Source organism: Kovacikia sp. CALU 1929 (genome assembly GCF_056784235.1).
This window is the reverse complement of sequence record NZ_JBXBCF010000115.1, coordinates 1-115343: the sequence shown is the minus strand read 5'-3', so window position 1 is coordinate 115343 and position 115343 is coordinate 1. Positions and strand designations below refer to the sequence as shown.

Genomic DNA, 115343 nt, shown 5'->3' with positions numbered 1-115343 from the left:
TGCTCTCTGGGGTTCTGCCTTTATTGAAATGCATAACAAAGCGTTTGCTGTTGCGAAAGAACACCTTCAAGCCCTGCTGAAGCTGGAGCCGGATTATAAATGTGGGGAAGCATCGCTCTACTACGGCAAAGCATTGTTTGAGCTACCAGATTGGGAAACCGCAAAAGCCCATTTGAAGCAAGATATTAAGTACTGGAGTCATCCAGAGGCTTCTATTCTGCTGGCAGCGATTCTGACGAAAGAGGGCGAAACTGAAGCTGCCCGTGAGTGTCTGGAGATAATGCTGGCAAAGGTGAGATCGTCCCCAGCCTACCATTACCGACGGCATCAACACCTGGTCAGAAAAGCGGAAAAGCTACTCAAAACTTTGTAAGAAGGGCATTGGCTCAATAGGGTTTTTGCCCTTTTCAGTCCTCTCTTCTGTAGGCTAGTGGTCTGTTAGGAATTATTTTGTAGGTCGAAAACTCCAAAACAATCACCCCTTTCCTATTCAATCGCCCCATCCCATGCTGCGCCGATGTCCCGACCTTTCCGATCGCTCCGATTTCATGCGTCCGCGATTGCCCCGCTCCTGCCTCATACGTTCAACAAACTGTTGCCGCTGTTCTAGGGTTAATACTTCCCGAATTTCTAACAAGCTGTTGAAGCGATTATCAGAATGCTGCTGCTTCAAAGCCTTCACCTGGCTATATTTTTGCCGCACCTGGTCAGCGGATGCGTCGCTTGCGATCAGTTCCCTCATTTCCTTCTGAGCCTGCTGCATTGCCTGTCGTTGCCCTGAAAGGGTATTCCGGTAACGACTGCGAATGGTCTGAATCTTTTGAACCTGTTCCTGGCTCAGGTTTAGATTCTCTAACCACCCTTCCTCCGAACGATTCTTTTGCTCCATCGGAGCCTGGGCGAGTCGGTTAGGGAACAGGGTAGTTGGATTGGCAAGGGCGATCGCCCCTCCCAACGCAATAACAGCAGCAGCAATGATAGAAATGCGACGTGGGAACATGGAATCTACCTCCTGACAGAAGGGAGCAGGGAATGGGACCGGGGAGTTGAAGTGGCGACCAATTGAGAACCGGGTACCTGGCTCCTAAAAACAGACCAATCTTCCTCGGAGTCATCATTGACCGATGCATCCCAACTGGTTTCAATAAAGGTTTCAAGTGCCCTTAAATCCGAAGACGTGGGGCTAGAAGGGTTCAAAGCACGGTAGCTAAACAAACCAGCAACCAGGCTGGCAGCGATCGCCGTTGGCACCCATGCAGAGCGGTACCATCCCCTGTGAGGGAACTGCCGCACCTTGGGTGACGCTTCTTCTAAGGAGCCGATCGCACTTAAAATCTTTGCTTCTAAGTCGGGGGCAGCCGCAGGCGGGTGGGGGCGATATTGCTGTAAAAAGTTGACCAGATCGGGGTCATCTTCATGATCATCATGGGGGGGGAGAGTGGGGGGGTGGGTCATAGTTGAACTCCTTCCTTCTGAAGAAACTGGCGCATAGCAGCACGGGCATGAAACAGCCGAGATTTCACCGTCCCTACGGGAATTCCAAGAATTTCAGCAACCTCCTTTTGGGGCACTTCTTCCAGATCATGCAAAGCCAGAATCGTGCGGTGATCAAAACTGAGCTGAGTTAATCCCCGTTGCACCAGATCTTGATAGTGGAGACGCATGACATCAGGAGCATCCTGCTGGGTTGGGGTGTTATGGGTCAATATCTGAAGCCGGGTACGCCTCTGAGCCGCCGCTTGGCGCTGGTCAGAAGCAACATTCCAGGCGATTCGATAGAGCCAGGTGGAAAACTGAGCAGACTGCCGGAACTTAGGCAATCCCTTCCAGGCTCTCAAAAACACCTCCTGCACCAGATCATCCAATGCCGAGGCATCACAAAGCTGAAAGAGAATCGATCTTACCCGCTTTTGGTGGCGGCGATAGAGCAATTGAAAACTCTGAGTGTTTCCCTGGAGACATTGCTGCACCAGGTCGCGATCGGATTCCCCCGCGAGATGCTGGTGCTGATTTTGCTCTGGTGGGTCACGCGATTCTACCGCCACAGATAACACCTGAAAAGCTCACTCCATCCATTTTCATACCTCTCTAATCAAGTAAGACTGGAACGGTGTAAAAAAGGTTCAATAAAGAGCTGAAAGGGAGGAGGGGGAGGAGGGGAAGGGGAGCAAGGAGGAGGAGAAGGGTTTGAATGAAATTGACTCTGGGGCGACAAAATTTTGTTTGTTTAATCAGAACGAAACACAGGAAGGTGGGGAAGACTAAAGGGAGACAGCAGCTTCAATCCATCTATCAGTGGAAATCACGGATGACAGACTATTGTTTTTTAGGTTTATGTAAAATCAGTCTTGCGTTTGCGATGCTTTCATAAAGTAGGTTTCTGTTCATGGACGCATCATGCAGAATGGACTCAGTGATTTAGCTAGGAAGTTCATGCTACTAAGCCCTTTGTAACAAGAGTTTCAAATCATGACAGACTACACTTTGTAGGATGGCAACCACCTGTATAGGCTTGCTAGTAGTGGTTTAAGGAGAATGGGCAATGTCCATCCCAAGGAAATCACTGGCAGCCAGAGGCTTGTTTCCAAGCCGCTAAAAGTCCGGCTTCCATGCTCAAGCGCCCGTGTGGAGATAGACATGGAAACCGCCAGGGTGATTCATGGTATTTAATGTCCATTTACCGAACTGGTTAATTGTTGTGACTAGAATTGAAGAATCAGGTAGTCAAGCAACGATCTTTACCCAAGAGTGCTTGATTCCTTTGCCTGCCTCCTTCACCGTGATTCAGGCGGTTGGCTTTAAACAAGAGTTTCAGAAGACCTGTGAGGACAATCCTAATCTAACTACGGTTCTATTTGATTTCAGCCTAACCACGTTTATGGACAGTAGTGGAATTGGATCCCTGGTTGGCTGCTGGAAGATTGCTCAACAACGGGGCATTCGGTTAATTCTACGAGATGTTTCCCCTCAGGTCATGTCGATTTTGGCGCTGACCGATCTGGACAAATTATTTGAACTCGAGCACCAGGGAGCCGTTCCCAAGTCGCGCCAGACGAAAGCGTCCCCCTCTCCTGCTCCCTTATTTGTGACCCATCCCTCAGTTAAATCACGCACTAAGCGTCTGATTGACATTATGGGTGCGCTGGTAGGTCTGATGATTACGGCTATTTTGTTTATTCCGATTACGGTTGCGATTAAGCTAGACAACCCTGGACCTATTTTCTTTGGGCAGGTGCGCTGTTCCTGGATGGGCAGACGGTTCCGGATGTGGAAGTTTCGCTCAATGGTATTCGATGCGGAGAAGCTGAAGCATCTCGTTGAGAACCAGGCATGTGGGGCAATCTTCAAAAATGCCAATGACCCCCGTGTAACCCGGGTTGGTCGCTTTCTCCGCAAAACTAGTCTGGATGAGTTGCCTCAGTTCTGGAATGTCCTCAAAGGAGAGATGAGCTTGGTGGGAACTCGCCCCCCTACTCCTGATGAAGTAGAACGCTATGAAATTCCACAGTGGCAACGATTGGATATTAAACCTGGAATGACGGGAGAGTGGCAGGTGAATGGGCGATCGTCGGTCAAAAACTTTGAGGATATCGTTCACCTGGATTTGAAATATCAGGAAAACTGGAGCCTGATGTATGACCTGAAGCTGATTGTGAAGACGATTTGGGTGATCTTCAACAAAAATGCGGGGGCGATGTAACCCCATAGGAGAAGCTCATTTTCCATCCTTAGTTGAGGAAGTGGGCGATCGCTATTGAGACGGCACATTAATCCCAGATTGAGTCAGAAAAAGATTCCCCGCGGAATCATTCCGGTAAACACAGTCAATTTTGGGAGAGCTTTCCAGGTTGCCTGTGAAGCCAAAGGTGTTCATGTTGTTCTTGCATTCCCGCTGCTGTTCGCCGGTCAGCAAATTTCTCTGTTCTAAAATTGCCCAGTCCGTTCTCCGCAAAACACATCCTGGTTGCATCTTGGGACGAGAAACATAAACACTAAACGGGTTGAACGTGACAAAAAACCGCGCATCCATCGTCACGGCACTTGCCCCGTACTGCACACAAATTTGAGAACTGGGTGCCATTTCATCAATATATTGCCTACTGGCGACATTTTCCGGACTGGAGGTTGCTGAAGTGGATAACCCCATTCCCAGGGCAATACCGACAACGACTGCGGTTGCCACGATCGCCATCACCACTGGGCTAAAAATTGAAGATGAGGAATTGGGTTTATGGTTCATGGAATGGTCTCCTAAGCAAGCATGAATCAGTGTCAGGAAGGTGATGGGCGATCGCCTGTTCTCTTTCGCCGACCTTCCATGAAAAGTTCCCTTCTAATCTATCGAAATCGTACCTGGAACAACTAGCAGATTGAGTAGTCAACTCTAAATGGAGAATGCGACTGACTGAATGCCAGAACAATCACTAGATCGGATGAGGGCTGGTTGATGGAGCAGCAGACAGACTAGAAGGGGCAAGGTTCGTAAAGAAAGATTACGGAGTTAGTTCAGATAGAGGCGAAAATGGCTCAAGACGAATTAGACAGGGAGTATTTAGAGTGTGCTTGCGTTGCGCTCACTAAAGTTTTGCATGAACTGCTGACAGAAGGAAAAATTGATGCTCAGGAGTTTCTCAGCATTACGGGTCATCTGCCGGTCAAACTCACTGAACTCAGTCCGGGTAAGTGGATGCTCTGATGAATTATACCTGACACCGTTCGACTGATACTGATGGCGAAGCTTAACGGTTCCAAGACATACTGCATCTGATCGAGCAATTTTATCGGTTGAGAACGAATCCAGGAAGTATATCTTCACCGGACATTTTGGTGGGTTGCTAATTTCTATGTCTTGCTGGAGGCAATAAATTTCAACGAGTCCCGCTAGAGGATTCACTAACCAACCCAGAGTGGTGGGAAAATGAGGCACGTTTATGCTTCCCTGCCACAGTGCGAGAAAGCCATCACCTACTACCAGCAGCAGCATAGGTTGGGTTGAACACCGTCAAGCTTTTCATCCATACCTTTTGAATCCAGTGAAACCCAATAGTTTAAAGACTCTAAAGTGGTTTGGCTGTTTAACTTTTTCAACCGAGCCTTTGACATGAGGCACGATCGCACTACCCATGCCGCGAACGATTGACGACCGAGCTGCAAGTGCAAAAAGTTGAGCGGAGTCTTACAAATTGCACCCCTAGCTACTCAACAAAGCCCGATCAATAAAGGATCCGACCAGGACATTTGAACCAGAACAACCTACAATATGGGCGATACTAGATTCGAACTAGTGACTCTCTGCTTGTAAGGCAGATACTCTACCGCTGAGTTAATCGCCCAGGCACAAGCATTTATTGTAACAGGACTATTGCACTCCTGCTACGATTTTGAAAGAAATTCTGATCGCCTGTACCATGCCCTCCGGTCGCACCCATGACAGCATTACCCTCTGGAGCCTGCCGCTGATTGCCGGGTTGACCTTTGAGCGCACCCAAAATAGTGGGCTAACTCTCATGGTGTCGGGGGGATTTCTGTTCAGCGGGCTGATGTTTGGCCCCGATCTGGATATTTACTCGCGGCAGTACCGGCGCTGGGGACCCCTCCGCTGGATCTGGCTCCCCTACCAGCGTGGGATGCGTCATCGATCGCTGTTATCCCACGGTCCCATCGTGGGTACAGCCCTGCGAATTTTGTACCTGCTGGCATGGCTGGGAGCATTGGGCTTTGCGGCAATTGTGCTGGGTGCGATCGCCTTCCAGTGGTTTGGTATCGTCGCGCAGTGGCAACTGCTTGCCTATTACCAAGTAGAAGCCAGCACGGACTGGATTGGACAATCGATTCAAACCTATCAGGCGGAATGGCTTGCTCTCGTGATTGGTCTAGAGTTGGGCGGAATCAGCCATTCCCTCAGCGATTGGGTCGAATCCACCTACAAGCGCCACTGGGCTAAACGTCAAGCCCCTTCTCGCCTGAAGGGGGAAAGTGCCCGCTATCGCCAACCAGAGCCAACCCAGGCATCTTTTAGAGTGCAATCGCCTGAACCAGAACGCTCACCAAATCCCAGGTTCATGGGCACGATACCCGCTCGGATTCAAAGTTATTTCCAGGAAAAACCTGTACGTTCTCCTAAGCCGCCCTCCTCCCCGGTTCCGCCCCCATCCTCCCCAATTTCACCCCCACCCTCGACCGTTCCTCCCCATGTCCAGCGGAGTCCCCAACTGCCCCCCTTTATGCGACAGCGGAAGCCGTAACGGCAGCCGTGGATGGGACTGTAGCAGGCACAATGACGTTCAGAGCTTGCTTCAGAACTTTTAATGTTGCTGGGAGTTCACCAATGGGTCGCCCATCGGCATGAATGGGTAGTTTAGCGTTAGAAAATAGCTGGATTTCAGCCGCATGGTAGGTTTCAAGCTTGGGACTGTAATGGTACTGCCCCCGATTGATTGCCCAGAAATGGCGGATCAATTCCCACTTACTGAAGTTGCGATAAATACTGATGGTCAACAGCCCATCATCGAGACTGGCACTGGGCGCTACGGTAAAACCACTGCCGTAGTAGGGTCCGTTGGCAATGACGACAAATAAAGCTGCTAACCGTAGTTCATGGGACGTGCGGGCTTTACTCAATCGGAGGGAGCGGCGCTGGCGGGTTTGATCCTCGCGTGCCTCTGCGATCGGTCGGTCTAACAGAATGTGCAAGCGCTGGGGTTGATAGCTCATGGTCAACTGGATGACCTGCAACAAACGACCCCACCGTCCCTCCTTAATGTCTTCTCCCAGGGGAAATAGGACTGCATCCAGTCCGACACCTGCGGCTTCAAAAAAGAAATGGTCATCATTCACCTGCCCGACATCGATTGGTTGAATATGACCTTGGGCAAGCACCTGACACGCTTCTGTAAGCTCCGTGGGTAAATTGAGACTACGGGCAATGTTGTTGTAAGTCCCGATTGGCAAGATTCCCAGAGGGATGGGTGCATGGATTAGTCCCTTGGCAACCTCACTCACTGTTCCGTCACCACCGCTCACTACCACCAGGTCATATCCTTCTTCTACGGCTCGTTGAGCAATCAAGGCAGGGGATTCATCTGATTTTGTGAAGGTCAGATCCGCCCTAATATCGACTGCCTCTAACGCCGCTATGATATCAGGCAGTTTCATCGGGTTGGGATCCTCGTCACCAGCGATCGGATTCATGATTAAACGGGCACGTTTCATAGGAGGAGCCAAATGACAGGGATTAGGTTAGGGGTCAGGCTTCGATGTGAGCGCTCAGCCGAACGGTATCAGGTGTTAGAGGAAAGGGAAAGGCTGTGATTGCTAAATTGTCCCTAGCCCTTGTGGCTACTGCTACAAATAGCAACCTGCAAAAAAGGAGGATTTTCTCCATGGGCATTTCTTGTGCAAATGGATAAGAAGAATTTAACGCTTTGCGAAGGAGACTGCCATCTATCTCAGCTGAGACTATTGCTAAAGTCGGTAGTGTTTTAGTTGGGTAGATCTTGAGCTGAGACAGGATTGTGACCAAAACTTCCTGGTTGAGATTGAGTTAAACAGACTAAACCGGACGGTAGAGTAAGTGCCATCACGAGTAGCTTTTGAATTCTTTCTTGAGGCGGATTAGCCCTACTACCTTATGGTAGATACTGGATATGGCAGATGCCATATGCCTAACGCTAGTATTTTTCAAAGAGGTAGATGTACGTGAGTGGTGCAATCGATCAGGCTCCCTCTGAGATTTTTACAGGCGATAGTGAGATGGCGATGCTGCTGCGATCGCTCGATTGGTCGCAAACGCCGCTAGGGTCGGTTGAAACTTGGCAGGACAACTTAAAAACGGCTGTGCAGATCCTGCTGACAGAACTCGATCAAGCCCAGCAGCTAGAAAAAATACGGCTAGAACCAGATCTGCCGCCACAGCGTACAGCAATCCATGCCTTATGCCAATCTGCCCAAGCCGATGCCTTTCGAGCCAAGCTCACCAATGCGCTACGCTCACTAACTGACGCCAATGAGATTCAGGCGATCGCTGCCCGTGTTCTGGGCGAGTCTCTGGGTGCAAGCCGTGTCATTTACATCGACGTGTTACCCAGTGGCAAGGAAGTCATTGTCCATAAAAACTACACGAACGGTGTTTCGGAACTGGGTGGGCTGTACCATCTGCAAAACTTTGGATGTAACCTGGCAGACGACCATCAAGAGGGGCAAACGGCAAGCGTTCCTGATGTGGCGAATCATCCTAGATATACCGCCAGCGAGAAGACAAGATATCGCTCGCTCGATATCGCTGCCCATGTTGAGGTACCGCTGCTCAAGAATGGTCAATTCGTCGCTTTACTAGCGGTGCATCAGGCAACCCCTCGCCAGTGGACAGAATCGGAGGTGAAACGAGTCGAGGAAACCGCAGAGCAGACGTGGGCAGCCGTTGAACGTGCCCGTGCAGAAGCCGTTTCCCGTCAGAGCCGTACCGAACTTGAACGGCAACTGCGGAAGTTCGATGCGATCGTGGCTGCCATTCCCGATTTTATTTACACCTTTGATTTGGCGGGACGGTTCACATATATCAGCCCGGCGTTGCTTAATCTGTGGCAGAAAACTTTGGATGAAGCTTTAGGAAAGAACTTTTTTGAGCTGGATTACCCACCGGATTTAGCAACCCGACTTCAGCAACAGATTCAACAGGTGATCCGCACCCGCCAGCCGCTCAAGGATGAAACGCTCTACACTAGCCAGATCGGCACCCGCGCCTACGAATATATTTTCGTGCCACTTGTGGACAGAAAGGGTGCAGTAGAAGCCGTGGCAGGCGTAACGCGAGACATCACCGATCGCGAACGGGCAGAAGAAGTATTACGCTCCAGTGAGCAACAATTCCGCAACCTGGCAGACAACGCTTCGATGATGGTTTGGGTGACGGACACCACAGGTTCCTGCACCTTCTTGAGTCAAAGCTGGTATGACTTCTCAGGGCAAACCGAGGCAGATGAACCGGGATTTAGCTGGCTCGATGTCGTGCATCCAGCCGATCGCGAATCCGCTAAAGCAATTTTTCTATCAGCCAATCAACGCCAAGAAGCGTTTCAACTCGAATACCGTCTGCGTCGCAAAGACGGCGAATACCGCACCTGCATCGATGCAGCGCGTCCCTGGTTTGATGCAAATGGCGAGTTCAAGGGCTTCATTGGTTCAGTGATTGACATTGACGATCGCAAACAATCTGAGGCTGCTTTACGTGAATCTGAGGAACGCTATCGCACCCTGTTTGAATCGATCGACGAAGGCTTCTGCATTGTTCAAGTGCTCTTTGACGAAAATGATACGCCGATTGACTACCGTTTTTTAGAAACTAATCCCACCTTTGAACAACAAACGGGGCTTCAACAAGCCGTTGGTCAAACAGCGCGTCAGCTAGTTCCAGATCTGGAAGACCACTGGATCGAAACCTACGGTCAAGTCGCGCTGACCGGTGAGGCTGTTCGGTTTGAAAATAGCTCTAAAACCCTGAACCGTTGGTTCGATGTCTATGCCTGCCGCACAGGTGAGCCAGCGGCGCGAAAAGTTGCCCTTGTCTTCAAAGACATTAGCGATCGCAAACGAGCAGAAGAACTTTTGCGCCGAGCCGCCGAGTTGGATGCTTTTCGCGTCTCTCTTGCTGATGTGCTGCGCCCACTTGACGACCCAGCAGAGATCCAGTCAATGGCTAGCCGTGTACTCGGTGAATATCTTGGTGCCAACCGGGTGGCATACTTCGAGGTTCGTGGTGCTGATTACGTCGTTGAGCGGGATTACATCAATGAAGCTAAAGCACTGGCTGGTCACTACCCGATTGATTCGTTTGGGCACGAACTGCTTGCAGCATACCGCACTGGTCGTACCGTGTGTGCATCTGATGTCGCAGCCGATCCCAACTTGCCCCCCGAGCAGCGAGCAACTTACGCTGCGATCCAGATCGGTGCTTACATCGGCATACCGCTGGTCAAGGGGGGCGAGTTCGTAGCTGGGCTGGCAGTCCACACATCCAATCCACGAACTTGGACCCCAGACGAGATCTCTTTGGCAGAAGAAGTCGCCGAGCGCACCTGGGCAGCAGTCGAGCGCGCCCGCACGGAAGCAGCCTTGCGCGTCAGTGAAAACCGCTTCCGCATGGCGATCGAAGCGGCTCAATTGGGCACCTGGGACTGGAATCTGGTCACCAATCAATTGGTTTGGGATGAGGGTTGCAAAGCCATGTTTGGCTTACCACCCGAAGCCGAGAGCAGCATTGAGGTCTTTTTTGCAGGACTGCACCCCGACGATCGCGAACGCCTAGAACAAGTGCTGCAATGGGCTTTGAATCCAGCCAACCTTGGCAAGGTTGACACAGAGTACCGGACAATTGGGATTCAAGATGGGGTTGAACGGTGGATTGCGGCGAAAGGACAGGCTTACTTTGATTCTGCCAGCAATCCACAACGCTTTGTCGGCACCGTACTCAATATTACGGAGCAAAAACAGATTGAGGCAGAACGGGAACAACTCCTTACCCGTGAACAAGCCGCACGAGAGGCAGCCGATCGCGCCAACCGGATCAAAGACGAATTTTTAGCCATGCTGTCCCATGAATTGCGATCGCCCCTCAATCCTATTCTCGGTTGGTCAGCCCTGTTGCAGCAGGGGAAATTGGATGCAGCAAAAACCACAATGGCATTGACGACCATTGAGCGTAATGCTCGACTCCAGGCGCAACTGATTGACGATCTACTTGACATCTCCCGGATTCTCAGCGGCAAACTCAGCTTAACCGTGATGTCGGTTGAGCTCAGTGCAGTCATTTCTGAAGCCCTGGAAACGGTTCGCTTAGCTGCAGAAGCGAAAGCGATTCAAATTCACACGCTGATCTCACCTGCTATTGGCAGTGTGACCGGAGATACCGGGCGGTTGCAACAGGTGGTGTGGAATCTGTTATCCAACGCGGTCAAATTCACACCTCACAGGGGACAAGTCATCGTTGCCCTGGCTGCGGATGAAACCCACGCGCAAATTCAAGTGGTCGATACTGGAAAAGGTATCCCCGCTGACTTCCTGCCCCATGTTTTTGAGAATTTCCGGCAGGAAGATGGAGCCACCACACGCAAATTCGGTGGTTTGGGATTAGGATTGGCGATCGTGCGGCAAATTGTGGAACTGCATGGGGGAACCGTCGTGGTTGAGAGCCAGGGTGAAGGACAAGGAGCTACCTTTACCGTTCGCATCCCACTGACGCGGCGCTCCCATGAATTGCCAGCGATCGCCCCACCTGCCAACTCAACCGGAGATTTAAGCAGCATCCACATCTTAGTTGTGGATGACGATGCAGACTCACGCGAATTTGTAGCGTTTGTTTTGGAACAGGCAGGGGCGATCGTTTCCATTGCTACCTCTGGAGCCGAAGCACTGCAAACCTTCGCTCAAGAGGTTCCAGACATCATTGTCAGTGATATTGGGATGCCTGAAATGGATGGCTATATGCTGATGCGTCAGATTCGTAGCCTGGCACTAAAAGAAGGGAGAGAAACTCCCGCTATTGCCCTGACTGCCTACGTTGGAGAGATGGATCGCCAGCAAGCATTGGCTTCTGGGTTTCAATGCCATCTGGCTAAACCTATTAACCCTAATGAGTTAGTTCAGATGATTGCTACCGTCACTAGCAGGGGGCAGCACGTCTAGCCTATTGCTGTCCTTTAGCCACAAACGAGACAAGCTCCATGCAAAGATAATACGCATCTTTCCAAACCCTTCATTCCTTATCGCTCACTCCCTTCCCTTCCTGCTCCGCTTCAAGGCTCTCTAGGAATGGATCGGCGATACATTTCACATAAATGTGCGATGGTATCAATCAGTGTGAGCCGGTAATCTAGCAAGATCTCTTCACTGCGTCCCTCCAGTTTGAGCTGTTTGGCAAATTCATCCATCAGTTCCATGTGAATTTCTACAACCTGGGCGACTGGAATATCAGCAAAAAAGATGGTGTTGACGAAATCGTCGATGCGCTGATTGAGAGAGTCATCACTTGCAAAATAGTGCAGAAGAATGTCCCGATACTCAAGCTTTAGCTGGTCTAGAAGTTCCTTTTTTTCAGCAGAGGAGAGGTGTCGGAAGAAATTCTTGGCATTCCGTTTGTAGTACACACCCAGGTACCCTAGCCGCTCCCTCAGTTTGTCGGTTAATCGTTGCTGTTGTAATTTAAGGAAGTTTTGTGCTACGGGGTTGATCGTCTGCTCTGTAGCGAGATGAGGTTTTCTTAGCTTGCAAGAGTGAGAAAGATGGATAAATTGGGCGATCGCCTGGTCAATATAGCCAGTCAGTTGATCAATCTGGGACTCAGCAATACAAACTTCTGCGGTGTGATAGAGAAAGAATGGTTCGCCTTTAGGAGAGTCCGATGGAGGCTTTACAGACTCCTGGGGGAGATCGGCATTAATGATAATAGCAGGTAGCAAAACAGCCTGACCATGCAGCCAGTTGGCTAACAGCAGCAGATCTGGATCATCCTGTAAGATTAGACAGTCTACCTGCTGTTTTTCTTGATCAATAAACGTAAAAAAATCCTCAGTCGATCGGGTCTGGATAACCGTATAGTCATTATCACTCAGGCTTTCTACAACCGCCTGAATGAGCCGTTCTGTCTTCAGAAAAATACCGATTAGTAAATGGGCAGACAATGGCTTCGTTAAGGAATGAAGGATTGGGGTGAGAGTTGGGCTTTACAGATTGGCAGAATCACAATCAAACTCAAGGCGTATATAGCAATTCCCATTTGTGTGTGCGGTCAAACGGCGTTATTCAGTAAGGGTTTCTGGCATTAGTTTGTACCGCACTAGTTTGAGAATCGCTATATAGCGTTTTTGAATCCAGTGAGGTACATGGATAGCCGTAAAGCCCTTGAGTCAAACAGATGAGATGTACCTCACCAAGAAAGGAAACGCTATAGTCTGATTTTTTAGTAAACATTTAAACTTTTGTTAATACTTCAACACTTAATTAATTATAGTTACAAAGCGATCGCCCTCTACGGGTGGATTCTCTTAAATCACGCGATAATTGGGCTACAACTATATTTGTGACTATTAATTGCAGTCATTTCCCGCTTCAGTGTTTGCCCAAGCCCTTTTGTCCTTTGCCTGCATTCGGTGGTTCCTGTCCCGGATTGCCCTGATGAACTTGTTGAACATCCCTTTTAGAGTCCGCTCTGTGCCGTGTCCCGCTGGGCATGTTTTCCATGCTTTTAACCAATGCTTGTCTTCGAGAATTTATTCAGCCAGTTCCTACTTGCTCTGAAACTGCGGATTTGACAGCAGCGTTTGAGGCAAGTGGGTGGGATGGCAAACAATCCCCAGACAGCCTATCCGACTGTCTGGTTTTGGTTGATGGGCAGATGCGCCCCACAGGGTTGGTTCGTCTGTGTCGATTGGTCCCTTATCTGCTTCAGGCAGGAATGGGGAGGCAACAGCCGCCCTTGAAGAAAGCACGGAAGGCAACAAAAGCCAATCATTTTCCTCAACCAATTGAGCCGTCCTTGATTGAGCCGGTCACTGTTCTATCGGGTGCATTGCCAATTGGGCAGTTTTTGCTTGACCCCAATGCCCAAGCTCAGTCTGATTTTGTGGTGGTTGGCGATCGCGGTGAATGTCTGGGGCTACTCAATTACGCCTGCTTACTTCGGTTTTTGACGACCCATCTGGCGGAGCGGTCAGAGTTGGAGAGGCAGGTGCCGCCAGTTATGGTTGAACCTGTTATTAGGGAAGCGGCTGAAACCAAGCGCCAAAAGGCTTTGAAGTATGAGCAGCGGCAAACAGCCCGACTGGCACAGCAGCTTTTAGCTCAGAAGGGAGAGTTGGAGCAGCAAGTGAAGTCTCAACAAGAGACGATTCACCAACTGATGGAACACCCAGGTAAGCTTCAGACTCTGGAGGCATCGTTGCGATCGCAGCTTGCGCAGGTGGATTTGTCTGCTTCTGTGGATCACAATCCCCTGCACCCACTGTTGGAGTTGTTAGAGCAGTTGCCCTTACCCCTGATGCTCCAGGCTGGAGATGGGCGAATTCTGGCACAAAATTCTGTTTGGCGGCGGCAGGTAGATGACTCGGTGGATTCTGACAGGATCCAACAGGAGATTTCGACGCTGCTAGATGTGCCCGCAGAAGAAACAGCTCCTCCGGCTCAGGAATGTGAGCTGAAACGCCTGCGATCGGTGCCGCGACAAGCCCTTGAAACACCGCTCAATTTCTATCAGCCAGAGGCATTACCATCCCCTAATCCGGTGCTGACCGATTCCTTCATGGATGGAGTGGAATCTGGACTGGGTTCACATTGGTGCCACCTGGGAGCCAAACCGGGCACCTGTATTTGCTCCTACCCACTAAAAAATGGTGAGGAGCAGGTGTTTCAGTTTGTAAAGATTCCGGTGGGGACACTGGCTTTACCAACCAGGCGTGAGGCGATCGCCCCTCTGGCAACCCGGCATCATCCATCGAAGGCTTCAGAGGCAACGGTTTCAGCCCAACCATTTTGTCTGGCGACCCAAATTCTAACTTCCTATAAGGCTCCGGTTGCCCTGATGGAGCTAGTGGATGCAATTCACTCCGGTGAGGCAGAAGCTAAACCTGTGCCGCCATCTGCTCCCCCAGACTCCCATACGCTCTGGCTCATCCTGGCACAGGACATCACGGAGCAACAGCAGCTTGCCCGAGAATTGACCGCTAAAAACGTAGACCTGATCCACCTGAATCGTTTGAAGGATGAGTTTCTGGCATGCATCAGTCATGAACTTCGCACACCCCTGACGGCTGTTTTGGGTTTATCGAGCCTGCTGAAGGATCAGACCCTGGGCGAGATGAATCAGCGCCAGGTGCATTATGCCCAGCTTATCTACCAAAGCGGTCGGCAACTGATGGCGGTTGTGAATGACATCCTGGATCTGACCCGGATGGAAACCGGGCAGTTAGATCTGGTTTCTGAACCAGTTGATATCAGAACAGTTTGTAACCGGGCATTTGAGCAAGCGCAACAGTTACGGCTGTTAGACGATAAGCAGAGCATCGCTGATAACTACCAGTTTCCAGCGTTTTCGTTGGAGGTAGAAGCTGGATTGGAAATGCTCGTTGCCGATGAACAACGTCTGCGTCAGATGTTGCTCCATTTACTGACTAATGCCCTCAAGTTCACAGAACCGGATAAGCAGATTGGGCTAAAGGTAAACCGTTGGGGTGGCTGGATTGCCTTTACGGTCTGGGATGAGGGGATCGGGATTCCAGCGGAGAAGCAACATCTGGTTTTCCAGAAATTTCAGCAGTTAGAGAATCCCCTGACTCGCCGCTTTGAGGGTACCGGCTTGGGTTTAGTCTTAACTCAACGGCTTGCCCGTCTGCATGGGGGGGATGTCACGTTTATTTCAAAGGACGGACAGGGAAGCCAATTTACGATTCTGCTGCCTCCCAGCCCACCGGGGAAATCGGCGATCGCCCCCAACAGTGATGCCTCCGATCCATTACAAACCATCCATCCCGGCGGTCAGGTATGGTTGAATACGCCCAGCCAACCGGCACCTCCGTGGAATGCCCTGTATCAGACGGCAACCAGTCGTGATTCTGTACAGGATAGGTTACGCCAGCGCCTGGTGCTGATTGTGGAAGCCGCTCCTCCTTTTATTGAAACCCTGGCTGATCAACTCACAGGGCTGGGATACCGGGTTGTGATTGCCCGATCAGGGACAGAAGCGGTAGAAAAAGCCCGTCGTCTGCAACCCTGTACGATTTTTGTGAACCCGGTGCTGCCGTTGCTTTCTGGCTGGGATGTGGTAACACTGCTTAAATCTAGCCCTGATACCCGACAGATTCCAGTCGTGATGATGGCAACTAAAGTGGATGAAATCCATACTCACCAGAGTCAGGCGGATGGCTGGCTTAGTTTGCCTGTTCAGGCAAAGGCTCTGCGCCAAACCTTAGGGCAACTGATACCTGAACCTGGCGAACCCGTCACGGCTAACCCCCCATCCCATGTTTTGACGATTCTGCGCCTTGGTCTTGGTGCCTGGATGGATCCTCATCTCGCAATCACTACCGCTGACCTGACCCGCCTCCTCCATTCCCATCGCTACCACGTTTTAGAAGCCGACGACCTGGAGCAGGCAGAACTACTGGCTCGAGTCTGGAAACCGAATGTTGTATTGCTGGATGGCACTCCCGTTGACTCCGCTATTTACTTCCAGCAGTTCAGCCAGCAAACCTTTCTGTCATCCCTCCCACTGGTCACTCTGAACCAGGAAACGACTCAGGCAGCCAACCAGGTGCCAGGGCTGCTGGTGTTTCCTTGCCTTGCTACGCCTGTTTCACCGGCTGTGGTCGAGAACGCAACGGAAACCTCTGCCCTATTACAGGTGATTCAAATTGCCGCTGGTTATGCATGGCGGCCGTCTATCCTGGCTCTCAATTTGGCAACGCTCCCGTCATCCCCGGATGCTAACCTCCAAACTGTACCCGACCAAACTCTGGGTGGGCTTCCCAAGGAAGCGGAATGGCTGCAAGCATTAACTCAATATCTACAAACGGCTGGCTTACGGGGACTGATAGGACGCTGCTGGCAGGAGGTTTTGCAGCAGGTGCAATCTCAAAGTATCGATCTACTGTTGATTTGCTGGACCGAGGGCGAACCTCAAACCAGTACCCTGGAAATGCTCTCTAGCCTGCAAAAATTAGAGGAAAAGCCCCCCATTCTGGTGCTGGATCATCGCGATCGCGAAGCAGGCAACTCCCAATCTCCAGTTAAACCCTTACCCGCTATCCTGCAACAACTGGCAACCCAGATTCTGCCCCCTTCCCTGCCTATGGAAAAACTTCTGAGTCAGATTTATGAGGTCTTGAGAGGGTAAGGGGGAATTGGGTGCCAGGAGTTGAGCGAGTCCAAAGCGACTTTCAGCGTGGGCAAAATACCGAATGGGACTTTAATTAGCCCATTCCCTTAAATTTTCTTGCCGAACTTTGCTTGTAAGTCCTCCAGGGAGGGGGCTTTGGGTTGAGGTTGCTTGTCCGATTGAGATTTCTTATCCGATTGAGACTTCTTATTCGGTTGAGATTTTTTGTCCAGTTGAGGTTGTCTGTCTTGTGGTTTGCGATCTGGGCTGTCTGGGATGAGATCGCCCAACCGCATGGAAAGGCTAATCCGCTTTAAGGATTCATTCACTTCCAGCACTCGGACTTTGACAACCTGACCCACTTTCACAATCTGCTGTGGGTCGCTGACAAACCGATCTGCCAGTTGGGAGATGTGAACCAGCCCATCCTGATGCACCCCAATATCCACAAAGGCACCGAAATTGGCAACGTTCGTCACCACCCCTTCTAGCTCCATGCCCAGACTCAAATCGGAAATTTCTTTTACGCCTTCCTTAAAGGTGGCGTATTTAAACTCGGCGCGGGGGTCCCTGCCCGGTTTTTCCAGTTCAGCCAAAATATCCCGCAGGGTTGGTTCGCCCACGGTGTCAGTCACATACTTTTTTAAGCCGGTGGACGTGAGGCGACTGGCAACGTCGGTGATTTGTGTCAGAGGCAGGTTCAGATCGGCGGCGATCGCTTCTACCACGGAGTAACTTTCCGGGTGAACTGCTGTATTGTCCAGGGGGTTTTTGCTATCTCGGATGCGTAAAAATCCAGCCGCTTGTTCAAAGGCTTTGGGTCCCAGCTTGGCAACTTTGAGCAGTTGACGGCGATCGCGAAACGCCCCGTTTTCATTGCGGTACGCCACGATGTTGTTGGCAATGATGGGGGTAATACCAGAAACGAACGTCAGCAGTTCCTTCGACGCGGTATTCAAGTCTACGCCAACGTAGTTAACGCAGCTTTCCACGGTTTCATCCAGTTTCTTTTTAAGTAATTTCTGATCCACATCATGCTGGTATTGCCCTACACCAATGGATTTGGGGTCAATTTTCACCAGTTCAGCCAGGGGGTCTTGTAAACGCCGACCAATGCTGACCGCACCTCGCACCGTCACATCCTGATCGGGAAATTCGGCTATCGCCACCGGACTGGCAGAGTAAACCGATGCTCCCGCTTCATTCACCATCACTTTGATCGGTTTGCGCTCCAGGGTTGTCAGCACTTCGGTCACAAACTCATCCGTCTCTCGTCCGGCAGTCCCATTTCCAATCGCAATCAATTCAATCCCGTATTTCTGGATTAAATGAGCCAGGGTGCGGGCGGCTTCATGGCGCTGATTGGCGGACTGATGGGGAAAGATAGTTTGATATTCCAGAAACTTAGCCGTCTGATCCAGCGCTGCCACCTTACAGCCAGTGCGAAAACCAGGGTCGATCGCCAGCGTCGGTTTCATCCCCGCCGGAGAAGCCAGCAGCAGTTCCCGCAGGTTTGCCTCAAAGGTCTTGATCGATTCAATATCGGCGATCTGTTTTTTAGCTGAACGCACCTCGTTGATTAAGGACGTTTTCATCAGTCGAATGAAGGCATCCTTCAGCATATCCCGGTAAAACTGGCGCAGGATAGGCACTTTAGTGCGAATTTCCTTGGACTCCAGGTAAGACAACGCTGCATCTTCATCAAACTCCAGTTCCACATTCAGAATTTCTTCTGCTTCACCCCGGTAGAGCGCCAGCAGGTTGTGGGGCGGAATTGTTTTTACCTTCGCCCGGTAACTGCGATACATCTCAAACTTGGTGGAACCTTCGGGATGGTCGCCTTTGACCCGTGATGCCAGCAATCCAGATTCCATCAGGTAATCCCGCAAATAAGCCCGGTGTTCTGCCTTGTCTGCCACTTCCTCCGCCAGGATGTCACTGGCTCCTTTGAGGGCATCTTCAGCCGTGGCAACTCCCTTGTCCTGAGAAACATACTGAGTCGCTTCTTCCTGGAGGGATTTGACCGCAGCATTAGACAGATTCAGCGACTTAATCCAGTCTGCCAGGGGTTCCAATCCCTTTTCACGGGCAATGGTGGCACGGGTGCGGCGCTTGGGTCGGTAGGGCAGATAGAGGTCTTCCAGTTCGGTTTTTTGCAGACAGGTTTCAATCTGTGCCTGAAGCGCTGGGGTGAGTTTATCCTGCTGGGCGATCGCCTGTAAGATGGCTTTCTTCCGCTCCTCCAGTTCGGTCAGGTAGGCATAACGATCAAACAGATCCCGTAGTTGGGTTTCGGTCATCTCCCCCGTGCGTTCTTTACGGTAGCGGGCGATGAAGGGCACGGTCGATCCCTCTGCCAACAGTTCCAGGGCATTGCTGACCTGAAAAGGTTTGAGCGAAAGTTCCGTTGCCAGATGTTGGGGAATGTTGAGCATAGCAGTCCAGTTCAGAAAACCTTTTCTTAGGATAGTGCGATCGCCGATCTTGTAGGTTGGTTTTCCCAGCGTCAACCCAGATTACAGCGAGACAGGTAATCGCACTCACTTGAACATTCCCTATCAAAAAAACTATTCTGGCAGGGACGGTTGGGGTATATCGTCCGATTCTTCGATGACTAGCGGTTCTGCTATTGGCTCAGAGGGAGGGGGACTGCCCCAGCGATCGAGCACGTCTTCTATCAGCACTCGCCTTACCCAGATCTGGACGACCACCATCAGGGGAATTGACAGCAGCAAACCTAAAAAACCAAAAATGGTTGCAAAAAAGACCTGTCCCATCAAGGTCAATGCCGGAAGCAGAGAAACCTGTTGTGACATGATATAAGGAGTCAAAAAACTGCTTTCGAGTTGCTGAATCAGGATATATAGACCCAGAACCAGTAAGGCTTTCAGCACAGGTGTATGGGGGTCGAGCAAGGCGATCAGTATCGGGGGAACCACACTGAAGGTTGGACCAATATTGGGAATAAAGTTGAGTAGCCCGGAGAGGATGCCCTGTGCCAATGCGGCTGGTACTCCAATCACAATCAACCCCAGGGTACTGAAAACAGCCACCACTGCCATGCTGATAAAGGCACCAACAATCCAGCGCCCCAGCGACACTTCACATTCCAGCAAAATACCATCCACCCGTTGCCGATAAAAGGACGGAAACAGGCGAATGAAACCGCGACGGTAAGCAAGCGGGTTGACCAGCAGCATTAACCCTAAAACAACTACCAGAAGAAAGTTCAAAATATTGCCAAACCAACTGGAGAAAAAAGCGAACGAACCGCTTAAAAGTTTGTTGACCAGCGGTTGTGCTTGTTGCACCAGACTTTCCCACCGCGGAACATAGGGCTTGAATACACCGGGGACTAACTGGAGTAGCCATCCTTCAATCTTGCTACTGAACTCATCACTGCCTAAAGGCACTAAAACGAAAAGCTCTTGAAACTGGCGGGCGAACGGTGGCACAATCAACCAGAAGAAGATTGCCATCAGCACCAGCATAAACAGGATGGCAATCAGAACCGCCCCTGAACGTTTAATTCCTTCCTTCTGTAACCGCTGTGCTAACAGGTTAAGGCTATTTGCCAGCACAACCGCTGCAAATACCAGCAATAGAATTTGTCGAATCTGCCACAGAATATATAAGGCAGCAATCAATACCAGCAGACCAATCCAACGCCCCAGATTCACGGTTTACTCCTCGCTTCTGTCCTTTTGTTGTTGCCAGCGCCAACCCAGGATAACGGTCATCAGCAATACAGGAAACCAGACACCTACAAGTGCTGCCGTCGTTGAAGCTGGGATCGGTAGAGTTGGACCAAGGTACTTAATGGCGATCGCCAATCCCGCTGAGAGTACCATTACTTTCAATACAAAATCAGTCATAAATTAAGGTTCAAAGTATCAATGGAGCTATAGGGGGAAGGAATCAGGAATTTTATACCATCCTGGATTTTAGATGTAGAGGGTGAAACGTCTATCAAAACTGGATTTCAGTCATGAATTTTCCCAAGCTGCGATTTAAATGGGTATCGGATAGGCTGTGGCACATTTGCAGATAAGGAATTATCCCCCTTTTTGTTGCGCGATCGCGCGCTTGCTTTTTTAGTTGTGAATCTGGGCACTGAACGGCTAAAGGACAACCATTAAAATAAAGCCAGCGTTGAGGATTCAGGTAAATCTAAAATTTAGTGTTTGATCCCAGACACTACCCCATTTCCCAGAAAAGGATTGAGATAAGTATGCCCCCCCAATATAACCGTCGCCATTTCCTGTACGGTTCAGCCGCCCTGAGCGGCAGTCTGCTGCTAAAAGCGTGCAGTAGCCCCCCACCCCCCACCAATTCTTCACCTGCCGCATCACCCAATGCCGCAACCGATGCCAGCAGCCTCAAAGTGGCGATCGTGTTGCCAGGAATTATCACCGACAAAGCCTGGAATCAGGCTGGCTATTCAGGGTTAGATGAAATTAAATCCCGTTTGGGGGCTGAAACTGCCTATGTGGAGAAGGTGGGTCAGGCTGATCAGGTTGAGGCACTGTCTGACTTTGCCCGCCGAGGCTTCAATCTAGTCTATGCCCACGGGGGGCAGTTTGATGCCTCGATCAAGCAGGTCGCGCCCCAATTCCCCAGCACCTTTTTTGTCGGTGTCAATGGGGCTGCGACTGGAGCCAACCATGCCTCGCTCCTGATTGATAACCTTCAGGCAAGTTACCTGTGCGGCATTATTGGTGCGACCATGAGCCAGTCTGGCAAGATGGCGTATATTGCGGGTCAGGAATTTCAGGCAACCCAGGAAGAACTACGTGGCTTTATTCTGGGTGCCCGGTCTGTGAAGCCAACTATTCAGATCAGTTCTACCTTTACCGGCGATTGGAACGACGCTGCCAAAGCCAAGGAAGCGGCTGAAGCGATTATTTCTGCGGGGTCGGATGTCATTTACCAATGGTTAGATAATGCCTCGCCAACGGTTCTGCAAAGCTGTGCGGATAAAGGGATTTATGCCTTCGGCAACACCGCCGATCAGTTAGAGGTCGCTCCTAAAGCCGTATTGACCAGTGCCGTTAAGCGGATTGACCTGGCGATCGCCAAACTTGCTGAACTGGCATCCAAGGGTGAACTCAAAGGTCAGGTGTACGCCTTGGGGTTGGAAGAGGCTGACATTCTGTATCTGGGCAAATTCAATGATGCGGTTCCCAAAGATCTGCAAGATCAGGTCAACAAAACCGAAGCTGCCATCCTCTCAAAGCAAATTACCTTTCAAGCCTGTACTGAGGAAGGAAAAGAGACTCGCTGTGTGAAGGGGACAGCTTAGTAGGCTGCGGCGTAAGTTCAGCAACGATTCTAAGACGCAGGGGCAGGTGGTAGGTGGTAGGGAGCACGAATGGTAGACCAATTTGCACCACGCTCTACTGGGGCGAGCTATCTTCGGTTGGAGAGTATTACTAAACGGTTCCGTGCTTTTGTCGCCAATGACGCGATCGATTTGGAGGTGAGGGCAGGTTCGATTCATGCATTACTGGGGGAAAATGGGGCGGGCAAAACCACGCTGATGAATATTCTGTCGGGACTTTATTTGCCTGATGCGGGACAAATTTATCTGGAGGGTAACCCCGTTCAAATTGCTTCTCCCAGTGCAGCAATTCGGCAGGGCATTGGCATGATCCATCAACATTTCATGCTGGTGCCCCAACTCACCGTTACCGAAAACATTATTCTGGGGGCAGAGCCATCCCTACATCTGAGTCTGTCTCAGAAAGCCCATGAGATTGCCCAAATGTCTGAGGCTTATAGTCTGACGGTTGATCCGTTTACCCGAGTGGGTGATTTGCCCGTGGGTAGCCAGCAGCGGGTTGAAATTTTGAAGGCACTGTATCGGCAAGCACGGTTACTGATTTTGGATGAGCCAACGGCGGTGCTGACCCCCCTGGAAGTTGAGAACTTTTTTAAGATCCTGCGTCAGTTAGCTAACCGTGGGCACACGATTATCTTCATCAGTCACAAATTGGAAGAGGTCTTGAACCTGTGCGATACCGTGACCGTGCTCCGGCGAGGTCAGGTTGTGGCAACCACAACCACCCAACAGGCAACCCGGCACGACCTGGCACGCCTGATGGTGGGGCGGGAAGTTCTGTTTCAGTTGAATAAACCTGAGCCAAGCCCAGGAGAGGTGGTTCTGGACGTGCAACAGATGCAGGTGAGAGACGATCGCAACCTGCCAGCCTTACGGGGTGTGACCTTCCAACTGCGGGCGGGGGAAATTTTGGCGATCGCGGGTGTGGATGGCAACGGACAACGAGAACTGGCAGATGCGATCGCTGGTCTGCGTCCAGTGACCGCCGGGACTATCCAGTTAAGTGGACGAAATATTACAGATTGGTCCCCCCAACAACGGGTCAAGCATCTGAAACTGGGTTACATCCCAGAAGACCGGCAAAAGATGGGTCTGGTCATGCGTTTCACCATTGCCCGTAACCTAATCTTAAAGGCTTTCAAGTTTCTCCCCTTCTGCCGTCACTGGTTGCTGCGCCAGGTTGAAATTGATGCCAACGCCGATCATGCCATTCATAACTTTGACATTCGGGCAACCAGTGGCAAACTGCGAGTGCATCAACTATCGGGTGGGAACCAACAGAAAGTGGTGCTGGCGCGAGAGCTATCGGGCGAACCGGGTTTGATCATCGCCATGCAACCCACACGAGGTTTGGATGTGGGCGCAACAGAGTATGTGCAACAAGCATTGTTGGCAGAACGACAGCGGGGAGCCGCTATTCTCTACATCTCGACGGAACTGGAAGAGGTGATGGCAATAGGCGATCGCATTGCAGTCATGTACGAAGGGCAGTTCCTTGCCACACTGGACGCTAAAACTGCCACGCTGGAACAGGTTGGGTTGCTGATGACGGGGGGAGAGGGGTTGAGAGTTGAGAGTTGATTCGTCAGGGTGAAACCTCCGAGGTTTCGAAAACCTCGGAGGTCTGGAGGCTTACTTCAGGACATACCCTTACTAACAACTAACAACCAACAACCCCTTCCCTCTCTCCCATGAATCAAAGCCCCGATGATAGCGTCGAATCGGGGGTATCAATCTGGCGAGGCTCATCGGCAGTGTCGCCATTGTGGGGATTGCCAGAGGAACCGTTGGCGATCGCGGTTTCAGGCGGAGGCTCCACCTCCCGGGATGGCAACCAGATCCGGAAGGTACTCCCCTGGTCTGGAACGGACTGAAATGACATGGTTCCCCCGTGCAGTTCCGCCAGACGCTTGGTCAACGCCAAGCCCAAGCCCGTACCCTCATGTCGGCGAGTTAGAGAAGAGTCCACCTGCTGAAACGGACGGAACAAAAGGTGCCACCGATCTTCAGGAATCCCGATCCCGGTATCCTTGACCTCCAGACAGAGATAGGGCGTGGTGGGATTCACCGGGCTGCGGTCAGGGCGGTTTTCCTGTTCCAACTGATAGCCAGATCCCGCCCATGCCCTGAGCCGAACCTGTCCCCCCTCTGGGGTAAATTTCACTGCGTTGTACAGGAGATTAATCACCATCTGGCGAACACGGCGCTCATCCAGCGATACCCGATCTAGATGAGACGCAATCTCTAAAGATAGGGACAATTGCTTGTTGTCGGCTCTAATCTGCACCATCCTGATGCTCTGCTGGCACAAGTCTTGAATAGAGACAGGCTGAAGATTGAGTTCCACTTCACCCGCTTCTATTTTGGAAAGACTGAGCAGATCTTCAATAATTTGTAATAGGTGGTCCGATGACTTAATTGCCTGCTGCAAAAAGTCCAGTTCTTCTTCCCGGCTCTCACATAAATCATTTGTAACCAGACGAACACAACCAATAATCGCATTCAAAGGAGTTCGTAGTTCATGGGATGTAGTAGCCAGAAATGCACTCTTATGCTCGTTTGCGATCTGTGCCTCCTGCCAGGCGGTTTCCAGTTCTTCAGCCCGCTCCTCTAATCGCTGCACCATGCTGTCAAGCGCTGCGGCAAGCTGATTGATCTCTCGCACCTTAAAGTCTTTCGGTGCCCGTTCCGAAGAGTTGCCCTGGGAGATGCGGAGGGCATAAGCCCCCAGTTCTTCTAAAGGAAGTGCTAAATCGCGAGCAACATAGATGGTTGCCAGCAGACTGGCAGCCACTAACCCTAAGGTCAGAACAATTAGAATTTGTCTCACCTCTTCCAGGCTAAACAGAGCACTACTAATGGGGGCAACTGCCATCACCACCCAGGTGCGGTCTTCTCCTGACCTGACTGGGATTTTGATCGGGTTGTAGGCTGCCAGCCACTCACTACCGTCTGGATCAAAGGCAAATAAGTGCAGAAATTCCTGCTTTTCAGGGTTTGACAGAATACCTGCCAAAATTCCCTGAAGTACAGGTCCATCACCTTCTTGCTCAATATTTCGACCAATCTGACTGGTTCTGGGATGGGCAAGAATGGTGCCATCCTGGTCAAAGACGACGGTGTCGCCTGAAAGAGTCCCTTGCTGACTGTCACCTTGGGTATGGAGGGCAACTTGCACACTCAGGGCGTAACGCAGTTGCCCAAAGGAGTCAAAGATTGGAGCATGTAGTACCAGGTAAAGCTGCCTTAAAGGGGTCGCCAGCCTTGCCAGCGTATCGGCATTGACGGATGAGATTCGGATGCTGGACTGGGGGTCGAGGGCAACCTGGGATGGCTTTAACCAGAAGCTATCAAGCTCGCGGCTGACGGGTTGTTTACCACAGGTGCTGGCTTCAAGCTGCCCTGTTTGCATATTTGTTAGCTGGATGCATTGCACTGACTTGGGCAGCGAACGAGACATGCGGCTGACAAACTCCTGTGCTCTCTGGGGTTGGTCAATTTGGGGAGCAAATGCTTCGCTGGCAGTCACCAGGTTAGACCGGAGTGCTTCGATCAAATCTTTAATCGTCTCGCCCTTGCGGATTGCGCTGGAGGTGAGATTGAGGCGAGCGGTTTCTAATAGACCAGAACGAGCTTTGCGGTAAACAATATATTCACCCACCAGCAATACTGGAATGCTCAGGAGCAAAATTCTGGCAAACAGAAGACGACGGAATGATGACTGACGAGGCTTAGCCATAGGAACTCTTAAACCGCTCTGAAAACTCCAACAGCCAACACTCTCAGTTGAACCAACAAGCCCTCATCCTCACCTATGGCTCGATCGCAGTCAAATTCGACTCCCATCCAGTTCAGAATATCTAAAAAAAGACTAATCTCAATTATTGCAACCTTGCATCCAATAGTCCAAATAACTTGACAATTTAAATTCTGACGAGGCTTAATTCCTTTGGTAAAGGCTATGGGCGATCGCCCCTCAACCACGGTGATTCTGGCGATGAGTGCAGACGGCAAGATCGCTGACCATACTCGTGCCGCTGCCCGATTTGGTTCCGCCAATGACAAAACCCATCTGGAGCAACAGGTTGCCCAGGCGGATGGCGTCTTGTTTGGGGCGGGAACCTTGAGGGCATACGGCACAACGATGAGAGTGATGCAGCCAATCCTGTTGCAGCAGCGGCAGCAGCAGGGTAAACCCCTCCAACCTGTACAAATTCTCTGCTCCCAATCTGGAGAAATTGACCCCGATTGTCCCTTTTTTCGGCAGCCTGTTTCGCGCTGGCTGCTAACCACCAGGGTCGGGGGCGATCGCTGGCAACCAGGAACCCAGTTTGAGCGAATCCTGGTAGTTGAAACCGCCGCCGGGACAATTGACTGGCTTGCCGCCTTTCACCAGTTTACCGAGCTTGGCTTGAACCATCTGGCAATTCTCGGTGGGGGAGGACTGGTGGCTTCTTTGCTGGCGGAAGCATTAGTGGATGAATTTTGGTTTACCCTCTGTCCCCTGGTTCTAGGAGGAGCAAACTCGCCCACTGCCGTAGAGGGTGTCGGGTTCCTGCAAGCCACTGCCCCCCACCTGGAATTGGTGGAGGTAAGAACGCTGGAGCAGGAGGTGTTTCTGCACTACCGCGTCAGCAGGTAAAATTCTGCCTACTCCGAACTCCGTTCTGTCTGAACCAGGGCTACCAAACCTACGCCACAGACTGCTAGGCGCTAACCCGTTTCACAACGGAACGGCTGTCTTCCTTGGGTTTAGCTTTGTTCACCTTTAACTGACGACCCATCCATTCTGCCCCGTCTAACTCGGCGATCGCGGCATCTTCCTGGGCATCTTCTTCCAACTCAACAAACGCAAAACCACGCATCCGCCCAGTTTCGCGATCGGTTGGCAGGGCAACTCGTGTCACGGTGCCATAGTCGGCAAAGACCTCTTTCAGGTCGTCTTCCGTTGCCCGATAGGATAGGTTTCCAATGTAGATAGTCATGGGGAACTGCTGATCTATGAGGAGCTAGGGAGCTAATCCCATAGATCTTGAAATAACATACTTGCCAGTTCCATTCTGAAAAATTGGATACCTGATAGAGGTGCAATCGGTTACCAAAATACCTGAAAGCACTATGCCAAAAGGCATTGGATCACAAGAAGTTAATAGTTAATCCTGCCAATTTAACCCAGCCAGGCTGACTAAACTACCCAGCTTTTCCTATTCAATTGAAATCGATTGCGGCCCACTACCCCTGCCATTATTAACTTCATCAACTGAGGTATAGGCAACTCCAGCTTGCTTATCCAACCAACTTTTGACCGGGTCATCCGACAGGTTGAGGCGAAACAGCCCAGAGAAGAACCCGCCTGCAAAAGCGATCGGCTGTTGGGCAAACTCTTTCAGAACAGGCATCAGTTCATCCATAAACACGATTAAAACTCCCTTGGTTGTAACGGGTTACTTGGAGATTGTAGCGTGGGGAGGGGAGGGAGCGGAGAGGGGGAGCAGGGTGGGGAGGGAAGGGAGTTGAGAGTTGAAAGTTAAGAGTTCGGAGTTAAAAAGACTTTTCTCCTTGCCAAGCAGGGTATGTGATTAGTGCATGCTCATAACCTCGTTACCAAGCTGGAGCTTGGCAACGAGTGTAAATGGCGCTAATCACATACCAAGCTGGAGCTTGGCAATGCCGATGGGAAGCTCCAGCTTCGTAGCCAGAAAGATTTCCCCAACTACAACACTGTCTTAGCTACAAATTCAAGGTAGAGTTACTCGCCATAGAACTGACGCAACCGAGGGTGAAGGTTGCCTTTCCAAACACCTCGTAGGAAGTCAAGGTCATCAATGATAAAGAAGCCTGGACGACCGAAAGGGTAAATCGCTACCAGAATAGCTGTTTGGGTACCTAAATCATGGCAGGCACAAGCAGCCAAAGTGCCTGCTAATTGGGCAAGTTTGTCTCTGCCCAAATCATGAATTGAGATAAGGCGGTGGGGACGATAGGTAAATTCTAGAAGGGTGGGTTTGCCATTCAAAACAAGGTGAGCATCCAGACGGGTGTTAAACCCAATTAGTTCTTTAGGGTTACTCCAGCACAATGGTACTTCCACCAAAGGTTTACCCTGTATGTCGTCAAATAAACCTTCCTCTACCACACTCTGGATCATGGAGCGTACTTTATGGTCATAGCACAAGAGGTTGCTCCCTTGTAGGTAATCAGCGATCCCTTTATGAACAGCAATTCCCAAGCGCTTCTGGTTAAGCTGGCTCCATTTTCTTTCTGCTTGATTCAGGGGACTGGGATCCATTAACCCTTTGCTTCTGCTAGTTGGTTTCCAGGTAGCCTTTAGAATTTCGGTCAATGAAGAATATTTACGGGGAGATTCACTAGGCGAGCTGGATAATTCCTCCTGAAGAGGAGAAGCATTTGCTCTTTTTTGATCAAATTTCCTTCCCGTTTTTGGTTCACCAACTATGATATTGTCTAGACATATCTGATTTGGATGACCTTTCACTTTTCCCTGTTGTTCAAAAGCTTGTTTAGCATTTCCAGATTTGTTACATGAGCTGTATTTGGACATTGGGTTAACCTTTTGTGATTGAGTTTCGTATTTGAGATGCACTGATAAGCGATTTCTGGCGACTAAAAATGGTTTGAATAACCAATCTTCGTCCTGAATGTTCGCGTCTTTGCTTAAGGTTGGTGGTGGTGCACCAATTTGAAAAGATGCAACATCCTAGAGTCGTCAGTGGATGCAAAAGCTTTACCCACAGCATTAGTGGGAGCTAATCTACGTCTGTTGCATGTAACCATTAATGCTTGAAATACGGTCAATAAGAGAGGGGACGGTTTAATAATTCGTCCCCTCTTTAGCTATTTTTTCTCTGGCAACATGCATTTGTCGCTGTCGCACCCAGCCGGACCTTCGGCGAGGCTGAAGCCAGAGTCATAGCGGCTCAATGCCGCGTAGAAGTCGCTGGTGCGCTGGCGAGATTTAACTTCCTGTTGCAGGCGATCGAAGGTATCTTTGTCGATCTTTTCAAAGGGCAACCGTGGGAAGGGAGCATCAAAGCGAGCCAGGAGAGCAGCGCTGATGTAACCTTCGTCGTTTGCGATCGCCTGGTAAATCCGTTCTGCCAGGGGTTCAACTTCAGCTTCAGTCAGTTCGATCGTGGCACTGGTGTTATGAGCGGTGTAGTACTTCTGCACCTGCATATAGAAGTCGAACTGCGCCAGGGCAGAGAACTTCTCAATCGCGATCTCGTCGGCACCGGGCAAATTTGCCCAGGAAACCTCAACCGGGATCTCGACCAGCCATTCCGTACAGCGGGGATCAAAGGGGTCATTGAGTAAATTTCCCTGGTCATCCTTATCTGACTGGGAGGGCACAATGCTGTAACCATACTCCAGGCAGGCAAGGGCGACGGGATCGTTCTTACGGAAGGTAATCCGCCGGATGAACCGCTGTGCCTTGGGCGGATGCCAACCCGGACTGGCTCCAGTCAGAAGGGATTTGGTGCCCGCAGGCTGAACCGTAGTGCAGCGATTGGGGCGTTTGATGCCGTGGAGATCGCAATAGTCCCACACAACCCGATGGACAATCTCCTGCCAGTAGGTCAGGTATTCCTGCTCCCGCTGTTTGAAAGCGAGTCCTGCCGGAGTCTCTGGTCGTCCAGTTTCCCACCAGCGCAGCCAATCGACCCCAAAGGCGTGGACAAAGAAATCAAATAGTCCGGTGAAGGAGACTCCCACAATCGGGTCCAGTTCCCGCGACTGTTGATAGCGCGGTTCTGTGAAGTGGTGGTTTAACAGCGCCGCCACTGAAAGGGCAGCGGCGGTAAATGCCTCTTCCTGCTCTTTGACGTTGCGGGGATCAATTTGATTCAAATGGACTTCTGATAAGTTGCAGTGAAAATCTGCCCCAAGAATTTCTCCGCAGGGATTTAAACCGTAGCGTCCCAAGCGATGGTCCAATTCATTGGCTGGCATCTGAGGATAGCGCTGCTGGAGCCATGCTTTAGCAGTGCCCTGGTTATAGGCTTGTAGAAACTCAGCCCGAAGTTCAGTCGTAACCAACAAGTCACGGTTAGAGCGGGCGATCGCCTCTGGCGCATACTGAATTGCGCCCTCCCCAGAGTAAAACTGTTTGCGAACCGCATCCACACACTCCTGTTCGGTCGGTTTGTGGTGGTAGACACGGGTATGGTTTGCCATCCGCAACACATCGCGATCGGGGTCAATCCGCCAGTTTCCGGCGGCATCCTGCTGCCACAGGTTTTCTTTTGCCGTGGCAAATGCCTCATCATTGCTAACTCCCTGACGCATCCCGGCAGACCGCCGAATGTTCCCGGCAACCACCGTGGCTGCCGCTTCATCAATTAACAGGCAGCACTCCACAGAGGTCAATTGCCGTCCGATCGCTTTGTTCAAAATCGTGGCGCAACGCTCATATAGCCCTGGCAACCGAATTGGGTTAGCAACGCCACCAAAGCCTTTCAGGATCTCTCCTTCGGGACGCACATCCCTCAGGCTGACCGTGACCTGGACTTCGCCAGTGAAGCGATTGTCCGTGGATAGCTCCAGCAATGCCTGGTAAGACTGCACCCAACCCTGGCGACTGTCACCAACATCGATTCGCACCTGGTTGCCGTTGGTAGTCACTTCAGTGCGATCGCGCCGTTGCCCTGCGGTCGTCGTGCCAATTTCTCCGTCTAAACTCACCACCAGACGATTCCGAATCGACGGCAACTGACTGATGTACTTTGGCTCCAGGATTGCCCCGGTACCACAGCCCATCATTGCCAGATCCATCATCAGCCCAAAGGCTCGCCAGTCAATCACGTTGGTACTGGTGCAGTTGTAAGCTCCAGAGAAGTTTTCTGACTTTTCAATCCAGGCGGTTCCGCCGACCCAGAGCCAGCGACCGGAGGGCAGGCTTTTCAATTCGCTCTGCATCCGTGCAATCAGTTGCGCCTCATCCCGTGTGAGGCGACCCAGTTTCACCAGCCCTGCCGTTGTCCGCTGGATCACCGCTTCTAAGGGTTCGCGGCGATCGTTAGAGCGGCGGCTGTAGGTTCTGTAGAAAACCGGATTGGCGGTCGGTGCGGTTTCTGGAAACTGGTTGGTAACGGGCATTGAAACCGGGTGGGAGGTTCCATTGCCGTTTAGAACATCTTTGGGACGTACCTGTTCAAGCTCTCGAACCATAGATGGGATCTCGCTTTTGTGGTGAAACGTATGTACTTATACTAAATATGGGGCTGATCGAGATTTAAGGACTCAAGTGTACACTGTTGATGGAAAACCTAAAATGATTTTAGTTGATACAACAGCTTTGACTCCTGAGAGTCCCATCACTACCTTCTTGTTCTGCTTTCACAGTTCAGCACGGAATTTTCTCTTTTCAGAAAAGGGCTTTACATGGTGTACGACAACTTCCAGATCCCCGGCATCTGTGAGGTTCACTTTAGCCAATCCCATGCAGATCAAGGAGATGCCGGGGATCTTAGCTGCCAAACTATCCATCAGGTACTTTCTAAAATCCTTCCATCAGTTGCTGGCGATCGCGCTCTCAAAATACAGCCTATTCATTCACATCCCGTAATGTGCGCGAGTACAAGTCCTGGCTGACCCGAAAACCTGCCTGTTCGATTAAGCTATCCAGAAGAGGTTTGACCGATGGAATTACCCCTGTCATTTTGGCAGCAACTAGTACACCACCTAACAGTCCGGTAATTTTGATTCCATACCGTTCTGCTACGCTTCTGCCTAAACGCTCATCAATCAATAAGCGATCAGCATTCAATTCAATGGCAAGGGCGATCGCCTCTGCTTCACCTGTATCAAGCTCCAACTGTAGGCGCTCTACCAACCCATAATCTGCAATGGGACAAATCTCAATCCATTCCACCGTTAGCAGATTGATGACCTCAATCCCAAAGCTTTCTAGCTTCAACAACTCTTGATAGACCGCAGGAGGGATAACGACTTTGTTGTAGAGCAGCTTCAACAGCCCCAGATCCCCAATTATCACCAGGTTACTGATAGGCGATGTATCGCTAACAACAATCATCGCCAATTATTTTCTTTCAGACTCTTTAAGTCAGCCTCAAATTCGGCAACATCGTAATGAATGCAGATATTGCGACTGGCAAGTAATTTTTGAAACTCAATCTGGTTCATTCCCGCTATTTTGCTGGCTCTGCCTAGCGTGATCCGCTCCTGCTGAAAGAGCAGGATAGCGATTTCCCGCATCAACTCATTTTCAGTCATCTTTGCGGCTTGAAGTACCTCGTCTGAAATCACCAGGCTCATAAGTTCTCTGCCAGCGTTTGAATCTATCCTAAAGGGATTTAGCCCGAATAGCCTCCACCTTAACGAGATGCATCTTACTAAAATGAGCGATCGCAGCAAAAGCTTCCCAGTCAAAATTCCTGTCCTGATTTTTGTACTGAAAAGTTAGCCTGGGGATTAGCCTGGAAAATTGGCTTCTTAAAACAGGGTGTACTCCTTCACCGAATCGCGATCGCTTGCGGTAGAGTCTATGTACTGTGAATGGAACCTCTTACTGTGAATGGAACCCCAGTTCATGACGGACTCTGCATCGGCTGACAACCCTACCAGTGGGCTACCAGAACGGCTGGTTAAACATAAAGTGCGCTACGCTGACCATCGCGAAGTCAACCGGGCAGCGCTGACTCCCATGATGCGGCACTATGCGGAGCTAAAAGACCAGCACCCCCATGCGTTGCTGCTATACCGGATTGGGGACTTTTTTGAAACGTTCTTTCAGGATGCGATCACCATTTCGCGGGAACTGGAAATCGTTCTGACAGCCAAACATGCCGGGGAAGAGGTGGGGCAGGTGCCGCTGGCAGGGATTCCTCACCACGCCCTCGATCGCTACTGTGCCTTGCTGGTCGAGCGGGGATATGCGGTTGCCGTTTGTGACCAGGTGGAGGATGCCGCCGAAGCCCAAGGGCGACTGGTACAGCGCGAAATCACCCGCATCATTACCCCCGGAACCGTGATGGAAGAGGGGATGTTGAATGCCCGTCGCAATAACTTTCTGGCAGCCGTTGTCATAGCCGGAAGCCACTGGGGGCTTGCCTATGCCGACATCTCAACCGGAGAATTTCTCACAACTCAATCGGAAAATCTGGAACAACTGACTCAGGAGTTGATGCGACTCCAGCCATCGGAAGTGCTGGTGCCCACCGATGCCCTCGATCTGGTCAGCCTGTTGCGACCAGGGGAAAAGTCAGACCAACTGCCTGCCTGCATGCCATCCCAGTTTTGCTATACCCTCCGTTCGCAAGCTCCATTTGTGGTGTCAGAAGCGCGGTATCGACTGCTGCATCGGTTTAAACTGCGATCGCTGGAAGGCATGGGCTGTGAGCATCTACCGCTGGCAGTGAGAGCCGCCGGAGGGTTGCTGGAATATCTGGAAACAACCTCGGAGCGGAAGGTAGGGGAGCAGGAGAAACTGGGAGAACAGGGGAAGCCGAGGAAAAATCCATTGGCGCTTTCTCGGGCTTCGTTGCAGCAGGTGCCGTTGCAACCACTCTGTACCTATACCCTGTCTGAGTTTTTGGTGATTGACCACCAGACTCGCCGCAACCTGGAAATTACTCAAACAGCACGGGATGGCACCTATCATGGGTCGCTTCTGTGGGCACTGGATCGCACCACTACGGCAATGGGAAGTCGGGCATTGCGGCGTTGGCTGTTGCAGCCCTTACTAAAGGTGCAGCAGATTCGCGATCGCCAGGACAGCATTCAGGAACTCGTCGAAAACGGCTCCCTGCGCCAAAACCTGCAACGCCTGCTAAAGCAAATTTATGACCTGGAACGATTAGCCGGACGGGCAGGTTCCGGTACTGCCAATGCCCGCGACCTGGTTGCCCTGGCAGATTCCCTGGAAAAATTACCTGAATTGTCCTGTCTGGTTGATTCTGCCAACTCTCGCTATCTGAAAGATTTACAGGAAGTGCCCCCGGTTTTAGACGAACTGGGACAGACCCTGAGAGCAAATCTGGTAGATTCACCGCCCCTCTATCTCACCGAAGGCAACCTGATCCGCCCTGGAGTCAACCTGCAACTGGATAGCCTGCGGCAGCAGGTAGATGCCGACCAGAACTGGATTAAAAACCTGGAAGCGCTCGAACGGGAACGCACAGGTATCCAAACCTTAAAAGTTGGCTATAGCAAAACCTTTGGCTACTACATCAGCATCTCCCGCGCCAAAGCCGATCAGGTACCCCAGGAGTATGACCGCAAACAAACCCTGACCAACGAAGAACGCTACATCACGATCGAGCTGAAAGACCGGGAAAGCCGAATTTTACATGCGCGGGAAGATCTGAATCGACTGGAATATGAGATCTTTTCAGATCTGCGATCGCAAGTGGGCACCCACGCTGAAGAAATCCGCAACATTGCCCGCTCCGTCGCCGCCGCCGATGTCCTCTGCGGTTTAGCAGAAGTGGCTACCCTCCAAGGCTACTGCCGTCCTGAAATGATTAACACCCGCGAAATTACCCTGCTAGAAGGGCGGCATCCCGTCGTGGAGCAATCCCTTCCTGCCGGGTTTTTCGTGCCCAATTCGACGGAGATGGGGAGACGGGGAGATGGGGAGGCAGAGGCGCAGAGGAGCGGAGGAGCGGAGGAGCAGGGGGACAGAAGCGCGGAGGAGGCAGGGGAAGCACCAGGAAACACGGCATTCCCACTACTACCCACTAACAACCAACAACCAACAACTAACAACTCTCCCCTTTCCCCTCACCCCTCACCCGACTTGATCATCCTCACCGGACCCAACGCCAGCGGCAAAAGCTGTTACCTGCGGCAGGTCGGGCTAATTCAATTGATGGCGCAGGTGGGCAGTTTTGTCCCAGCACACAGAGCGAAGTTGGGAATTTGCGATCGCATCTTTACCCGCGTCGGTGCGGTAGATGACCTGGCGACAGGGCAGTCCACCTTTATGGTGGAGATGAATGAAACAGCAAATATCTTGAACCATGCCACGGGGCGATCGCTCGTGCTGCTGGATGAAATTGGTCGCGGCACCGCCACCTTTGATGGTTTGTCGATTGCCTGGGCAGTCGCAGAACACCTGGCATCCGAAATCTGCGCCCGCACCATCTTTGCCACCCACTACCACGAACTCAACGAGCTGGCATCTATCCTGCCCAATGTCGCAAACTACCAGGTGACGGTGAAGGAACTGCCTGATCAGATCGTGTTTCTCCACAAAGTTCAACCTGGAGGTGCAGACCGCTCCTACGGCATTGAGGCAGGACGTTTAGCCGGGTTGCCAAGCTCCGTTATCCAGCGGGCAAAACAAGTTATGACCCAGATTGAAAAGCACAGCAAGATCGCAGTCGGTTTACGCAAGGGAAGCCACAACGGCAACTCAGCCCACGAAAAAAATGGCAAGACCTATGCGAAGGCATCTGAACAGCCGGTAGAGCAGTTAGATATTTTTGGTGGATAGGAAGGGGGCTAAGAGAGGTGTCAGGTGTTAGGTGCCAGGTGCCAGTACAACTTAAAACTCAAAACCGCGACCCGCTACCCTAATCCCGATTACCCCTGACCCATTATCCACCTCGCAAATATAAACTTTTGTAAAACTTGACGATTTAGGGCTTAATTCTGTAAAAATAGATACAGAAACGAATCGTTCATCTTCTCGTTCTCTCAAGCCAGGTTTCTAATTAATTGGGTGAGGGGACAGATGTTTGAGAAGACGGAAGTAGGGAGTCATCCCGAAGGAACGCGCCTCAAATCGCAAAAGATTATTTAGGAGGCGAATCATGAAACTCTCTTATCGCGGCGTTCAATACGAATCCAATAACCAACCTGCGGCTGTTCCTGCCGTTGATGTTCGGTATCGTGGTGCAAACTATCGCTTACATCAGGTAGCCAGGTCTGAAAGCCTGAATGCAATTCTCAAGTATCGTGGAGCGATGTACGGCTCTCAGCCTGGTGCTCCCGTAGCATCTACTACCCCCGTTGAAGCGGCGAATCCTGCTCCGGTATTTGTTCCGGCACCCGCAGTTTCTGTTGACCAGCAAGCCCGGTTCCTGACAATGAACCACCATCGGGCTGTGAAAAACCGTCAGCAGTCGATGTTGAGCCGTTCTGCTTCTGAAGTGGGATTAAAAGCTAATCTGGCTAGCTACTGGAACCACATTCAAGGGAAAGTTCATCCCAGCTTTTGGATGACCTATGACCGTAGCCATACCGCTCTTAGCTAAAGACTGGTTGGTTGCTAATGGATAGTTGCTAGTTACTTGAGGGGAAGCCATTTCTGGCTTCCCCTGAGTTGTTTGTAGGCAACGTTCAACCGAAATGCTCATTTATCGACAGCTTAATTTACGGCGTTGCTGATTTTGGGTATGAATCGAGAGCAGTATGAATTGAAAGTCTTCAATTCATACTGCTATTCAGCACCACCTAATTTACCGATTGGACTGCAAGCGTTGTTGTTCTTGCTCAACGACATTTGACAGACCCACTTGCTCCAGGAGCGAAAGGCGATCTTGCCAGATGGTTGACTGAAGGGGATCGGAATCGGTTACGGACAAAAGACTCATGGCATCATACCAAAACCCTTGAGCCGCGTAGATCTCAGCTTTTTCAATTTTTGTCGAGATTGCTGCAAGCTGCTTTGCCATAGCCGCAGAGACCGGCTCTCGTTGGATGTTTGCCTGAGCAATCACGTCTGCCGAGCGGCGCTGGGGATTGCAAACCAGTGCTACATTCCAGCGGTAGGTTTTACCTGGCTCTAATCCTGGCTTATCTTTAGGCAATTCAATTTTCATGATGCCTGCTTTAGGCTCTGAAATTTCTTGCTCAAAAATAGCTACAGGATTTCCCGTCTCGACGAGTGAGAACACTACTGGAACTGCAACGACACTGGAAAGGTGCCAGAAAAACGTTGGATGACTGGCTGCGGTATAGCCAATCTGTTCATTGGGTGCGAGCAGTGACAATGTCCCCGTTGGAGTACTGCCTAACTCAACACATCCGCGTGACCCTGTGCCGACCGTTCGCTTCGGAGCCTTACCATTGTTCGTTCGAGGTGTATATCGGGGAGCCGCTAGAGCAGAGGAACCCAGTCCTACGCGACTGAATAGGTTACTGAAACTGGGCAGAGGGTTACTTAATCCAACAATTTGTTGGATTAAAACAGCCGATGCGATTCCGGTTACAACTTTCAGGAAGGGGCGTGGGGTAGTCATGGCTTTTCTCTAGGTACGAATTAAGGAGTGTATGAGCAGGCATTGTACGAGTCGGTACCAGGGAGGGTCAATGAGGCGGAGATGCCTGAAACAGTTATGGAAATTAGTTGATAGCTGACTAACTACTACTACAAGCTCTAAATTCTATTTCCAGATAATTGTATTAATTTTCCTATAGTCTTAGGGGTTTATATCTAGGCTGAATACAAATTAACAGCAAGTTCAAATATGAGGAGTGGGAGGTGGGGGTTTTGAGTTGAGAGTTGAGAATTTTGAGTGAGGTGGTAAGGGGGGAGAGGTTAGGCAGCGCTTTTTAGATGAGCAACCCACAACGGCGTGTGGATGAGTGGAGGAAGGGATGAGGGGGGATGGGGCTTTTGCAAGGGGAGACAGTGTCCTCAACTGGAGGGCTATTTCTGATTAGATTTGAATCCAGGAAATTTTCAATCCGTTTTAGAGACGAATGGTTCCTCTCGTTTGTCTGTTGGGTCTGCGGGAAGTAGAACCTGATAGACTTTGACGGGTTGTTCGCGTCCTCTCAGGGTGACACTACCAATCGGTTCTGCCTGACAGCATTCCTGACTGAGTAAATAGGTGGTCTCGTTTACTAATATCCGGCAAAGACTATTCTCACTGGATTTATCATAACTTTCTAATCGGGATGCCACGTTCACACTATCGCCAATGGTGGTGTAATCGAGTCTTTGAGCACTGCCCAGACTACCGATGACGACCGTACCTGTGGAGATGCCAATTCGGATATTGGCGGTTGGGCGGTTTTGCGCCTGCCATTGTTGATTCAAACTGGCGAGCCGGGTTGCCATTGCAATCGAACATCTGACTGCGTCTTGGGCATCCTTGGCGATCGCCTCTTCTGTCGTGCTGGGAATCGGCACCCCAAAGATTGCCATAACGGAATCGCCAATGAATTTATCCACAATGCCGCCATGCTCCAGAACCAGTTGGGTCATCGCTTCCATGTATTCGTTTAACCAGACCATGAGGATTTTGGGTTCAGTGTGTTCGGCAATGCCGGAAAAGTCTTTGATATCGGTGAACATGACCGTTGCGGTGATTTGTTGCCCCTGAACACGTCCTTCTGTGAGGATCTGGTGGCGATCGCGCCAGATCGCATCAGCAACTTCTGGGGTGACATGCCGCCCAAACAGGTTCATCACGGTTTGCCGGTCTTTTCGTTCTACGTCGGCAATGTAACGGGTAATCGCAACAATAGAAATCACCATTCCCATTGCCGGGGGCAACACGGGGATCCACCATCCCTGCAAAAATGCCAGAAAGGAGCCTGTTCCCAACGCACCCACGGCGACCAACATCATTAGAGGAGTCCAGCGGGTGTTGCGACCAACCCAACCCACAGTTGCCCCCAGCCCTGACCAGAGTAGAATCCATAGCCATTCCAGTGGCTCTGGCCAGACCTGGATCAAGGGTCGCCCAAACAGGGCGGAGTGGATTACCTGACTGGCAATGTTTGCCTGAATTTCGACCCCTGTCATGCGTTCGGGGGTACTGGTCCAACCGCTGCTGTAGGGGGTATAGAAGAAGTCGTTGGAACTGGAGGCGGTCGCGCCAATGATGACAATGCGATCGCGGATCAAATCTGGGGATACCTTGTCTGCCAGCACATCTGACAGAGAAACGGTCTGGAAGGTGCGGGCGGGTCCCCGGTAGTTCAACAAAATCTGCTGTCCCCCATCATCGGCTTGCACATAGGCACCATCATTTTCGCGAAAGGGGACAAAGGTGGTTTGTCCCAGTTTGAGATAGGGTGCCTCTGGATCGGGATCAATTCCGTGTTTATGGAGATGGAAGAGAGCAAGTCTAAGCCCCAGACTCTCCATGACTTCACCATTGTCTGTTTCTAAGATCAATAAACCGCGACGGATTTTGCCGTCGGCATCGGGCACGATGTCATTGGAGGCGACCTGGTCTAGTTTTTTTAAGACGGGGGGCGGGGCGATCGGGGGGTCGTCACTGTTACCGATCGCTTTTTCGATGCCAATTAGATTAGGGGTTGACTGAAATATCCGGGTTAAAGTTTCATATCCTTTGCCGACAGGGAGATCCCGATACAGGTCTAGCCCAATGGCGGTGGGTTGATGTTGCTTAATTTGGGTTAACGCCTGTGCCAGCACCCCATCTCCAATTGGCCATTGTTGTAAGGCGCGGATGTCTCCCTCTCCAATGCCCACAATCAGAATCTTGGAGTCAGTCGGTTCTACGGGACGGCGACGAAAGAACTCATCCAGTACTGCCCATTCAAAGGATTGCAGCAAGCCCGTAAAACGAACTGTAATCACAAATCCGGCAACCATTGGGGCGGTAATCCACAGCCCACGCCAATCCCAAATCTGTTTCCCCAATTTCTTCCAGGGGGCGATTTTGGAGAGGGGGGAGGGGAGAGGCATGGGGTGGGGGAGAGGGGGAGAGGGGAAAAAGTAGTTGGTTGTTAGTTGTTAGTTGTTAGTTTCTGATGGTTTAAGGCGGGGGGGGTTGCCATTAACCTACCAGAATGGGAAGTGCGGGAGGAGGGATTGCAGATGAATTTCCAGATTTCCTGGGTTTCTTGAAGCTGGGCAGTGGTGCCCAACAATATCCTGCCATCGGGGGTGACGGTCATGCCAGTGGCTTCCCGGATCGGTTGTCCCATTTTCCAGCCTGGTTGAATGGTGGCGGCGGGTATTGGGTTCTCTCCTTTTTCACTGTCTAAGTTCTGTACGCCTGTGGCGCGGTAGCTGGCTCGGATGCTGTCATAGGGCGATAGGGGCAGTCCGCCCGTGCCGGTAACGACGAAACTGCCCTGGGACTGGTTGCGGGTAGCAATGCAACGGTCTGAGACGAGGCGATCGCTACTGGCTAGCTGGTTGGCAAGTTCGGTCAGGCTGTTTTCTAAAAAGCTGAAGTCAGGCGTTTCGACATTGCCGCTGATGCCAAAGTTGGACTCAGCGTTGATATTGACCTGACCATTATTGCGAAACCGGTCTAGAGAACCTGGGTTTCGCTGCACAGGGGCAAACAGGTCGGCGATGAAGCCAATGCTGCCAATACCGGGAGCGGGTTGAATTCGGATATTGCCCCCGTTGCCATCAATGGCATTTGCCAGAATGTCGCTGTCTCGCAGGGCAATAAACTGGCTACCGACCTGAATCAGAATATTTCCACCATCGCCTCTGCCTTCTGCCACATTGGTTTGAATCAGGCTGCTATTGGTCAAAAAGATGTACTTGGCAGTGATGTCGATGTTGCCACCACTGCCGCCCTTATCCGCGGAAGCGGCAATCACCCCACCACTACTGGCCAGTAAATTACTCAGTTTGATATCAATTTCACCAGCACTACCGGAACCCTGGCTGATGCTGGTAATACGGCTGCGATCGAGATCGGGTCTGCGGTTCCAGGCATCGTCTTCAATCACTAGGTTGTTGCCCTGGATTTGCACTCGTCCGGCTTGACCACTGACGGTGGAAGTGGAAATGACACTCCCCCCCCGGATCTCGATCGTGTTCCCGCTGGCATTGGTCTGTCCCTGTTTGAAAAATGCCTGAGCCGAAACTTGCCCTTCGGTCAGGGGCAGGGGTGGTCCCACATAAACGGTAATGCTGCCACCACTGCCAGCGTTGGTATCTGCCCGCAATTCACTCCGGTTGTTCAACGTAATGCCATCGGCAACCACAATCAGATTCCCTGCTTTGCCGCTGCCTGCACTGCTGACGCTGATTTGGGAGCGATCAGTTTCCAGTCTGCGGGTCACAACGGCTAAATTTCCCGCATCCCCATTGCCCTCTGCGGTTGCCTGCAAGGTGCTGTTACCTGTAAGGCGGACTGAGTTGGTGGCTTGAATCAGCAGGTTGCCACTTTGATTGGTATCAAAGGTGAACAGGGAAGGAATGTTCTCGACATTGCCAAATACAAAGCGGCGGTTATTAATATCAATGCCAATTGCCCCCGTTTTGTCTCCCCCTTTGCCTTCCCGGGTTGAGACGGAAATGGCACTGTTGTTGTTCAGGGTCAAATCTCTGGTAAAAATCTCTAGCAGACCGGAATTGCCCAATCCCGTTGCGGTGGCTTCGATCCGGCTGTTGTCCAAATTGATAGCAGTGGAGTTGATCGTTAAGTCCCCACCCGCACCATCTTTAGAAGAAGCTGAAATGGCGCTGTTATTGGATGCATCCAGAATTCCGGTAGAGACATTGAGAAATCCAGCGTTTCCTTGTCCGGTTGCGGTGGCTTCAATGCGGCTGTTGTCTAAATTGATGGCAGTGGAATTGAGCGTTAAGCCTCCCCCCGCACCATCGACGGAGGACGCGGCGATCGCGCTGCCATTGAATGCTCTCAGGTTTCCAGTCGCGACCCGTAAAGATCCGGCTTTCCCCTGTCCGGTGGCGGTGGCTTCAATGCGGCTGTTGTCTAAATTGATGGCAGTGGAGGTAATGATTAAGTCTCCACCATCGCCATCTTTAGAAGAAGCTGAAATTGCACTGTTGTTGGATGCACTCAGGTTTCCAGTGAAGATATCGAGTAATCCCGCTTTCCCCTGTCCGGTTGCGGTAGCTTCAATTCGGCTGTTGTCTAAATTGATGGCAGTGGAAGTGATGGTTAAGTCTCCCCCTTTGCCATCAACTGAAGAGGCTGTGATTGTGCTGTTATTGGATGCTGTCAAATTTCCAGTTGAAATGCTGAGTAAACCAGCATCCCCCTGTCCGATCGCCGTTGCTTCGATGCGACTATTATTCAGAGCAATTGAAGTCGTGGCTCTGACGACCACATCCCCCCCTTGCCCATCTACAGAAGATACGGAAATTTGACTATTATTGCGAGCGGTCAGGGTATCAGTGTTAAGGGTCAGGAATCCGGCATTGCCACTACCTGTTGCCTGGGCAACCAGCCCACCTCCGTCTAAAAGAACAGACTGGACAGCATTGACTGTTAAACCACCTGCCTGCCCCTGTCCTTCGCTACTGGAGCTGACTCTGGCACCCTCTGTAATGGTGAGATTGCCTGTATTAATCGTGATATTGCCACCACCGGCTGCCACTCTGTCACTGTTTTGCAGTTCAGCCGGTAGTACCGCCCCAGTTAAAGCGATGGTGTAATCACCACCAGAGCCAAACCCACTGTTATCCCAACCACTTAAAGGTAAACTTCCGCCTGGTCCAACGGGCAGTTGCTCAAAAGTGCCATCTGGTTGTTGGACAAAATCAAAAATGGTTCCAGCCTGACTCACAGGGTCATTGTTGAATTGGGAAACCGCCAGAAAATAGGTCCCCCCTGGTGTGGGAATTCCCAGTAGGTCAGGTCTGAGAGCGGATTGCAACGTAAATTCGCTATCATCATTGGCAATGACCCCAATGCCATTGCCATCAAACAGAAACAGTTGGGTGTCAAAATTGGCTCCACCCAGGGTTGTTGCTGAGAAGGGTTCGTTCCCAGTCAACAGGATTCGATACAGATCGACATCGTTGCCACCGGCAAGGGCGCCGCTAATCAAAAAACTGGTTGCCGTCCCTGCTCCTGAAAGACTGAGGTCTTGAGCGGTTTCCAGTAGTTGCCCTGCCTCACCCGTTTCAGTCGCCGTTGTTGTATTGGATGGGGGATCCTGGGTACTGGCAAATAAGCCGGTATTTTGACCTGTCAGAGTCACTGCATTTGTAGCGTTAACAGTAATACTTCCAGCCCTAGTGTTTCCGGTGGTACTGGTCTCAACCCGGGCGCCCCCCTGGAGGGATAGGGATTCCACATCAAACTGAATGTCTCCACTTTGTCCACTCCCTTGAGGGGAGGCAGAAATCAGGGCGCGATCGCTCAGTGTGATCTGTCCTCCCAGCAAACTGACATTCCCCGCTTTACCACTCCCGCTGCTAGTGGTAAACAGCCCGCTCTCAGAGCCAGAAATATTAATCTCGTTTGCCCCAACCGCAATGCTCCCTGCATTGCCACCCCCAACAGTGGTTGCAACTAACTGTCCACCGTTGAGGATGTCAACTTTTTCTGAGTTGGTTGTGATGGTGCCATCATTGGCGATCGCCCTACCGACCCGGATGGAACCACCCGCAGCAGTGCCATTCGTGGTGGTTGTAAATACGGCTCCGTCTAAAACACTAAAGTTGCGGGTCCGAATGTCAATATCCCCACCCGTTCCATCTTTTGAAGAACTGGACGTGCCAGCACTCACCGTTCCGCCACGAGCAATCACTGAATCCCCGCTAATAGAAATGCTGCCCCCTGCTCCAGTCGCAAATGAGTCAACTTCCGTGCTGATTATGCTTACACTACCAAGATTGACGTCTCCAGTTGCTAAGAGGCGAACATCTCCTCCGGCTGCGGCACCAAAGGTATTGGCATCCAGGTCAGCATTACTGGTGATGAAACGACCCTCAATCAAAATATTGCCACCGATACCCGATTGACTATCAGAAAAGGTCGCGGTTGAAATACTTCCCTGCAAATTGACTTCCCCCGTTGCCGAGAGACTGACCTCTCCTCCCGATGCTGCCCCAAAGGTATTGGCATTGAGTTGAGCATTACTGGTGATAGAACCACCATCAATCAAAATATTGCCACCAGTTCCAGATGGGTTTACAGAAAATGTGGTGGTTGCGATACTCCCTGCAATATTGATCGCACCGGACGAAACGAGTGCGATCGTCCCACCGCTGCCTGCTCCTGCGGTCGTTGCCTCCAGAGTTCCACTGCTATTGATGGAACCTCCCTGAACAGAAATCTGACCTCCATTCCCCGTTGCACCTGCCGCAACGCCGGTACTGATGGTGCCCAATAAACCTATTGGACCTGTTGCCTGGAGAAAGATTTGACCACTGTCCCCAATTCCCTGGGTTCCAGCGGTAAGTGAACCTAAATTGGTGATAGATCCACCCTGAATGAAAATGTTGCCTCCATTTCCGGCTGCACCCGGATTAACCGTTGTGGTGATGCTGCTACTGCCATCAATGTTTACGCTGCCCTGCCGCGCATTCAGCACAACCGATGTGCCATCTTCGGTTCCTGAAGTAGTTGCCCTGATTTGAACGTTATTGAGTGAGATTGAATCGGCGGTAATGGCAATCACTCCCGGTTGCCCACCAGGAGGTGTATCTCTGCTCAAGTCCGAATTGAACAGAGCCAGAGGTCCATTGCTAGTTAACTGAAAATCTCCTCCCCCCGCATTAATGGGACTCAAAAAGCTGGCAATGCCATATTCAGCCCCCGTTCCCCTGAAAAAAATATTTCCGCCGTTAGAAATAACCGCTCCAACCGTGGCGATGCCTCTCGCAAATCCACCAGTCCCAGCACTGACACCCTCAAAGGAGATGTCCCCTCCTCCAGAGGTGACTGTGTTGAAGTTCACAATTCCTTCTGCATTGAGGCTGAATCCAGTAACGAAGATATTTCCGCCGCCTGAACCGACAATGCCCACGGTTTCAACACCTCTAGAGAAATTTCCAGGACCATTACTCGTCCCATTCAGGAAAATACTTCCCCCACTGGAACTGAGGGAACTGGTTCTAACCCCCACACTGCCATTACTGAACCCATTTAAAGCGATATTGCCCGTACTGGAAGTAATGGGTGTAGCGGCAATCACACCTTCAGCCCCATTCGCGTTAGTACTGGTGCCATTGAGGGTAATTGCACCACTGGACGAGATTAAACCACCATTGCCACCAATTCGGATACCAGCACCCCCTGCCCCGTCGGAAAAGCCTGAGAAGTTGATACTACCGACACCAGAACTGATGGGTCTGTCTACGGTGATGCCATCTCCCCCATTGCTGGTGCCATTAAACGTAATACTGCCGCCTCCGGAGTCGATGACTCCAGCATTAAAGTGACCAATACCAAACCCGGTGGTGCTGAAACCATTGATTGCAACGCTACCACCGTTAGTGATCAAGTTTCCTTGCAAACCAACACCACCCACATTGGTGCCACCCCCGACATGGAATCCGTTGAGATTGACCGCACCTCCACCCGAGTTGATATCCACAAAGTAGGAAATAATGCCCCAACTGGCGACGGCTGTGCTTCCAGCGGTACCACCCGTCATGGTGATACTGCCACCGCCCGTACTAATGGGGGCAGCAATGCTAATGCCCTGAACCGAAGGACTGACACCATAGGCTTGCAGGTTGCCACCTCCTGTGGCGATCGCCCCATTGATAAACACACTCCCCACCCCTGTGTTATCGCTATCACCGAACAATCCCAGATTGAGACTGTCAGGCGTAAGCGGATTGCTATCCCCAATTGGAGCATTGATGAAAATGTTGCTTTGAGCATTCAGGGTGAGGCTTCGGTTGGCACCAATACCGTTAAAGTCCAGGGGCGATGCCAGGGTGATGTTCCCTGCCTGGGTACCTGTGTCAGGCACACCAGAGGGAGGAGCCGTGGTGATGGTGACATTGGTTCCTGTTGCCAGTCGAGCCAGGATATCCGCCGTTGAAATAACGGCATCATCTCCCGTTGGCGTAAAGATGTCTGGATTGGTGCCACTAAAGAGTCCGTTGCTGGAAGGAACTGTGTTGCTAATGATGACATTTCGCGGATCCAGCAACCAGGTTCCAGCTAATCCATTGCTGGCAGAGGCATCAACATTCGCTCCAAAGACATCTAGAAATCCAGCACTGGAGGTTTCAATCAACCCACCATTTCCCCCCATTGCCGCACCACGGGCACTGAGGCTGCCATAAACCCGAGTTGAAGTATCCGACCAGACCGCAATTTGTCCCCCATTGGAAGGCTGGGCACCCCCGGTACCATCAGCACGAATCGTGGCATTGGGACTGATGTAGGTAGCAGTCGCCGTTGGCAATGGCCCCTGCCCCTGAAAGTCCCCGCCAATCCGAACCGTACCGCCACCCAGTGCACTGGACACATCAATCAGGGCATTGTTCAGCAGAGCGACGCGATCGCCCAACATTTGCACTGTGCCCCCCGCTGCCTGCAAACTGCCCGTACTGGTGACGGTGCCGCCAAATAAGGTCAGGCTCTGCTCCTGGGGAACTGCCAGATTTCCCTGATTGTGAATGTCACCCCGTTGATTTGCCAGCGCATTCAAAAACAGGGCATCCGGCTGCACAGCCAGCAAGTTACTGCGCTGCGGTTCCGTGGCACTATAAAGCCCCGTTTCGCCTAGACGAATTTCACTGGCAGTCGATGCCACAAACGAACCGCTCACATCCAGACTGGCATTGGCACCAAACAGGATGCCATTCGGGTTCAGCAAAAACAGATTGGCATTTCCCAGCACGCCCAACCTGCCCAGAATATTGGATGGATTACCCCCAGTCACTCGACTGAGGATATTTTCCACCCCTGCCGGATTACTGAAATAGGCTCCGCGTCCGGCACCGACATTAAAATCCAGGAAGCTATGAAACAGGTTGATACCCCGTAACGCACCGCCATCAATGCGATCGCTCACCACCCCCCGAATCATTACATTCGGCACCACCACCGAACCTTCCGTTCCTAGAGTGGTATCTGGATTAATTTGGGCGATCGCCGGAGAACACAGGCAAGCCAGGGAGAGGGTGCCGGTCAGGTAGAGGAGGGGGAGGGGACGGTTCATGGCAAGGATGAAGGATGAGAAATAAAAAATGAAAGAAGAAAGAAGGCTAACGGTCAATCGCTAACAACTAACAACCCTCTCCTCACAACCAATTCCCCACCAAAATAAACGGTGACCACACGGCTGGATGGCTGTAGTCGAGGTCTTTGATCATGGCAACCTGGGCATTTTTTAATGCTTCGGCTCTGGATAAAGCAGGGTTGCGCAGTTGTTCGTAAAAGGTTTTGATCAACTGCACGGTGGCTTCGTCATTGATGTACCAGAGGGTGGCGACGACGCTGGCAACCCCCGCACGGACGGCGACTCCGGCGATCCCCAGGGCGGTGCGCTCATCGCCGCTGGCGGTTTGACAGGCACTCAGAGTCAGCAGTTCAACTGGATTGTTGCGCTGGCGGGTGCGGAGCAGGGTATCAATCTGGTCGATGGGAATCCGGTTGTCATACGCCAGCAGAAAGGTACTGTCGGCATCGACACCAAACTTACCGTGGGTTGCCAGATGAACAATCGGGTAGCTCTGGCTTTTGAGCATGGTTTCCAGATTTTCCAGGGTGAATTCTTGATTGAGTAATTTGGTACCTCCCAAAATTTTGCGAACACCCTCTGCCTCATCGGGCACATTATCCAGACCAGGGAACGGGGGACGGGCGATGGAAAGCCCTGCGGTGAGTGCCTGTAAATGGTTACGGTTTAAGGGGTTGCCTGAGGTGAGGTTGAGGCTGGGGGCAGTGGCGATCGCGTACTGCTCAATCAAAAACTGATTGCCATCATAGAGCGCAGACATGGGCACATTCCGCAGCACACCATCATTGACAAACACTAGGGTTCTGGGTCTAGTGGCAGCCAGATCCGCTGCCAGGGGACGAATCAGATAGTCATAAATTTTCTGAACCTGGGGAATGAATTCATCGGTGGTGCGTTTTTCCAGCAGATTACGGAGCAAGTTAATCTCCTGCTGCATCTGTTCCTGAGTCAAAGAAACAGGGTAGCTGGTTAACTGATGCCTACCGGGCGATCGCAAAATCATCTCCGTGTGATCTTTCAGAATCACCGAGTAAATCACCGCTGCGGTTTGATCGGTGCGAACACTGTTCTGTCCAGATTGGCTTTGTGCCAGTTGGACACATTCATCTCCAAAGTAATTTTGCAGTTCCGCCAGTTTCAACCGCTCTAGAATATCCAACGCTTTTTCCAGGTTTTCGGGGGAAATGGGGGAGAGTTCGGAGTTGAGAGTTGAGAGTTGAGAGTTGAGAGTTGAAAGTTTTGAGTTTTGAGTTTTGAGCTTTGAGTTTTGGGGTGGGAGATGAGAAGTAGGCAGTGAGCGGTGGGCGGTGAGCGTGTCAGCTTCCCCATCTCCCCATCTCCCCATCTCCCCATCTCCCTTCCTCTGCCCTCGCTCCAGCAACAACGCCATCAATTCCCGATAAACTGGCTCTACAGAGTCGCGGAAGTTGAATTGCAGGTCACGGTTGGCGGTCATGATATCGCTGCGAATGCGCTGGAGGCTGGCGATCGCCGCTTCGTAGGACTGAATTGCTCCGGCTTTGTCGTCGCGGGTGTTCAGGATGCGTCCTGCCTGCCATTGCCAGAGGTAAAGACTTTCAGCGGCATTTATTTCTTGGGCTGCAAACTGCGCCTGCCGGGTCCACCGCATCGCTGCTTCATCGTGACCATTCACTTCCTCTATTTGCCCGATACTGCCAAGGGCAAAGGATTCGGAACGGCGATCGCCAATCGTTTGGGCAATCGTTAATGCTTGTTTCAGGAGTTCCTGACTTTGGGGCAAACCCTGACTATTGGTGGGTACCGTCTGCATACCCTTTGCCAGATTGATCAGAGCATAGGCTTTAGCACGAGAAGCCGGTTCTGGAGCAAGCAGACTCAGTACCTGGTGCCGATTTTTGGCAATTTGTTCGCGTTGCGTCGATGCCAGGAATTGTTCCAGAAAGTGGTTGAGATTGAACAGCGCAGTTGCCTGTGCCAACCGTCCCACCGACTGGCTATATTGCCAGCTTTGTTCATACGCCTGTCGAGCAGAGGTCAGGTTCTGGTTCTCCAGTTTTTTCAAACGGGATGCTTCCGTGGTTTCTCCTTCCAGGGCAGCCGATCGTGCCTGAAAGCGATGGCGCTCTGCCCACTGGACATGGAGATTGCCCAGGTTGTTGAAAGCCGTGGTTAAACCGTCGGGGTCATTCACCGATTGAGCAAGTTGAATCCCGTGCTGGTAAAGCTTGAGAGCGAGTTCGTATTCCCCTAAAGAGCTGTAGGCATCCGCCAGTCCAACCCCTGCCAGCGCTTCTCCAAGCGAATCGGACTGCCGATGGGCAATTGCCAGGGCGCTAGATGGCTGGCAGTCAGTAACACTCTGGGTTTCTCCGCACAGGAGGGCGATCGCCTGCCGGTTCTGCCCCAATTCAATGTAAGCCTGTGCCTGGTCAACCAACACCCGTGCCAGTGGTTGCAGCCCTGCCTGCCCTAATTTCTGGTAGTTTTTAGCCGCCTGCTGCCATTGCTTAATTGCCTCGTCTAGCTGCCCAATCTGGCGGTATGCCTGCGCCAGGTTGTTATGAATTACACCCTGCTGTCTGGCATCGTTAGTTTGGGCAAGGGCTTGCTGCCAGTGGGCGATCGCCTTAGCAAAATCCCCAGCCTGATAATGTTCAACCCCCTGCCGCACCGCTTGACTCAGAGGTGGAGACTCAGCCGCCACCTTGAGACTCAAAGTCGATGAGGATAGCCCGTGAGTCAGCCAGCAGATCAGCAACCCAAAGCAAAATAACAAGCTGGAACGCAGCCACTGCCGCTGAAGATGGGTCATTTTAGTTCCATGCCCTGATTCCACTGCTCAACCCTACTCTGGGACAAAAATCACCTCTGGGACAAAAATCACCCGTCAAGGAGGTTCTCCTCGTAACAATACGGATAATTCTTCCATTAAAGAACTTAACAGGGTAAGTGAACTCCCTGACTCGATATTGCGGTATATACGTAAATAACGGAATAAAACTCAATTTTTTTTAATGAGAAGGTTTGTCGGTGGAGCGGGAGGGGTGTTCGCCTTTAGCATTGCCGCAGGGCAGGGTAAGGGGTGCTAAACGCAAATCTGAAAAAGGGCTACCAATCTCATGCCGCGGTCTACATAGTTGCATCTGCTAGAAGTGTTTTATGGCTGAAGTGTTTATTTCCTACTCTCGTAAGGACAAAGTCTTTGTCCAGGTACTCCACGAGGCATTAAACCAGAGCCATTGCGATGCCTGGGTAGACTGGGAAGATATTCCTATCACGGCAGACTGGTGGAAAGAAATTCAAGCAGGAATTCAGGCAGCGAATACGTTTCTGTTTGTGATTAGCCCAGACTCGATCGCCTCTAAGGTGTGTACTCAGGAGGTGGAGTATGCCTCCCAGAACAACAAGCGAATGGTTCCCATCCTGCGGCGTGAGGGGTTTGATATTCACACTGTTCATCCTGCTCTAAGCCGTCATAACTGGCTGTTTTTTCGGGAAGAAGACGATTTTGAACGAGCGTTTAATGCCTTAATTCTGGCAATCAATACCGATTTGCAGCATGTGCGATCGCATACCCGGCTACTGGTGCGGGCAAGCGAGTGGGAAGAGCAAAACCGGGATCACAGCTTTTTGCTCCGGGGGAGCGACCTGGTGGCTGCCGAGCAATGGTTAGAGCAGTCAACGGCTAAACAACCTGCGCCAACGCCCTTACAGGTTGAGTATATTGACCTCAGCCGTAAGGTGGAAGAGGCGAATCAAATCCTGTTGGTTGCCGGTCAACAGGCACGGCGCATGATCCGCATTGGGGCGACTGTTCTGGGGGGCACGCTGGTGACAGCGGCGATCGTCGGGTTGCTGACTGCCCGCGAATTTCAGCGAATGCAACTGGTCTACCGACTGGAGAGTGGCAGTGAGGGGGCGCTGAATCAGTTTAAGTTTCGTGAAATTGACGGACTTCAGGCGGCGATGCGAGTCGCCCAAACGTTAAGACAGCAAACGCAAGCCAATCAACCCCTGAAAAGCTATCCCAGTGCCAGACCGGTCCAGACCTTGCAAGCCATTCTGGATGGAATTCACGAAAAAAATCGATTCATTGGGCACCAGGATGGAGTGAATGGTGCTACTTTTAGCCCGAATGGCAAGTATATTGTGACTGCCTCAGACGATCATACGGCTAAGTTGTGGGATCTGGCGGGTCAACCACTGGCAGCGTTGAAACACGACAGCGAAGTCCTGAGTGCCAGTTTTAGCCCGAATGGGCAGCAAATTGTGACGGCATCTTACGATGGCACCGTTCGGCTGTGGAACCTGAAGGGTCAGCCATTGGCAGTATTCAAAGGTCATCAGGAAGCCGCTTACAGTGCCAGTTTCAGTCCAGATGGAACCCAAATTATTTCTGCTTCCTACGATGGAACCGCCCGTTTATGGGATCTCAAGGGACGGGAATTGATTCAGTTCAAAGACGATGGGGAACCATTCTGGAGCGCTGTCTTCAGTCCAGATGGGAAAAAAGTTGCAACGGCATCGGGAAATGCGGCAACTCTGTGGGATCTATCCGGGAATCCCCTCCAAACGTTTAAAGGACATCAAGAGCGAGTTAGCACGGTTAGTTTTAGCCCGGATGGTCAGCAGCTTTTGACCGCCTCTGATGATACAACGGCTCGCCTGTGGGATCTTTCAGGTCAACAACTGGTGGTATTCAGGGGTACCGTTGGGGTCTATGGTGCCAGTTTCAGTCCCATGGGCGATCGCATTGTCACAGCAGACTACGATGGTCTCGTTCGCGTCTGGAACCTATCAGGGGTCGAGGTAGAAAAACTACGCGGACATTCCAATACTGTCAATACCGCATTTTTCAGCCCGAATGGAGAGCAAATTGTGACGGCATCTCTCGATAAAACGGCTCGTCTGTGGGAGATGCCCTATTTAACCTATGCCATCAAAGGACATGAGGATCGGATTTTTAGCGCCAGTTTTAGTCCAGAAGGACAGCGAATTCTCACAGCTTCCTATGACAAAACCGTTCGCATTTGGGATTTGCTGGGTCAACCGTTGGTGATCCTGACTGGGCACAAAGATAAGGTTTCCAGTGCCAGCTTTAGCCCCGATGGCACAAAAATTGTTAGCGGATCGGATGATCACACCGCTCGTCTCTGGAATTTGTCTGGAGAAACCCTGGCTGAGTTGCGGGGACATGAAGATAAGGTGTTTAGCGCCAACGTTAGTCCGAATGGTCAGCAAATCGTGACATCATCCGGAGACAAAACCGCTCGCCTATGGGATCTTTCTGGCAAGCAACTCGCCATCCTTAAAGGTCACCAGGGTAATGTCAACAGTGCCCAATTCAGCCCTGATGGAAAATTTGTTGTTACTGCATCGGATGATCGCACTGCTCGCCTCTGGAATTTGTCTGGGAAGCAACTTTTAGTCCTCAAAGGGCATGGAAAAGCAGTTTGGAGTGCCAGTTTTAGTCCAGATGGAATGCACATTATCACAGCATCCAGCGACTATACTGCTCGCCTGTGGGATCGAGCGGGGAAACAACTGCTAGAGTTGGTTGGTCATGAGGGGATGGTTAATAGTGCCAGCTTTAGCCCAGACGGAACCCAGATTGTGACAGCATCCGTCGATCGCACCGCCCGCCTATGGGATCTGGCAGGCAGGCAAGTGGCTATCCTGCGGGGGCACGAAGACACCGTCTGGAGTGCTGGCTTCAGCCCTGATGGAAAATGGATCGTAACGGCATCGGTGGATAGAACCGCCCGTCTGTGGCAGGTCCGAACTCTGGATCAGTTGATGTCCCAAGCCTGTCGCTGGTTACACGATTATTTGAAGAATCCAGAAGTGGATGAAGGCGATCGCCAGCTTTGCCAGAACCTTTGATCATTCCAATTGGCTCCCAGAACAGAGGGCATTTTAAGTAATAGAAGTCAGAATAGAAGAACCTGTAGCATTGAGTGACCGCACGTTCCCATCATCCATCTCGTTCCCATTCGCCCAATAGGGTCATGTTTTGTCAATTAATTTTTGATTGAATGGAAGGCTCTCAACCGGGATTGCCTGTACAAAAATGAAGCATCCTTTGTCCAAAGCAAGCCTGATTGGGGATAAGTCCTACGGTCGTTGAGGAGTTGATTCTTCCTCATCAGGAAGAAACCATTAAGTAAAAGAATTTACTCTCCGGATTAGCCGGAATCGTTTGGCAAGAGATTAATAGTCGTTTTTGCTTGGCTCTCCATTCACTCCACTTGATTTCATTGAACCATTGCTACACGGACCATTTTTGAACATCATTTTTGAACGAGGGACGGTATGAAAAGAGCCTTATATATCCTGGCTGAGTTTAGCGATCGCGATTTTGACTGGTTTATCACCGCAGGCAAACGCAAAGCAATTTCGCCAGATACTATTTTGATCCATGAAGGGCAACCGATTGATGCCCTTTACATTGTCCTTGAAGGGAAACTATCGGTTTCAGCAGAGGCACTGGAAGGGCAAGAAATTGCTACCCTTTCCCCTGGTGAAATTGTCGGTGAAATGTCCTTTGTTGATGCCCGCCCCCCTTCGGCAACGGTGAAAGCCGTAGAAAACACGGTGCTTTGGGCTATCTCTCGGAACCAGTTACGCGCCAAGCTTTCCCAGGACAGTGCCTTTGCTGCCAACTTCTACCAGGCGATCGCAGTCTTTCTTTCCGATCGCCTGCGAGGAACCGTCAGCCGCTTGGGTTATAGCCGCTACCGCCAACTCAACGAAGATGTGGATTCAGAGTCCAACTTAAATCCAGAAGTGACCGGCAGCTTGGAATTAGCAAAGCTGAGGCTAGACTGGCTACTGGAACGCCTGAACGACTTAAACAGTTTAACGAGTGCTCGTTAAACCTGGGCGGTGTCATCATGGCATAGTTCCCTAGCGATCCTCCCTCACGTTTGGACTATGGAATTTTCAGTTGCTCGCCAGTTTTTTTACCAGGAAATCCATCAACCGGATGAGCAAATTTGTCTGGAGCGGGCAGCGCTTTACCTGGCACTGGAAGAATATCCAGAGCTAGATGTAGAGGCGTATCTCAATGCCCTGGACACTATGGCAGCAGAAGTTGAAGAGCGGCTTCCAGTGGAGTCTTACCCGCTCCGAATTGTGCAAACCATCAATCACTATCTGTACGAAGACTTGGGCTTTAGGGGCAATGCTGAGGATTACTACAATCCCTGTAATAGCTTTCTAAATCAGGTGATTGATCAGCGAAAGGGGATTCCCATTACGCTATCGCTGGTTTACCTGGCGATCGCCCAACGCATTGGTTTCCCAATGGTGGGGATTGGGATGCCCGGTCATTTCCTGATTCGCCCCGATGTGGAGGAGATGGAAATATTTGTAGATCCCTTTCATCAAGGCGAAATTCTGTTTTCCCAGGATTGTAAAGCTCGGCTGAATCAGCTTTTTGGACAGCCGATTGATCTACAGCCAGCTTTTCTACAATCCGTGAGTCCCAGCCATTTTCTGGCAAGAATGCTGACCAATCTGAAATTTATTTACCTGGACCGTCGAGAATTTGAAAAAACCCTGGCAGCGATTGAGCGAATTTTGCTGTTATTTCCCCAAGCTGCGATCGAACTCCGCGATCGCGGCATTCTTTACTATCACCTCAACCGCCCCACCGAAGCTCGCCAGGATCTCGAAGAATACCTGACCCTAATGCCTACCGCCCAGGATGCCCCAGCCGTTCGAGAACTACTCAAACAAATTAGCCAGCGCTGAGGGTTGCGAGTTTTGAAGTTAACAGCCACCGGATTCCTACCACCCATTAACGGGAGTGCAACTAGTTTGCCATCCCCACACCCTTCTCCCCCAGGGGAAGGGCTTTCAGGCATTTTCTGTTCCCTCTCTCATCGGGAGAGGGCTAGGGCGTAGCTTGTTTCCCGAAGACTGGGCAGTTCTTGCAGGCATTTCAGCCAAGTCGCACAACGCATGATTAGATGTCGTAGACAAGGTATACACTTCTTCAAAAAAGGGGTGGTGCTGAATAGCAGTATGAATTGGAACGAAGTTTCAATTCATACAACTCTCAATTCATACCCAAAATCAGCAACGTCAAAAAAAGGAAACCAGCAAGGTCCGGCTTACTCGCCTGGTTCATTTTGGGCTAGAAGACTTCTATCCGCTTCTTCTTGGAGCAATACTTCTGTTGTCGTATTCTCCTCTTTCCACCAGCTAACAACCATGCCAGTAATGGGAATTGCTAAAAACACTCCTAACAACCCAGCAACTCTTTGTCCTAGAAATAGGGCAAAAAATAGCAGCACCGGGTTAATTTCTAAAGCTTTGCCCATCACCCTGGGATGTACATAATTATCTTGAATTTGTTGCAGAATCAGGGAAGCGACTATCACCTTTAAAGCCATCCAGTGCCCTTGAGTTACAAGCACTATTACGGTGATAATAATCACGCCTAGAGTAGCACCAATTCCGGGTATTGCATCCAGTACACCCACCACCACTGCCAAAATCAGGGAAAACTGAACGCCTAAGAGGATAAATACCAAAAAACTGGCAGTTGAGAGAAAAACAATTAGTATAATCTGTGCTTGCAGAAAGCCCAAGAAGTTTTTTTTCACACTGCGATCAATGCGATCGCGCAGGTTTTCACCACGGCGATCGCGCGTATCATTGGGTAAAAGTTTGAGGCAGGCAGCCCAAATATTTTCACCATCGATCAACATATACGTAGCAATTACCAGCAAGAAAATAGCCGTAAAGGTATTAGAAAATAAGCCACTGACCAAACCTAATCCGGTACTAAGACTAGAGCGTAGGACTTCGGTAATTTGCCCTATATTGATCTGTTTCAAATACTGACTAAACGGTAGATTACTGGTTTGAATTGCGGTATTCAGGCTTTGCAGTAGACTGCTACCCTGGATCAGAATTTGATAGCCTAGCACTGTGATAAATGACAGCGCGATCGCGATACTGCCTAGCACCACCAGGGTGATAGCGACTCCCCGTGGTAAGTACCTTGTTAGATACCGCACTGGATAATTCATCAGCACCGCCAGAATTGCCGCTGTCGTAAACATGGCAATAATCTCGTAAAAATAGCTGATCAGTTGCACAATCACCCAACCACAGGCAAACAAAAGCAAAAAGCGAATAAGGGCAGAATTGTTTAGCCATCGCCAGAAGTCATTGGAACCAGGCTTTTGCATAGGAGTTTGTAGAACGGTAAGTTGATATAACGCTTAATACCAGTTCAACATGAGTTTGCACTTAACAAAGGGCTTAAGCCCCTTGTTTACCAGACATTCTTCTGTGCAGCTTCAAAGAGAATTGGTATAAGATGCCTTTGAGTTAGTTGTGAGCCTGACGATCCCGCCATTGCTCCCTTTGCCATAGCACGGCAGGAGGGAAACCTTGTGACCAAATCCTTTCAACAGGAAGGTCTTAAGTGAAGGATATAGGCAGAACAAATCATAAGGCACCAACCTCGATAGTCGATGCCTCTAGATGCTACCACTGGACAGCCTGCCTCTTGGAATGCCACCCTGGTTCACTCAACCTACAGCGATTTTTGGCATTGCAGAACAGAGGTATAAATATCGATGATTACAACCGTTTTCCTGATGATCCCTTTAATCCTGTGTTTTACAATCAGCCTCAATAAATCGTTTCCTGAGGCAATGGAAGCCGTTTTCCAGACTCAAAATCTGGACAGTCGATCGCATCCTCAGTCATTGCCGTTGAAGGGTGAATTGTACATTTTAAGTGGTAGTCGCTAGTGAAAAACTGGCATCTAGCACAGGGAATTCGGTGCATTTGGCGAGAGCGGTTAATGGTATCACGGGTAGCCGTCCATAGGCTCCAGCCAACTAAAAACAGGATCAACCACGCACTAACGAAACAAATCGGTACTAGCAATGGCTGAATAGCATGAATTAGGAATAGCAACAGTTGAGTCACGATCGCGTAAAAGGATGAGTCGAAGCGAATAGTAAATATCAGTGTTAACCCTATTTACCTGTAATAGCCTTTCTGAAAGGCTTAAGAATTAATAAGAAACGTTAAATAACCGCCATAAAAGTCAGAAGCCTCCATCAAATTCGGCACTTTAATTTAGTGAGCCTGGTTCGGTGCGAGGTATGAATCGACAAATCTGACTATCTAGATTATCTAACTTCTGAGTATATAAACTGGTAGCTGCCATAGCCTCAGCCTGACGGCTTATCGTCATCTCATTCCAGCGGACTATAGTATAGATAGTTCAACGTCTCTGACTTTATCTTCTTTCTCATTGCCCTGAAACCTAAGACTGGGAGGTCTTACCTGAATGCGAGTTTCCCTATCCTCCACTCCCGCTCAATCACGCCAGGTCAAGCAGCGACTGGCAAACCCGGAGGAATCCCTTTCCTACGAACTGGGTAAAGCCGTCCAGGAACTACCGCCGCTTTACACTCGCCTGTTGGCTGCTAGTATCAGTGCTCTGGTATTTGGAACGATTACCTGGGCAGCGTTAAGCAGAGTGGATGAAGTTGCTCCCGCCAATGGACAGTTGGTTGCCTCTACTGAGGTGCGTCCGTTTAGAGCATCCAGCAATGGCAGCATTGAAACCATCAGTGTTAAAGAAGGAGATTTCGTCAAGAAAGGGATGGTTCTGATCACTTTGAACTCGGACCTTTCCCAAACAGATGTAGATCGACTGGAAGAATCGGCTGAACTAATTCGCCAGGATATCGCCCGTCTGGAGGCTGAACGACAGGGTGGGCGCAGTGCAGGCGTACCCTTGCAAAATCAACTCCTGGAAGCCCGCCTGAAGGAATTTGATACAAAGCAGGCAACGGCGAACGCCGAAGTTGAACGTCAGAATTCAACCCGATTGGAAGCCCAATCCAGGCTATCCAGATTACAAGAAAACCTGGTGTATGCCAAAGATAGTCTCAAAAACGCTCAGATAAGGGAACAGGCACTCAGCACGCTTCAGGGAACAGGGGCCGTTCCCCAGTTGGACTACATCCGGGCGCAGGATGAAGTGATCAACGCCAGAGACAAGGTTGTTTCGATTGAAAAAGAAATTGATGCCCAGCGAGAGCGGATTTCCCAGGCGCAGGAAGCTTTCATCGGAGCAAGAAGTACGGCAGAAGGGCTAGGGTCTCAACGACAAACTGAAATTCTCTCTCTTCTGACGAAACGGAGAGAAGAACTGACCGATGTCACCGGCAAATTAGCATCGGCAAAGAAACAACGTGATAAAGAAACGGTGGAAGCCCCGTTTGATGGCACGGTTTACAACATCAAGGCAACTAGGGGTCCGGTGCAGTCTGGGGAAGAGATGCTATCCATGATTCCCCAGGGAGAGCAATTAGTGCTGGATGCCAAAGTTTTGAACCGAGACATTGGTTTCATTGGCTCAGGGATGCCAGCAAAGGTGAAACTGGCGACATTTCCCTACCAGGAATTTGGCATTGTGGATGGGGTGGTTGAGAAAGTCAGCCCCAATGCGATCGTGGAGAAAGATGTGGGTCTGGTGTTTCCGGTCAGAATTCGACTCAACCGGCAGGCAGTTCCCGTCCGGGGTAAAGATGTGGAGTTAACCCCTGGTATGGCTGCCACCGCTGAAATTGTGACCCGTCAGAAATCGATTCTGACCTTCCTGATCGAACCCGTCACCCGCCGCTTTAATGAGGCATTCTCGGTCAGGTAAAGAATCCCTTGGCCATCATCACCCATTACCCATCTCCTTTTCCGCCTGCCGGCGCTCCTGAAGTTTGAGCAAAATTTCGGCGTGGACTTCCCGGGTAATGGGGTAGAAATAAGCCAGCACCAGACCCAGAATGAGAGACAGGGTTGGTAAAGGACCCACTGCCACCCGAATTGCCATCAGGGCAGAGGGGGTTTGCTTGGCTACTCCACCGACATAACCTGACCATTCCAGCGACAAACCAACGAGAAACAAACCAACGGCTAGTCCGATTTTTTGCAGCAATACCATAAAGGCGTAGAACACCCCTTCACGGCGCTGTCCTGTCCGAAGTTCATCCAGTTCAATGACATCGGGCAACATGGACCAGGGAATGAGATAGGCAGTAGATACCCCTAGCCCTGCCATCACTGCCAGAACATACATGAACCCAATCTGTCCTGGTTGCAGTAGAAACAGCCCTGCCTGCGCCAGAATCCAGATGCCCATGCCCATGAAGTAGGTAGCTTTTTTGCCAACCCGGGCACTGATAGCACTCCACATAAATAGTGTCACCAGGGCAGTTCCCTGCACTGCCAGAATAACCAGGTTAGAAGTCTGATCCGATTCTTTCATCCAGTTCACAACAAAATATTTCAGGATGGAGGCGGTGATTTGGAGTGCCAGCCAGGAGAATAGATAAATCCCAATCACGTAGAGAAAGGGGCGGTTGTTAAAGGCAATGCGTAGCTGTTCAAACAATGGCTGGGAATTTTCTTGCGTAGATGCCAATTCCTGGGACATGATGGCGGCTCGATGCCGGGTGCCAAATACGCACCAGAACAGAGAGGCGATCGCAATCACCGCACACAACACCCCAATCCATAGATACCGCTGCTGAAGATCCTCGACTACGGTTGCAATGAGAATGACCAGGATGACCGAGAGAATACTGCCCCCAATTGAGAAGGTAAAGCGAAAACTGGTTAGGCTAGTGCGTTCGTTGTAGTCCTGGGTGAGTTCGGGAGTGAGGGCAGTATAGGGCAGGTTAACCGCTGTATAGGCAGTATTGAAAAAAATGCTGATGATCACGTAGTACCAGAACAGTCCCCACATGTTTTCTGTCGGAACAATCCATTGCAAGATAAAGAACAGCCCAAAAGGGAGTGCCCCAAAGATCATCCAGGGGTAGCGCCGCCCCCAGCGCGATTGGGTTTTATCACTGAGTACACCCACAATCGGATCATTAATCGCGTCCCAAATCTTGCCAATCATCAAGATGCTGCCTGCCAGACCTGCCGGTATATGGGCAACCTCCGTAAAGAAAAAAAGCAGGTAGAAAACCAGGATATTGGCCGTCATAGCAGCCCCCAAATCACCTGCACCATAAGCCAGCTTAGTACTGAGAGTAAGCTTTGGCTGGGCAGGCATGTCAGGAACCGCAGATGGATTATTCATGACGGGATGCGTGAGGTACGGTTAACGGTTGTATTATTCTGTTCATCTTCAATCATGGAAGCCAAAATCGCTATGACAGTTTGTTACTAGAGGCAAAGGCTTAAGGACTCGCAAATTAATAAGGTCCCAACGTCATTCCCGCGCAGGCGGGAATCCATCGTGGAGCAGATTGTCTAGCGGGTACTTTATTTTGGGGCACATCCCTTAAGGCTAAAAGCCAAAAACTTTTTCCTCGTCTTGTCCCTCATCCTTCATCGTTTATCTTTCACCCTTCATCGTTTATCTTTCACCCTTCATCCTTTTGCCCATGACAGACCTCTATGTTTCCTGGTCCGAGTACCACCAAAAAATTGAGCAGCTTGCCGTCAAGATTTATCAGTCAAATTGGAGCTTTAACCAAATTATTTGTCTGGCAAAGGGTGGCTTGAGAGTTGGCGATATTCTAGCTCGCATTTACGATGTGCCTTTAGCCATTCTGGCAACCTCGTCCTATGGGGGCACCGGGAACCAGGTGCGGGGTTCTATTACCTTTGCCAGGGATTTAACCATGACGACGGCTAATTTGGGCAGTCGGGTGTTGCTGGTTGATGACCTGGTCGATTCGGGAGTCACTTTGGAGAAAACGATTGTCTGGCTCGATCGCAACTACGGGTTCTACGTTGAAGAGGTTCGGACGGCTGTTCTCTGGTACAAGGACTGTTCTGTCATTGCACCGGACTATTACGTAGACTACTTACCCCACAATCCGTGGATTCATCAACCCTTTGAACCCTACGAACGGATGAGTCCGGCAGATCTGACTGTATCGTTATCATCTCCTACAACGTCTCAGTAATGGCTGGCAAAAGCCTCACTGGCAAAAGCTTCACGCCAGTGACCAGGCGGGTGTCTCAATGGATGAATTGCCCCTTACCCCAATCCATAGCACAACTGAATCGGGATTGCTGCCAGGTTGCACGGGTAGGTTGCCCGATGAAGTTTCAGTAATTCTATTGATATACTGGATGGATTCGGTAGATCAGGGTTCCTATGAACCTGCATCCAGGGTATGTCGTAACTGAACGCAGCCCTCATTTAGGCTCAGACTCGGCGTGATTGTTTAGAGAATTGCCCCATATTTTTAGTCTTTTCTGTGTGTTTGTCCTGTACTTACAACGGTGATATATCAACTGGTTTTAATCTGACTTTCCCTGAGGCTAGAAATGCGTAATCTTGGCGATCGCAACGTGACCCCCGCTGCTCCCAATCCTGCTCGTAATCGCAAGCGTTTGGGCGGTTACCTGGTAGAAGCAGGTTTGTTGACCCCCGCCCAGGTGGATGTAGCGCTGAATGACCAGAAGCTAACTGGTATGCGCTTTGGAGAAATTCTGGCAGCACGAGGCTGGGTGAAACAGCAGACGATTGAATATTTGATGAAAAAAGTTGTTTTACCAGAGCAAGAAGCGGCAAAGCAGGATCTGGTTCACAAATCTGCCATTCGCCAAGATGCCCCCTCCTTGCCAAAAAGTTCTGCTGGCTCTGTTCCGGGTGCATCACCCAACTCAAATACAGATGCCAACAGGCAAGCTCTGATTCGACGGGAGGTTCCTATCTCCAAACCCTTACCTTCAGTGGGTTCTTCTGATGATGGGGTCAGTTGGGTTGGTTAGTGGTTCAGATGGTTTAGTCATCAACTCCCAAATAGCCAGAGCCACAGGGGGAGAGTGACTAGCAATCCGAGGGAACCTGCTGCCAATGCCGTTACAGATAAATCCTGATCCAGTTCATAAGCTTCAGCCAGCACAAGGGTAGCAAAAGCGGGTGGCATTGCCATTTGCAGAAGGATGACCCGGTGTGTCATGCCTGTAATTCCGAGTGACCAGAGAGCTATTCCCACCACGAATGGCACCAGCAACATTTTGATTCCGATGCCAATCATCGCTGGTTTTATGCTACTGAGAGAGGAAATCTGGCTTAGTCTCATGCCTACCAATACCAGAGACAAAGCCACAATCCCCCAGGCAAAACTGCGCAAACCAGTCTCCACCAGGATAGGAAGGGGCAAGTTACGCCCAGCCAGACCAATGCCAAAACTCCAGAGAGCAGGATTTTGGGCGATCGCTCGTACAGACTGTCCCAAATGATGGGTCGTACCTGAACTGAATCGGGATGACAGCGCCACGCCTAATCCATAGGCAGCAGGGGTTGAACCCAATAGATCATAGAACAATGCCCAGGCAAAGTACTGAGGTCCAACCAGAGCCAGGGAAATTGGAAACCCAAGATAGCCAGTGTTACCGACCATCGCTGCTAGCAGAAAGCTGCCCTGAGTTCGTTTGCTCCAATTTTGAGATTTATGCTGCCAGCAACTGATTCCCCATGCCATACTGACTCCTAAGAGGACGGCTATCCAGGCAGTCAGGGGCGCAACCCAAAGTGCCCAGGACAGTTGAGTATGACGCAAAAAAGCTACAATTCCGATGGGAACACCAATCCAGAACAGAAATTTTCCCAAATAGGTGGGCGTAGCTTTTGGCAGCAACCGACCGAGACCCCATCCAACCAGGGTCAAGCTGATTAGTGGAATATAGACAGCCAGCAGATTTGAGTGGGGCATGGTTGAATTTGGACTAAGATAGGGCTACTTTCGCTCAATGAACCATTAGCTCTTTGAAAATCCAGGCTTAGGAAAGGACTTAAACAATTTCCAGGATTGCCAGGGGTAAGTTTATTGGCATTCTCCCCAGTGAATAAAGGCGCTGCTAACCCCGCCCGTACAGTTTGTGAGGTGATTAAATTCGTAATCTTTAGAGTTTGAGTTTATAGTCTAAACTTTCAATCAGGCAGGAAGTTTTCGGTTAAACTGTCACAGTCTAAAGTTCATACGGTTAAATGTCGCTTAAGTGTTGCTTGCGGGCAGGAGTGAGACGATTGGATAATACGGATACTTCGGAAAAAGCACTAAGAGTGTCGCCCCCTCTAACGGACGATATTCCTGTTGCCCTGCGGGTTGCGCCGCCGGAAAAGCCTAAGTCTCCAATTAATATGGTGGTGGTGGCGGGCAGTTTGTCAGCCCTGGGTATTGCAGCATTGGTTTCTGGAGTGTTGTTTTCGTTCCGAATGCAGCAGGTCGAAGATAACACGATCGCCACTGCCAGTCCTGCCCCCGTAGAACCTGCCCCCTCTCCTACGGCTTCACCCACTACAGAAGCCTTATTAGGACATTTGGCTTATTCAGAGGCACCCAGCTCAGACCTGGGTCCTATTACGGACGATGGCAGCATTAAGTTGCGGAAGCCCGCTGCTAAGGCTTATCGAGAGATGGCAGCCGCCGCCCTGCGAGATGGTGTTGTGCTGGTTCCCATCTCTGGCTTTCGTACAGTTGCCGATCAAAAATACCTTTATTTCGATGTCAAAGCTGAGCGTGGGCAGGATGCCGAAGAACGGGCGAAGGTCAGCGCACCTCCAGGCTATAGTGAGCACCATACGGGCTATGCCCTTGACATTGGGGATGGCAATGTTCCGGCAACCAATTTAAGCGTTAATTTTGAGAAGACAGAGGCGTTTCGCTGGATGAAAGCAAATGCCGCTTACTATAGCTTTGAGATGTCCTTTCCTAAGGGCAACAAGCAAGGAGTCAGCTATGAACCCTGGCACTGGCGGTTTGCAGGAGATATCCAGAGTCTGAAAACCTTTTATAAGGCGCGAGAAGACCAGAAGCAGTCAGCGGGCAGTCAGCCGTAAGTCGAACAGTACTTCATAGTTCTTAAATGCCACTTCTTTGAAGTAGTCGAGCATCTTGTTCGACCATCTCACAGTGTCCAAACCGTACTGATGGTCGTGATCGTACTGGCGGTCGTGATAATGGCATGATGGGATAGTCTCTTCTGTCCGTTCCCAATGTCCCAGATTTCTCTTAACCTGATTGCAATTTCAATTTTCGTCGTCACCCTTGCCAGTCTGTTAGGACCATTGGTGCATCTGTCTCCGGTAGTCCCTGCGATCGCCACCTTCAGCATTTTGGGTCTGGCTACATTAGATACTTTTAGCTGGAAAGGGCAGGGTGCAACCCTCCTGTTGGATTGGTTGGCTAGTTTTTCGGAACAGCACCGCGCCCGTGTGGTTCGGCACGAAGCAGGACATTTTCTGGTTGCCCAGCAGTTGCAAATTCCGGTAACGGGCTATGCTTTGAATGCCTGGGAGGCTTTACGGCAGGGCTATCCCGGTAATGGAGGTGTCCGGTTTGACTCTCAGGAGCTAGAGCTAGAACTTCAAAAAGGGGCGCTTTCCGCTCGCCTGCTGGACCGCTACTGCACCGTTTGGATGGCAGGGATTGCCGCAGAGACCCTGATCTATGGAGATGTTGAAGGCGGGGAGGGCGATCGCCAGCAGCTTAGAGCCGTTCTGACCCAATTAGGTTTTCCTGCCGGAGAATGTTTACAGAAGGAACGCTGGGCACTTCTACAAGCCAAGACCTTGATTCAGGGACATCCAGAAGACTACGAGGCACTAACGGCAGCAATGGAGCAGCGCTATCCGGTGGAGGAGTGTATTCAGGCGATCCATCGCTGAAGCAACCTAATGACCCGCTCCGGCTGTTCTAAATGAGGCAGTACCCCAGCCTCAGCCAATCGCCAAAATACCTGGACTGCTGCCGGATTGAGTTTTGCCAGTCGTTGTCCCAGGCTGGAACTGGTAAATTGGGCGGCTTCCCCCCAAAGGATGGCGGTTGGAGTGGTCAATTGCTCCATGTAGCGGGCTAGGTCAAAGTACAGATCGCCCCGCAGAAAGGACAGAGCCGCATACTGGGCATTTGGCTGCTGAGCAGACGCTAGATAGGCGGCTACCATTTCATCGGATACTCGGTTAGCCTGGACAAACAAAAAGCGCTCCAGAAAGCTGCGGACAGACTCTGAATTGGTCGCGCCCAGGATGTAAACCAGTTGGTCGAGCATGGGAGTGCTGATCAGTTGCAGCGGCAATCGCCGTCCGGCATCCTGTCCAAAATCGGCAAAGCCGGATGGACAAACTAAAAACAGCGAATGAAAGACTTCTGGGCGCAGAATTGCGAGACGGATAGCGATCGCTCCGGTCAGCGAAGACGCAACAACCCTCACGGGTGCCTGACAGGTTTTTTCAATCAACTCACTTAGCGTCGTCAGATAGTCCTCAACCCGATAGTTTCGCTCCGGATGGGCAGACTGACCCCAACCAATCAAATCAGGAACGATAATGGGGTAGCAATCGATGAATGCTGGGTATACCTTTGACCACTCATAGGCAGACGCACCCCCACCAAAATTGTGCAAAAAAAGCAGCGGAGAGTCTGAGGGCGCTGCAACAGTCCAGGGTGCGCCTGCTGACGTGTAATAGACCATCGCTCCCAGCGAAGTCTCAATCACCTGCTGTCCAATACCAGGAGGATGAAATTGCAGCATAGGAACCTGTAATAGCCTGACTTCATTTACCATAACCTTTACAAATCGATATAATCAGGAAGCTTGTACTTTCCGCTATTAGAACATCCAAACCCCTTGTTAAATAAGGAGTATAGATACCATTTCTGGTATGGCTAAGCAGAAAAACAATTGTCGATTCGTTCACAATTTGTTACAAAATAGTGGAAGGCTCATCTAGTCTAGAAACTGCATGTTTGGTGGCTTTACTGCAACTCCCCCCGGCGCTGACTTTGGCGAGCGTATGCTCAACACCGTCACCAGCCAATCCATCCGACACCTGTTCACGGAAAGTGAATCGGTGGATGTGGTCGTTCGTTGTAACCCCACCAGCAAACTGCTGCAAGGGAGCATCGATAGCTTTAAGATGAGCGGGCGCAATCTGCTGATTCGCAAAGATTTCCATGTTGAAGAGATGTCCTTTGAAACCGACGCGGTTTCGATCGATTTCAGTTCCGTATTGAGCGGTAAGATCCGTTTGAAACAGCCAACTCAGGCGGTTGCTCAGGTGGTTTTGTCTGAAGCAGGACTGAATCGAGCGTTTAAAGCAGAGTTGGTCAAAAAGCGTCTACAAAGTATAGACACGCCGGAATTAACCAATTTATCGGGTGGCGAACCCGTCTCCTTCTCTGATGTCAATGTCCAATTGCTACCCGAAAGCCGCATTCAAATCTTTGCCAAGACAGAACTTTCCAATGGTTCGGTGCCCATCAGTCTATCGGCAACACTGACTGCGGAACGTCGCCGCCGTATTCTGTTTCAAAATCCCCAGTTTGAGGCAGGTGTAGTCCCAGAGTCTTTGCAGGGAGTTTCTAGTCTCCTGTCAATGGCATTTGCCGATATTTTGAACAATATGGTTGACCTGGATCGCTTCGATCTGGATGGGGTGACCATGCGAATTAACCGCCTGGAAACTCAGGGCAAAAAACTGATATTCAGTGGCTATGCCCAAATAGACCATTTCCCAGGAAATGGGTGAGGGGTGGTGAAGGATGAGGCATGAAGGATGTGCAGAACGCCTATCTCCAACACCTCACACTTCACACCTCACACCTCTCTAACAACGAACAACCCCTTACCTAATAAGCAATCTCAGCCAGCCAGGAAATTACGACCCCCAGAATTGAGCCTGCAATCACCTGAAATGGGGTATGCCCCAGGAGTTCTTTGAGGCGATCTTCATTGAAGTGGTGGTCTTCTTGAAAGAACTCGTCGATGATCTGATTGAGGATACGTGCCTGTTTACCGGCGGCTTGCCGCACGCCAGCGGCATCGTACATGACGATCACAGCAAAGACGACCGCGATCGCAAATTCTGAACTTGCCCAACCTGTCGTTTGTCCGACCCCCGTTGCCAGAGCGGCTACCAAAGCAGAGTGAGCACTGGGCATTCCACCTGTCTCAACCAGTGCCCGGACGTTCACTTTCCCATTTTTACCAAAATCGACCATCAGCTTTAACACCTGGGCAGAAATACACGCCACAAGCGCAACCAGCAGCACCTGGTTGTTGAGGATATCGCCAAAGTCCTGCATGTTGTTATGTTGAGTCAGGGATAAGAAGTGAGCGTGTGAGGAGGTAGGAGAGGAAGACAATTCAGGGATCGGGAGGAGGAATACCAGGATTCATCATCCCCGATCCGTGTGCTACGAACAACCCGTATTAATGGGTGCGGGCGATAATAAAGTCGGCGATCGCCATAAGTGGTTGGGCACAGGCACCAAACTCAGCCAGTTCTGCTTTGGCATCCTGAATCAACGCCTGAGCTTGCCGTCTCGACTCCTCCAACCCCCAGATACTGGGATAGGTTGCCTTCTGCGCCTGCAAATCCTTTCCGGCGGTCTTTCCCAACTCTTCCTGAGTCGCGGTGATGTCCAGGATGTCATCTACAATCTGGAACGCCAGACCAATATTTTTGGCATAGCGGGACAACCGTTGCACATCACACTCCGGTGCCCCCGCCAGAATTGCCCCCGAAATGACCGACGCTTCCAGTAAGGCAGCCGTTTTGTGATTGTGAATAAACGTCAATGTTTCCAGAGACACATCTGGCTTGCCTTCAGATTCCAGATCAACGACCTGTCCCCCCACTAGTCCGGCGGCACCCACCGCCCGACCCAGGATGGCAACAATCCTCAACAGGCGATCGGCAGGAACATTTTTGGTTTCCACTGCTACATGTTCAAAGGAATAGGCGAGCAAACCATCTCCCGCCAGGATTGCAATATCCTCACCAAAAACCTTGTGGTTAGTTAGCTTGCCCCGGCGGTAGTCATCGTTATCCATTGCCGGAAGATCGTCATGGATCAGTGACATGGTGTGGATCATTTCCAGAGCGCAAGCAGTGGGCATCGCCATCTCCAGGGTGCCGCCTGCTAACTCACAGGTCGCCAAACAAAGAATTGGGCGCAGACGCTTTCCTCCCGCCATTAAGGAATAGCGCATCGCTTCGTAAATCGTTTCGGGATAGATTACCTGGATGGAGTGATCCAGAGCAGTTTCCACTAAAGGCTGACGCTCTGCCAGATAGGCAAGCAAATCGAAGCGAGACTCCGCTTGGGACGCTTGCAGCTCGTCCGTCAATACCATTCCTGTATCCCTCCCAGTCATCATCAAATGGACAGGTTGCTGCTCCTCATCATTCTACGGAGGTTTATGCACCCTTGCGACATTCGTTAAGAATCATGGGGAAAGGGGAGCAGTGGTCAGTGGTCAGGGGGCAAGTCTGGACTTCGAACTCTCAACTTTCAACTCTCAACTTTTCCCTCCTCCCTCCTTCTACCTCACCATTACAACCAACAACTAACAACTAACAACCAACAACCCCCCTCACCCCCTCTTCAAATAACTCTCCACGGTATTTTGCAGCAGCATCGTCACTGTCATAGGCCCGATGCCGCCGGGAACGGGGGTGAGGAAGGAGGCGACGGATTGGACGCTTTGAAAGTCAACATCGCCAACCAGTCGTCCTTTATCAGTTTCATCGGTAATTCGATTGATCCCGACATCCACAACCACCGCTCCAGGTTTCACCATGTCAGCGGTAATCATTAACGGACGACCGACAGCCGTAATGAGCAGATCAGCCGTGCGGGCGATCGCTCCTATATCGGCTGTTCTAGAGTGGGCGATCGTCACCGTGGCATCTGCTTCCAGCAGCATTAAAGCCTGGGGTTTGCCCACCAGAATGCTGCGCCCAATCACCACTGCCTGTTTGCCTTTGGGATCAATGTCATATTCCTGCAATAACCGCATGACCCCGGCGGGCGTACAACTCCTCAAACCGGGTTCTCCACGCACTAGTCGCCCCAAATTCGTGGGATGCAGTCCATCCGCATCCTTCTCAGGCAGAATCTGGTTCAGTAGGGCAACCGCATCTAGATGGTCAGGCAGCGGAAGCTGAACCAAAATGCCATCTACATGCTCATCCTGGTTCAGCGCATGAATTGTGGCTTCCAGTTCTGCCTGTGAAGTATTGGCTGGAAAGTGTTTGCCAAAGGAGGCAATTCCCACCTGGGAGCAGGCTTGCTCCTTATTACGAACATAGGCAGCACTGGCAGGATTGTCACCAACCATCAGCACTGCAAGTCCGGGTGCGCGTCCTCGTTGCGTGTGCAAAGTTTGCACCTGATGGGTCATTTCAGCCTGGATTTTTTGAGCCAGTGCTTTTCCATCGAGTAATTGGGCGGTTGAGGTCATTACGAATGTGTTATCACAGTTTTGACTGTCCATCAGTTTCGCAGATTCGGTGTGAACTATGCATCCCCTTAAAGCCCTGAACCTTCTATTTTCAGCTTTTGCCCTAGTTGGGTTGGTTGCCTGTGGTCAAATGACTCAATCAGCCACGGAAGGCGGTACTCTGAAGGTCGCTCAAGCACTGGTTAAAACTGAACCGATTCAAGATGTGTTGCAATCATCCCAACAGGGGGCGATCGTGCATCTCAAAGGCAAAGTCAAAAACCGGGTGCCCCTGTTGGAAGGAATGGTCTATGAACTCCAGGACGCGACTGGCTCCATCTGGGTGGTCGCCAAGGGCCCTGTACCGAACCAGGGAGATGAGGTGGTGATCCAGGGAAAACTGCATTATCAAAGCATTCAGTTAAATGGCAAAGAGCAGGGATCGGCGTATATTGAACAGCAGGAGCAAATCCAGCATAGTTCTGCCATTCAAAGCTAATGACTGTTCATCCCTCTAATCGCCCTGAAGTTGCCATCGCTATTCTGCACAAAGATGGTCAATTTTTGATGCAGCTCCGAGATGACATTCCGACAATTCTCTACCCCGGTCACTGGGCACTCTTTGGTGGACATCTTGAACCCGGTGAAACGACGGATACTGCGATCCGTCGAGAATTACTGGAAGAAATTGGCTATATCCCACCGTTACTGAGTCTATTTGGGCGCTACGAGGACACCAGAGTAATTCGTCATGTTTACCACGGTCGTATGACAACCGATTTGGAGTCACTGGTGTTGAATGAGGGGGCTGATATGGATTGGCTAACCCCTGAAGAGATTGGGCAGGGCGATCGCTATTCTCGCCGAACTCAGCAGGTGCGTCCTCTAGGAAAACCCCATCAGCAGATTTTGCTAGATTTCATGACAAAACAGGGACAGGCGCAGTAATGACTTTTTGTGCCCACGGCTTGCAGCCCAAGCTCATGGCTAAAACGGAAAGTAAGCGGACTAAAATGGGCATCCTAGCTTAGGGCGAGGTTTGAAGTTTCTATCTTCCCTATCGATTCTGTAGAACTTATTTCGGAAAGTTGTTAATTGTACTTGTAGTTTTTTTTACCAAGGCATAGAGTTCAACACTGATTGGGAGAGGTCCTTACCCCTTTTGGCAAATCGTCTATGGACATATGCCTTCAACAGTGCAAATCTCTGTAATCTAGTAAAGTCTTGCAATTTGATTCTCAGACAAGGCAACTGAAACCCAATGGAAGCTTCGATTCTGCTAGTAGGAGGGGATGACTTTTTATCAACCCTTCTGAATCGAATCCAAAACCTAGTCACCTGTACAGTTGAGGTTGCATCAAGTCCCAGTGAAGCGGTTCCGTTAATCCAGGCTCAACAGCCCGACTTGATTATCCTTCAGGGTAACCAACCGGGTAGTTTTGAGCTTTGTCACCAGATCAAGGAACAAACCAGACTTGCCTGGATTTACTGTATCGTTATGGACATTCCCTCCCAAATGCTAGGGGATCCCTGGCTAGAGCGCAACTGGGAGATGGAATCTCGCAGTGAAGCGCTGGAGAGTGGTGCAGATGCCTATCTGTGGCTTCCCCGCAATAATCCTAAAGGGAAACCACTGGAGCCAGAGGTACTGAAACAACAGAACCGTCTCCTCCAATCTCAGATTACATCTGGACTGCGCATGGTTAAAACGCATCGGGAGTTAATGCGCACAAATGATATCCTATCAGCGATCGCCCTCTCCGATCCCCTGACCGAACTTAACAACCGCCGTGCTCTGGATTGGGAACTGCCTCGCCAAGTGCAAAACGCCCGTACCCGCAACGAACCGCTCAGCCTGGTCATGCTGGATGTGGACTATTTCAAGAACATTAACGATACCTACGGTCATCCCGTGGGCGATCGCGCTTTGCAACTCATTTCCAGTCGCCTGCGTCACAACCTGCGGTTTCGAGACACCCTCTTCCGCTACGGGGGTGAAGAATTTGTCATCATCCTCAGTAATACAGATCAGCAAGAGGCTTTATTGGTTTCCCGCCGTCTCTGCCGCCTGATTGGCGATCAACCCTTCACCATTGATGAAAATTTAGATTTAAAGTTGACTATCAGCGCTGGCACCGCTTCCCTCAAACCCTCAGACGATACCAGAGGCAACCATCTCCTACAGCGGGCTGACCAAAACTTGCTGAAAGCAAAGGCAACCGGACGAAACCGGGTGGTCAGTTGCCTGGATAAACCGGAATAAGCGCCAGGAATTTTGAGTTATGAGGACACTCCCAACTCAAAATTCCTGGCACCATTTTCCATTACCCAACAGCAACCGGAGAATGTCCATTCGCCTTCACATCCTTAGAATGCCAGACCTGCCCATCCAGTGCCATCTGCTCAATCACACTGGCTAACCTGAGAGCTTTGAGGGCCTGTTCACCTCCTACAGAAGGCTGTTGCCCACCGCGCACGCAATTGACAAAATGCTCCAGTTCAGCATGCAAAGGCTCAATGTTGCTAGTGTAGACCTTCTCAATCAAGCCATCTTGGCGATACAACACCTGACCGTAATCCGTCATATAATTGGCGGTCGTTTGGCGATGGATCAAGATCTCATGGTTAAGGAAATCCGCTTCTGTGAGCGAGTTCTTGCAGTGGGCAGCAATGCGACGAATTTTGCGATGGGTCACTTTGCTGGAGGTTAGAGTTGCCACAATCCCATTTGCAAAGCCGAGAGTCGCCGTTACATAGTCTAAATATCCAGAGTCCGAAGCCCGACTACCGCTGGCGGTGAGCCTGACTACGGGAGACGCTGCTAATTCTAGAAGCAGATCGATGTCGTGGATCATCAAATCTAAAACGACCGAAACATCATTTGCCCGGTCAGAATAGGGACTCATGCGGTGAGCCTCTAATGCCAGGAGTTCCTCCGTTTTCAAAACCTTGCTGAGTTCCTGAAAGGCAGGGTTAAACCGCTCAATATGCCCCACCTGGAGAATGCATTGGGATTCTGCGGCAGCATTGACCAGAGACTCTGCCTCAGCAATGCTGGCGGCGATCGGCTTCTCAATTAACACATGCACCCCAGCCTGGAGGCAGTTCATCCCAACGGAATGATGCAGTTTTGTTGGTACCGCAACACAGACTGCGTCTACATGCTGGAGTAGATCCCGGTAATCTTCAAAAAACCGAACCCGATATTTACTGGCGGTATCAATTCCTCGCTCCACATTCACATCGGAAACACCAACCAGATCAACATCCTTCAACATACTGAGGATGCGGGTATGATGCTGCCCCATGTTACCAACCCCGATCACCCCAACCCGAATGGGGTCAGAATGATTGCGCTGCAAATAAGCGCTCGAAAACCCCAACGATAAACTATCCTGCACTCCCGTAATCTCCTCCACCACAGAGAATCAAACTGTTAGTAGCAAAATGCTACTTAACCACCCAGATGTTAGCATAGTGTCTCTATTTATGAAGAATTTCAAAGACACCTTTGAGTTCCCGAAACCAAGTTTTTTGGCGTTGCTGATTCTGAGCCTGAAAAGGCTGCTGAATGCTTGAGACCTCGTTACAATTCATCCTGTTTTTCAGCAATCCCAGTTTTTCTGTCAACAATTCTTTTTTAAGTTTTTGAACATCCCCGGTTTTGTAGGACATGGATGCTAAAAATGAGGGAATCCTTTTGTCATTGACTGCTTCACTTTTGTCATCTACTCCTGAATGGTCCAACGTTTAACCACTGGCAATGAAACGTGTTGTTCAGAAATGGCCTATGAACCTGAACTTGAAATATGGCGCGTTGAGCGTGCTGGGTACATTAGTCCTAAGTGGATTGGCGCTGAAGCCAATTTCAATCTCGATCGCCCGATCGCCCAAAGCCATGCCGGGTAATGAGTCAAAAATTTCTCAAGCGACGGCAGATGCGCGATCGCACCAGCGGCAGGAACAGACCCGTCAGATTCGTCCAGAAAACTATGACCTGAGCCGTTTTCCGGTTACGAACCAGCACGAAAAACACTGGCGCAATATCCTCTGGACAACGGCAGTGGTAGAACCCCAAGAGCCTTTTGTTGTAGAGGCGATCGACAAAATTTTGGAAATGATGCCCCGTTCTGGTTTGTCCAATGGGCAGATGCGCACGATCGATACTGCAACGAAAGTTGGCACCCAGCTTTATCTGCGTTATCCCAGTGTTTACGGACGGTTTGGGCAACGGTTTCTGCAAGCGGTTGAAAGCAGCCGTGATCCAGAATGGGTTGCGGCTTCCCTGTCAGCCCTGGCAAAAGGTGGCATGCCCCTCACACAAGTTCAAGGGCTGTCTGAACGGGTGAAGGCACGCTTTCCAGGTTGGAACAAAAATGTCCATCTCTATACAACGATTCGTGAGGTGGCAGAGTTGATTGCTCCCAGCACAATGCCGCCCTTGGGCGATTTGCTGAAGTGGGCGATCGCTCCTGGGCAACTGCATCTCTATGTCCTCTGCCGCTCGAATCGAGATGTTCTCTGTCAGGCAGTTTTAAAGGATAGGAACGGGCAGTTCCTGCGGCACGGAGATGGTAAACTCTGGTCTACTCCCCTGCTCTTACGTTCTATCCACGGCTTAAACTGGAACTTCGTCCGGGGTCAGACCCCCCAGGGGGTTTTTCGGGTTGAAGGAATTGTACCCCAACCCGATGACCTGTTTTTTCGCGCCTATGGTCGGTTTTCCCTGGTTAAGCTATTTGTGCCCTTCGAATCGGGTGCAAAGCAGTTTTTACCGGGTAAGCCCGGTACCTTTCAAGGCAGCTTAAGGGATTATCAGAACTTGCTTCCCTCCTCCTGGCGAAACTATTGGGCAATTCAACAAAGCTTTTGGGCGGGGAAAGTTGGGCGCAGTGAGTTTCGCATTCATGGCAGTGGCGAAGCCCCCGATTTCTTCAGCAATAAAGGCTCCAATCCAGAAAGCTTTAGCTGGAACCCCACGATTGGCTGCCTCTCTGCCCTGGAACTTTACAACGAGAAAGGACAGGTGGTAGACGCACACATGCCCAGGATCCTGGAGGCGTTACGAATGGTTGGTGGCAACAATTTTGCAGGCTACATGATCGTGGCTGAGGTGCCAGGGACTTCAGAGCAGCCGATTAGTCTGCAAGAAGTCGAAACTGCACTGCTTAAAGGTGCAGGGTCTATTAGTGCCAGCAGTCAATCGAAGTCTAACGCTAAAGCCAAGACGGCTGACAAAGCAAAATCTATTAAGATACAATCCACAGCCAAGCCAACACCTAAACCGGCCACAACCACACTAGATTTAAAGCCAATTGTGGATCAAAATTCCTCTAAAGAAGTGGGCAAATCGGTGCCCATTTCTCATCAATCGGTTGCACCTGACGTGACCTCTCAACCTGAAAATATCTCTGCCACAACTTCAAGCTCCAGTGAATTGGAGCTTGACGAACAGGTCACGCCTCTTCCGATCGCCTATTGAATAGGGAACTGGGTTCCATCCCACTTCTGGATTTCACAGAAATTAAGTCATCAGGTCTATTTCGTCCCGACCACCGACTACCTGCCCCCGGCTCTATTTTGAGGTTATTGATTGGCAATACTGGTCAGTTCTATTTGGTTCAGCCCTGAAGACTGGGTGACTTTAACCTTTCGACTGGTTCTAGCAACTTTAGTGGGGGGCATCATTGGCTTTAATCGTGAGATAACCGGCAAAGCAGCGGGACTGAGGACTCACATGTTGGTTAGCTTGGGAGCTGCTCTCTTTGTCATCATTACCCTGACGGCTGGATCGCCCACGCCGGATGCGGTCAGTCGTGCGGTGCAGGGTGTCGCTACGGGCGTTGGCTTTTTGGGAGCAGGCGAAATTATTCAGCTATCCCAACTGTCGGGAGATAAACCCAAAATTAAAGGACTGACCTCAGCCGCCTCCATTTGGGCAACAGCGGCATTAGGCATGGTTGCTGCCTGCGGGTTGTGGCAGATTAGCATCATTGGCACTCTATTGGTTTTGCTGACTCTCAGTGGCGTAAAGGGGCTGGAGCACCTTGTCCCACCTAGACGGAATGGTGATGAACGATAAAGGAGGGTTTAGAAATTCCATAAAAACATGGGATTTCCTGGCGAAAGACCGGCTAGAGCCGCTGTGGACCGGGGTGCTATGGCTGGCGGCAATGGTGCTTTTTACCCTTAACCTGGGTGGGGTGCCGCTGCGAGACTGGGATGAGGGAACGGTTGCCCAGGTTGCCCGCGAAATCTATCGGGCAGTTCCCGGATCAATGACCTGGTTACACCCAACCATTTTTGGCGCTCCCTATCTCAATAAACCACCTCTACTTCACTGGTTAATTGCCCTGACCTATCACATCGGCGGTGTCAGCGAATGGACAACCCGACTGCCGGGGGCAATTCTAACGGCTATCTCAGTTCCCTTACTCTATGGTGTAGGGCGTGAACTGTTTCCCCGTCGGACTCCAGCGGTATTTGCTGCCCTGGTTTACCTGACCCTACTACCCGTTGTGCGGCATGGACGACTGGCAATGCTGGATGGGGCAAGCCTTTGCTTCTTTCTGTTACTGATTTTTTGTGTATTGCGAACCCGGCGAGACCTGCGCTGGGGATTGGGAGCAGGCATTGCCTTTGGGCTGCTTTGCCTGACGAAGGGAATTTTGGCATTGTTGCTGGGATCGATCGCCGTTGTCTTTATTCTGCTTGATACGCCGCGCTTACTGACCTCTGGCTACGTCTGGGGCGGACTGTTGTTGGGAAGTTTACCCGTCTTTGCCTGGTATGGGGCACAGTGGCAACACTACGGCGACCAATTTATCAGTATTACTCTGATGAGTCAGGCTTTTAACCGGATCTGGGTTACCGTCGAAAAAAATACGGGTCCCCCCTGGTATTACCTGCTAGAAATTTTAAAGTACAGTCTACCCTGGCTTTTGTTTCTACCCTGGGGGTTCCGGTTAGTTTGGGAAAACCGCAGTCTCGGTTGGGCAAAGTTGGTCATGGTGTGGGCTGCCATTTTCCTGGGAGCTATCTCGCTGATGAAGACGAAACTACCCTGGTATGTGTTGCCTGTTTACCCAGCACTGGCACTGGTTGTGGGGGCGTTACTGGGAGAAATCTGGAATAGCTCTGATGTCATTGGGATTCGGCAGATAGGTCGGCGTTACCCTAAGCTTTGGGTCGGTTTGCTGGGCCTGGTGGCGATCGCCGGTTGGGCGGGCAGTTTTTACTTCAGTCGCGTCGGGTTAGAACCCAAACCCCACCTGCAACTGATCTTGACCCTGGTGGCGCTTACCTTCACAGCCGCCACAATTTTGGTGGCTCGACGGGACTCCCAGTTTATCCTGGTGCTGATCTGGGGATCGTACCTTTCTCTATTGTTGCTGATGCTTTCACCCGACTGGGTCTGGGAACTGAATGAACAGTATCCAGTCAAGCCAGTCGCTGCAATGATCCAGCAAGGCACTCCACCCGGTCAGGTCGTGATGACAACCTTTGCCGATACTCGTCCATCGCTTGATTTTTATAGCGATCGCCAGGTAATTCCCGCATCCGATCAAACCATCAAAGAGCGCTGGGAAAAACCTTCCCAGGAATACTTGCTCACCGATGCGTTCAAACTGAAACAGTTGGGCTTGAACCTCGCTAGCCAAGCTGAAGCAGGGGACTGGATTTTAGTGTCCAACCATGCCGTTGAAAATTGAGAGGTGGGAATACAAAGATTTTCGCTAAAGACTATACCCAAGCCAGCGTAGGATGGGCAAAGCGTGTGTACCCATCGCCAAACGTTAAAGCGGATGGGCAAAGGGCTTTGCCCGTGCCCATCCTACAGTTATGGGTGGTTTCTTTCCTGGAAAACGCCTCAAGAGTGAAGCAGTAAAGCTTTCAACTCAAAACTCTCAATTCAACCCCTCGAAACTTTACTCAACTGATTTGCCGCAGTTCCACCAACCGACATCAAAGATTCCAGTAGAAAATCGATCGCAGCATGGGCAGCGGGCAAATGGCTACTCAGAATAAAGTCTGGGTTGAGTTGGTGAATGGACTGAACGACCCGCTCGAACTTTGCTTCATCCACCAGACTGAGCCAGGGCGCATCGACCCGGGACCAGGTAATCAGCCCTTCCTTTAGCTCCGATGGATGAATAGCTTCTGCCGTTTCAGCCGGTTGGGTTATAAGTGCCCCAAAACAATCGGCACTATATAGCACCTGGGTGCTGGGATCAAAGATCCCAATGGTTTCTGGGGCATCGAAACAGGGAGGAGTGACTGCCAGTAATTGGCGATCGCCCACATCCAGGTAGCCACCCACTTCAATTAAACGCACGGATGGAATGGGTAATTGACTCAGCCCCAGTTTTCCCGCACCCAAAAAGGTGGTAACGACTTGAGCATTGGGTGCTTTTGCGAGAACGGTTCTGAGATTGCCAATGTGGTCTGGATCGGTATGGGTTACCCAAATCCAGCGAATCGCCTCTAAATCCACGATTGAACTCAGGCAATCCATAAATTCAGGTTCAAGTGCCGCCAAACCTGTATCAACTAAAACGGGTTGCTCTGCCTCAATCACAAAGGCATTGACGGGTAACACTCCCATTCCCGGAACAGGTAAATAGGAAGTAATAGATTGAGTACCGGGTGCGACCAAGTGTGCCCCTAACAGCATGGGACGTTCCATAGATTTCCTCATGAAAAGAACGACAACCTAACATCGATGCAGATCATTTGGATAAACACACTTGTACACTGAATATTAGTATAGGCGGCAGGATCTCGATTTGTCAACAATTGAGTGAACACATATGGTTGGTGAAATGAAAAGGCGAAAGTATGCGCTGAAACAGCGGGCTGTACAGCAGGAGCAAACCCGCGATCGCATTATCCAGGCAATGATTGCACTCCATGAAGAACTGGGTCCCAGAAACACAACCATCAGCGCGATCGCGGAACGGGCAGAGGTGCAACGGCTGACGGTCTATCGTCACTTTCCTGATGAACGCAGCCTTCTATCTGCCTGCTCATCTCAATGGATCACACTCTACCCACCCCCAGACATTTCCCAGTGGGCTGAGCTAGAAGACCCTGGCAGGCGGTGCCAGGTTGCTTTATTGGAGCTATATCGCTATTACCGTCGAACCCAGCGTATGTGGACAAAGGTCTACCGTGACCTGAACGATGTACCGGCTCTCCAGGAAGTGATGCAGGGATTTAATGCTTACCTCCATCAGGCTCAACACTTGCTATTGAAAGGCTGGAACTCTGATTTAGATTTCAGCCTGCCATTACGAGCCACGATCGCCCACTGTATCCATTTCTCAACCTGGCGATCGCTAAGCCAGCAAGACTTAACCGATGAGGAAATAGCTGTTTTAGCAAAACAGTGGATAGTGAGTAGTGCATCCCCCACGCTATAAAAAAATTGGTCAGCATCAAATTACAGCAGCTTTCAGACGAGTGCCAGAAGCGCACTCAAATGATGCAATCGGCAAAACTGGTTTTGAGCTATTTTTCCCTTGTCTTTATGCCTTATTCAGGAACTCCCCCAACCCTCTGCACGCCCTGCCACTCCAGAGTGTCTCCCACTTTTTCACCCGTGTGATAGGCAGCCAGCAAAACTTCGCTGGTCTTGCCCCAAGCGATCGCCCCTGTCCGGTCAATCCCAATGGCACCCAGATCGCGCCCGTTTTCCTGTGCCTCTTGAAAGGAACGCTCAAATGCCGCCTGTAAGGGTAATCCATCCGCCACCCGAATCACAATCTTGGGTGCCAGACACTCATCAATAATATCTTCCCCAATGCCGGTGCAACTCACCGCGGCTTGGGACATGGCGTAATTGCCAGCAGGCATCGCCGAGTCGCTCACCCGCCCGATTCGTTCAAACCCTTTACCGCCGGTTGACGTGCCCACTGCGATTCGCCCTTCGCCATCCAAGATGACCACCCCGATGGTGCCCCGTCCCGCATTGTCTTCCACCAGTTCACGCTCGGCAACCACACCCGCCATATCTTTGGTAAAGTTACCCGCCCGCTCCAGCATCCATTCCTGAAGCCGAATTTCGGTCATTGGGTCGTAGATGGGAAGTTGTAACTCGCGCACCAGTTCGGCGGATCCCTGATCGGAAAGGACGCGATCGTCCGAGTTTTGTAGGGTTAGTGCCAACTCAATCGGATTCTTCACACGGGAAACATTGATCACACCGCTAAACCGTTGAGCGGTCCCATCCATCAGAGACGCACTCATCCGGATATGCCCATCTGATTGAAGTACAGAACCAGTTCCGGCATTGAAGCAAGGATCGTCTTCTAGCCGTTGACATCCCTGTACCACCGCCTCCCTGGCAGTGGCTCCTGCCAGCAGCATGGCATAGACTTCTTCAATCACAGCATAAAGGGATTTGCGAACAGCACTAATCCCTCCTTTCAGGGAACTACCTGCCCCACCATGAATAATTAGTTTGGGTTGCACCCGGTTTACGGTCATTGCTCAGTGTCCTTGTAGGTAATGGTGGTGCTGAATAGCAGTATGAATTGGAACGAAGTTTCAATTCATACAACTCCCAATTCATACCCAAAATCAGCAACGTCTGTAGGTAATCGATTATAGGAGTTGGTCATGGGTCTGGGGCAATCGGAAATGGGCAATCGGAAATGGGTAAACCTCTACCCCTCTGCCCTATCATCTTTATTGCCCTTTCGCCTGAGATCGCCGACGGCGACAGCGTTCTGAGCAGTACTTCACGTCATCCCAACAATCCTCCCACTTTTTACGCCATGTAAAGGGGCGATCGCAAACAGGACAAATTTTCGCAGGTAAATCAGATTTAGAGCGAACACGTCCCATGATATAGAGGAAGGGGAAGGAGGATGGTGGAGTAAATAGGGTGCCGACACCCATTTCCGGACTTCCCACATCATAAAACTTAACAACTGCAAAATGGTTGAAACCCCGTTAGCGAATATCCGCATTGTTCTGGTAGAACCGGCAGGACCGTTGAATGTCGGGGCGATCGCCCGTGTTATGAAAAACATGGGTCTAAGCCACCTGGTGCTGGTGATCCCCCATTGTGACCACCTGGGGGATGAGGCACGGCAGATGGCGGTTCATGCGGGCGGGGTGCTGGAAGAGGCGCAGATTGTTGCTTCGTTGCCGGAGGGATTGGGTGGGTGCCAGTGGGCGATCGCGACGACTGCCCGTTCTCGTACATTCCCGATTACCCTGGAGCAGCCTAAAACCGCTTTGCCCTGGCTGCTAGACGTTGCCCAACAGGGAAATGCCGCACTCATCTTTGGTCCTGAAGACCGGGGCTTAAACAATATTGAATTGAACTATGCCCAGCGGTTTCTCTCCATTCCTTCCAACCCTGATTATCCCTCGCTGAATCTGGCGCAGGCTGTGGCAATTTGCTGTTACGAGTTGTACCAGGAGGCGTTGGTGAGAAGGCAGAAACCGGACTGCCCCGATTTGCAACCTGAACGTCGCACGGTTCCGACAATGGTTGAACCGCCGACCCAACAATTGTTGGATCCCTACCTGATGACGGGAGCCAGGAATCAGTCTGTGCCCCCGCCTGCCGCGTTTGAGGCTCTTGAGGCATATTATCAACAGCTAGAAACCTTGCTGCTCAAAATTGGTTATCTCTATCCCCATACAACAAGCAGCCGGATGCAGAAATTTCGCCAGTTATTTAACCGGGCATTGCCATCTAGCATAGAGGTAGCCATGTTGCGGGGAGTATTAAGTCAGGTTGAGTGGGCAATTCAAAACCTGCACCAACCCACCAATCGTGATTCGCTGTAAAGATCATTCGGCAAGTAGACTTTTTTCTGATAATGTGTCCGTTAGCTCTGAGTCGGAGTGCCATTATGTCGGAGTCGGGCGACCAGTCGCACAAATCACGTAGCAATCGTTCTGTTGAATCGCAGCGGTTCTCAAAGTCAGGGGTGTTGCCCCGTGAGTCCCCGCCTCATCGCCAGGGGCGAAGCGATCCACAGCGGAACGAGCAGAGCCGGATAGGAGGCTCTGGCTCCAGAGATAGTGCTTCTAAGCAAGACTCTATTACCCTTTGGCAGCGCTTGTTTGGGCAGGGTTCCCAACGCTCCCGCAAAGCATCTTCACGGCAAGCAGCCGCCAATGGAACTGGCGGTGGTCAGCGATCGCTGTCGCATAGCGTCAGGGATGATCTGGAGCTATCCCGCGATCGCTTTCGTTCCCTGCGGATTGACCGGGATCGGGGATCTGATTCAGTAGACAGGCGCATGGGATCTGCGTCGTTGGACAACGGACGACAGGTTTCGACTTGGCGATCGCGTCCAGATCCAGCCCCCTCTCGTCAAAATGGGATTACTCAGTTTCCAGTTCGCGATCGCCAGGTTGCTCAATCAGCCGATTCTCCTGAAACCTGGCGTGGAAATGGACATCGAGAGCGGAGTCTGCGGTCTGCTGCAAAGGAGTCCAATGCTCGTCCTTTAAGTCCGGTTCAACCATCCACCCCAATGGGAGAGCAAGATGCATCCAGATTAGCGACGTTGCGGGGGCAACGCAGATCGGGGGCGGTGATGCCGATCGCGAATTCGGGCACGACACAGGCCAACCCTTTAGTGGCAGAAGCTTCTAAAAACCGGCGGGTTGGGCGATCGCGGCAACGCAACGGTTCCCCTTCGGCTCCCAAACGCCGCTCACGGGCATTTGCAGCGATGTTATATACGACGCGCCTGCTGATCTTGAGTGTTGGCGTGGGGGTACTGGCAGGAACCATCCTATCCGTGTGGGATCCGGCAAATCGGTCATTGACTTCCCAGCAACCCGTTAAGCAAGCAGGTGTAGGAGCAAACACCAGTCAGGAGCAAGCATCTGTCACAGCGTCGCTGGCTCACATGACGCAGTCGGGACAGGAAATGTCAGCCCTTAAAAACGCGATGCAAGCGTTAATCATGAAAAATACCCAGATGACCCCAGGGATATTTGTCATGGATTTGGACACCAATAACTATGTAGATGTGAACGGAGGAGCTGTTTTTGCCTCTGCCAGTACGATTAAGGTGCCCATCCTGGTGGCATTCTTTCAGGAGGTGGATGCGGGAAAAATTCGTCTGGATGAGCCATTAGTTTTGCAGAAAGAACTGATTGGGAGCGGCTCTGGTGACATGCAATATGCCACACCAGGGACAAAGTATTCCGCGCTGGAAGTGGCAACCAAGATGATTACTATCAGCGACAACACCGCGACCAACCTGATCATTGCTCGGTTAGGGGGGATACGTGCCCTGAACCAGCGCTTCAAAACCTGGGGTTTGAATGCAACGGTACTCAACAATTTGCTGCCCGATCTGGAAGGAACGAATACTACAACGCCTAAAGAACTTTCCTTCCTGATGAACCGCCTTAGCCAGGGAGAGCTGGTGTCCATGCGATCTCGCGATCGCATCCTCGACATTATGCGGCGCACGGAGAACAACAGCCAACTGGGACCGGGTTTGGGGGCGGGCGCATCGATTGCTCACAAAACTGGGGACATTGGCAGTTTAATCGGCGACACGGGCTTGATCGATTTACCCAACGGTAAGCGTTATTTGATAACTGTTCTGGTCAAGCGTTCCCACAATGATGACCGGGCATATGACTTTGTCAGCCAATTTTCTCGGCTTGCCTACCTCTACTTCACCCGCCCCCCCGCGGCTGCCAAAAATCCCCCTGCCAGTGCGTCTCCTACGACTCCAACCGGGCAGCCTTCTCCCGCTGGGAACAGCAATCAGGAAAATTCTGGCGATTCTGCCGCAGATTCCACTCAGGGGTAAGGGTTGGTTCCAGGATTGTTACTGACCCGATGGACAAATAGGCGCAATCCCGCCATCACTGATAAAGGCTTGGGCTATAATTTCGCTCCCTCAGCCGCCCCCGGTAGGGAGATTACTGTCGGTAGAGGCTACAATAGAGCAGCATTGCTCGTTGTAAGAATGGGAGCCTATGGTCACTGCTGCCCCAGTAAAAACCCAGTATGAAGCGGTTATTGGTCTGGAAACCCACGTTCAACTGAAGACGGAAACGAAGATTTTCTGCAACTGCGCCACTACCTTTGGCGGAACCCCGAATACGCAGGTATGCCCGGTGTGTATGGGAATGCCGGGAGTTCTGCCCGTGTTGAATCAGAAAGTTTTGGAATATGCGGTAAAGGCAGGTTTAGCCCTCAACTGTGAGATTGCTCCCTATAGCAAGTTTGACCGCAAACAGTACTTTTACCCCGATCTGCCGAAGGATTATCAAATTTCCCAGTACGACCTGCCGATCGCCGAGCACGGTTGGCTCGAAATTGAACTGGTCAACAAAGAAACCGGCGAAGCTAGTCGCAAGCGAATTGGCATCACTCGCCTGCACATGGAAGAGGATGCTGGAAAGCTCGTTCATGGAGGCAGCGATCGCCTCGCGGGTTCTACCTACTCGTTGGTAGATTTCAACCGCACTGGTGTGCCGCTGGCAGAAATCGTGTCAGAGCCAGATATGCGCTCCGGGCAGGAAGCCGCTGAGTATGCCCAGGAACTACGGCGCATCCTGCGCTACCTCGGAGTCAGCGATGGCAACATGCAGGAAGGCTCCCTCCGCTGCGATGTCAACATTTCAGTCCGTCCCGTAGGACAGCAGGAATTTGGCACCAAGGTCGAAATCAAGAACATGAACTCCTTCAATGCCATTCAGCGGGCAATCGAGTACGAAATTGAGCGGCAAATTGAGGCGATCGAGACAGGAGAGCGCATCGTTCAAGAAACACGCCTGTGGGAAGAAAACTCTCAGCGCACGGTTAGTATGCGGACGAAGGAAGGCTCCAGCGACTACCGTTACTTCCCGGAACCCGACCTGGGACCCATTGAAGTTTCTCAGACACAACTGAAGGGGTGGACCGCTGAATTACCAGAGTTACCCTACCAGAAGCGGCAGCGCTACGAGAGCGAGTCGGGCTTGTCTGCCTACGATGCACGGGTGCTGACTGACGACCGGGCAATGGCAGAGTACTTTGAGGCAACCATTACCGCTGGTGCTCCTGCTAAACTAGCTGCCAATTGGTTGATGGGAGACATTAGCGCTTACTTAAACAACAACAGCGATGTCAGCATTGCAACCCTGCCACTCAAACCGCAGGAACTGGCTGAACTGACCACTCTGATTGAAAGTGGGACGATTAGCAACAAGATTGGTAAAGACATTTTGCCAGAACTCTTAGAAAAAGGCGGCTCCCCCAAACAACTGATCGAAAGCAAGGGGCTGATCCAGATTTCTGACACGGGTGTGATTGAAACTGCCATTGATGAAGTTTTAGCCGCCCATCCCAAAGAACTGGAACAGTACCGCAATGGCAAGACAAAAATGCTGGGTTTCTTCGTTGGACAGGTGATGAAGAAGACCGGGGGACGTGCCGATCCAAAACTGACCAATCAGCTACTCGCCAAAAAGCTTAATGAGTAGTGCTTTCAAAATTTTTCACAGGGGCAACCCCCAATACTGAGTATCGGATATTGGGTACCGGCTGTCGGGCATGGCAGAGTCCGTTGACCTGTAAGTACCTTTAATTTGAAGGAATGGACATGGGGATCAAATCCGCAATCCTTTGTAAAGTGCGTCCATCCTTTTCCGTTTGTCCGCAAAGCCGAGCAATTTCCCCTGGGATTGCTTCCGAGGAAGTGAGGGGCTTCACCCCCCACCCCTTAAATGTGTTTCCCATGTAAAATTTTAATCAAAAAATCTTAGGGGGTGTTACCCCCCGCCCTTCAAGTGGCATACTGTGGTAAGTAGATGCACCCTGATGATAGGGGGAGGCGCTCAGGCGACTCTCCCTTTTTTCTTCGCTCAGGGCCAGTCTTCATCCTTCCGCTTTCATCCTTCATCCTTCCCTAATAACCCTGCTATAATCGCCTGGATTGTTGATGAAGAGGCGTTAGCATGACAGACTGGCAGGAGATTTCCGGTGGCATTACGGCTCCCAAAGGATACCGGGCAACGGGAATGGCAGCGGGGTTGAAGCCTTCAGGGTTGCCAGACCTGGCATTGATTGTGTCGGATGTGGAAGCGATCGCGGCGGGTGTGTTTACCACCAGTCAAGTTCGTGCCGCCTGTGTGGATTACTGCCGACAACGGCTTCAGGCTAAACAAAGTGCCCGGGCGATTCTCTGCAACGCTGGTCAGGCAAATGCTGCCACGGGCACCCACGGTTGGGAAGATGCTTTGGACAGTGCCCAGTCCCTCAGTCAGTTGCTCAACATTTCCCCTGAATCCATTCTGCTAGCCTCGACAGGAGTGATTGGACAGCGGATTAAGCTGGACAAACTCAAAGCTGCCCTACCCCAATTGATTGCTTCCCTTTCGGAAACGGGGTCTGAGACTACGGCTAAAGCCATTATGACCACCGATCTGGTACCGAAAGCGATCGCTCTGGAAACCGTCCTGCATGACCGACCTGTGAGAATTGGTGGCATTGCCAAAGGCTCTGGGATGATTCACCCAAACATGGCAACCATGCTGGCATTTGTCACCTGTGACGCGGCGGTTTCTCCCCACCTCTGGCAGCAAATGTTAAGCCGTGCCGCTGACCTCAGCTTTAACCAGATCACAGTAGATGGCGACACCAGCACGAATGATTCCCTGTTTGCCCTGGCAAATGGCGAGTCTCGCACGCCCGCCATTACCGAACCGGGAGCCGATGCCGACAAGTTAGAGGCAATGCTGACCGAGGTTTGCATTTACCTGGCAAAGGCGATCGCCCGTGATGGCGAAGGCGCAACCTGCTTACTGGAAGTTCAGGTTTCTGGTGCTGCGGATGACGAAGCCGCTCGCCAGGTCGCCCGCACTATCGCCGGGTCTTCCCTGGTTAAATCCGCCATCTTTGGGCGTGATCCCAACTGGGGCAGAATTGCGGGAGCCGCGGGACGGGCAGGGGTTGCGTTTGACCAGAACGACTTACAAATCAAGCTTGGTCATTTTTTGATGATGCAGAATGGACAACCTCAACCGTTTGATCGCATGGCTGCCAACGCTTACCTGAAACAGGTGGCGGAAGGCGCTTATTTAAAAGAAGACACGGTTCTGATGACCGTCAGCATTGGTCATGGTTCTGGCTTTGGCACTGCCTGGGGCTGCGACCTCAGCTACGATTACGTCAAGATCAATGCGGAATACACCACTTAAGCATTGAAATAGCCCTCAACTTTGGAGCAGAGATCCGAAACTCACGTTCATAATTTGTGGGCAAATTTGGGGAGCGTCACCTGTGCAGGTGTTGGGTGACGTGCCTCAACCGACCTTACACAGGTTTTATTTTGATGAGTCCCACCTAATTAGTTGTTTCTACAAGTCTATGCAAGGTCTATTGTTGCCGATCTGATGGTTCATTTTTGTTGAATTGGAATTTCAATGACAAATTCGGTCCCCTGTCCCGGTAATGACTGGCAGTAGAGTTTTCCCCCATGCTTCTCTACTACGATTTCGTAGCTAATCGACAGTCCCAAGCCGGTTCCTTTACCCACAGGCTTTGTTGTAAAGAAAGGGTCAAACAACTTGGTTTTTACGGCTTCGCTGATTCCTGGACCATTGTCAGCGATGCGAACGGCAATCCATTGATCACCAATGGTTTCCGTAGTAATTTGAATTTTACCCGGTTGGTGGGTGGGGTTGGTGGGGGATTGTTGCTGGTTGTATTCTTCTAACGCATCTACGGCATTCGATAGAATATTCATGAACACCTGGTTGAGTTGCCCCGCATAACATTCAATTAGCGGCAATTGACCGTAATCTCTAAAAATTTCGATCGCCGCCTGTTCCGGTTTAGCCTTCAATCGATGATGCAGAATTGTGAGTGTACTATCAATTCCCTCATGGATATCGATTGCCTTGGCATGAGACTCATCCAACCGAGAGAAGATTCGCATCGATTTGACAATTTCATGAATGCGCTGTGCGCCCAAAGTCATTGAGTTGAACAGCTTGCGCAGGTCATCCTCAATGAAATCAAGATCGATCGCTTCCTGTTCTGCCTGAATGCGAGGGGTAGGATTTGGATACTCCGTTTGGTACAGATTTAGCAATCCCATGACATCTTCAATATAATCTTTGGCATGGGTGAGGTTGCCATAAATAAAATTCACCGGGTTATTAATTTCATGGGCAATCCCAGCCGCCATCTGCCCCAAACCAGACATTTTTTCGCACTGAACTAGTTGGAGTTGCGCTTGCTGCAAGGTGCTATAAGCCTGAGTCACTTCTGCAACTTTTTGTTCTAACTGCGTATTCTTCTGTTCCAGTTTCTTTGACAGTTCAAACAGCTTTAAGTGCAATTTAACCCGCGCCAGGACTTCCTCCTGCTGAAACGGTTTGGTGATGTAGTCTACCGCCCCAAGCTGAAATCCTTCAACCTTGTTGGTGGTATCAGAGAGGGCGGTCATGAAGATGACTGGAATATCTTTGGTTTCGGGATTGGCTTTGAGCTGGCAACAAGTTTCAAATCCGTCGATTTCCGGCATCATCACATCCAGCAAAATCAGATTGGGTAAAGCATATTTGACCCGTTCCAGCGCAATTTTGCCCGATTGTGCCACCCAAACTTCTAGACCTGCTTGATCGAGCGTGTCAGACAAAACACCCAAATTCGCAGGATTATCATCAACGATGAGAACAGTTGCATTCTGATCAACAGATGGATTCATAGTACTTACATGTGACTTGATAGTTCTTAGCTATGTCCTGAGTGAATGGACTTCACTGAAAGGATTGGATGAGTGCCAGAATTTCCTGGTCTTGAAATGTCTTTGCCAGTTGATGGAGCTTGTTTGCAAAGGAACTATATTTTTGATCTGCCTGCTCCAGTAAAGCGACCTGTTTGGCGATGCCTTTGAAATTTCCTTTCATGGCTAACTCATGTAGAATTGCCAACTCCGTAGCCGGAGGAGCAATCAACTCAGTACCCTCTGTGATTGGTTGGGGCAGTGGTTTTGGCTCTTCGTAGATCCATTCCAATTGCAGGTGCTTTTGTAATTTCTGAAGTAAGTCTGCTGCCAGTACGGGCTTGGGCAGGAAGTCATTGCCTCCCGCTTCGATACTACGGTACTGATCGGCTTCAAACACACTGGCAGATGAAACGATCACAACCAGATGTTTCAATGCTTCTGTTGTTCGAATTCGATTGATTAATTCAAAACCATCAATGGCTGGCATTAGTAGATCAGTGATGACGAGATCCGGATGAAACTCTAGAATCTTTTGCCAGGCTTCATTACCATCCATTGCCTCGAATACTTCGAACCCAATGGGAGCAAGCAGATTAGAGATGATTGATCGGTTTTCCCATTTGTCATCAACCACTAGAATTTTGGGTTGACGATCCTTAATGCCAACAATTTGTCCATGGCGATCGATCTGACCCGTTTTTACCCATTCATCTGCCTGGGTGAGTTCCACGTCAAACCAGAAGATACTGCCCACATCAACTTCACTTTGAACCTGAATGGTGCCTCCCATCAATTCCACAATCTCCTGGCTAATTGCCAGCCCCAGCCCTGTTCCCTCAGCCTGTCGTTTTGCATCACTCACCTGCTCAAAAGGTTGGAAGATGACCTGAAGTTTTTCCGGGGGAATGCCAATACCCGTATCGCGTACTTCAAACCGAATTCTTCCCTCGCTGGCAAAGCTGATGGTAAAGGTGACACTACCAGCATCCGTAAATTTAATCGCATTGGTGAGAAGATTAATCAGCACTTGCCGCAGGCGCTTTTCATCCGCCCGAATGCCCATTGGCAATTCAGGAGCCGATTCATACCGGAATTGAATGCCCTTCAGTTCGGCACGAACCCGACACATTTCAGCCACCCCTTGTAGAAATGCTGGAAGATGGAAATCGGTGGGCAACAGTTCTACTTTCCGCGCTTCAATTTTGGACAGATCCAGAATGTCATTGATTAAGGTCAGCAAATGCGTACCGCACTGGTGAATCACCTCAATCCGCGATCGATCTTCTTCACTTAAGCTTTTTGCCCGTTGAAGAATTTGAGCGTAGCCAATGACACCATTGAGTGGAGTCCGCAACTCGTGACTCATGTTTGCCAGAAATTCACTCTTAGCGCGATTTGCAGCTTCTGCGGCTTCTTTAGCCTGTTCAAGTGCGATCTCCGCTTGTTTGCGCTCTGTAATGTCGGTTGAGATCCCGCATAGCGCATAGGGAGAACCCTCGGTCGTCAGCAGAGGAAATTTGAGGGAGAGATAGGTATGTAGCCCATCATCATGGGGGGCAATTTCTTCCCACTGCATCGCCTTTCCGGCTGCTAACACCGCTCGATCGTTGGCATCAAAGATGTCTGCCAGTTCTTGATCAAATAGCTCATTGTTCTGCTTCCCAACAATTTCAGCTTTGCTGATGTGAAACAACGATTCAAATTGACGATTGACGGTAATAAATTGTCCTTGCACATCTTTGAGATAGATGACGGCGGGCGAGTTATCCAAAATAGCTTGTAGACGCTCTTCACTTTGACGTAATGCGAGTTCGGTTTTTTTGCGATCGTCAATGTTTTGGATAATGCCCTGAAACCCGACTACTTTTCCCAGTTCATTCTTTACAGGAGAGACATTACTGGATGCCCAGAACCAACTACCGCCTTTACGCTGATGCTGAAACTCAAATCCACTCTGTTGCTCACCGGTATCTACAACCCGCCGCAGAAATGCCAGACAGTCTGCGAGTTGATCGGGATGAACCAGGGGTGCAAATGATTGACCTGAGAACTCTGAGGGATCGAATCCCGCCATTTGTTTGAGGCTGGGCGAAATGTAAGTTAGCGTTCCCTCCAGTGTGGAAGACCAGATCAGATCGGTGGCATTTTCGACTAAATAGCGGAACTTGGCTTCACTATTGGCAAGCGCGGTTTCAGCCTGCTGGCGATCGCGTAACGCGGCTTTCTGCTTACTGATATCCCGGGCAATTTTCGAGAATCCTATGATTGCACCCGTTTTATTTCTAAGTGGCGAAACGGTGAGCGAAATATCAACCAGGGTGCCATCCTTCCGTTTGCGGAGTGTCTCAAAATGCTCAATTCGTTCTCCCCGTTTGAGTTTCTCCAGAATTTGGGGTTCTTCGTTCAAACGGTCAGGTGGAATCAGTAGAAAGATAGGCTGACCAATCGCTTCCGCTGGCGTATAACCAAATAATCTTTCTGCCCCCGCATTCCAGCTAGAGATTATCCCATCCAGGGTTTTGCTAATAATCGCATCTTCCGATGATTCCACAATGGCAGCTAACTGGAACAATGCCGTTTCAGCTTGTTTGCGATCGTGAATATCGGTACAGGTTCCGATCCACTCACAGATATTGCCATTGTTGTCTAAAACGGGAACTCCCCGCACCCAAAAGTAGCGGTAATCGCCTTCAACTGATTGAAGACGGTATTCAGTTTCGTATAGACTCTTGCACTCAACTGCCTGTGTCCATAGGTGAGCAGACTTTTCCCGGTCATCAGGGTGAACCGCATTTAACCAGCCCAAACCCTGGTACTCTTCAAAGGTTTGCCCAGTATAAGCTCTCCAACTGGGAGAATCTTCCAGTACTTGACCATGTGCATGGGTTGACCAAACAATTTGAGACGTTGCCGTGATCAGAGAGCGAAACCGCTCTTCACTTTTCCGTTGTTCTTCTGCCTGTTGCCGCCGGGTGTCTATTTTGCCTAATACTCTTGCATTTCTCCAGATCACAACAGCAAACACGATGATGCTGAACACAGCAGAGAGCGATAAACCCACTGCACCACTGTAAAGTTGAGCACGGTAGCCTGCCAGGATCAGTCCACTCAGAATAGGAGGTACTCCAAACACGGTTAGAAGTAACCGCCTTGCCATCAGACCACCTGCATGTTGACTGGTAATTGTGCCCATGATCCCCTGCTCTGGATGGAGGCAGAGGATCCCCACACAGAGAATGAGGAATGCGATCGCTGTATGGACTGCCATCTTGGTGTATGAGCCAAAGCCATAAAACTCTTGAATGTTGTAGAGGTAGCCAAGCAAACCCAGGAAGGCAATGAAAAATGCAATCACAGTAAATACCTGGATGCCAGCTTGAGGCGATCGCGGTTTGCTTAACAGGACTAGCGCAGACGCAAGTAACACAAAATTTAGGGCTGTGTTAACCGCCATCCGACCGGGATCAGAGGTCCCTACGGCTGCTGCGGACTCCTTAAACAAAAGCTGATCAATTCCCAGGTTGATCCCAAAGCCGTACTGAACCAAGGTGAGTAACCCAATACCGAGCGCGATCGCAGCCAAGCCCTGAGCATAACGGGTGGATCGGCGCATGGGTTTACACAGTTGTTGCAGAGCGCTGCCACATAATATGAAGCAGATTGCAGTATTCGCTTTCATCGTTACCCACACTGGCAGGATGCTCTTTAATGCCGGGACATCAAACACCCAGCCAAGGATGACAACCCCACCAATCAACATCACAAGGACACTTGCGCCCTTCGCGAACAATTTCAGAAATCTGGGCAAATTGATATTCTCAACTGCGCTGCTACCGGCGAAAAGGCTATCCACGAGGCTTCTCCAGTCTTCGTTAGCTCGTACTTGGGTGCGTATATGGCTTTTGCAAACACTTCCCTGGGAAGGGCGATCGCGTCTCTGTTTAAGCGTTATAGGCAGGAATGGCTGACCGATCGGTGATCTTGCCCCTTCGCTTGAAAACTCAAACCTCTATCCCAAAAAATACTTAAATGAAAAATAGTAAATAATTAAATGAATCTCTTTGCTTGCTTCACTAAACAGAGTTCCCAGGCAAACAGCAAAGGAAACATATCTTAAAAAAAATGCTGAGTTTTAATGACATTTAATCTTCGACAAGAAATATATCTGTTTCAGCTTTTAGCCTGGAATTGCTCTCAAGGTAGCCTGTATCAGGCTATACGGAATATCAGGGCAACTCATTAACCTCACGTTAATCTTGAAGAAATATATTTAATTCGGATAACGATTTATAGAAATCTTGCTAAAAATTTTATAGAATAAAATCAACTTAGCAATCCACTAATTAAAACCATCCGCCATTTAGCAGATTAGTTAGTTTATTGGTTTTGAATCAGTCATTTCTACTAGTGTAATGTTGGGTTTCGCTGATGTTCTACCCAACCTGCATTGCAGAATTTTTAAGTTGCTCTACTAGTACCGCAAAAATAGCATCACTACTTTTCCTTTAATCGTTCATCTGAAGTAATCCTTTGATTGCTCACCTCACCCCATCAGGACAATAGTGATGTCAGTCTTTACAGATCCATCTATCACTACGTTAGAATCTTCTCCTCACGTGATCCCTGAGCAACAAATCATCTTATTTAAGTTCTACATGGATCAGTCTGTGCAAGATGGGATGACCAACGGCAACGAACTGTATAGATTGGCAAAACAGTTCAGCCCAGACAACAGACTAGAAGCTTATCGATTTGGATGTGAGTTGATTGGGCAGGGCATTCCAACGCTGATCAGTGCTTCCAAACAGCGGTATATCGTCTGGATTAGTTTACGCAACCCTTTAGCGACGGCATTGCCTGCCCTGTAACCTGGGTGGTGCTGAATAGCAGTATGAATTGAACGAAGTTTCAATTCATACAACTCTCAATTCATACCCGAAATTAGCAACGCCCTATGCTGGCACCTGAATCGTTTGGCTACCGGACAGTCCAAAAGCTGCATGAATGGTCTGTAATGCTTTCACCCCGTCCTCTTCGCCGACCAGACAACTGATTTTGATTTCCGACGTTGCAATCATCTGAATATTAATCCGCTGCTCTGCCAGGGCAGCAAACATGCGAGCAGCTACCCCAGGTTGCCCCACCATCCCAGAGCCAACAATACTGACCTTCGCGATCGCCGGATCTACCAACACTTCTCCATAGCCCAACTCTGGAGCAGCTTTTTCCAGGGTCAGTCGAGCAAGTTCTCCATCCATCTGAGCCACGGTACAGGCAATATCGCGAGTGGTGGTTCCATTCACAATCCGGCAGCGCTGGGACTGAATAATCATGTCCACGCTGATGGTTTGATCCGCCAGGATTTTGAAAATGCGGGCTGCCATCCCAGGGTGATCCGGTACATGGCGAATGGCAAGCCGTGCCTGCTTCAGATCAAGGGCAACTCCCCGCACCGCTGAGGAAGCGGAGGACACCGCAGAGACCGTAACGCTATGATCAACCCCGGAGGCGTGCGCTCTGTACTCGGTTCCTTCACTCACGGGTGAACTATTCACCTCAAATGTTTCACAGAGAACCGCGATTGCCCGGTCACAGTCTTCCTGAGCAATCACACAACTCACCTTCACTTCCGAAGTCGAAATCATCTGGATGTTAATCCCCGCCTCTGCCAGGGTTGAAAACATCTGGGCAGCGACCCCCGGTCGCCCAATCATCCCGGCTCCCGCAATGGTTACCTTGGCAATTTGCTTCTCAACCATTACCTCAGCCGCCTCCAGCCTCGGATCTCCATCGGTTTCCGCTGCTCCCAGATCATCAGGCTGACACAATGCTGGAATAATGGCGCTGGCAACAGCTTCTGCCCGATTCAGAGAGTTCTTAATTACCGTAAAAGCAATATCGTTTGAGTTGCCCTCATGGATAGACTGGATAATCAGATCGACATCCAGGTCTTGCAGGGCAATTTCACCAAACAGACGCGCAGCCACACCGGGGCGATCGGGCACCCGCAGCAGAGACACCTTTGCCTGGTCCGTATCAAACTCAACCGCATCGACTGGACGCACCAGTTCCAAGCCTTCCAGGGGACGCTGCTTGGGTGGAGGGGATATGACCCAGGTGCCAGGATCTTCTGACCAACTAGAGCGAACGACGAGGGGGATCCCGTAATTGCGGGCGATCTCAACCGCACGGGGATGGAGAACTTTTGCTCCCAGACTGGCAAGTTCTAGCATCTCATCGCTGGTAATCTCTGCCATTAGTTGGGCATCGGGAACCAGGCGGGGATCGGTGGTCAGGATACCAGGAACATCCGTGTAAATCTCGCAAAAGTCTGCTTTGAGTGCTGCCGCCAGGGCAACCGCAGAAGTGTCAGAACCGCCGCGCCCTAAGGTTGTGATTTCCAGGTCATCCGTGCTGCTGATCCCCTGGAAGCCAGCCACCACAACGACCTCGCCTTTTTGCAAATGGCGGTTGAGCCGATCGGTTTCAATCCGCAAAATACGGGCACGGGTATGTTCTGCTTCAGTCACAATCCCCACCTGCGCCCCGGTGAGGGAAATGGCGGGCTGTCCCAGTTCGTGTAATGCCATGCTGAGCAGGGCGATCGAGATCTGCTCACCGGTTGACAACAACATGTCCATTTCCCGACGGCTCGGGTTAGAGGAAATCTCATGGGCAAGCTTGACCAGACCATCCGTTGTTTTGCCCATTGCCGAAACCACTACAACGACAGAGTTTCCTGCCTCAGCCGTGCGGTATACCCTCTGTGCAACTGCTTGAATGCGCTCTGCTGACCCAACCGACGTACCACCGTATTTTTGAACAATTAATGCCATGACCGTTCTTTCAACCAACCCAACAGGGGAACTTGATTACCTATCATGCTACAAGTCTCCCGATCTGATTAAACCTCAACCCGGTTGATTCCACTCACTAGATTTGAGAGAAAACCATTGAGGAGATGGCTGGGACTGAATGGAACCTCCTTTGCCTCTCTCCGTCTTCCTGTATATAGCGTTTCCTTTCTGGGTGAGGTACATCTCATCTGTTTGATTCAAGGGTTCTACGGCTATCCATGTACCTCACTGGATTCAAAAGCGCTATAAGACTGCTTCAAGATGAGAGCACGCCCCCCGCCATTTTTTTGGAGCGTCTACTACATGCTGTAGTTCAAGTCATCAATTCAAGGTTAATATCCATGAAATCCTGGAAATTCTACACGGTTGTCCTGAGTGGTTTGGTCCTTTTAAGTAGTGGGCTGTGGACCCCTTCAGCCTCTGCAAAACCAAAGGGGGGCAGAGGATACCAAACTATTTACGTGGTTCCCTCCTCCGGCTCTTCGATCAATTCTGTCAGACACAATCAAGTACAACTGATTACGTTGTCGGGTTATCAGCGGAGTAACTTATATAACTTGCTGCGGGGTCGCAATACCAGACTGATGCCCAGAACGACGCTGGTGCAAATTGCGAATCAGCGCAATTCTCTACCTCGTGGAATTCAACGCCAACTGGCGCGTGGTAAGGGGTTACCCCGTGGAATTGCCAAAAAAATTCCACTATCCAGACAGGTTGTTTCCCACCTTAGCTTGCCGAGAAACTACGACCTCTATATGATCGGTTCCAACGCCGTTCTGATTCATACCGTGACTGGATTAGTGGCAGACTTCATCCCCAATATTCTGTAACGTTGGTGGTGCTGAATAGCCGTATGAGTTGGAACGAAGTTCAATTCATACAACCCTCAATTCATACCCAAAATCAGCAACACCGTAATGGTTAGGGTAACTATTTGACTCGATGAGGGAAGGGAGCGATCGCCCCCTTCCCTTTTTGGTCTGCATCTTTGTCCAGAATCAATTGAGAAAAAGCCTTTGGAGTTTCTAATATTTTGGGTACGTATCCAGATTTTCGCCTGTGATTCTAGTACTCATCCGTGAACTTCATTAAAGCTTTATATGAATCTACACAGATTAACCGTGAGAATACGTAAAAGTGATCAGAGAAACCAAAAATGTGTTGCGTTTTTGAGATTGCTTTTGTCCAGAAAGCTGCTTCTCTGATTGCGATCGCTAAAAGGAACACCAGTAAAACCCGATGTTCCCGTTAAAATTTGCATTCAATTCTTTGGTAGTAAAACTTTTATGAAAGACGGCAGAAGCCAGGACAATACAATCAGGCAATGTGAAACTGGAATATTACTGAATTTTCAATGAATCAGGTTGTTGATTGGAGAACAAGATGCTTTATCAAACTTTTTTGTCTAAAGTCAGTCAAGGGATCATCGCCAGCACACTGCCGATCTCCCTGGTAGCATTTACTCCAAACGTTGCTCAGGCATTCAACTTTAGTGGACTCTACGTCTTTGGCGATAGCATTTCGGACTCTGGCAACACGTTCAACCAGACAGGTGGATTGTTTCCACCTTCTCCACCCTACGCAGTACGCTTTTCCAACGGACCTGTTTGGGTTGAATACCTGGCTCCCTACTTAGGATTGCCGGTCAACCCTGCGAGTAATTTTGCTTTTGGTGGTGCAACCACTGGCACCGTCAATACACTTCCAGTCGCATCAATTTTTAATTTGCCAGGGTTGCAGCAGGAAGTAACCAGTTACGCTCTAACCAATACGGCAGATCCCCATGGGCTTTATGTGTTGTTTGCAGGGTCAAATGACTATCTGGGAGGAGGGGTGACCAATCCTGTTGAGCCTGTTCAAAATTTGGCAAATGCGATTCTGACGCTGGCTGCTGCCGGAGCTAAAAATTTTTTAGTGCCTAATTTGCCTAATTTAGGCGATCTACCGGGTACCAACAGCACACCCCAATCTACCTCACTCAATTTACTCACGAGCGCGCATAATGTACTGCTGGCACAAACCCTCAGCATTTTAGATCAGCAGCTAGATCCTTCTGTGTTGTTGATATCATTCAATTTGAATGCACTGTTTCAGGATGCGATCGCGAACCCTGCCACCTACGGCTTTACCAACGTGACTAATGCTTGTCTTTCATTGTCTCCCCTGTCCCTTTGCGATAATCCCAATACCTACCTTTTCTGGGATAACTTACATCCCACAACCGCAGGACATCAGCAAATTGCCAGTGCTGCCTTTAGCACGATTGAAGCCGTTCCCGAACCGCCTATGACTTTAGGTTTATTAGCATTTGGAATGTTTTTAGGGGGAGCCTCTGCCCTTAAACGTCGCCAAAACCAGAAATTCCAGCCAGGGGTGCTGTTGACTGACAGTGATAAGGGCAAGGACGAGAAGTTGGAAGTCCTATAGCTCTCTTACAGCCATTTTCGTTTGTGTATGCCACACCGACCCATTGTTTCGCCTTAATCTAAAGGCATCGCCTGTGGGGCACTCGTCTGAAAACCACTGTAATTAAGATTATGAGAAAGGATTGATGTGGAATCCTTTCTCACAAAGCCTCTCATTCTGGCCAATCGTTGAGGATGCTATTTCAACGTAAAAAGTTGCGAATATAATGCTTCCAGCCAGACAAAACTGAACGACAATACAATCCCTACTGGTTTTCAGAGGAACGTTGAGACAGTTCTTAGAAGTAACCGATGCGTAAATTATTGGGATTGATTGGACTGGGGGCGATCGCTATTGGAGTGATTGCCAGATTGTCATTTGCAACTTCGGCAAAAGCTAATTTAGAAATTTGTAACCAAAGTAACCACGGTATGGTCCATGTTGCTGTTGTCTACCCTTCTAAAAAGACTCACTGGAAGAGTGTAGGCTGGCTCAGTTTGCAAGAGGGCGAGTGTAGCACGATGCTAGAAGGCAACCTGGCAAACCGCTACTATTACTACTTCGCCAAAACAGACAATGCCTACTTTTGGAGAGGCGAACACAAATTCTGTGTATCGAATTTAGAATTTGCCTTTGCCGATGCAGATAAACAATGCAAAGGCTCCAACTCGCGTTGGGAAAACTTCCGCGAACTCGATACTGGCAGAGATTCTATTAACTTCAGGCTAAACCTGGAATAGCAATGGTATGGCAGACCCTCAATAAAGGGATGCGCAACTAATTTCCCATCATCCATCCCTCTCGTTCCAAGGCTTTGCCTTGGAATGGCAACCCTGGAGGCTCTGCCTCTAGCGCTGATAGAGGCAGAGCCTCTCAGTCAGTGTTCCCAGGCTGAGCCTGGAGAACAAGGTAAGGAGGGGTTTCTGTTTTAAGTCAGTGCCATTGATCTATAGTCCTACGGGCTGGAGAAAGAGCCTCTTGGATCCACGGGACGAGCGATTAAAATCCCGATTCGATGCTCGACCTGATTGATGTAACGCTGAAGGTCGAGAGAAATTCTGACTCCACGGTTGGGGGCAGCATGGATCAATCCGATACTGCCGTCGGCATTGCGGTAAACCAGCCCGGTATGGGTTACGTCTAAACCTGGGATATCGGTGGCGATCGCCACAATATCCCCTGGTTGCAGTTGGGCATAATGCTGGCGGATTTTTCCCGGAGGAATGTAGTTAATGATGAAGGGGTTGAGGGTTGCTTCCATCTGTTGGATACAACGGTAAGTCTTCTCGTCATCAGCTAGTCGAGAATAGCTATGACGGTGGGAACTCATAAAATTCAACACTTTGGAAAAGGAAATTCCACCCATCTGCTGGGCAAGGTTGAACACATTTCCCCGTTTTTGATTATCGGTAATCCAGTCTGAGAAGTAGTGCAGGCGGCTACAGTAACCGTTTAACTTGCCATCCCGGTAGCGCTGGTTTTGCAATTGGTTTGTAAAAGACTCGTAAGAATAGTCCTGTAGGGCAACCCCGCGCGCGATTGCCAGAACCGTTTCTACAAACAAAACACAGTCGAACTGAGTCAGCGAGACTACCAGGCTTTCCTCAGAGGATTGATCCAGCAGATTAGGCTGGTAGGGACTGCCTAAGAAACGCTTTGAGATCGCCTGTACGATTTCTCCCATTGGGCGATCGTGCAGCGATCTCGCCCCCGCATCCTGCATAATCCGCTTAAATTGAATCGCATTGGCACCCATCACAGGGGTGGTTTCCAGCGATAAGGCAGTTTTAGCTGGGGGGGACCAGAGGGAAAAGTCTACAGGCTTCCGTTGCGTGGCTAGACTCTGACCAGTCAGAGATCCCCTGGTGAACTGAGAGGACTGGCTTAAAAGAAACTTTGGCTCCGTAGCACTCGCATGGCTAAAGCGGGCATTTCTCAGTGCCGCTTGCTCGGTGGAGTCTGAAACAAGAGCGGATTGCTCTGGAATGGAAGCATTAGGCGGCGGGCAGACCACAAAACCAGCCGTTGCCAATAGTCCCACAGTGAATTTCAGGATGTTTGCCATTACCAATCAGCGCGATCGCCCGCCGCAAATTCTGTTGTAGACCATTCAAAACCAGTACAGTTTTAGGCTGCCCAAATCTAACATATGAAGATGATTTTTGATTTTGTTTTCTTGAATGCCAGTGCAGGTCGCAGACCCCCCGGCATTGCTGAATGTAGGTATGATTTAGCCCACCCTGCGGGAAGCAAGCTACATTCCCCACCCTTCTCCACAGCGAAAAGGGCGCTAGAAATCTTGTTCCCTCGCCCGTTTTGCTATCCATTACGCAGAAGTCAGCAGAGCCGTGACAGAGCTTAGATTTTGGCAGCTAGTTGCGTCCCTTCGAGTCAATGATGTAGCACTCCAAGCCCTCGCCACAGGGTTTTCAATCCTGGTTTTCCATCAGCACGCGCTAAAAAACATCCCGCTACTAGCCGGTTAGAGACTTGAGTGGGTGGTTTTAGCGAATCTCATGGGCAGTGGGTGGCGACATAACTGCCTCTGGATTTGATCGTTCCTGGTAAACCTGAACAATCCGGTCAACCACTTCGTCAATGGTCAGGTGGTCGCTCTGAATTTCGATCGCGTCTGACGCTTTTCTTAAGGGAGCCAGTGCACGGGTGCTGTCCTTACGATCGCGCTCGTAAATTGACTGCTCCAGTTCATCCAGGCTAATGTCGCCCTTGCCCTGGTTCTTTAAATCTTGCTGCCGACGACGGGCACGCTCCTGTACCGATGCCGTCAGGTAAATCTTGACTTCGGCATCCGGAAAAACATGGGTGCCAATGTCCCGCCCTTCAATGACAATGCCACCGTTTTTGCCATAGCGACGCTGCTGTTTCACCAACTCCTCTCGCACGGCAGGCTGGGCAGCGATCGCAGACACCTTTGAGGTTACTTCTAGACTGCGGATCTCCTGGGTCACGTCCTGACCATTGATGAGAATTTGAGCCATCGGGTGTGGGCTATCTACTTCCCTGCTCCCCTGCTCCCCTGCTCCTCTGCTCCCCTGCTCCCCTCTCTCCCCACCCCTCACTTCAATCTGGCACTGGCTAACTAATTCTGCGACAGCAGGCTCGTCATCAATCCCCACGCCAGATTGCAACACTAGCCAGGTGATAGCGCGGTACATCGCTCCCGTGTCGAGGTAGAGAAGGTTCAGGGCTATGGCAGCTTTACGAGCAACGGTAGATTTCCCGGCTCCAGCCGGTCCATCAATCGCTACGATGGGTTGGCGGTTGCAGAGCAAAATGTTATCAATCAGGCGGGTGGTGCCCAGGCGGGCAGCGATCGCTAACAGCCCTGAGTCTTCCACCGTTTCCAAAGGAGCCAGGGTAGTCGGGTGCACAAGTTCAATGTATTCTGGGGCGATCGTCGGCACCCTCTCCAATTGGGCTTTTACAGTGCCAATCAGGGCTACACTGGAACGCTCCCCGGAGCGAAATGCTTGTTCTGCTTGTTTTAGTCCCCGATACAGGGCGGTTGCTTGCTCTCTTTCGGCTTCTGATAAATATTGGTTACGGGAACTCATCGCTAATCCGCTTTCCTCTCTTACAGTGGTACAGGGAACAATCTCTACTGGCATATTCAAGTCTTCTACCATCCGTTGAATAATGACTAACTGCTGGGCATCTTTTTGCCCCAAATAGGATCGGTCGGGCTGCACTAAATTCAATAGCTTGGTCACAATCGTTGCCACCCCTTGAAAGTGATTGATCCGGCTACGACCGCAGAGGGTGGAGGTCATGGATTCAGGCGGAATAACCTGGGTCAGTGGACGAGGCGATGGAGAGTCATCCTGGCGCTTGCCCATTTCTACACCCATCTCGTCTGGATCTGGGACAAACATCACATCCACTCCTGCCTGTTCACACAGCCTCCTATCTTGTTCTAGCGATCGCGGGTAGCGCTGTAAGTCTTCACTGGGTCCAAACTGGAGAGGGTTTACAAAGATACTGACCACCACAATTTTGTTTTCCCGGCGTGCCCGTCGAATCAGGCTAAGATGCCCCGCATGGAGAGCGCCCATTGTGGGAACCAACCCCACTTCGGGAGCAGCGCCAATCGGAGATGCCGCATATTGCACAGACTCGTCCGCCAGGGAGTGACCTGGTCGGTGCAAGTCTAAATAGCATCGTAATCCGGCAATAGTAGTAAACAGGCGCACCGTAACCCCCAAAAGTAGCACCAAGCTCAGGCTCTGATAATTAATACCGCCGCCTGAAAAACTTTATCTTTAAGAGAGCCTACAGTCCATAGTCTAAATTCCAAATCCGATAGAGTGGCTGGGATTTACTGAAACCATAAGATTTACGTCAGGTTAAAATAACAGAGGTGATTTGACATGTTTAGAAGTATATGCAGGTAGTTTCGACCGTTGCCTCGGTTCCGGGTCAGTATTGGCAGTGGCGACAACAGCCAATTTATTACGTCAAGGCTGGAAAACAACATCTCCAACGCCCACCGTTGCTTTTGATTCATGGTTTTGGAGCATCGACGGATCACTGGCGTAAAAATGTCGCAGGGCTAAGTGAAGCATTTGAGGTTTGGGCGATCGATTTATTGGGGTTTGGGCGATCGGCAAAACCCGACTGGCAATATAGTGGCAACCTTTGGCGTGACCAGCTTCACGACTTTATTGAACAGGTGATTGGTCAACCTGCCGTGCTGGTTGGCAACTCGTTAGGGGGGTATGCCGCCCTATGTGTAGCGGCTCAACGCCCTCAGTCGGCAGCAGGTGTCGTTTTGGTCAATAGTGCTGGACCGTTTACCGATATCCAGGGGACGACCAAGCCTGACCCCATTCGGGAGGTGATGGGGAAGTTTGTACAAACTCTTTTTCGCCAAGATTGGGCAAGCTTTTTGCTATTTCAGTATATTCGGCAAAAGTCAGTCATTCGGCGTACTCTGGAACAGGTTTATCTAGATCAAAGTGCTGTGACTGAGCAACTGGTTGAAGATGTCTACCGCCCCTCCTGTGATCCGGGTGCTGCTCGCGTGTTTGCTTCTGTATTTCGCACTCCCCAGGGCGAAAAAGTAGATGTTTTACTGGGGCTGATGACGTGTCCTCTGCTAATGCTGTGGGGAGAGGCGGATCCCTGGATTAATGCCAGGGAGCGGGGAGCAAAGTTTCGCCGCTATCATCCCAAACTCACTGAGTATTATTTACGCGCCGGGCATTGCCCCCAGGATGAAATCCCAGACCAGGTGAATGATTTAATTCAGTCCTGGATCCTGGATGGGCTGTAGAAAATATCTCAGAAGTATCCGATGTCAGATGGTAGGTTGCTTGCCGCAGGCTATGGAGCGATCGCGTAGTGATTGCGTGAGCGTTCCCGCAGGGTAGTATCTCGGTGTAGGGTGTTAGTGATACCTGACTCCATCCAGGCAAATTGCAATGTTCTGGTACTTTTCTGGTATCCTGTCAATTCTGAAGCCTGAGCAATTTGACAGGGCACAGCATCAAATCACAAGGCATCAATTCATAATGGGAGAGCGGTCATGGTAATTAGCCTTATGCAGGATATGACCAGTTGGTTCGTGGGTATGGCTCACTGGACAGATGCGTTACAGATGATCCACTGGCATCTACCGCTGGATTTGGCGGTTTTAGATAAACCACTGCACGTTGATCTGGCAGGGGATGTTCAGCGGGCTTTCAATAACTTTGTAAAAACAGGTCAGGTCTGGGCATTTTTGATTGGAATTATTCTGGGCTATCTGTTTAGAAGCTTTACCAGCTTCGGTTAAATAGCTTCGGCTAAATATAGAGTGACGATTGACCGTTGTAGATTGAGTTCTTTTAGATTGCGTTTGCTCTACTGCGGGTTAAAGGCTGGTCAGTAGCCCATAGTCAGTAGTTCGTTACTACAGACGATAGGGTTCTTTTTAAAATTTTATTTTGTTTCTATTTACATTTAGCCTCTGTAGGGTGCAGCTTACGGGCAAAGCCGCCACTGTTAAAGGCTGATTTTCCCTGAAAAGGGAATTCAGGCCATTGAAACATTGGTTTACAATCATTTTTTTAAGCGCTAAATTGCACTCTCTTACTCAAAATTAAGCTGCTGAGAATATCTAAAATTTAGCAAGTTAAACCTCACCAACTTAGAAACCCGTAGTTTTTCCCTGGAAAAATCTCCAGTTTTCAACCTGGATGAGGTTTGAAAGTTGACCTGTTGACCTCTGATTTACGTCGTGAAGGTGTTCCTTGATTCAAGATTCTTCTCAACCATCTACCTGGAGTCAGCGGTTTGAGTCAGCGCTCCATCCTGCGATCGCCCGTTTCAATGCCAGCATTGGCTTTGACATTCACTTGATTGAGTATGACCTGACAGGCTCCCAAGCCCATGCCCAAATGTTGGCGCACACAGGCATCATTTCCGCTGAAGAAGGCGAACAACTGGTTAATGGCTTGGAGCAAATTCGGAAAGAGTACCGCCAGGGCTTTTTTAATCCTGGCGTTGAAGCGGAAGATGTCCATTTTGCCGTCGAGCGACGACTGACGGAGTTGATTGGAGACGTGGGCAAGAAACTGCACACGGCGCGATCGCGCAACGACCAGGTAGGCACAGACACCCGCCTTTATCTGCGGGACCAGATTCAGCAAATCCGTGCTCAGGTGCGTCAGTTTCAGGCGGTTTTGGTCAATCTGGCTGAGCAAAATGTGGAAACTTTGATTCCCGGTTATACCCACTTGCAGCGGGCGCAACCTCTCAGCCTTGCCCATCATCTGTTGGCTTACTTTGAGATGAGTCAGCGGGATTGGGAGCGATTGGGCGAAATCTATCAACGGGTCAATTTTTCCCCCCTGGGATCGGGAGCCTTAGCTGGAACAACGTTCCCCATTGACCGCCACTACACCGCTGAGTTGCTAAACTTTGGTGGGGTTTACGCCAATAGCCTGGATGGGGTGAGCGATCGCGACTTTGCGATCGAATTTCTCTGTGCCGCCAGTCTAATTATGGTTCACCTGAGCCGGTTATCCGAAGAGGTGATTCTGTGGGCATCGGAGGAGTTTGGCTTTGTCACCCTGAAGGATAGCTGTTCGACTGGCTCCAGCATCATGCCGCAGAAGAAAAACCCCGATGTGCCCGAACTGGTCCGTGGCAAGACCGGCCGGGTCTTTGGGCATCTCCAGGGGATGCTGGTACTGATGAAAGGGTTGCCCCTGGCTTATAACAAAGATTTGCAGGAGGACAAAGAAGCCCTGTTTGATGCAGTGCTAACCGTTCAAACTTGCCTGGAAGCGATGACCATTCTGCTACAGGAAGGCATGGTATTTCGGACCGCACGCTTACAGGAAGCGGTTAACGAAGACTTTTCAAATGCGACGGATGTTGCCGACTATCTAGCCGCTAAGGGAGTGCCATTCCGAGAGGCTTATAACCTGGTGGGTAAGGTGGTGAAAACGTCCCTGGCACAGGGCAAGCTACTGAAAGACCTGGGTTTGGATGAATGGAAGGAATTGCATCCCGCCTTTGAAGCGGATATTTATGAGGCGATCGCCCCTGCTCAGGTCGTTGCTGCCCGTAACAGCTATGGTGGGACAGGGTTTGAGCAGGTGAAGCAAGCAGTGCAGGCAGCTAAAGCCAGAATGGGTTAGGGAAAATTGGTGCCCCTCAGTCTAATGGGTACGGAGTCGCTCACCCTTATGGGTGCTCTTTAAAGGATTAAGCGATCCGTTTGCGGAGTAGTTTCACGGAGCGTGGTAGCTAGTAGGGCAAACCAAACGCAGAGTTTTCTCTGCTATGCCCTAAGCCCCAGGGCTATCATCACCTGAGAGTTCTACTATGAAAATCAAGCTCCCCTTGTTATCGCTTCTGGCTGCAACTGCCCTTGCAACCGGTGTTTCTCTCCCCGCTGTGGCTCAGTCTGCTGTGCTATCTGGTTCCCATTCCGGTAGCCGGATTAATGTTCGCTCCCAACCAAGAATTAACGCTTCTTCTCCCCATTACGGTCTGGTAGGCGATCGCATCCAAATCATTAAAGATGCCCAGAGTTACGATGGGTACACCTGGTATTACGTTCGCTTCCCCTCCGGTGCTGAGGGCTGGATTCGTGGAGATTACGTCACTGTTCCAGTTAGCTACCCCGGTAGACCCGGAAATCCCAGCTACCCTGGTAGACCTGGCAATCCTGGCTATGGCAGGGAAACAACTGTGGCTTCCTTTGAAACCAACAACTACTCAGTTAAGGTATTCAAACAAAGAGGCAGACTGCTCATGAACGTTTACAATCGGCGGACGCGCACCCAAGAGTTAAATTGGGCATCTGCTGAAGCCGTCACTTCTGCCAGAGGAACCAGCTACTATAGCGGCACCCGGAATCATGGGTATAACGTGTTTCGTACCGCGAACGGTCGTTACCTGTTGGAAGTGCGTCACTACGGTCGCCTAATTGCTCGCGAAAGCGGCTCCTACCTGTGGTAAAAATTGAGGTTGCTTCAGGGTGTTTCGGCATCATAAGCGATCGCCCTGAAGCATCGTCTCGTTCCTTGTATAAATTGGTGGGATTAGAGTTCTTGCCTATGCTCCAGAGTTAGGGGATTTAACGATTATCTCTCCCAAAGTTGATTCAATAATGAAGTACCTGATCCAGCAATTTCTTAGGAGATGACTGCATAGAAACAAGTAGATGTACCGTGCACCCAATAGACATTCGCTCACCACCGTAATAAGTCTGAAAATATGCGGAAAGATTCTGACTATTCGGCTTGAGCGGTTTATTATATAGAAATAATCTACATAAGCAGTAAAACCAGGGTGTTATGCCGAATTATTCTGCCTATTCACCTTTTATGGAATCTTAGACGGAAAGTGTCAGTCTATTAATAGTTAGACTGCAAAAACGTTGGGGAGCAAGAAGCTTTAAGAACAATCAACTTAAGTGCGTCCGCATTTCCAAGATGTACTTAAACCTAACTAAGAAGTAATTGAGCTAAACTATAAATAGTGCTAAATAGTCGTGCTTATTGGGTCGAAGCACTGTCCCTAGTATTAGATCACCACAAGCATCTGTAAGCCAATCAACTTAGCTCCTGACTAATCATGTCTAGTTTCCTCGATATTGTTAGCGGTTATGCTTTTTCTGGTGTCCCTAGTAATGCTGTTTATGATCTGATAAAGAGAACGTGGCAAACTATCACTCATAAAACCTGGGAAGAGCTTTATATTAGTGCTTTTCAAGCTGCCCTTGAAGAATCGCGTCCGTACTTGGTTAGATACGCGATAGATAATGGTGTGATTGAAATTGAGCAAGCAGAACTTCAACAAATTCTGCATCGAGATCTAGGTATTGGCACTACAACCTTTAGTGAAATCAGTAGTGATGAGTTTGTCTCAACACTTGCTCAGGCAATGACAGATCGATCTGTGTTAATCATCGGTGGGCATCTATTAAGTAATCAAGATTATGCTCACCTAATCCGCAACCTGATTGAGCAAGTCAAAGTTCGTTTCAAGCAATCTGTCCTCTCTGATTCCACGATTCTTAATCGTGTGCTTCTAGAGGAAAGCTTGAAGAATCAAAATCTAGCTGAAGAAACTTATGCCTACTTAGCAAACCAATTTGGTCTGGTTTTATCTAAATTAGAAGCAATAGAAGCGAAGGTAGACCAACTTGTAGAGGAGAGAACAGTCCCCACTACACAACTTGCGAAGGAAATTTCTACTCAGGTTTCTGCCGATACCTTTGGTGCTCTAACACTTGAATATCAAGCTGAACTGGACTACGCCAAAGAACTGATCAATAAATATCAGCCCAAGCAATCTCTGGATTATTTGGAGTCTTTAAGGCTCCGCATTGAGCATCAATCTCAACCGATCGTCAAATTTAGATTATTGGCAAACATGGGCGCCGCAAGGCTCAGCATGAACCAACCAATAGAAGCTGCAAAGCTTTTTATCCAAGCCTATAGCTTGAACAGCAGTGATGAGAATGCCCGCTATTATGCAGCTTTAGGTTACGCACTCTTAGAACAGTATGACAAGGCAAAGAAATTAGTTCATCAAATTTTAGAGAGTAACCCCACTCACGAGAAGGCTTACACGGTACTTGTTCAAATCTATCCTGGCGAGAATTTAGATACATTGATTGAGAAGATTCCAGTTTTTTGTAGAAACTCTTCTAGTATTGCTTATTCATTAAGTCATATTGCTAGACAGCAACTTGACTTTGAACAAGCAGAATACTGGCTTCGAGTTGCTCTGGAAGAAGATTCAGATAGCTTTGAAACACAAGCTGCATACGGAACTCTTTTGCTGCAATTAGTCGATGCAGACCCCTGGTTAATTCAAAGCCGTCAGCTTAATGAGGAGGATCAGAAGAAGCTGCAAAAAGCTGACCAGTTTTTAACAGATGCCTGGGAGAAGATTGCTAATACTGAGCTTCATGATTTTCGACCTGATATTATTGTGAATCGCAGTACAGCAAGAAGATTTTTGAATCGGTTAGAAGAAGCTATTCAAGATGCTGATATAGCGATAAAAATCGATCCTGATAATCCTGGTTTTGTAAGGATTAGGGCAGCACTAGCTTATGAAAACGGCGATAGCAAGAAAGCAGTCGAGCTACTTGAAAGGATTGTTAAATCAGAAGATATACCTGAAGCTCCTATATCATTGGCTGATATTTTAAGAGAGACGGGAGATTATGATCGAGCAATTGAAACCGCCAAACACTTTCTCGAACACAACTCTGATTCTCCTCTCTCAGATGCGGCTCGCAGAATAATGGTGCGATCCTATGTAGAATCTAAAAATGCTGAAAGATTGATCGAGATTTTCAACTTGATTCAAGAGAAGGAATCCAAAAGCCTCACTGATTTAATCAATGCTGCAACAATTGCAGCTTTTTTGGATGAAAAGCCTGTTGCTGTAAAACTTTTGCACGAAGCAAAGAATCAAATTGATTCTACTACTCTACAAATACAAATTTTAGAGATAGCAGATGGATTTTATTCACTCTCTGAATTCAGAGATGCTGCACAACTCTATGAAGTCATAGTTGATTTCACTCTTGACACTCCTTATACTCGTACTCTAATTAAAGCTTACTACTATTCAGGTCAACATCGTAAAGCCCTTAATTTATGTCAGGTTTTTCGTCAAAGTCATGGCATTTCTATATTTCTCTGTGAAATTGAATCATCAATACAGGAGAACATTGATAACTTAGTTGAGGCTAAGCGCATATGTCAAGAATGCCTTGCCAAATTTCCTGGCACTTTATTAATTGAACTTCGCCTAGCACTGATTAATTATCGACTTGAACAATTTGATGAGCTAGATAAGTTTTTAGCGTCACCAGTTGACATAACGGAATTGCCATTTGAATTAGCAGTTCAGCTTATTGGCTTATATGGTGCTAGGGGTCTTACTTATAATTTTTTTGAGTCACTGTATAGAATTAGAAAAAAATTCTACGACAAGAATATTGCACATATTAAATACGTGACCAGCTTTTTTGAAAGAGAGAAGACTAGTAATAGTTTTCTTGTTTGCCATCGTGTTTGCGTTGATTCAGCAGTTTATTTAAAGGATGACTCAGGACAGGTTTCCTGTTTTATTATTGAGGATAAGAAGAATGCAGACTTTAGACATCATGAAATTAGTCTAGAAGATCCTCGATCTCAAAAGCTCCTTGATAAAGCTGTAGGAGATGAAGTTGTCTTTAAAGATGATTTTATCTCTAAGGATATTAGAAAAGTAGTAGAAATCACAAGTAAATATGTTTATGCTCTTCGAGAAAGCTTGGATTTACTAGATAAGCAATTTTCAGAAAATCCTGGATTTTGGACACTTAAAGTAGATTTATCGGAATGTACTAACGGACTTCCTAAAAACCTAAAATCAGTCCTAGACAAGAGTAACGAGCCAATTCGAGAGGCAGAAGAGTTATATAGGACAGGTCATATTCCAATTGGAACGTTTGCCCAACTAACTAGTAAAGACATTCCTTCAACTTGGGGGCACCTAATCAGTTCCCCGGATCTAGGAATATTTTGCTGTCAAGGCAATCAGGAAGAGCGAAGCCATGCTCTATCGTTGCTGACAACGAAACCTCTCAGATTAATTATTGATAGCATCTCACTCCTCACCCTACATGGTCTCGGTGCTGCTGATGCAGTAGTGAGACCATTTGGTCGGCTAGGCATTGCACAATCCACAATAGATGTGTTGCGAAATGCTATAGAAGACTACAAAGGTATGAAGTCTGATGGCACTGCTTTTCTCGGTACAGAAGGCGATCACTTTTTTCTACATGAAGTCACTGCTGATGAAGTTCAGCGCAGTCGTGAGTATTTTGAAGGAATCATTACTTGGATTAAAAATAATTGTGAAATTTTACCCTGCACAGCAGCGTTAGATATTGAGCAGACTGAAAGGCAAGAGCTTCAACGATTAATAGGTACTTCATTTGCTGATACATTGCTAATTGCTAGTGAAGCAGGAAACCTACTGTATTCCGATGATTGGGTGCTACGTCAAGTTGCTAAAGCCAAATTTGATTTAGATGGGGTTTGGACTCAAGTTGTTCTCTTACGCTGTCAAGAACTTACTGCTCTAGAGCAATCTGACTATAGTGAAATTGTGGTTAAGCTAGTTCGTTCTAACTACCGCTATACCAGCATTGATGGTCAAGCTCTTATTGCAGCAGCTAAACAAGCAGACTGGCTACCAAACGAACCATTTACCTCCCTCCTACTCCTTTTAGGGAACGCTCAACGTAAAGACTCTCTAATTCTGAATGAGCAAGCGGATAGAATTGCGCTGTCATCAGTGATTGGAGTTGCAGTTGACTTTTTGTATAGGTTGTGGGCGCAGGATATATCAGTACAACGTAAACATGCTTTAGGGATTAGTCTTCTAAATTCTTTAGTACGTGGTAGACACAATCTGAGTACTATTTTAAACGCCCTCGCTTTAGGAGTCAGACGGAAATCTCTTATTATTCTTCCATACGAGTCGGAAATACTCTTCTTAATACGTCAATGGAGAAATCATTATTTTGCATAGAAAAGCATAACTACAGTACTTGCTCAATAGCTAGATAGAATCTAGTAGGCACCTCGATTGTAGAAGTTTGCATTCTAACAACGCCCATGCACCCGACCGTTTGAGAGTTGTCAGTGAGATTAAAAAACTATTTGCGGCGGGTGATGGGCACCGTTAGACTGATGCCTGCGCAAAATTCCAACCCCTGAGAAGTTTGCACCCTTCTCTTGCAAATCTTTACAGAGGGTTAGGTGGACAGATTCCTAGCTTTATAGTACTCTTGTTCTGTATTGGAGGTCGGCATGTTTTAGCTGCTTGGACGCTCTAGGCGTTGCTTAGGCGGGCTTCTGTGCTGTCAGTTCAAAGGGAATTAGCCATCAAGCCAAATTATGTCTTTCAGGAGACGGTGATGGAATACATCGAAGGCTTTCTAGCCGCAGTACCTACAACAAACAAGGAAGTTTATATCCAGCATGCCCGTGAAGCTGCCGTAGTATTCAAAGAACATGGAGCAACTCGGTTAGTGGAATGCTGGGGAGATGATGTCCCATCTGGAGAGAAAACATCATTCCCGATGGCAGTACAGTGTAAAGATGATGAAACTGTTGTCTTCTCTTGGATATCATGGCCCTCACGAGAAGCGAGACACTCTGGTATGGAAAAAGTCATGAGGGATTCTCGCATGAATAATGAGAGTAACCCAATGCCTTTCGACGGAAGCCGCTTGATCTTCGGTGGTTTTCAAATGGTTGTAGATGAATAAAAGAGTTGAGTGGGCACAGTTTTCTACTTATCAGGCAACTGCGCTGTCAGCCTCACCAACTTTAGGCAAATTAATAATTATTGAGGAGAAATCTCATGGCAAATAATCCTGTAGCCTGGTTTGAAATCTATGTAGATGATTTAGCTAGGGCCAAGCAGTTTTATGAATCGGTGCTTAGTATAAATTTGGATTTACTGAGTGACCCTAATGATGCCAGTATCCAAATGTTGTCATTCCCGTCGGATATGGAGAAGTATGGTGCTGGCGGTGCCCTTGTCAAAATGGAAGGCTTTACAGCGGGTGGAAACAGTACTTTGATTTATTTTGCATGTGAAGATTGTGCAGTCGAAGAATCTAAAGTTGAAGCAGCAGGTGGTCGTATCCAAAAGCCTAAAATGTCTATTGGCGAATATGGCTTTATTTCTCTTGCTATAGATTCTGAAGGCAACATGTTTGGCTTGCACTCAATGAAATAGCTTGAAAGGCGAATTCAAGAAAATCATTTCGTGCTTGGTTAGAGCAGACGTTAGCCAGCACCATGCACCCAATTCCCTACGCCACTTCCCCGGTAGGCAATTTGCGCTGGCGAGAACCACAACCAGTTCAACCCTGGTCAGATGTGCGGATGGCGGATCAATTTGGGGTTCTACAGCTATCCATGTACCTCACTGGATTCAAAAACGCTATATTTTACTCCATCTGCTCTACCATTGCCCTTAGCCCCTGACTGGAGAGAGACTGCACCAGTTGATCGGCTTTGCCGCGATCGCCAAATGCCCCCGCTTGCAAAACCCGCCGCCCCCTGGAAGAGGTTGGAAAGGCATCGGGAACCAGCGATCGCACCTGTGCCTGTTGGTTGTCATCGTCGGCTTCCACAATGACCCGATAACGAACTCCTAATAGTCCTGACAGGTTGGGGGGTACGGGTGGACTGGAACCATCCCGTTGATTGGTAATGCCATAAACATTTACCCCAGAGCGGCGTCCAACATTGCCAATCGGGACATTGGGACCGGGTACTGGTAGCAGATTGGAACTGATCAGCGGAGTTTCCAGTACCGACCTGGAATTTACGGCAACCGTGGGTGGAATTGAACGCTGCTCTGGCGTTGGAACGGAAATGGGAACCGCTGAGGGAGGTTGTAGCGCAGGCTGAACAACCATAGCAGTCGGGGCAGGCGTTCTAGTCATTGATGCCAGAACTGCCGGAGCCGCAGACGCAGTTTCTGACGGGAAATTAGCCTGGGTCGAAGCCGGTTGAGAGAAGTTACGGTAGGGTGGCAGGGGTTTTGTAAACGTTAATGAACGAGGGGAGGCATCATTGCGGGAAGTGACGGTGGATTGTCCGGTTACGGGAGGGGGGGGTGAAACTGTTTGGGAAGGAGCGCTAGCAATAGCAGGGGGAGGGGAAGAATTGGCTGGAGTTGAGGGACGGATAGGGGTAGAAGCGGTGCTCCTTGTGGACAAGGCAGCAGGGGGAGTGACTCTGGAAGGCGATCGCGCCGCAACAGGTTTTCTCGTCTGGGTGGCTGCGGACTTAATCGGTGATGGAGCATCCGCTGTGGAGACAACAACATCACCTGAGGTTGGAAGCCGAGTGGCTACATTGACTCCACTTCCCCCCTGGGCACTGCTGCCATTTCCTCTGACTTCAGCAGGTCTTCTAACTTCAGAGCTAGAAACTCTCACAACCTGCATCTGACGAGGTTGGGAAGGAGAGACTTTGCCAGAGAGATCCGTAGGCACAGGAAAAGGAGTGGTGACCGATGCAGGCACCGTTGCCACGGGTTGCATTGGGGGAGGTTGACTGCCCAACCTGGGCACAGTAGCCGCCGCCGGAACCACAGCAGATGCAGGTGCAGGGGATGGGGGAACTGGAGCGGCGACTTGAGGCGGGCTGACTCTCACTGGGGGTGCAGTGGTCAGCTTTTGTCCGAAGGCGATCGGGTTGGATGCAGGAGCAGAGGCGGGCGATCGCGCCGCAGCATTGACAACGGGTGGAGTAGGACGGACTGCCACCGTAGGCATTGCGGCAGTTGTTTGAGGTGTTAGGGACTGAGTCGTTTGAGCAGGCAACTCAGGGCGATTCCCGGCAGCCACTAAACCGTCACCCTGAGCAACCGAAGCAACTGAAGTGACCTCACCCGTCAAATTAATTTGCCCGGTCGTTTTTACTAACTCATTCCCAAAGGCAAGCAATTCCTGGCTGGTTTTGGCATGGATATCAAATTGACCATTGTTGCGGATGAAATTACCGCCCGGTTCTGCTTTTGTCCCTAAGTTAGGTTGGGACTGGGCGATCGCCACCAGCCCATCCCGTTCGTTACCCTCAATCGAATTGTTCCGCAAAATGGGACGGGACTTTGCCTGTGCCACCACGCCATCTTTATTTTGGGTGATGCGGTTGCCAATTATCAATGGCATAGCATTCTGGTTGACGTTAATCGCAAACCCGTTTTTCTCAAAAATGTTTTCCCTCAGTTCCGGACGTGAGGTGCCATACACCGTAATCCCACTGGCTCCGTTTTGGTAAAAGTAGTTACCGCGAATCAAGGGCGCACTGTGACCCACCACTGAAATTCCATCATGCCCACTGGTGGCAAACGTATTGTCAGCCACGGTAGGACTGGCTGACTCAATCCATAGCCCATACCCTTGGGGATGGGGATTAACCACGGTGACACCATTCAGTGCTGACTGATTAGCAGCCACAATCGTAACGCTCTGACGGGCAGACGTTGGACTGAGGAAAAAACCACTGCCCTTAATCACAATTTCTAAACCCCGATTCTGGGAATTTCCCTGAACCGTAATTCCTGGCTTCAGTTGGAGGGGAAATTGCTCGCCCGTTTCCTCGCTATAGGTCCCTGCCATCAGTTGAATGGTGGTTCCCGCTGAGGCAACCTGCAATGCTTTGGTAATGCTCTTGAAGGGGGCGAGATCGCTGCCATCCGCCGTGTCGTCCGTGCCAAACGCTGCACTGACGATCAAAACCCTGTGGCTACTGGCACTGTGGAGTGAAGATGCCGCATCCGGAGCAGTCTGAGCAACTGATGGGTCAACCGCTAACGCAGAGAAGGTTAGGGTTGTAAATCCAAGGGCGATCGCAACAGGAACCCCCATCAACAATTGATGTTTCATTAACCACAGAGCCTTGGTTGTAGCGAGATTGGGTGAGGATGCGGAACTCAAAACTCTATCTCCTTACACGGCATGAATTCAACAGAGCCAATGCCCAAAAGCCCGGTAGCGATTGAGCTTAATTAATTACCGACAACTTAGGTGAATAATCTACTCGATTTTTTTAGAGATGAAGCAACTTTTTTTAGGGGTAAGGGGTGAGGCGTTGTTGGTTGTGGTGAAGAGTCAGGAATCCGTTAACTCTTCCCGCGTCCCCCCTACTCCCTGCTCCCTATTCCCTACTCCCCCCCAATTTCTGTCGCTAAAATAGCTGTGCAACAGACGTTTTTAAAATTCGTGACCATGACTCACTATCAGCAGGTACTCCGAATTTCTACAGCAGGTAAGTCTCTAAACCGATTTACCAATAAAGTTCAGGCAGTGGTTGCCGAGTCTGGGGTTAAAACTGGGCTTTGCACACTATTTTTGCGCCATACGTCTGCCAGTTTGCTGATTCAGGAAAACGCTGACCCTGATGTCCTGAAAGACCTGGAAAACTTTTTCGCTAAGCTCGTCCCGGAGTGGGAGAACTATATTCACAGTACAGAAGGTGCCGATGACATGCCTGCCCATATCCGCACTGCACTGACCAGCACCTCAGAGCAAATCCCGATCGCCAACGGTCGCTTAATGCTGGGCACATGGCAGGGAATTTATCTGTGGGAACATCGGCAACACGGGCATACTCGCGAAGTGGTGGTTCACATCATGGGCGATTGAATTGAAAAATTGAAAGGGTATGGGTAATGGGTGACTGTTTTTGTCATTTGTCATTCGTCCGGCGTTGCATAATGGGAATATGAAATCAGGGTGAAACCGATGCAATGTCCCGAATGTGGCTCAACTGACATCAGTAAGAACGGCAAGCAAAGAGGTAAACAAAATTACCTCTGCAAAACCTGTCGGCCGGCAAGTTATCGAAACCTATGATCCACCCTCTGGTTATTCTGATGAATTTAATCGCGAGTGTCTCAAAATGTATGTCAAGGGGATGGGGTTTCGTGGCCTTGAGCGAGTCACTCAGGTTCATCATACGACCGTGAATCCGTGGGTCAATAACATCCGTGAAGGGTAACACCACGACTATCACCCAGAACTACCGCCTTAAGACGATGAATAGGATCTAAGA

The 115343-nt window shown here is 50.1% G+C and carries 84 protein-coding genes, 1 tRNA gene, 1 pseudogene and 1 riboswitch (1 of these 87 running past the window's edge); of the genes and pseudogenes, 45 read left to right on the top strand and 41 right to left on the bottom strand.

Annotated elements, in window-relative coordinates; all coding sequences use genetic code 11:
• Positions 1-373: the 3' portion of a tetratricopeptide repeat protein gene (locus AC1S52_RS31940; protein ID WP_482033088.1), read on the top strand. 356 nt of this gene lie to the left of the window's left edge; 373 of the gene's 729 nt are visible here — the last part of the coding sequence; its start codon lies off the left edge, out of view; it ends in the stop codon at positions 371-373.
• 117 nt (positions 374-490) lie between these two features.
• Here AC1S52_RS31940 and AC1S52_RS31935 read toward each other — a convergent pair whose 3' ends face one another.
• The 3 genes from AC1S52_RS31935 to AC1S52_RS31925 are packed head-to-tail and all read right to left on the bottom strand — an operon-like array spanning position 491 to position 2045.
• On the bottom strand, positions 491-1000 hold the full coding sequence (locus AC1S52_RS31935; protein WP_482033087.1) for a Spy/CpxP family protein refolding chaperone: 510 nt from the start codon (positions 998-1000) through the stop codon (positions 491-493).
• A 5-nt stretch (positions 1001-1005) separates the two neighbouring features.
• Positions 1006-1455: a hypothetical protein gene (locus AC1S52_RS31930; RefSeq protein WP_482033086.1), complete on the bottom strand. Its 450-nt coding sequence runs from the start codon at positions 1453-1455 to the stop codon at positions 1006-1008.
• The gene (locus tag AC1S52_RS31925) at positions 1452-2045 is read right to left on the bottom strand and encodes a sigma-70 family RNA polymerase sigma factor (protein ID WP_482033085.1); all 594 of its coding nucleotides are present in this window, start codon (positions 2043-2045) and stop codon (positions 1452-1454) included. The genes AC1S52_RS31930 and AC1S52_RS31925 overlap by 4 nt, the downstream gene beginning before the upstream one ends.
• Positions 2046-2659: 614 nt before the next feature.
• On the opposite strand from AC1S52_RS31925, the gene AC1S52_RS31920 reads away from it, so the two are divergent.
• Positions 2660-3700 (top strand): sugar transferase, encoded by a 1041-nt coding sequence (locus AC1S52_RS31920; protein ID WP_482033084.1) that lies wholly within the window; start codon positions 2660-2662, stop codon positions 3698-3700.
• A gap of 51 nt (positions 3701-3751) precedes the next feature.
• Here AC1S52_RS31920 and AC1S52_RS31915 read toward each other — a convergent pair whose 3' ends face one another.
• Positions 3752-4240 carry a DUF3172 domain-containing protein gene (locus tag AC1S52_RS31915; RefSeq protein WP_482033083.1) on the bottom strand — a complete coding sequence of 163 codons (489 nt, stop codon included), beginning with the start codon at positions 4238-4240 and terminating at the stop codon, positions 3752-3754.
• A gap of 282 nt (positions 4241-4522) precedes the next feature.
• Here AC1S52_RS31915 and AC1S52_RS31910 point away from each other — a divergent pair, with 282 nt between their 5' ends.
• Complete coding sequence (locus AC1S52_RS31910) at positions 4523-4696, top strand: hypothetical protein (protein ID WP_482033082.1); 174 nt, start codon at positions 4523-4525, stop codon at positions 4694-4696.
• 565 nt (positions 4697-5261) lie between these two features.
• On the opposite strand, the gene AC1S52_RS31905 is transcribed toward AC1S52_RS31910, so the two are convergent.
• A tRNA-Val gene (locus AC1S52_RS31905) sits at positions 5262-5333 on the bottom strand.
• A 48-nt stretch (positions 5334-5381) separates the two neighbouring features.
• Here AC1S52_RS31905 and AC1S52_RS31900 point away from each other — a divergent pair.
• Complete coding sequence (locus AC1S52_RS31900) at positions 5382-6245, top strand: metal-binding protein (protein ID WP_482033081.1); 864 nt, start codon at positions 5382-5384, stop codon at positions 6243-6245.
• Here AC1S52_RS31900 and AC1S52_RS31895 read toward each other — a convergent pair.
• Complete coding sequence (locus AC1S52_RS31895; RefSeq protein WP_482033080.1) at positions 6223-7212, bottom strand: diacylglycerol/lipid kinase family protein; 990 nt, start codon at positions 7210-7212, stop codon at positions 6223-6225. The genes AC1S52_RS31900 and AC1S52_RS31895 overlap by 23 nt on opposite strands.
• Before the next feature lie 486 nt (positions 7213-7698).
• Here AC1S52_RS31895 and AC1S52_RS31890 point away from each other — a divergent pair, with 486 nt between their 5' ends.
• Positions 7699-11679 carry a PAS domain S-box protein gene (locus AC1S52_RS31890; RefSeq protein WP_482033079.1) on the top strand — a complete coding sequence of 1327 codons (3981 nt, stop codon included), beginning with the start codon at positions 7699-7701 and terminating at the stop codon, positions 11677-11679.
• 110 nt (positions 11680-11789) lie between these two features.
• Here the strand turns inward: AC1S52_RS31890 and AC1S52_RS31885 are convergent, their stop codons facing one another.
• Positions 11790-12674 carry a circadian clock protein KaiA gene (locus AC1S52_RS31885; protein ID WP_482033078.1) on the bottom strand — a complete coding sequence of 295 codons (885 nt, stop codon included), beginning with the start codon at positions 12672-12674 and terminating at the stop codon, positions 11790-11792.
• Between the two features lie 557 nt (positions 12675-13231).
• Between AC1S52_RS31885 and AC1S52_RS31880 the strand changes: the two genes are divergently transcribed.
• Positions 13232-16879, top strand: coding sequence for an ATP-binding protein (locus AC1S52_RS31880; protein WP_482033077.1), 3648 nt, complete (start codon positions 13232-13234; stop codon positions 16877-16879).
• Positions 16880-16968: 89 nt separating this feature from the next.
• Here AC1S52_RS31880 and AC1S52_RS31875 read toward each other — a convergent pair whose 3' ends face one another.
• From AC1S52_RS31875 to AC1S52_RS31865, 3 genes are all read right to left on the bottom strand, one after another.
• Positions 16969-19296, bottom strand: a complete 2328-nt coding sequence (locus AC1S52_RS31875) for a Tex family protein (protein WP_482033076.1) — start codon at positions 19294-19296, stop codon at positions 16969-16971.
• A gap of 132 nt (positions 19297-19428) precedes the next feature.
• Positions 19429-20541 (bottom strand): AI-2E family transporter, encoded by a 1113-nt coding sequence (locus tag AC1S52_RS31870; RefSeq protein ID WP_482033075.1) that lies wholly within the window; start codon positions 20539-20541, stop codon positions 19429-19431.
• Between the two features lie 3 nt (positions 20542-20544).
• Positions 20545-20736 (bottom strand): hypothetical protein, encoded by a 192-nt coding sequence (locus AC1S52_RS31865; RefSeq protein ID WP_482033074.1) that lies wholly within the window; start codon positions 20734-20736, stop codon positions 20545-20547.
• Between the two features lie 356 nt (positions 20737-21092).
• Here AC1S52_RS31865 and AC1S52_RS31860 point away from each other — a divergent pair, with 356 nt between their 5' ends.
• Entirely contained in the window at positions 21093-22163 is a 1071-nt protein-coding gene (locus AC1S52_RS31860) for a BMP family protein (RefSeq protein WP_482033073.1), read from the top strand.
• Positions 22164-22232: 69 nt separating this feature from the next.
• Entirely contained in the window at positions 22233-23783 is a 1551-nt protein-coding gene (locus AC1S52_RS31855) for an ABC transporter ATP-binding protein (RefSeq protein WP_482033072.1), read from the top strand.
• Between the two features lie 115 nt (positions 23784-23898).
• Here the strand turns inward: AC1S52_RS31855 and AC1S52_RS31850 are convergent, their stop codons facing one another.
• Positions 23899-25941, bottom strand: coding sequence for a sensor histidine kinase (locus AC1S52_RS31850; protein ID WP_482033071.1), 2043 nt, complete (start codon positions 25939-25941; stop codon positions 23899-23901).
• A gap of 210 nt (positions 25942-26151) precedes the next feature.
• Here AC1S52_RS31850 and AC1S52_RS31845 point away from each other — a divergent pair, with 210 nt between their 5' ends.
• Positions 26152-26844: a RibD family protein gene (locus AC1S52_RS31845; protein WP_482033070.1), complete on the top strand. Its 693-nt coding sequence runs from the start codon at positions 26152-26154 to the stop codon at positions 26842-26844.
• A gap of 64 nt (positions 26845-26908) precedes the next feature.
• Here AC1S52_RS31845 and AC1S52_RS31840 read toward each other — a convergent pair whose 3' ends face one another.
• From AC1S52_RS31840 to AC1S52_RS31815, 6 genes are all read right to left on the bottom strand, one after another.
• On the bottom strand, positions 26909-27187 hold the full coding sequence (locus AC1S52_RS31840) for an RNA recognition motif domain-containing protein (RefSeq protein ID WP_223046017.1): 279 nt from the start codon (positions 27185-27187) through the stop codon (positions 26909-26911).
• A 219-nt stretch (positions 27188-27406) separates the two neighbouring features.
• On the bottom strand, positions 27407-27613 hold the full coding sequence (locus AC1S52_RS31835) for a ssl0294 family protein (protein WP_482033153.1): 207 nt from the start codon (positions 27611-27613) through the stop codon (positions 27407-27409).
• A 338-nt stretch (positions 27614-27951) separates the two neighbouring features.
• Entirely contained in the window at positions 27952-28764 is an 813-nt protein-coding gene (locus AC1S52_RS31830) for a hypothetical protein (RefSeq protein WP_482033069.1), read from the bottom strand.
• A 293-nt stretch (positions 28765-29057) separates the two neighbouring features.
• Entirely contained in the window at positions 29058-31391 is a 2334-nt protein-coding gene (gene nrdJ / locus AC1S52_RS31825) for a ribonucleoside-triphosphate reductase, adenosylcobalamin-dependent (RefSeq protein ID WP_482033068.1), read from the bottom strand.
• A 376-nt stretch (positions 31392-31767) separates the two neighbouring features.
• Positions 31768-32256, bottom strand: a complete 489-nt coding sequence (locus AC1S52_RS31820) for a PIN domain-containing protein (protein WP_482033067.1) — start codon at positions 32254-32256, stop codon at positions 31768-31770.
• The gene (locus tag AC1S52_RS31815) at positions 32253-32498 is read right to left on the bottom strand and encodes a UPF0175 family protein (protein ID WP_482033066.1); all 246 of its coding nucleotides are present in this window, start codon (positions 32496-32498) and stop codon (positions 32253-32255) included. Before AC1S52_RS31815 ends, AC1S52_RS31820 begins: the two co-directional genes overlap by 4 nt.
• 274 nt (positions 32499-32772) lie before the next feature.
• Here AC1S52_RS31815 and mutS point away from each other — a divergent pair, with 274 nt between their 5' ends.
• Positions 32773-35679: a DNA mismatch repair protein MutS gene (gene mutS, locus AC1S52_RS31810; RefSeq protein ID WP_482033065.1), complete on the top strand. Its 2907-nt coding sequence runs from the start codon at positions 32773-32775 to the stop codon at positions 35677-35679.
• A 182-nt stretch (positions 35680-35861) separates the two neighbouring features.
• A riboswitch (Glutamine riboswitch) is annotated at positions 35862-35965 on the top strand.
• Positions 35966-35998: 33 nt separating this feature from the next.
• Positions 35999-36442: a glutamine synthetase inactivation factor IF7A gene (gifA, locus tag AC1S52_RS31805; RefSeq protein ID WP_482033064.1), complete on the top strand. Its 444-nt coding sequence runs from the start codon at positions 35999-36001 to the stop codon at positions 36440-36442.
• Between the two features lie 204 nt (positions 36443-36646).
• On the opposite strand, the gene AC1S52_RS31800 is transcribed toward gifA, so the two are convergent.
• The 4 genes from AC1S52_RS31800 to AC1S52_RS31785 form a co-directional block, all read right to left on the bottom strand.
• Positions 36647-37429, bottom strand: a complete 783-nt coding sequence (locus AC1S52_RS31800; protein WP_482033063.1) for a DUF928 domain-containing protein — start codon at positions 37427-37429, stop codon at positions 36647-36649.
• A gap of 443 nt (positions 37430-37872) precedes the next feature.
• Positions 37873-39855 (bottom strand): CHASE2 domain-containing protein, encoded by a 1983-nt coding sequence (locus tag AC1S52_RS31795; protein ID WP_482033062.1) that lies wholly within the window; start codon positions 39853-39855, stop codon positions 37873-37875.
• A gap of 41 nt (positions 39856-39896) precedes the next feature.
• Positions 39897-47015 carry a two-partner secretion domain-containing protein gene (locus tag AC1S52_RS31790; RefSeq protein ID WP_482033061.1) on the bottom strand — a complete coding sequence of 2373 codons (7119 nt, stop codon included), beginning with the start codon at positions 47013-47015 and terminating at the stop codon, positions 39897-39899.
• Between the two features lie 82 nt (positions 47016-47097).
• Positions 47098-49830: a CHAT domain-containing protein gene (locus tag AC1S52_RS31785; protein WP_482033060.1), complete on the bottom strand. Its 2733-nt coding sequence runs from the start codon at positions 49828-49830 to the stop codon at positions 47098-47100.
• A gap of 347 nt (positions 49831-50177) precedes the next feature.
• On the opposite strand from AC1S52_RS31785, the gene AC1S52_RS31780 reads away from it, so the two are divergent.
• From AC1S52_RS31780 to AC1S52_RS31770, 3 genes are all read left to right on the top strand, one after another.
• Positions 50178-52901, top strand: a complete 2724-nt coding sequence (locus AC1S52_RS31780) for a toll/interleukin-1 receptor domain-containing protein (RefSeq protein ID WP_482033059.1) — start codon at positions 50178-50180, stop codon at positions 52899-52901.
• Between the two features lie 429 nt (positions 52902-53330).
• Complete coding sequence (locus AC1S52_RS31775) at positions 53331-53894, top strand: cyclic nucleotide-binding domain-containing protein (protein WP_482033058.1); 564 nt, start codon at positions 53331-53333, stop codon at positions 53892-53894.
• Between the two features lie 57 nt (positions 53895-53951).
• Positions 53952-54773 carry a SirB1 family protein gene (locus tag AC1S52_RS31770; protein WP_482033057.1) on the top strand — a complete coding sequence of 274 codons (822 nt, stop codon included), beginning with the start codon at positions 53952-53954 and terminating at the stop codon, positions 54771-54773.
• 362 nt (positions 54774-55135) lie between these two features.
• Here the strand turns inward: AC1S52_RS31770 and AC1S52_RS31765 are convergent, their stop codons facing one another.
• Both AC1S52_RS31765 and AC1S52_RS31760 read right to left on the bottom strand, forming a co-directional pair.
• Positions 55136-56221, bottom strand: coding sequence for an AI-2E family transporter (locus tag AC1S52_RS31765; RefSeq protein WP_482033056.1), 1086 nt, complete (start codon positions 56219-56221; stop codon positions 55136-55138).
• Between the two features lie 448 nt (positions 56222-56669).
• Positions 56670-56972 carry a hypothetical protein gene (locus tag AC1S52_RS31760; RefSeq protein ID WP_482033055.1) on the bottom strand — a complete coding sequence of 101 codons (303 nt, stop codon included), beginning with the start codon at positions 56970-56972 and terminating at the stop codon, positions 56670-56672.
• Between the two features lie 367 nt (positions 56973-57339).
• Here AC1S52_RS31760 and AC1S52_RS31755 point away from each other — a divergent pair, with 367 nt between their 5' ends.
• On the top strand, positions 57340-58710 hold the full coding sequence (locus tag AC1S52_RS31755; RefSeq protein WP_482033054.1) for an HlyD family type I secretion periplasmic adaptor subunit: 1371 nt from the start codon (positions 57340-57342) through the stop codon (positions 58708-58710).
• An 18-nt stretch (positions 58711-58728) separates the two neighbouring features.
• On the opposite strand, the gene AC1S52_RS31750 is transcribed toward AC1S52_RS31755, so the two are convergent.
• Complete coding sequence (locus AC1S52_RS31750) at positions 58729-60144, bottom strand: MFS transporter (protein ID WP_482033053.1); 1416 nt, start codon at positions 60142-60144, stop codon at positions 58729-58731.
• Between the two features lie 307 nt (positions 60145-60451).
• On the opposite strand from AC1S52_RS31750, the gene AC1S52_RS31745 reads away from it, so the two are divergent.
• Positions 60452-60979 (top strand): phosphoribosyltransferase, encoded by a 528-nt coding sequence (locus AC1S52_RS31745; protein ID WP_482033052.1) that lies wholly within the window; start codon positions 60452-60454, stop codon positions 60977-60979.
• 367 nt (positions 60980-61346) lie between these two features.
• Entirely contained in the window at positions 61347-61793 is a 447-nt protein-coding gene (locus AC1S52_RS31740) for a cyclic di-GMP-binding domain-containing protein, MshE-related (protein WP_482033051.1), read from the top strand.
• Between the two features lie 20 nt (positions 61794-61813).
• On the opposite strand, the gene AC1S52_RS31735 is transcribed toward AC1S52_RS31740, so the two are convergent.
• A complete protein-coding gene (locus tag AC1S52_RS31735) occupies positions 61814-62740 on the bottom strand; it encodes an AEC family transporter (RefSeq protein WP_482033050.1) in 927 nt (308 codons plus the stop codon).
• Positions 62741-63054: 314 nt separating this feature from the next.
• On the opposite strand from AC1S52_RS31735, the gene AC1S52_RS31730 reads away from it, so the two are divergent.
• Together AC1S52_RS31730 and AC1S52_RS31725 are read left to right on the top strand one after the other, a co-directional pair.
• A complete protein-coding gene (locus AC1S52_RS31730) occupies positions 63055-63867 on the top strand; it encodes a M15 family metallopeptidase (protein ID WP_482033049.1) in 813 nt (270 codons plus the stop codon).
• Between the two features lie 156 nt (positions 63868-64023).
• Positions 64024-64695, top strand: a complete 672-nt coding sequence (locus AC1S52_RS31725) for an ATP-dependent Zn protease (RefSeq protein ID WP_482033048.1) — start codon at positions 64024-64026, stop codon at positions 64693-64695.
• Here AC1S52_RS31725 and AC1S52_RS31720 read toward each other — a convergent pair.
• Entirely contained in the window at positions 64677-65561 is an 885-nt protein-coding gene (locus AC1S52_RS31720; RefSeq protein WP_482033047.1) for an alpha/beta fold hydrolase, read from the bottom strand. The two genes, AC1S52_RS31725 and AC1S52_RS31720, sit on opposite strands and share 19 nt — an antisense overlap.
• Positions 65562-65772: 211 nt before the next feature.
• On the opposite strand from AC1S52_RS31720, the gene AC1S52_RS31715 reads away from it, so the two are divergent.
• Positions 65773-66558 carry an LmeA family phospholipid-binding protein gene (locus AC1S52_RS31715; RefSeq protein WP_482033046.1) on the top strand — a complete coding sequence of 262 codons (786 nt, stop codon included), beginning with the start codon at positions 65773-65775 and terminating at the stop codon, positions 66556-66558.
• Positions 66559-66658: 100 nt separating this feature from the next.
• Here the strand turns inward: AC1S52_RS31715 and AC1S52_RS31710 are convergent, their stop codons facing one another.
• The 3 genes from AC1S52_RS31710 to folD form a co-directional block, all read right to left on the bottom strand.
• Entirely contained in the window at positions 66659-67114 is a 456-nt protein-coding gene (locus AC1S52_RS31710; RefSeq protein ID WP_482033045.1) for a divergent PAP2 family protein, read from the bottom strand.
• A gap of 127 nt (positions 67115-67241) precedes the next feature.
• Positions 67242-68168 carry a geranylgeranyl diphosphate synthase CrtE gene (gene crtE, locus AC1S52_RS31705; protein ID WP_482033044.1) on the bottom strand — a complete coding sequence of 309 codons (927 nt, stop codon included), beginning with the start codon at positions 68166-68168 and terminating at the stop codon, positions 67242-67244.
• A gap of 240 nt (positions 68169-68408) precedes the next feature.
• Positions 68409-69278, bottom strand: a complete 870-nt coding sequence (folD, locus tag AC1S52_RS31700; protein ID WP_482033043.1) for a bifunctional methylenetetrahydrofolate dehydrogenase/methenyltetrahydrofolate cyclohydrolase FolD — start codon at positions 69276-69278, stop codon at positions 68409-68411.
• 58 nt (positions 69279-69336) lie between these two features.
• Here folD and AC1S52_RS31695 point away from each other — a divergent pair, with 58 nt between their 5' ends.
• The 3 genes from AC1S52_RS31695 to AC1S52_RS31685 all read left to right on the top strand — a co-directional run bounded on the left by AC1S52_RS31695 (position 69337) and on the right by AC1S52_RS31685 (position 71520).
• A complete protein-coding gene (locus tag AC1S52_RS31695; protein WP_482033042.1) occupies positions 69337-69756 on the top strand; it encodes a hypothetical protein in 420 nt (139 codons plus the stop codon).
• Positions 69756-70205, top strand: a complete 450-nt coding sequence (locus AC1S52_RS31690) for an NUDIX hydrolase (RefSeq protein ID WP_482033041.1) — start codon at positions 69756-69758, stop codon at positions 70203-70205. Before AC1S52_RS31695 ends, AC1S52_RS31690 begins: the two co-directional genes overlap by 1 nt.
• Before the next feature lie 313 nt (positions 70206-70518).
• Positions 70519-71520, top strand: a complete 1002-nt coding sequence (locus AC1S52_RS31685) for a GGDEF domain-containing response regulator (RefSeq protein WP_482033040.1) — start codon at positions 70519-70521, stop codon at positions 71518-71520.
• Positions 71521-71581: 61 nt separating this feature from the next.
• Here AC1S52_RS31685 and AC1S52_RS31680 read toward each other — a convergent pair whose 3' ends face one another.
• The gene (locus tag AC1S52_RS31680) at positions 71582-72679 is read right to left on the bottom strand and encodes a Gfo/Idh/MocA family oxidoreductase (RefSeq protein WP_482033039.1); all 1098 of its coding nucleotides are present in this window, start codon (positions 72677-72679) and stop codon (positions 71582-71584) included.
• 61 nt (positions 72680-72740) lie between these two features.
• Positions 72741-73004 (bottom strand): hypothetical protein, encoded by a 264-nt coding sequence (locus AC1S52_RS31675; protein ID WP_482033038.1) that lies wholly within the window; start codon positions 73002-73004, stop codon positions 72741-72743.
• Positions 73005-73047: 43 nt separating this feature from the next.
• Here AC1S52_RS31675 and AC1S52_RS31670 point away from each other — a divergent pair, with 43 nt between their 5' ends.
• The 3 genes from AC1S52_RS31670 to AC1S52_RS31660 all read left to right on the top strand — a co-directional run bounded on the left by AC1S52_RS31670 (position 73048) and on the right by AC1S52_RS31660 (position 76969).
• On the top strand, positions 73048-74739 hold the full coding sequence (locus AC1S52_RS31670; protein ID WP_482033037.1) for a hypothetical protein: 1692 nt from the start codon (positions 73048-73050) through the stop codon (positions 74737-74739).
• Positions 74740-74895: 156 nt separating this feature from the next.
• Entirely contained in the window at positions 74896-75339 is a 444-nt protein-coding gene (locus tag AC1S52_RS31665; protein WP_482033036.1) for an MgtC/SapB family protein, read from the top strand.
• Positions 75329-76969, top strand: a complete 1641-nt coding sequence (locus AC1S52_RS31660; RefSeq protein ID WP_482033035.1) for an ArnT family glycosyltransferase — start codon at positions 75329-75331, stop codon at positions 76967-76969. Before AC1S52_RS31665 ends, AC1S52_RS31660 begins: the two co-directional genes overlap by 11 nt.
• Before the next feature lie 200 nt (positions 76970-77169).
• On the opposite strand, the gene AC1S52_RS31655 is transcribed toward AC1S52_RS31660, so the two are convergent.
• Positions 77170-77943 (bottom strand): oxygen-binding di-iron domain-containing protein, encoded by a 774-nt coding sequence (locus tag AC1S52_RS31655; protein WP_482033034.1) that lies wholly within the window; start codon positions 77941-77943, stop codon positions 77170-77172.
• 136 nt (positions 77944-78079) lie between these two features.
• Between AC1S52_RS31655 and AC1S52_RS31650 the strand changes: the two genes are divergently transcribed.
• Entirely contained in the window at positions 78080-78679 is a 600-nt protein-coding gene (locus tag AC1S52_RS31650; RefSeq protein WP_482033033.1) for a TetR/AcrR family transcriptional regulator, read from the top strand.
• Between the two features lie 112 nt (positions 78680-78791).
• Here the strand turns inward: AC1S52_RS31650 and AC1S52_RS31645 are convergent, their stop codons facing one another.
• Entirely contained in the window at positions 78792-79745 is a 954-nt protein-coding gene (locus AC1S52_RS31645) for an isoaspartyl peptidase/L-asparaginase (protein WP_482033032.1), read from the bottom strand.
• Between the two features lie 201 nt (positions 79746-79946).
• Positions 79947-80174 (bottom strand): DUF2256 domain-containing protein, encoded by a 228-nt coding sequence (locus AC1S52_RS31640; protein ID WP_482033031.1) that lies wholly within the window; start codon positions 80172-80174, stop codon positions 79947-79949.
• Positions 80175-80198: 24 nt separating this feature from the next.
• Between AC1S52_RS31640 and AC1S52_RS31635 the strand changes: the two genes are divergently transcribed.
• The 4 genes from AC1S52_RS31635 (at position 80199) to argJ (ending at position 86435) form a co-directional block, all read left to right on the top strand.
• Entirely contained in the window at positions 80199-81062 is an 864-nt protein-coding gene (locus AC1S52_RS31635) for an RNA methyltransferase (RefSeq protein ID WP_482033030.1), read from the top strand.
• 65 nt (positions 81063-81127) lie between these two features.
• Positions 81128-83059: a serine hydrolase gene (locus AC1S52_RS31630; RefSeq protein ID WP_482033029.1), complete on the top strand. Its 1932-nt coding sequence runs from the start codon at positions 81128-81130 to the stop codon at positions 83057-83059.
• 169 nt (positions 83060-83228) lie between these two features.
• Positions 83229-84719 carry an Asp-tRNA(Asn)/Glu-tRNA(Gln) amidotransferase subunit GatB gene (gene gatB / locus AC1S52_RS31625; RefSeq protein ID WP_482033028.1) on the top strand — a complete coding sequence of 497 codons (1491 nt, stop codon included), beginning with the start codon at positions 83229-83231 and terminating at the stop codon, positions 84717-84719.
• A gap of 474 nt (positions 84720-85193) precedes the next feature.
• Positions 85194-86435 (top strand): bifunctional ornithine acetyltransferase/N-acetylglutamate synthase, encoded by a 1242-nt coding sequence (gene argJ / locus AC1S52_RS31620; protein WP_482033027.1) that lies wholly within the window; start codon positions 85194-85196, stop codon positions 86433-86435.
• Between the two features lie 200 nt (positions 86436-86635).
• Here argJ and AC1S52_RS31615 read toward each other — a convergent pair whose 3' ends face one another.
• Positions 86636-87949: a sensor histidine kinase gene (locus AC1S52_RS31615; RefSeq protein ID WP_482033026.1), complete on the bottom strand. Its 1314-nt coding sequence runs from the start codon at positions 87947-87949 to the stop codon at positions 86636-86638.
• Between the two features lie 52 nt (positions 87950-88001).
• Entirely contained in the window at positions 88002-91730 is a 3729-nt protein-coding gene (locus tag AC1S52_RS31610) for a hybrid sensor histidine kinase/response regulator (protein WP_482033025.1), read from the bottom strand.
• Positions 91731-92535: 805 nt separating this feature from the next.
• Here AC1S52_RS31610 and AC1S52_RS31605 point away from each other — a divergent pair.
• Positions 92536-92838, top strand: a complete 303-nt coding sequence (locus tag AC1S52_RS31605) for a hypothetical protein (RefSeq protein ID WP_482033024.1) — start codon at positions 92536-92538, stop codon at positions 92836-92838.
• Between the two features lie 84 nt (positions 92839-92922).
• Here AC1S52_RS31605 and AC1S52_RS31600 read toward each other — a convergent pair whose 3' ends face one another.
• On the bottom strand, positions 92923-94806 hold the full coding sequence (locus AC1S52_RS31600; RefSeq protein WP_482033023.1) for an aspartate kinase: 1884 nt from the start codon (positions 94804-94806) through the stop codon (positions 92923-92925).
• A gap of 362 nt (positions 94807-95168) precedes the next feature.
• On the opposite strand from AC1S52_RS31600, the gene AC1S52_RS31595 reads away from it, so the two are divergent.
• From AC1S52_RS31595 to AC1S52_RS31585, 3 genes are all read left to right on the top strand, one after another.
• Entirely contained in the window at positions 95169-95657 is a 489-nt protein-coding gene (locus AC1S52_RS31595; RefSeq protein ID WP_482033022.1) for a hypothetical protein, read from the top strand.
• 553 nt (positions 95658-96210) lie between these two features.
• Positions 96211-97254, top strand: a complete 1044-nt coding sequence (locus AC1S52_RS31590) for an SGNH/GDSL hydrolase family protein (protein WP_482033021.1) — start codon at positions 96211-96213, stop codon at positions 97252-97254.
• Positions 97255-97544: 290 nt separating this feature from the next.
• Positions 97545-97973, top strand: a complete 429-nt coding sequence (locus tag AC1S52_RS31585; protein ID WP_482033020.1) for a DUF1036 domain-containing protein — start codon at positions 97545-97547, stop codon at positions 97971-97973.
• A gap of 215 nt (positions 97974-98188) precedes the next feature.
• Here AC1S52_RS31585 and AC1S52_RS31580 read toward each other — a convergent pair whose 3' ends face one another.
• Positions 98189-99298 (bottom strand): N-acetylmuramoyl-L-alanine amidase-like domain-containing protein, encoded by a 1110-nt coding sequence (locus AC1S52_RS31580; RefSeq protein ID WP_482033019.1) that lies wholly within the window; start codon positions 99296-99298, stop codon positions 98189-98191.
• A gap of 439 nt (positions 99299-99737) precedes the next feature.
• Complete coding sequence (locus tag AC1S52_RS31575) at positions 99738-101465, bottom strand: bifunctional pantoate--beta-alanine ligase/(d)CMP kinase (protein ID WP_482033152.1); 1728 nt, start codon at positions 101463-101465, stop codon at positions 99738-99740.
• A gap of 170 nt (positions 101466-101635) precedes the next feature.
• On the opposite strand from AC1S52_RS31575, the gene AC1S52_RS31570 reads away from it, so the two are divergent.
• A complete protein-coding gene (locus AC1S52_RS31570) occupies positions 101636-102526 on the top strand; it encodes an alpha/beta fold hydrolase (RefSeq protein WP_482033018.1) in 891 nt (296 codons plus the stop codon).
• A gap of 50 nt (positions 102527-102576) precedes the next feature.
• Here the strand turns inward: AC1S52_RS31570 and AC1S52_RS31565 are convergent, their stop codons facing one another.
• A complete protein-coding gene (locus tag AC1S52_RS31565) occupies positions 102577-102735 on the bottom strand; it encodes a hypothetical protein (protein ID WP_482033017.1) in 159 nt (52 codons plus the stop codon).
• 43 nt (positions 102736-102778) lie between these two features.
• Here AC1S52_RS31565 and AC1S52_RS31560 point away from each other — a divergent pair, with 43 nt between their 5' ends.
• The 7 genes from AC1S52_RS31560 (at position 102779) to AC1S52_RS31530 (ending at position 111761) form a co-directional block, all read left to right on the top strand.
• Entirely contained in the window at positions 102779-103027 is a 249-nt protein-coding gene (locus tag AC1S52_RS31560; protein ID WP_482033016.1) for a hypothetical protein, read from the top strand.
• A 457-nt stretch (positions 103028-103484) separates the two neighbouring features.
• Positions 103485-104879 (top strand): argininosuccinate lyase, encoded by a 1395-nt coding sequence (gene argH, locus AC1S52_RS31555; RefSeq protein ID WP_482033015.1) that lies wholly within the window; start codon positions 103485-103487, stop codon positions 104877-104879.
• 187 nt (positions 104880-105066) lie between these two features.
• Entirely contained in the window at positions 105067-105705 is a 639-nt protein-coding gene (locus AC1S52_RS31550) for an SH3 domain-containing protein (protein ID WP_482033014.1), read from the top strand.
• Positions 105706-106323: 618 nt separating this feature from the next.
• Positions 106324-110292 carry a tetratricopeptide repeat protein gene (locus tag AC1S52_RS31545; RefSeq protein ID WP_482033013.1) on the top strand — a complete coding sequence of 1323 codons (3969 nt, stop codon included), beginning with the start codon at positions 106324-106326 and terminating at the stop codon, positions 110290-110292.
• Between the two features lie 388 nt (positions 110293-110680).
• Entirely contained in the window at positions 110681-111034 is a 354-nt protein-coding gene (locus AC1S52_RS31540; RefSeq protein ID WP_482033012.1) for a DUF1428 domain-containing protein, read from the top strand.
• A gap of 95 nt (positions 111035-111129) precedes the next feature.
• Positions 111130-111510: a VOC family protein gene (locus AC1S52_RS31535; protein WP_482033011.1), complete on the top strand. Its 381-nt coding sequence runs from the start codon at positions 111130-111132 to the stop codon at positions 111508-111510.
• A gap of 62 nt (positions 111511-111572) precedes the next feature.
• Entirely contained in the window at positions 111573-111761 is a 189-nt protein-coding gene (locus AC1S52_RS31530; RefSeq protein ID WP_482033010.1) for a carboxylesterase family protein, read from the top strand.
• On the opposite strand, the gene AC1S52_RS31525 is transcribed toward AC1S52_RS31530, so the two are convergent.
• A complete protein-coding gene (locus AC1S52_RS31525; RefSeq protein ID WP_482033009.1) occupies positions 111725-114175 on the bottom strand; it encodes a DUF1565 domain-containing protein in 2451 nt (816 codons plus the stop codon). The two genes, AC1S52_RS31530 and AC1S52_RS31525, sit on opposite strands and share 37 nt — an antisense overlap.
• A 342-nt stretch (positions 114176-114517) precedes the next feature.
• On the opposite strand from AC1S52_RS31525, the gene AC1S52_RS31520 reads away from it, so the two are divergent.
• Positions 114518-114934 carry a secondary thiamine-phosphate synthase enzyme YjbQ gene (locus tag AC1S52_RS31520; RefSeq protein WP_482033008.1) on the top strand — a complete coding sequence of 139 codons (417 nt, stop codon included), beginning with the start codon at positions 114518-114520 and terminating at the stop codon, positions 114932-114934.
• A gap of 99 nt (positions 114935-115033) precedes the next feature.
• Positions 115034-115283 (top strand): annotated as a pseudogene (locus AC1S52_RS31515) (IS1/IS1595 family N-terminal zinc-binding domain-containing protein); the annotation flags it as partial.
• Positions 115284-115343: the final 60 nt, after the last annotated feature.

Excerpts from the sequence above, each read along its gene's own strand:
- AC1S52_RS31935 (WP_482033087.1), bottom strand. The coding sequence starts at position 1,000 with ATGTTCCCACGTCGCATTTCTATCATTGCTGCTGCTGTTATTGCGTTG.
- AC1S52_RS31930 (WP_482033086.1), bottom strand. The coding sequence starts at position 1,455 with ATGACCCACCCCCCCACTCTCCCCCCCCATGATGATCATGAAGATGAC.
- AC1S52_RS31920 (WP_482033084.1), top strand. The coding sequence starts at position 2,660 with ATGGTATTTAATGTCCATTTACCGAACTGGTTAATTGTTGTGACTAGA.
- AC1S52_RS31915 (WP_482033083.1), bottom strand. The coding sequence starts at position 4,240 with ATGAACCATAAACCCAATTCCTCATCTTCAATTTTTAGCCCAGTGGTG.
- AC1S52_RS31910 (WP_482033082.1), top strand. The coding sequence starts at position 4,523 with ATGGCTCAAGACGAATTAGACAGGGAGTATTTAGAGTGTGCTTGCGTT.
- AC1S52_RS31895 (WP_482033080.1), bottom strand. The coding sequence starts at position 7,212 with ATGAAACGTGCCCGTTTAATCATGAATCCGATCGCTGGTGACGAGGAT.
- AC1S52_RS31880 (WP_482033077.1), top strand. The coding sequence starts at position 13,232 with ATGCTTTTAACCAATGCTTGTCTTCGAGAATTTATTCAGCCAGTTCCT.
- AC1S52_RS31875 (WP_482033076.1), bottom strand. The coding sequence starts at position 19,296 with ATGCTCAACATTCCCCAACATCTGGCAACGGAACTTTCGCTCAAACCT.
- AC1S52_RS31865 (WP_482033074.1), bottom strand. The coding sequence starts at position 20,736 with ATGACTGATTTTGTATTGAAAGTAATGGTACTCTCAGCGGGATTGGCG.
- AC1S52_RS31860 (WP_482033073.1), top strand. The coding sequence starts at position 21,093 with ATGCCCCCCCAATATAACCGTCGCCATTTCCTGTACGGTTCAGCCGCC.
- AC1S52_RS31855 (WP_482033072.1), top strand. The coding sequence starts at position 22,233 with ATGGTAGACCAATTTGCACCACGCTCTACTGGGGCGAGCTATCTTCGG.
- AC1S52_RS31850 (WP_482033071.1), bottom strand. The coding sequence starts at position 25,941 with ATGGCTAAGCCTCGTCAGTCATCATTCCGTCGTCTTCTGTTTGCCAGA.
- AC1S52_RS31840 (WP_223046017.1), bottom strand. The coding sequence starts at position 27,187 with ATGACTATCTACATTGGAAACCTATCCTATCGGGCAACGGAAGACGAC.
- AC1S52_RS31835 (WP_482033153.1), bottom strand. The coding sequence starts at position 27,613 with ATGGATGAACTGATGCCTGTTCTGAAAGAGTTTGCCCAACAGCCGATC.
- AC1S52_RS31830 (WP_482033069.1), bottom strand. The coding sequence starts at position 28,764 with ATGTCCAAATACAGCTCATGTAACAAATCTGGAAATGCTAAACAAGCT.
- nrdJ (WP_482033068.1), bottom strand. The coding sequence starts at position 31,391 with ATGGTTCGAGAGCTTGAACAGGTACGTCCCAAAGATGTTCTAAACGGC.
- AC1S52_RS31820 (WP_482033067.1), bottom strand. The coding sequence starts at position 32,256 with ATGATTGTTGTTAGCGATACATCGCCTATCAGTAACCTGGTGATAATT.
- AC1S52_RS31815 (WP_482033066.1), bottom strand. The coding sequence starts at position 32,498 with ATGAGCCTGGTGATTTCAGACGAGGTACTTCAAGCCGCAAAGATGACT.
- mutS (WP_482033065.1), top strand. The coding sequence starts at position 32,773 with ATGACGGACTCTGCATCGGCTGACAACCCTACCAGTGGGCTACCAGAA.
- gifA (WP_482033064.1), top strand. The coding sequence starts at position 35,999 with ATGAAACTCTCTTATCGCGGCGTTCAATACGAATCCAATAACCAACCT.
- AC1S52_RS31800 (WP_482033063.1), bottom strand. The coding sequence starts at position 37,429 with ATGACTACCCCACGCCCCTTCCTGAAAGTTGTAACCGGAATCGCATCG.
- AC1S52_RS31795 (WP_482033062.1), bottom strand. The coding sequence starts at position 39,855 with ATGCCTCTCCCCTCCCCCCTCTCCAAAATCGCCCCCTGGAAGAAATTG.
- AC1S52_RS31790 (WP_482033061.1), bottom strand. The coding sequence starts at position 47,015 with ATGAACCGTCCCCTCCCCCTCCTCTACCTGACCGGCACCCTCTCCCTG.
- AC1S52_RS31785 (WP_482033060.1), bottom strand. The coding sequence starts at position 49,830 with ATGACCCATCTTCAGCGGCAGTGGCTGCGTTCCAGCTTGTTATTTTGC.
- AC1S52_RS31780 (WP_482033059.1), top strand. The coding sequence starts at position 50,178 with ATGGCTGAAGTGTTTATTTCCTACTCTCGTAAGGACAAAGTCTTTGTC.
- AC1S52_RS31775 (WP_482033058.1), top strand. The coding sequence starts at position 53,331 with ATGAAAAGAGCCTTATATATCCTGGCTGAGTTTAGCGATCGCGATTTT.
- AC1S52_RS31770 (WP_482033057.1), top strand. The coding sequence starts at position 53,952 with ATGGAATTTTCAGTTGCTCGCCAGTTTTTTTACCAGGAAATCCATCAA.
- AC1S52_RS31765 (WP_482033056.1), bottom strand. The coding sequence starts at position 56,221 with ATGCAAAAGCCTGGTTCCAATGACTTCTGGCGATGGCTAAACAATTCT.
- AC1S52_RS31755 (WP_482033054.1), top strand. The coding sequence starts at position 57,340 with ATGCGAGTTTCCCTATCCTCCACTCCCGCTCAATCACGCCAGGTCAAG.
- AC1S52_RS31750 (WP_482033053.1), bottom strand. The coding sequence starts at position 60,144 with ATGAATAATCCATCTGCGGTTCCTGACATGCCTGCCCAGCCAAAGCTT.
- AC1S52_RS31745 (WP_482033052.1), top strand. The coding sequence starts at position 60,452 with ATGACAGACCTCTATGTTTCCTGGTCCGAGTACCACCAAAAAATTGAG.
- AC1S52_RS31740 (WP_482033051.1), top strand. The coding sequence starts at position 61,347 with ATGCGTAATCTTGGCGATCGCAACGTGACCCCCGCTGCTCCCAATCCT.
- AC1S52_RS31735 (WP_482033050.1), bottom strand. The coding sequence starts at position 62,740 with ATGCCCCACTCAAATCTGCTGGCTGTCTATATTCCACTAATCAGCTTG.
- AC1S52_RS31725 (WP_482033048.1), top strand. The coding sequence starts at position 64,024 with ATGTCCCAGATTTCTCTTAACCTGATTGCAATTTCAATTTTCGTCGTC.
- AC1S52_RS31720 (WP_482033047.1), bottom strand. The coding sequence starts at position 65,561 with ATGCTGCAATTTCATCCTCCTGGTATTGGACAGCAGGTGATTGAGACT.
- AC1S52_RS31715 (WP_482033046.1), top strand. The coding sequence starts at position 65,773 with ATGTTTGGTGGCTTTACTGCAACTCCCCCCGGCGCTGACTTTGGCGAG.
- AC1S52_RS31710 (WP_482033045.1), bottom strand. The coding sequence starts at position 67,114 with ATGCAGGACTTTGGCGATATCCTCAACAACCAGGTGCTGCTGGTTGCG.
- crtE (WP_482033044.1), bottom strand. The coding sequence starts at position 68,168 with ATGGTATTGACGGACGAGCTGCAAGCGTCCCAAGCGGAGTCTCGCTTC.
- folD (WP_482033043.1), bottom strand. The coding sequence starts at position 69,278 with ATGACCTCAACCGCCCAATTACTCGATGGAAAAGCACTGGCTCAAAAA.
- AC1S52_RS31695 (WP_482033042.1), top strand. The coding sequence starts at position 69,337 with ATGCATCCCCTTAAAGCCCTGAACCTTCTATTTTCAGCTTTTGCCCTA.
- AC1S52_RS31690 (WP_482033041.1), top strand. The coding sequence starts at position 69,756 with ATGACTGTTCATCCCTCTAATCGCCCTGAAGTTGCCATCGCTATTCTG.
- AC1S52_RS31685 (WP_482033040.1), top strand. The coding sequence starts at position 70,519 with ATGGAAGCTTCGATTCTGCTAGTAGGAGGGGATGACTTTTTATCAACC.
- AC1S52_RS31670 (WP_482033037.1), top strand. The coding sequence starts at position 73,048 with ATGAACCTGAACTTGAAATATGGCGCGTTGAGCGTGCTGGGTACATTA.
- AC1S52_RS31660 (WP_482033035.1), top strand. The coding sequence starts at position 75,329 with ATGAACGATAAAGGAGGGTTTAGAAATTCCATAAAAACATGGGATTTC.
- AC1S52_RS31655 (WP_482033034.1), bottom strand. The coding sequence starts at position 77,943 with ATGGAACGTCCCATGCTGTTAGGGGCACACTTGGTCGCACCCGGTACT.
- AC1S52_RS31650 (WP_482033033.1), top strand. The coding sequence starts at position 78,080 with ATGAAAAGGCGAAAGTATGCGCTGAAACAGCGGGCTGTACAGCAGGAG.
- AC1S52_RS31645 (WP_482033032.1), bottom strand. The coding sequence starts at position 79,745 with ATGACCGTAAACCGGGTGCAACCCAAACTAATTATTCATGGTGGGGCA.
- AC1S52_RS31635 (WP_482033030.1), top strand. The coding sequence starts at position 80,199 with ATGGTTGAAACCCCGTTAGCGAATATCCGCATTGTTCTGGTAGAACCG.
- AC1S52_RS31630 (WP_482033029.1), top strand. The coding sequence starts at position 81,128 with ATGTCGGAGTCGGGCGACCAGTCGCACAAATCACGTAGCAATCGTTCT.
- gatB (WP_482033028.1), top strand. The coding sequence starts at position 83,229 with ATGGTCACTGCTGCCCCAGTAAAAACCCAGTATGAAGCGGTTATTGGT.
- argJ (WP_482033027.1), top strand. The coding sequence starts at position 85,194 with ATGACAGACTGGCAGGAGATTTCCGGTGGCATTACGGCTCCCAAAGGA.
- AC1S52_RS31615 (WP_482033026.1), bottom strand. The coding sequence starts at position 87,949 with ATGAATCCATCTGTTGATCAGAATGCAACTGTTCTCATCGTTGATGAT.
- AC1S52_RS31610 (WP_482033025.1), bottom strand. The coding sequence starts at position 91,730 with ATGTTGATTGGTGGGGTTGTCATCCTTGGCTGGGTGTTTGATGTCCCG.
- AC1S52_RS31605 (WP_482033024.1), top strand. The coding sequence starts at position 92,536 with ATGTCAGTCTTTACAGATCCATCTATCACTACGTTAGAATCTTCTCCT.
- AC1S52_RS31600 (WP_482033023.1), bottom strand. The coding sequence starts at position 94,806 with ATGGCATTAATTGTTCAAAAATACGGTGGTACGTCGGTTGGGTCAGCA.
- AC1S52_RS31595 (WP_482033022.1), top strand. The coding sequence starts at position 95,169 with ATGAAATCCTGGAAATTCTACACGGTTGTCCTGAGTGGTTTGGTCCTT.
- AC1S52_RS31590 (WP_482033021.1), top strand. The coding sequence starts at position 96,211 with ATGCTTTATCAAACTTTTTTGTCTAAAGTCAGTCAAGGGATCATCGCC.
- AC1S52_RS31585 (WP_482033020.1), top strand. The coding sequence starts at position 97,545 with ATGCGTAAATTATTGGGATTGATTGGACTGGGGGCGATCGCTATTGGA.
- AC1S52_RS31580 (WP_482033019.1), bottom strand. The coding sequence starts at position 99,298 with ATGGCAAACATCCTGAAATTCACTGTGGGACTATTGGCAACGGCTGGT.
- AC1S52_RS31570 (WP_482033018.1), top strand. The coding sequence starts at position 101,636 with ATGCAGGTAGTTTCGACCGTTGCCTCGGTTCCGGGTCAGTATTGGCAG.
- AC1S52_RS31560 (WP_482033016.1), top strand. The coding sequence starts at position 102,779 with ATGGTAATTAGCCTTATGCAGGATATGACCAGTTGGTTCGTGGGTATG.
- AC1S52_RS31550 (WP_482033014.1), top strand. The coding sequence starts at position 105,067 with ATGAAAATCAAGCTCCCCTTGTTATCGCTTCTGGCTGCAACTGCCCTT.
- AC1S52_RS31545 (WP_482033013.1), top strand. The coding sequence starts at position 106,324 with ATGTCTAGTTTCCTCGATATTGTTAGCGGTTATGCTTTTTCTGGTGTC.
- AC1S52_RS31540 (WP_482033012.1), top strand. The coding sequence starts at position 110,681 with ATGGAATACATCGAAGGCTTTCTAGCCGCAGTACCTACAACAAACAAG.
- AC1S52_RS31535 (WP_482033011.1), top strand. The coding sequence starts at position 111,130 with ATGGCAAATAATCCTGTAGCCTGGTTTGAAATCTATGTAGATGATTTA.
- AC1S52_RS31530 (WP_482033010.1), top strand. The coding sequence starts at position 111,573 with ATGCACCCAATTCCCTACGCCACTTCCCCGGTAGGCAATTTGCGCTGG.
- AC1S52_RS31525 (WP_482033009.1), bottom strand. The coding sequence starts at position 114,175 with ATGAAACATCAATTGTTGATGGGGGTTCCTGTTGCGATCGCCCTTGGA.
- AC1S52_RS31520 (WP_482033008.1), top strand. The coding sequence starts at position 114,518 with ATGACTCACTATCAGCAGGTACTCCGAATTTCTACAGCAGGTAAGTCT.